General features: G+C 65.8%; 121 protein-coding genes and 1 pseudogene (2 of these 122 only partly in view). 45 read left to right on the forward strand and 77 right to left on the reverse strand.

Annotation, left to right across the window (positions count from 1 at the left end; genetic code table 11):
* The 13 genes from glgX to PW734_12195 all read right to left on the reverse strand — a co-directional run.
* On the reverse strand, window positions 1-822 hold the start of the coding sequence (gene glgX, locus PW734_12135; GenBank protein ID MDE1171933.1) for a glycogen debranching protein GlgX. 1,359 nt of this gene lie to the left of the window's left edge; the window shows 822 of its 2,181 coding nt (coding positions 1-822); its start codon is at window positions 820-822; its stop codon lies off the left edge, out of view.
* 62 nt (window positions 823-884) lie between these two features.
* Complete coding sequence (locus PW734_12140) at window positions 885-1,226, reverse strand: histidine triad nucleotide-binding protein (protein ID MDE1171934.1); 342 nt, start codon at window positions 1,224-1,226, stop codon at window positions 885-887.
* 6 nt (window positions 1,227-1,232) lie between these two features.
* Entirely contained in the window at window positions 1,233-1,784 is a 552-nt protein-coding gene (locus PW734_12145; protein ID MDE1171935.1) for a hypothetical protein, read from the reverse strand.
* A complete protein-coding gene (gene nrdR, locus PW734_12150; GenBank protein MDE1171936.1) occupies window positions 1,781-2,239 on the reverse strand; it encodes a transcriptional regulator NrdR in 459 nt (152 codons plus the stop codon). The genes PW734_12145 and nrdR overlap by 4 nt, the downstream gene beginning before the upstream one ends.
* An 82-nt stretch (window positions 2,240-2,321) precedes the next feature.
* Window positions 2,322-3,467 (reverse strand): 5-(carboxyamino)imidazole ribonucleotide synthase, encoded by a 1,146-nt coding sequence (locus PW734_12155; GenBank protein ID MDE1171937.1) that lies wholly within the window; start codon window positions 3,465-3,467, stop codon window positions 2,322-2,324.
* Window positions 3,464-3,955: a 5-(carboxyamino)imidazole ribonucleotide mutase gene (gene purE / locus PW734_12160; GenBank protein ID MDE1171938.1), complete on the reverse strand. Its 492-nt coding sequence runs from the start codon at window positions 3,953-3,955 to the stop codon at window positions 3,464-3,466. The genes PW734_12155 and purE overlap by 4 nt, the downstream gene beginning before the upstream one ends.
* 58 nt (window positions 3,956-4,013) lie before the next feature.
* The gene (locus PW734_12165) at window positions 4,014-4,604 is read right to left on the reverse strand and encodes a flavoprotein (GenBank protein MDE1171939.1); all 591 of its coding nucleotides are present in this window, start codon (window positions 4,602-4,604) and stop codon (window positions 4,014-4,016) included.
* The gene (gene gmk / locus PW734_12170; protein ID MDE1171940.1) at window positions 4,594-5,235 is read right to left on the reverse strand and encodes a guanylate kinase; all 642 of its coding nucleotides are present in this window, start codon (window positions 5,233-5,235) and stop codon (window positions 4,594-4,596) included. Before gmk ends, PW734_12165 begins: the two co-directional genes overlap by 11 nt.
* 82 nt (window positions 5,236-5,317) lie before the next feature.
* The gene (gene trpB / locus PW734_12175; GenBank protein ID MDE1171941.1) at window positions 5,318-6,526 is read right to left on the reverse strand and encodes a tryptophan synthase subunit beta; all 1,209 of its coding nucleotides are present in this window, start codon (window positions 6,524-6,526) and stop codon (window positions 5,318-5,320) included.
* A complete protein-coding gene (locus PW734_12180; GenBank protein ID MDE1171942.1) occupies window positions 6,511-7,131 on the reverse strand; it encodes a phosphoribosylanthranilate isomerase in 621 nt (206 codons plus the stop codon). The genes trpB and PW734_12180 overlap by 16 nt, the downstream gene beginning before the upstream one ends.
* Window positions 7,128-7,757, reverse strand: coding sequence for a polyphenol oxidase family protein (locus PW734_12185; protein MDE1171943.1), 630 nt, complete (start codon window positions 7,755-7,757; stop codon window positions 7,128-7,130). Before PW734_12185 ends, PW734_12180 begins: the two co-directional genes overlap by 4 nt.
* A 19-nt stretch (window positions 7,758-7,776) precedes the next feature.
* Window positions 7,777-8,274: a MarR family transcriptional regulator gene (locus PW734_12190; GenBank protein MDE1171944.1), complete on the reverse strand. Its 498-nt coding sequence runs from the start codon at window positions 8,272-8,274 to the stop codon at window positions 7,777-7,779.
* A gap of 89 nt (window positions 8,275-8,363) precedes the next feature.
* Window positions 8,364-9,146 carry a PDZ domain-containing protein gene (locus PW734_12195; protein MDE1171945.1) on the reverse strand — a complete coding sequence of 261 codons (783 nt, stop codon included), beginning with the start codon at window positions 9,144-9,146 and terminating at the stop codon, window positions 8,364-8,366.
* A 95-nt stretch (window positions 9,147-9,241) separates the two neighbouring features.
* Here PW734_12195 and PW734_12200 point away from each other — a divergent pair, with 95 nt between their 5' ends.
* Genes PW734_12200 through PW734_12215 form a run of 4 tightly spaced genes read left to right on the forward strand, consistent with a single transcriptional unit; the run spans window position 9,242 to window position 14,921 of the window.
* The gene (locus PW734_12200; protein MDE1171946.1) at window positions 9,242-10,261 is read left to right on the forward strand and encodes a DUF4931 domain-containing protein; all 1,020 of its coding nucleotides are present in this window, start codon (window positions 9,242-9,244) and stop codon (window positions 10,259-10,261) included.
* A gap of 13 nt (window positions 10,262-10,274) precedes the next feature.
* Entirely contained in the window at window positions 10,275-12,431 is a 2,157-nt protein-coding gene (locus PW734_12205; GenBank protein ID MDE1171947.1) for a glycoside hydrolase family 57 protein, read from the forward strand.
* 7 nt (window positions 12,432-12,438) lie between these two features.
* Window positions 12,439-14,481: a DUF1926 domain-containing protein gene (locus PW734_12210; protein MDE1171948.1), complete on the forward strand. Its 2,043-nt coding sequence runs from the start codon at window positions 12,439-12,441 to the stop codon at window positions 14,479-14,481.
* Between the two features lie 38 nt (window positions 14,482-14,519).
* Complete coding sequence (locus PW734_12215; protein MDE1171949.1) at window positions 14,520-14,921, forward strand: hypothetical protein; 402 nt, start codon at window positions 14,520-14,522, stop codon at window positions 14,919-14,921.
* A gap of 72 nt (window positions 14,922-14,993) precedes the next feature.
* Here the strand turns inward: PW734_12215 and PW734_12220 are convergent, their stop codons facing one another.
* Genes PW734_12220 through ispE form a run of 7 tightly spaced genes read right to left on the reverse strand, consistent with a single transcriptional unit; the run spans window position 14,994 to window position 21,730 of the window.
* Complete coding sequence (locus PW734_12220; protein ID MDE1171950.1) at window positions 14,994-15,473, reverse strand: hypothetical protein; 480 nt, start codon at window positions 15,471-15,473, stop codon at window positions 14,994-14,996.
* Window positions 15,474-15,490: 17 nt separating this feature from the next.
* Window positions 15,491-16,033: a hypothetical protein gene (locus tag PW734_12225; protein ID MDE1171951.1), complete on the reverse strand. Its 543-nt coding sequence runs from the start codon at window positions 16,031-16,033 to the stop codon at window positions 15,491-15,493.
* The gene (locus PW734_12230; protein MDE1171952.1) at window positions 15,954-16,538 is read right to left on the reverse strand and encodes a hypothetical protein; all 585 of its coding nucleotides are present in this window, start codon (window positions 16,536-16,538) and stop codon (window positions 15,954-15,956) included. The genes PW734_12225 and PW734_12230 overlap by 80 nt, the downstream gene beginning before the upstream one ends.
* Window positions 16,535-19,420 carry an aminomethyl-transferring glycine dehydrogenase gene (gcvP, locus tag PW734_12235; GenBank protein MDE1171953.1) on the reverse strand — a complete coding sequence of 962 codons (2,886 nt, stop codon included), beginning with the start codon at window positions 19,418-19,420 and terminating at the stop codon, window positions 16,535-16,537. The genes PW734_12230 and gcvP overlap by 4 nt, the downstream gene beginning before the upstream one ends.
* 8 nt (window positions 19,421-19,428) lie before the next feature.
* On the reverse strand, window positions 19,429-19,809 hold the full coding sequence (gene gcvH / locus PW734_12240) for a glycine cleavage system protein GcvH (GenBank protein MDE1171954.1): 381 nt from the start codon (window positions 19,807-19,809) through the stop codon (window positions 19,429-19,431).
* Window positions 19,803-20,891: a glycine cleavage system aminomethyltransferase GcvT gene (gcvT, locus tag PW734_12245; protein ID MDE1171955.1), complete on the reverse strand. Its 1,089-nt coding sequence runs from the start codon at window positions 20,889-20,891 to the stop codon at window positions 19,803-19,805. Before gcvT ends, gcvH begins: the two co-directional genes overlap by 7 nt.
* Before the next feature lie 2 nt (window positions 20,892-20,893).
* Window positions 20,894-21,730, reverse strand: coding sequence for a 4-(cytidine 5'-diphospho)-2-C-methyl-D-erythritol kinase (ispE, locus tag PW734_12250; GenBank protein ID MDE1171956.1), 837 nt, complete (start codon window positions 21,728-21,730; stop codon window positions 20,894-20,896).
* On the opposite strand from ispE, the gene pyrF reads away from it, so the two are divergent.
* The gene (gene pyrF / locus PW734_12255) at window positions 21,729-22,421 is read left to right on the forward strand and encodes an orotidine-5'-phosphate decarboxylase (GenBank protein MDE1171957.1); all 693 of its coding nucleotides are present in this window, start codon (window positions 21,729-21,731) and stop codon (window positions 22,419-22,421) included. The genes ispE and pyrF overlap by 2 nt on opposite strands.
* Window positions 22,418-24,253, forward strand: a complete 1,836-nt coding sequence (locus PW734_12260) for an ATP-dependent helicase (GenBank protein ID MDE1171958.1) — start codon at window positions 22,418-22,420, stop codon at window positions 24,251-24,253. Before pyrF ends, PW734_12260 begins: the two co-directional genes overlap by 4 nt.
* A gap of 4 nt (window positions 24,254-24,257) precedes the next feature.
* Here the strand turns inward: PW734_12260 and PW734_12265 are convergent, their stop codons facing one another.
* The gene (locus PW734_12265; protein ID MDE1171959.1) at window positions 24,258-24,953 is read right to left on the reverse strand and encodes a hypothetical protein; all 696 of its coding nucleotides are present in this window, start codon (window positions 24,951-24,953) and stop codon (window positions 24,258-24,260) included.
* A gap of 380 nt (window positions 24,954-25,333) precedes the next feature.
* Between PW734_12265 and PW734_12270 the strand changes: the two genes are divergently transcribed.
* The 8 genes from PW734_12270 to PW734_12305 all read left to right on the forward strand — a co-directional run bounded on the left by PW734_12270 (window position 25,334) and on the right by PW734_12305 (window position 30,027).
* Window positions 25,334-25,930: a hypothetical protein gene (locus PW734_12270; GenBank protein MDE1171960.1), complete on the forward strand. Its 597-nt coding sequence runs from the start codon at window positions 25,334-25,336 to the stop codon at window positions 25,928-25,930.
* A 34-nt stretch (window positions 25,931-25,964) separates the two neighbouring features.
* Window positions 25,965-27,290, forward strand: coding sequence for a signal recognition particle protein (ffh, locus tag PW734_12275; GenBank protein MDE1171961.1), 1,326 nt, complete (start codon window positions 25,965-25,967; stop codon window positions 27,288-27,290).
* 49 nt (window positions 27,291-27,339) lie between these two features.
* Window positions 27,340-27,579, forward strand: a complete 240-nt coding sequence (gene rpsP, locus PW734_12280) for a 30S ribosomal protein S16 (protein ID MDE1171962.1) — start codon at window positions 27,340-27,342, stop codon at window positions 27,577-27,579.
* A 47-nt stretch (window positions 27,580-27,626) separates the two neighbouring features.
* Complete coding sequence (locus PW734_12285) at window positions 27,627-27,869, forward strand: KH domain-containing protein (GenBank protein ID MDE1171963.1); 243 nt, start codon at window positions 27,627-27,629, stop codon at window positions 27,867-27,869.
* Window positions 27,870-27,908: 39 nt separating this feature from the next.
* On the forward strand, window positions 27,909-28,583 hold the full coding sequence (trmD, locus tag PW734_12290) for a tRNA (guanosine(37)-N1)-methyltransferase TrmD (protein MDE1171964.1): 675 nt from the start codon (window positions 27,909-27,911) through the stop codon (window positions 28,581-28,583).
* Between the two features lie 70 nt (window positions 28,584-28,653).
* Window positions 28,654-28,983: a 50S ribosomal protein L19 gene (gene rplS, locus PW734_12295; GenBank protein ID MDE1171965.1), complete on the forward strand. Its 330-nt coding sequence runs from the start codon at window positions 28,654-28,656 to the stop codon at window positions 28,981-28,983.
* A gap of 38 nt (window positions 28,984-29,021) precedes the next feature.
* Window positions 29,022-29,657 carry a ribonuclease HII gene (locus PW734_12300; GenBank protein ID MDE1171966.1) on the forward strand — a complete coding sequence of 212 codons (636 nt, stop codon included), beginning with the start codon at window positions 29,022-29,024 and terminating at the stop codon, window positions 29,655-29,657.
* Window positions 29,620-30,027 carry a YraN family protein gene (locus PW734_12305; GenBank protein ID MDE1171967.1) on the forward strand — a complete coding sequence of 136 codons (408 nt, stop codon included), beginning with the start codon at window positions 29,620-29,622 and terminating at the stop codon, window positions 30,025-30,027. Before PW734_12300 ends, PW734_12305 begins: the two co-directional genes overlap by 38 nt.
* Here PW734_12305 and PW734_12310 read toward each other — a convergent pair.
* On the reverse strand, window positions 30,024-30,623 hold the full coding sequence (locus PW734_12310; protein MDE1171968.1) for a helix-turn-helix domain containing protein: 600 nt from the start codon (window positions 30,621-30,623) through the stop codon (window positions 30,024-30,026). The two genes, PW734_12305 and PW734_12310, sit on opposite strands and share 4 nt — an antisense overlap.
* A 55-nt stretch (window positions 30,624-30,678) precedes the next feature.
* Between PW734_12310 and PW734_12315 the strand changes: the two genes are divergently transcribed.
* Window positions 30,679-31,254, forward strand: a complete 576-nt coding sequence (locus tag PW734_12315) for a hydrolase (GenBank protein MDE1171969.1) — start codon at window positions 30,679-30,681, stop codon at window positions 31,252-31,254.
* Complete coding sequence (locus PW734_12320; GenBank protein ID MDE1171970.1) at window positions 31,251-32,279, forward strand: AbrB family transcriptional regulator; 1,029 nt, start codon at window positions 31,251-31,253, stop codon at window positions 32,277-32,279. The genes PW734_12315 and PW734_12320 overlap by 4 nt, the downstream gene beginning before the upstream one ends.
* Here PW734_12320 and PW734_12325 read toward each other — a convergent pair.
* Window positions 32,272-32,886: a hypothetical protein gene (locus PW734_12325; GenBank protein ID MDE1171971.1), complete on the reverse strand. Its 615-nt coding sequence runs from the start codon at window positions 32,884-32,886 to the stop codon at window positions 32,272-32,274. The genes PW734_12320 and PW734_12325 overlap by 8 nt on opposite strands.
* A 43-nt stretch (window positions 32,887-32,929) precedes the next feature.
* Here PW734_12325 and PW734_12330 point away from each other — a divergent pair, with 43 nt between their 5' ends.
* The gene (locus PW734_12330) at window positions 32,930-33,658 is read left to right on the forward strand and encodes a YebC/PmpR family DNA-binding transcriptional regulator (GenBank protein MDE1171972.1); all 729 of its coding nucleotides are present in this window, start codon (window positions 32,930-32,932) and stop codon (window positions 33,656-33,658) included.
* Between the two features lie 6 nt (window positions 33,659-33,664).
* On the opposite strand, the gene PW734_12335 is transcribed toward PW734_12330, so the two are convergent.
* The gene (locus PW734_12335; GenBank protein MDE1171973.1) at window positions 33,665-34,210 is read right to left on the reverse strand and encodes a ribonuclease H-like domain-containing protein; all 546 of its coding nucleotides are present in this window, start codon (window positions 34,208-34,210) and stop codon (window positions 33,665-33,667) included.
* A 65-nt stretch (window positions 34,211-34,275) separates the two neighbouring features.
* On the opposite strand from PW734_12335, the gene PW734_12340 reads away from it, so the two are divergent.
* The 3 genes from PW734_12340 to PW734_12350 are packed head-to-tail and all read left to right on the forward strand — an operon-like array spanning window position 34,276 to window position 37,973.
* Window positions 34,276-35,070 (forward strand): DUF5069 domain-containing protein, encoded by a 795-nt coding sequence (locus PW734_12340; protein MDE1171974.1) that lies wholly within the window; start codon window positions 34,276-34,278, stop codon window positions 35,068-35,070.
* A complete protein-coding gene (locus tag PW734_12345; protein MDE1171975.1) occupies window positions 35,067-35,702 on the forward strand; it encodes a nitroreductase family protein in 636 nt (211 codons plus the stop codon). Before PW734_12340 ends, PW734_12345 begins: the two co-directional genes overlap by 4 nt.
* A 3-nt stretch (window positions 35,703-35,705) precedes the next feature.
* The gene (locus tag PW734_12350; protein MDE1171976.1) at window positions 35,706-37,973 is read left to right on the forward strand and encodes a ComEC/Rec2 family competence protein; all 2,268 of its coding nucleotides are present in this window, start codon (window positions 35,706-35,708) and stop codon (window positions 37,971-37,973) included.
* 1 nt (window position 37,974) lies between these two features.
* Here the strand turns inward: PW734_12350 and PW734_12355 are convergent, their stop codons facing one another.
* From PW734_12355 to PW734_12370, 4 genes are read right to left on the reverse strand one after another with little or no spacing between them, the layout of a single operon-like run.
* Window positions 37,975-38,835: a hypothetical protein gene (locus PW734_12355; GenBank protein MDE1171977.1), complete on the reverse strand. Its 861-nt coding sequence runs from the start codon at window positions 38,833-38,835 to the stop codon at window positions 37,975-37,977.
* On the reverse strand, window positions 38,832-39,641 hold the full coding sequence (locus tag PW734_12360; protein MDE1171978.1) for a hypothetical protein: 810 nt from the start codon (window positions 39,639-39,641) through the stop codon (window positions 38,832-38,834). Before PW734_12360 ends, PW734_12355 begins: the two co-directional genes overlap by 4 nt.
* Window positions 39,642-39,684: 43 nt before the next feature.
* Window positions 39,685-40,134, reverse strand: coding sequence for an SsrA-binding protein SmpB (smpB, locus tag PW734_12365; protein MDE1171979.1), 450 nt, complete (start codon window positions 40,132-40,134; stop codon window positions 39,685-39,687).
* A gap of 30 nt (window positions 40,135-40,164) precedes the next feature.
* Window positions 40,165-40,416, reverse strand: a complete 252-nt coding sequence (locus PW734_12370; protein ID MDE1171980.1) for a DNA-directed RNA polymerase subunit omega — start codon at window positions 40,414-40,416, stop codon at window positions 40,165-40,167.
* A gap of 91 nt (window positions 40,417-40,507) precedes the next feature.
* On the opposite strand from PW734_12370, the gene PW734_12375 reads away from it, so the two are divergent.
* Window positions 40,508-42,979: a glycogen/starch/alpha-glucan phosphorylase gene (locus tag PW734_12375; protein MDE1171981.1), complete on the forward strand. Its 2,472-nt coding sequence runs from the start codon at window positions 40,508-40,510 to the stop codon at window positions 42,977-42,979.
* Here the strand turns inward: PW734_12375 and PW734_12380 are convergent.
* From PW734_12380 to PW734_12410, 7 genes and pseudogenes are all read right to left on the reverse strand, one after another.
* Window positions 42,976-43,833 (reverse strand): hypothetical protein, encoded by an 858-nt coding sequence (locus tag PW734_12380; GenBank protein ID MDE1171982.1) that lies wholly within the window; start codon window positions 43,831-43,833, stop codon window positions 42,976-42,978. The two genes, PW734_12375 and PW734_12380, sit on opposite strands and share 4 nt — an antisense overlap.
* Window positions 43,834-43,839: 6 nt before the next feature.
* Complete coding sequence (locus PW734_12385; GenBank protein MDE1171983.1) at window positions 43,840-44,706, reverse strand: hypothetical protein; 867 nt, start codon at window positions 44,704-44,706, stop codon at window positions 43,840-43,842.
* 15 nt (window positions 44,707-44,721) lie between these two features.
* On the reverse strand, window positions 44,722-46,245 hold the full coding sequence (locus tag PW734_12390; GenBank protein ID MDE1171984.1) for a tetratricopeptide repeat protein: 1,524 nt from the start codon (window positions 46,243-46,245) through the stop codon (window positions 44,722-44,724).
* Complete coding sequence (locus PW734_12395) at window positions 46,226-46,750, reverse strand: hypothetical protein (GenBank protein ID MDE1171985.1); 525 nt, start codon at window positions 46,748-46,750, stop codon at window positions 46,226-46,228. Before PW734_12395 ends, PW734_12390 begins: the two co-directional genes overlap by 20 nt.
* The gene (gene clpS, locus PW734_12400) at window positions 46,747-47,067 is read right to left on the reverse strand and encodes an ATP-dependent Clp protease adapter ClpS (GenBank protein ID MDE1171986.1); all 321 of its coding nucleotides are present in this window, start codon (window positions 47,065-47,067) and stop codon (window positions 46,747-46,749) included. The genes PW734_12395 and clpS overlap by 4 nt, the downstream gene beginning before the upstream one ends.
* A complete protein-coding gene (locus tag PW734_12405; protein ID MDE1171987.1) occupies window positions 47,036-47,638 on the reverse strand; it encodes a rhodanese-like domain-containing protein in 603 nt (200 codons plus the stop codon). Before PW734_12405 ends, clpS begins: the two co-directional genes overlap by 32 nt.
* A gap of 139 nt (window positions 47,639-47,777) precedes the next feature.
* Window positions 47,778-48,137: pseudogene (locus PW734_12410) on the reverse strand (HesA/MoeB/ThiF family protein).
* Between the two features lie 124 nt (window positions 48,138-48,261).
* Here PW734_12410 and PW734_12415 point away from each other — a divergent pair.
* A complete protein-coding gene (locus tag PW734_12415; protein MDE1171988.1) occupies window positions 48,262-49,380 on the forward strand; it encodes an HRDC domain-containing protein in 1,119 nt (372 codons plus the stop codon).
* Here the strand turns inward: PW734_12415 and PW734_12420 are convergent.
* Window positions 49,377-49,640, reverse strand: a complete 264-nt coding sequence (locus PW734_12420) for a hypothetical protein (GenBank protein MDE1171989.1) — start codon at window positions 49,638-49,640, stop codon at window positions 49,377-49,379. The genes PW734_12415 and PW734_12420 overlap by 4 nt on opposite strands.
* Before the next feature lie 83 nt (window positions 49,641-49,723).
* Here PW734_12420 and fabD point away from each other — a divergent pair, with 83 nt between their 5' ends.
* From fabD to coaD, 10 genes are all read left to right on the forward strand, one after another.
* Entirely contained in the window at window positions 49,724-50,653 is a 930-nt protein-coding gene (fabD, locus tag PW734_12425) for an ACP S-malonyltransferase (GenBank protein ID MDE1171990.1), read from the forward strand.
* A complete protein-coding gene (gene fabG / locus PW734_12430) occupies window positions 50,637-51,377 on the forward strand; it encodes a 3-oxoacyl-[acyl-carrier-protein] reductase (GenBank protein MDE1171991.1) in 741 nt (246 codons plus the stop codon). The genes fabD and fabG overlap by 17 nt, the downstream gene beginning before the upstream one ends.
* A gap of 73 nt (window positions 51,378-51,450) precedes the next feature.
* The gene (locus PW734_12435; protein MDE1171992.1) at window positions 51,451-51,696 is read left to right on the forward strand and encodes an acyl carrier protein; all 246 of its coding nucleotides are present in this window, start codon (window positions 51,451-51,453) and stop codon (window positions 51,694-51,696) included.
* Between the two features lie 85 nt (window positions 51,697-51,781).
* Window positions 51,782-53,023 carry a beta-ketoacyl-ACP synthase II gene (gene fabF / locus PW734_12440; protein ID MDE1171993.1) on the forward strand — a complete coding sequence of 414 codons (1,242 nt, stop codon included), beginning with the start codon at window positions 51,782-51,784 and terminating at the stop codon, window positions 53,021-53,023.
* A 35-nt stretch (window positions 53,024-53,058) separates the two neighbouring features.
* Window positions 53,059-53,637 (forward strand): hypothetical protein, encoded by a 579-nt coding sequence (locus PW734_12445; protein ID MDE1171994.1) that lies wholly within the window; start codon window positions 53,059-53,061, stop codon window positions 53,635-53,637.
* 41 nt (window positions 53,638-53,678) lie between these two features.
* Window positions 53,679-53,903, forward strand: a complete 225-nt coding sequence (gene rpmE, locus PW734_12450) for a 50S ribosomal protein L31 (protein MDE1171995.1) — start codon at window positions 53,679-53,681, stop codon at window positions 53,901-53,903.
* Between the two features lie 61 nt (window positions 53,904-53,964).
* The gene (prfA, locus tag PW734_12455) at window positions 53,965-55,065 is read left to right on the forward strand and encodes a peptide chain release factor 1 (protein ID MDE1171996.1); all 1,101 of its coding nucleotides are present in this window, start codon (window positions 53,965-53,967) and stop codon (window positions 55,063-55,065) included.
* Window positions 55,062-55,892 carry a peptide chain release factor N(5)-glutamine methyltransferase gene (prmC, locus tag PW734_12460; GenBank protein MDE1171997.1) on the forward strand — a complete coding sequence of 277 codons (831 nt, stop codon included), beginning with the start codon at window positions 55,062-55,064 and terminating at the stop codon, window positions 55,890-55,892. Before prfA ends, prmC begins: the two co-directional genes overlap by 4 nt.
* Window positions 55,885-57,144: a UDP-N-acetylglucosamine 1-carboxyvinyltransferase gene (murA, locus tag PW734_12465; protein MDE1171998.1), complete on the forward strand. Its 1,260-nt coding sequence runs from the start codon at window positions 55,885-55,887 to the stop codon at window positions 57,142-57,144. The genes prmC and murA overlap by 8 nt, the downstream gene beginning before the upstream one ends.
* Window positions 57,141-57,641, forward strand: coding sequence for a pantetheine-phosphate adenylyltransferase (gene coaD / locus PW734_12470; GenBank protein ID MDE1171999.1), 501 nt, complete (start codon window positions 57,141-57,143; stop codon window positions 57,639-57,641). Before murA ends, coaD begins: the two co-directional genes overlap by 4 nt.
* Here the strand turns inward: coaD and PW734_12475 are convergent.
* The 7 genes from PW734_12475 to eno are packed head-to-tail and all read right to left on the reverse strand — an operon-like array spanning window position 57,627 to window position 63,733.
* Window positions 57,627-58,730: a tetratricopeptide repeat protein gene (locus PW734_12475; protein ID MDE1172000.1), complete on the reverse strand. Its 1,104-nt coding sequence runs from the start codon at window positions 58,728-58,730 to the stop codon at window positions 57,627-57,629. The genes coaD and PW734_12475 overlap by 15 nt on opposite strands.
* Window positions 58,727-60,052, reverse strand: coding sequence for an MFS transporter (locus tag PW734_12480; protein ID MDE1172001.1), 1,326 nt, complete (start codon window positions 60,050-60,052; stop codon window positions 58,727-58,729). Before PW734_12480 ends, PW734_12475 begins: the two co-directional genes overlap by 4 nt.
* A gap of 6 nt (window positions 60,053-60,058) precedes the next feature.
* Window positions 60,059-60,661: a hypothetical protein gene (locus tag PW734_12485; GenBank protein MDE1172002.1), complete on the reverse strand. Its 603-nt coding sequence runs from the start codon at window positions 60,659-60,661 to the stop codon at window positions 60,059-60,061.
* 40 nt (window positions 60,662-60,701) lie between these two features.
* A complete protein-coding gene (locus tag PW734_12490) occupies window positions 60,702-61,301 on the reverse strand; it encodes a hypothetical protein (protein ID MDE1172003.1) in 600 nt (199 codons plus the stop codon).
* Window positions 61,298-62,053 (reverse strand): acid shock protein, encoded by a 756-nt coding sequence (locus tag PW734_12495; GenBank protein ID MDE1172004.1) that lies wholly within the window; start codon window positions 62,051-62,053, stop codon window positions 61,298-61,300. The genes PW734_12490 and PW734_12495 overlap by 4 nt, the downstream gene beginning before the upstream one ends.
* Window positions 62,050-62,445 carry a septum formation initiator family protein gene (locus PW734_12500; protein ID MDE1172005.1) on the reverse strand — a complete coding sequence of 132 codons (396 nt, stop codon included), beginning with the start codon at window positions 62,443-62,445 and terminating at the stop codon, window positions 62,050-62,052. Before PW734_12500 ends, PW734_12495 begins: the two co-directional genes overlap by 4 nt.
* A gap of 7 nt (window positions 62,446-62,452) precedes the next feature.
* Window positions 62,453-63,733, reverse strand: coding sequence for a phosphopyruvate hydratase (gene eno, locus PW734_12505; protein MDE1172006.1), 1,281 nt, complete (start codon window positions 63,731-63,733; stop codon window positions 62,453-62,455).
* A gap of 363 nt (window positions 63,734-64,096) precedes the next feature.
* Between eno and PW734_12510 the strand changes: the two genes are divergently transcribed.
* Window positions 64,097-64,912, forward strand: a complete 816-nt coding sequence (locus PW734_12510; protein MDE1172007.1) for a flagellin — start codon at window positions 64,097-64,099, stop codon at window positions 64,910-64,912.
* 125 nt (window positions 64,913-65,037) lie between these two features.
* Here the strand turns inward: PW734_12510 and PW734_12515 are convergent, their stop codons facing one another.
* Both PW734_12515 and uvrB read right to left on the reverse strand, forming a co-directional pair.
* Complete coding sequence (locus PW734_12515; GenBank protein ID MDE1172008.1) at window positions 65,038-66,849, reverse strand: GreA/GreB family elongation factor; 1,812 nt, start codon at window positions 66,847-66,849, stop codon at window positions 65,038-65,040.
* A gap of 51 nt (window positions 66,850-66,900) precedes the next feature.
* Window positions 66,901-68,967 (reverse strand): excinuclease ABC subunit UvrB, encoded by a 2,067-nt coding sequence (gene uvrB / locus PW734_12520; GenBank protein MDE1172009.1) that lies wholly within the window; start codon window positions 68,965-68,967, stop codon window positions 66,901-66,903.
* A gap of 65 nt (window positions 68,968-69,032) precedes the next feature.
* Here uvrB and PW734_12525 point away from each other — a divergent pair, with 65 nt between their 5' ends.
* The gene (locus tag PW734_12525) at window positions 69,033-70,199 is read left to right on the forward strand and encodes a serine hydrolase (GenBank protein ID MDE1172010.1); all 1,167 of its coding nucleotides are present in this window, start codon (window positions 69,033-69,035) and stop codon (window positions 70,197-70,199) included.
* On the opposite strand, the gene PW734_12530 is transcribed toward PW734_12525, so the two are convergent.
* From PW734_12530 to proC, 11 genes are all read right to left on the reverse strand, one after another.
* Window positions 70,196-70,690, reverse strand: coding sequence for a hypothetical protein (locus tag PW734_12530; protein MDE1172011.1), 495 nt, complete (start codon window positions 70,688-70,690; stop codon window positions 70,196-70,198). The two genes, PW734_12525 and PW734_12530, sit on opposite strands and share 4 nt — an antisense overlap.
* Before the next feature lie 89 nt (window positions 70,691-70,779).
* Window positions 70,780-72,423, reverse strand: a complete 1,644-nt coding sequence (gene groL, locus PW734_12535; protein MDE1172012.1) for a chaperonin GroEL — start codon at window positions 72,421-72,423, stop codon at window positions 70,780-70,782.
* Between the two features lie 28 nt (window positions 72,424-72,451).
* Complete coding sequence (gene groES / locus PW734_12540; GenBank protein ID MDE1172013.1) at window positions 72,452-72,748, reverse strand: co-chaperone GroES; 297 nt, start codon at window positions 72,746-72,748, stop codon at window positions 72,452-72,454.
* Between the two features lie 98 nt (window positions 72,749-72,846).
* Complete coding sequence (gene dnaK / locus PW734_12545; GenBank protein MDE1172014.1) at window positions 72,847-74,778, reverse strand: molecular chaperone DnaK; 1,932 nt, start codon at window positions 74,776-74,778, stop codon at window positions 72,847-72,849.
* A gap of 137 nt (window positions 74,779-74,915) precedes the next feature.
* Window positions 74,916-75,968, reverse strand: coding sequence for a hypothetical protein (locus PW734_12550; protein ID MDE1172015.1), 1,053 nt, complete (start codon window positions 75,966-75,968; stop codon window positions 74,916-74,918).
* Window positions 75,959-77,902 carry a methyl-accepting chemotaxis protein gene (locus PW734_12555; GenBank protein ID MDE1172016.1) on the reverse strand — a complete coding sequence of 648 codons (1,944 nt, stop codon included), beginning with the start codon at window positions 77,900-77,902 and terminating at the stop codon, window positions 75,959-75,961. Before PW734_12555 ends, PW734_12550 begins: the two co-directional genes overlap by 10 nt.
* The gene (locus PW734_12560; protein MDE1172017.1) at window positions 77,899-78,528 is read right to left on the reverse strand and encodes a type 1 glutamine amidotransferase; all 630 of its coding nucleotides are present in this window, start codon (window positions 78,526-78,528) and stop codon (window positions 77,899-77,901) included. The genes PW734_12555 and PW734_12560 overlap by 4 nt, the downstream gene beginning before the upstream one ends.
* 5 nt (window positions 78,529-78,533) lie before the next feature.
* On the reverse strand, window positions 78,534-78,893 hold the full coding sequence (locus PW734_12565) for a peptide chain release factor-like protein (GenBank protein MDE1172018.1): 360 nt from the start codon (window positions 78,891-78,893) through the stop codon (window positions 78,534-78,536).
* 44 nt (window positions 78,894-78,937) lie between these two features.
* A complete protein-coding gene (locus tag PW734_12570; GenBank protein MDE1172019.1) occupies window positions 78,938-79,684 on the reverse strand; it encodes a flagellar hook basal-body protein in 747 nt (248 codons plus the stop codon).
* A gap of 13 nt (window positions 79,685-79,697) precedes the next feature.
* On the reverse strand, window positions 79,698-80,159 hold the full coding sequence (locus tag PW734_12575) for a thioredoxin family protein (protein ID MDE1172020.1): 462 nt from the start codon (window positions 80,157-80,159) through the stop codon (window positions 79,698-79,700).
* Complete coding sequence (proC, locus tag PW734_12580; protein MDE1172021.1) at window positions 80,156-81,484, reverse strand: pyrroline-5-carboxylate reductase; 1,329 nt, start codon at window positions 81,482-81,484, stop codon at window positions 80,156-80,158. The genes PW734_12575 and proC overlap by 4 nt, the downstream gene beginning before the upstream one ends.
* Window positions 81,485-81,529: 45 nt before the next feature.
* Here proC and aroC point away from each other — a divergent pair, with 45 nt between their 5' ends.
* Entirely contained in the window at window positions 81,530-82,609 is a 1,080-nt protein-coding gene (aroC, locus tag PW734_12585) for a chorismate synthase (protein MDE1172022.1), read from the forward strand.
* Here the strand turns inward: aroC and PW734_12590 are convergent.
* The 5 genes from PW734_12590 to PW734_12610 form a co-directional block, all read right to left on the reverse strand.
* Complete coding sequence (locus PW734_12590) at window positions 82,606-83,235, reverse strand: hypothetical protein (GenBank protein ID MDE1172023.1); 630 nt, start codon at window positions 83,233-83,235, stop codon at window positions 82,606-82,608. The genes aroC and PW734_12590 overlap by 4 nt on opposite strands.
* Before the next feature lie 4 nt (window positions 83,236-83,239).
* Window positions 83,240-84,310 (reverse strand): threonine synthase, encoded by a 1,071-nt coding sequence (thrC, locus tag PW734_12595; protein ID MDE1172024.1) that lies wholly within the window; start codon window positions 84,308-84,310, stop codon window positions 83,240-83,242.
* A complete protein-coding gene (locus tag PW734_12600) occupies window positions 84,307-85,593 on the reverse strand; it encodes a homoserine dehydrogenase (protein ID MDE1172025.1) in 1,287 nt (428 codons plus the stop codon). Before PW734_12600 ends, thrC begins: the two co-directional genes overlap by 4 nt.
* Before the next feature lie 86 nt (window positions 85,594-85,679).
* Window positions 85,680-86,150: a hypothetical protein gene (locus tag PW734_12605; GenBank protein MDE1172026.1), complete on the reverse strand. Its 471-nt coding sequence runs from the start codon at window positions 86,148-86,150 to the stop codon at window positions 85,680-85,682.
* Window positions 86,151-86,215: 65 nt separating this feature from the next.
* The gene (locus tag PW734_12610; GenBank protein MDE1172027.1) at window positions 86,216-86,458 is read right to left on the reverse strand and encodes a hypothetical protein; all 243 of its coding nucleotides are present in this window, start codon (window positions 86,456-86,458) and stop codon (window positions 86,216-86,218) included.
* A gap of 113 nt (window positions 86,459-86,571) precedes the next feature.
* Between PW734_12610 and PW734_12615 the strand changes: the two genes are divergently transcribed.
* Entirely contained in the window at window positions 86,572-87,405 is an 834-nt protein-coding gene (locus PW734_12615; protein ID MDE1172028.1) for an SAM-dependent chlorinase/fluorinase, read from the forward strand.
* Here PW734_12615 and PW734_12620 read toward each other — a convergent pair.
* Both PW734_12620 and PW734_12625 read right to left on the reverse strand, forming a co-directional pair.
* Window positions 87,402-88,880 (reverse strand): NAD(P)H-hydrate dehydratase, encoded by a 1,479-nt coding sequence (locus PW734_12620; GenBank protein ID MDE1172029.1) that lies wholly within the window; start codon window positions 88,878-88,880, stop codon window positions 87,402-87,404. The genes PW734_12615 and PW734_12620 overlap by 4 nt on opposite strands.
* A gap of 4 nt (window positions 88,881-88,884) precedes the next feature.
* On the reverse strand, window positions 88,885-90,663 hold the full coding sequence (locus PW734_12625) for a phosphoenolpyruvate carboxykinase (GTP) (protein MDE1172030.1): 1,779 nt from the start codon (window positions 90,661-90,663) through the stop codon (window positions 88,885-88,887).
* Between the two features lie 123 nt (window positions 90,664-90,786).
* Between PW734_12625 and PW734_12630 the strand changes: the two genes are divergently transcribed.
* The 4 genes from PW734_12630 to PW734_12645 are packed head-to-tail and all read left to right on the forward strand — an operon-like array spanning window position 90,787 to window position 94,000.
* The gene (locus PW734_12630; protein MDE1172031.1) at window positions 90,787-91,587 is read left to right on the forward strand and encodes a hypothetical protein; all 801 of its coding nucleotides are present in this window, start codon (window positions 90,787-90,789) and stop codon (window positions 91,585-91,587) included.
* A gap of 10 nt (window positions 91,588-91,597) precedes the next feature.
* A complete protein-coding gene (locus PW734_12635) occupies window positions 91,598-92,401 on the forward strand; it encodes a hypothetical protein (GenBank protein MDE1172032.1) in 804 nt (267 codons plus the stop codon).
* Window positions 92,398-93,195 carry a hypothetical protein gene (locus PW734_12640; GenBank protein MDE1172033.1) on the forward strand — a complete coding sequence of 266 codons (798 nt, stop codon included), beginning with the start codon at window positions 92,398-92,400 and terminating at the stop codon, window positions 93,193-93,195. Before PW734_12635 ends, PW734_12640 begins: the two co-directional genes overlap by 4 nt.
* A gap of 16 nt (window positions 93,196-93,211) precedes the next feature.
* Window positions 93,212-94,000, forward strand: coding sequence for a hypothetical protein (locus tag PW734_12645; protein ID MDE1172034.1), 789 nt, complete (start codon window positions 93,212-93,214; stop codon window positions 93,998-94,000).
* Here the strand turns inward: PW734_12645 and serA are convergent.
* Window positions 93,997-95,595 (reverse strand): phosphoglycerate dehydrogenase, encoded by a 1,599-nt coding sequence (gene serA / locus PW734_12650; protein MDE1172035.1) that lies wholly within the window; start codon window positions 95,593-95,595, stop codon window positions 93,997-93,999. The genes PW734_12645 and serA overlap by 4 nt on opposite strands.
* A gap of 205 nt (window positions 95,596-95,800) precedes the next feature.
* On the opposite strand from serA, the gene PW734_12655 reads away from it, so the two are divergent.
* Window positions 95,801-96,448, forward strand: coding sequence for a winged helix-turn-helix transcriptional regulator (locus PW734_12655; protein MDE1172036.1), 648 nt, complete (start codon window positions 95,801-95,803; stop codon window positions 96,446-96,448).
* 3 nt (window positions 96,449-96,451) lie between these two features.
* Complete coding sequence (locus tag PW734_12660; GenBank protein ID MDE1172037.1) at window positions 96,452-97,366, forward strand: PfkB family carbohydrate kinase; 915 nt, start codon at window positions 96,452-96,454, stop codon at window positions 97,364-97,366.
* On the opposite strand, the gene PW734_12665 is transcribed toward PW734_12660, so the two are convergent.
* The 4 genes from PW734_12665 to accB are packed head-to-tail and all read right to left on the reverse strand — an operon-like array spanning window position 97,363 to window position 100,262.
* On the reverse strand, window positions 97,363-97,734 hold the full coding sequence (locus PW734_12665; protein MDE1172038.1) for a hypothetical protein: 372 nt from the start codon (window positions 97,732-97,734) through the stop codon (window positions 97,363-97,365). The two genes, PW734_12660 and PW734_12665, sit on opposite strands and share 4 nt — an antisense overlap.
* Window positions 97,735-97,754: 20 nt before the next feature.
* Complete coding sequence (thiE, locus tag PW734_12670; protein ID MDE1172039.1) at window positions 97,755-98,426, reverse strand: thiamine phosphate synthase; 672 nt, start codon at window positions 98,424-98,426, stop codon at window positions 97,755-97,757.
* Window positions 98,416-99,777 carry an acetyl-CoA carboxylase biotin carboxylase subunit gene (gene accC, locus PW734_12675; GenBank protein ID MDE1172040.1) on the reverse strand — a complete coding sequence of 454 codons (1,362 nt, stop codon included), beginning with the start codon at window positions 99,775-99,777 and terminating at the stop codon, window positions 98,416-98,418. The genes thiE and accC overlap by 11 nt, the downstream gene beginning before the upstream one ends.
* Before the next feature lie 14 nt (window positions 99,778-99,791).
* On the reverse strand, window positions 99,792-100,262 hold the full coding sequence (gene accB / locus PW734_12680) for an acetyl-CoA carboxylase biotin carboxyl carrier protein (protein ID MDE1172041.1): 471 nt from the start codon (window positions 100,260-100,262) through the stop codon (window positions 99,792-99,794).
* Between the two features lie 41 nt (window positions 100,263-100,303).
* Between accB and PW734_12685 the strand changes: the two genes are divergently transcribed.
* Window positions 100,304-101,275: an alpha/beta fold hydrolase gene (locus PW734_12685; GenBank protein ID MDE1172042.1), complete on the forward strand. Its 972-nt coding sequence runs from the start codon at window positions 100,304-100,306 to the stop codon at window positions 101,273-101,275.
* Here PW734_12685 and PW734_12690 read toward each other — a convergent pair.
* From PW734_12690 to PW734_12700, 3 genes are read right to left on the reverse strand one after another with little or no spacing between them, the layout of a single operon-like run.
* A complete protein-coding gene (locus tag PW734_12690; protein MDE1172043.1) occupies window positions 101,247-101,738 on the reverse strand; it encodes a hypothetical protein in 492 nt (163 codons plus the stop codon). The two genes, PW734_12685 and PW734_12690, sit on opposite strands and share 29 nt — an antisense overlap.
* Complete coding sequence (locus PW734_12695; protein MDE1172044.1) at window positions 101,735-102,055, reverse strand: hypothetical protein; 321 nt, start codon at window positions 102,053-102,055, stop codon at window positions 101,735-101,737. The genes PW734_12690 and PW734_12695 overlap by 4 nt, the downstream gene beginning before the upstream one ends.
* A gap of 40 nt (window positions 102,056-102,095) precedes the next feature.
* Entirely contained in the window at window positions 102,096-102,665 is a 570-nt protein-coding gene (locus PW734_12700) for a sigma-70 family RNA polymerase sigma factor (protein MDE1172045.1), read from the reverse strand.
* 53 nt (window positions 102,666-102,718) lie between these two features.
* On the opposite strand from PW734_12700, the gene PW734_12705 reads away from it, so the two are divergent.
* Together PW734_12705 and PW734_12710 are read left to right on the forward strand one after the other, a co-directional pair.
* The gene (locus tag PW734_12705) at window positions 102,719-103,468 is read left to right on the forward strand and encodes a YebC/PmpR family DNA-binding transcriptional regulator (GenBank protein MDE1172046.1); all 750 of its coding nucleotides are present in this window, start codon (window positions 102,719-102,721) and stop codon (window positions 103,466-103,468) included.
* Window positions 103,469-103,473: 5 nt separating this feature from the next.
* Entirely contained in the window at window positions 103,474-104,631 is a 1,158-nt protein-coding gene (locus PW734_12710; protein ID MDE1172047.1) for a cysteine desulfurase family protein, read from the forward strand.
* 67 nt (window positions 104,632-104,698) lie between these two features.
* Here the strand turns inward: PW734_12710 and PW734_12715 are convergent, their stop codons facing one another.
* From PW734_12715 to obgE, 6 genes are all read right to left on the reverse strand, one after another.
* Window positions 104,699-104,980: an HU family DNA-binding protein gene (locus PW734_12715; GenBank protein MDE1172048.1), complete on the reverse strand. Its 282-nt coding sequence runs from the start codon at window positions 104,978-104,980 to the stop codon at window positions 104,699-104,701.
* A 188-nt stretch (window positions 104,981-105,168) separates the two neighbouring features.
* The gene (locus PW734_12720) at window positions 105,169-105,873 is read right to left on the reverse strand and encodes a hypothetical protein (protein MDE1172049.1); all 705 of its coding nucleotides are present in this window, start codon (window positions 105,871-105,873) and stop codon (window positions 105,169-105,171) included.
* Entirely contained in the window at window positions 105,870-106,700 is an 831-nt protein-coding gene (locus tag PW734_12725) for a Xaa-Pro peptidase family protein (GenBank protein ID MDE1172050.1), read from the reverse strand. Before PW734_12725 ends, PW734_12720 begins: the two co-directional genes overlap by 4 nt.
* A gap of 25 nt (window positions 106,701-106,725) precedes the next feature.
* Window positions 106,726-106,983 carry a hypothetical protein gene (locus tag PW734_12730; protein ID MDE1172051.1) on the reverse strand — a complete coding sequence of 86 codons (258 nt, stop codon included), beginning with the start codon at window positions 106,981-106,983 and terminating at the stop codon, window positions 106,726-106,728.
* Between the two features lie 10 nt (window positions 106,984-106,993).
* Entirely contained in the window at window positions 106,994-108,271 is a 1,278-nt protein-coding gene (locus PW734_12735; protein ID MDE1172052.1) for an NAD(P)/FAD-dependent oxidoreductase, read from the reverse strand.
* Window positions 108,272-108,314: 43 nt separating this feature from the next.
* On the reverse strand, window positions 108,315-108,377 hold the final stretch of the coding sequence (obgE, locus tag PW734_12740) for a GTPase ObgE (GenBank protein MDE1172053.1). It continues 1,014 nt past the right edge of the window; 63 of the gene's 1,077 nt are visible here — the last part of the coding sequence; its start codon lies off the right edge, out of view; it ends in the stop codon at window positions 108,315-108,317.

The raw sequence follows: 108,377 nt of genomic DNA on the forward strand, positions 1-108,377 counted from the left end.
CAGGATCACCTCGATCCCCTCCTCGTGCAGGCGCTTGACCATTGTCTTGAACTCGCGGACCGGGTCGCCGGTGGAGGAGTAGGCGGCGTGCGGCGCGAAGAAGCCGATGGAGTTGTAGCCCCAGAAATTGTTGAGCCCCTTTTCCGCCAGGTAGCGGTCGTTGACGAACTGGTGGATAGGCAGAAGCTCCACGGCGGTGACGCCCAGGCTCTTGAAATAAGAGATGGCCGCGTCCGAGCCAAGGGCCGCGTAGCTGCCGCGGTCGGCCTCCGGCACGGCGTTCCACTGTTTGGAGAAGCCTTTGACGTGCAGCTCGTAGATCACCGACTCTTCAAAGGAAAGGCCGATGGGGTCGGCCTTCGTCCCCCAGTCGAAGGCGTCGTCGACGACGACCGACTTCGGCATGAAGGGGGCGCTGTCCCGTTCGTCGAACTGGAGGTCGGCGCCGTCATCCGTGCCGACCGGATAACCGAAAAGGGCGTCATCCCATTTCAGCTCCCCGGCCAGGGCCTTCGCGTAGGGGTCGAGGAGCAGCTTGTTCGGGTTAAAGCGGAGGCCCTGGCCGGGATCGTAGGGGCCGTGGACGCGGAAGCCGTAAAACTGGCCGGGCCGCAGGTCCGGGAAGAAGCCGTGCCAAATGTTGTCCACGCACTCCGGCAGCGGGATGCAGGCGTATTCCTTTTCCGCGTCAGGCCGGTCAAAGAGGCAAAGCTCCACCTTCGTGGCTTTTTCGGAGAAAACGGCGAAGTTGACCCCCTCCCCCGTCCATTGGGCCCCAAAGGGGTAGGGCCGTCCGCACCAGATACGCCAGGAGCTGCTCACCGTTTTCATCTGTGCGCAACATACTGCACAAATGAGCGCGCGCTACTGGATCGCGGAGAAATTTAGCCCGGCGGCCATTCCAGGGCGCGTCCGCCCAGCAAGTGCATGTGGAGATGGGGAACGGTTTCCCCGCCGTCCGGACCGTGGTTGATGACCAGGCGGAAGCCGCTCTCGTCCAATCCCTTGTCCCGGGCGATCTTTCCGGCGACCAGCAGCATGTGGCCCAGGAGGGCGGCGTCCTCCTCCTTGGCCTCGCCCAGGCGGGGGATCGGCTTCCGGGGGAGGATCAGGATGTGGTGGGGCGCCTTGGGATCGATGTCGAGGATGGCGATGCAGCGGTCGTCCTCGTGAATGCGGGTGGCGGGAATCTCCCCGCTCAGGATTTTGCCGAAGATGGTGGCCATGAAAGTTTAGACGATGACCAGGTCGAGCTGCTGGCCGCGGGTGGCTTCCAGGTAGCCCCGGATGTAGTGGATGATCTGGTCGCGCAGCGCCTCGCAGGTCTGCCGCCAGCGGGAGGCCTGGTCCAGGATCTTCACGCAGCGGCGCAGGTCGCCGATGAGGATGCCCGCCGCGTCGAGGGAGAGGACGTCGTCCAGCCGGGTGCGTAGGGTGGGATAGAAAAGGAGCTCGTAGGGGGCCTGGTCCGCGATTTCCGCCAGGGAAAAGGCCAGCCGGGGCGAGGCCAGGACGACGTGCGGCGCCACGTCCTGCTGGCCGATCTGCTCCAGCACGCGGGCCATCATCTCCTCCAGCTGGGCGATGCTGATGGTGTTGCCGGTGAATTCCTCCTCCAGGAAATGCAGGATGGCGCGGGCGATGTGGGGGGCCAGGTCCCAATTGGGGATGCCCACCTTGGCTGCGGAGATGCGGAGGGATTCCGCCAGCCATCCCTCCGCCAGCGGCAGCATGCGGTCAGGCCGCCAGGCGACGTAGGGAAGGCGTTGGGGAAGGGCGATCACAGGAAATTGAGATCGAGCGATTCGACGGTGCTGACGAATTCCTTGATGTCCCGGAATTTCCGGTAAACGGAGGCAAAGCGGACGTAGGCCACCTCGTCGATCTGGCGCAGCTTCTGCATCACCTTCTCGCCGACGGCGATGGAGGGGATCTCGTCGTGATGCTTGCGGCGGAGTTCCTCGACGATCTGGTCGACGGTCCGCTCGATCACCTCGCGGCTGATCGGGCGCTTCTCGCAGGCTTTCTCGATGCCGCTCATGAGCTTGCGGCGGTCAAAGGACTCGTAGCGGCCGTCCCGCTTTACGATGCGGAGGTCCTCCCCTTCCACCTCTTCATAGGTGGTGTAACGGTGGTGGCAGGCGGAACATTCCCGGCGGCGGCGAACGGCAGCGCCTTCCTTCAGCGGCCGGGAATCGACCACTTTATCTTGGAGCCCACCACATTTAGGACACTTCATCGAAGTGAAGCGGTTTTAACACAACCGCTAGCGGGGTCAACGATTATTTACGGTTTAAAATATTATAAAAACCGAAGAACGCTTATGCCGAGGGCTTTAAAAGAGCCTGGGCTTGGGCGTCGATGGCCAGCGCTTCCTCCAGGGAGGGCGCCAAAACGCAATAGTGGCCCATTTTGCGGCCGGGCCGCGCTCCGCTTTTCCCATAGAGATGGAGCCGCAGGCCGGGCAAGGCCAGGAGGCGGTCCCAGGCGGGTTCCCCGGCGCTCCAAAGGTCGCCCAGGAGATTGCGCATGACGACGGGGGTAAGCAGGGAGGTGTCCCCCAGGGGCAGGCCGCAGACGGCGCGGAGCTGCTGCTCGAACTGGCTGGTGACGCAGGCGTCCAGGGAGTAGTGGCCGGAGTTGTGCGGGCGGGGGGCCATCTCGTTCACCAGGACGCGGCCATCCGTGGTGAGGAAGAATTCGACCGCCAGGAGGCCGACGAGGCCGAGCTGTTCCGCGACGGCCAGCGCCACGCGCCGCGCTTCCGCCACCGATTCCGGCGGCAGGTCGGCGGGGACGATGGAGAGGTCCAGGATCTGGTTGCGGTGGTCGTTGCGGGAGATGGGGAAGACGGAGGCCTGCCCGTCCCCTCCCCGGGCGACGAGGACGGAAAGCTCCGCCCGGCAGTCCAGCCACGCCTCCACGATTCCGGCGGGCTGGCCGTGCCTGGCCCACACGGCGGCGTCGTCGAAGCCGGGGGCGAGTTTCTGCTGCCCCTTCCCGTCGTAGCCGAAGTCGACGGTCTTCAAGACGCAGGGAAAGCCGAGGTCCCGCGCGGCGGCGGCCAGCTCTTCCGCGCTGTGGACGATGCGGTGCGGGGCGACGGGGAAGCCGTGCCGGGAGAGGAATTCCTTTTCCCGGCGGCGGCTCTGCGCGGTGTGGAGGATGTCCTTCCCGGGGCGGACGGAGACGCCCTCGCTCTCCAGGATTTCCAGAGTTTTCAGCGGGATGTTCTCGAACTCGTAGGTGGCCACGTCCAGCCCCCGGGCGAAGGAGCGGAGGGCTTCCTCGTCCTCGAAGGAGCCGGCCGATTCCTTGTCCGCCACCTGGCCCGCCGGGCTGCCGGTGGAGGAGTGGTAGACGTGGATGCGGTAGCCCAGGCGGTGCGCCGCCAGGGCGAACATGCGGCCCAGCTGGCCGCCGCCCAGGATGCCGATGGTGCCGCCGGGGAGGACCTGCTTCGTCATAGGCGGTCGCGGAGGACCTTGCGGGTCTGCTCCCGGCGGAAGCGGGCCCATTTCTTGGCCAGCGCGGCGTCGTTCAAGGCCAGGATGGAGACGGCCAGGAGGGCGGCGTTCTTCGCGCCCGGCTCGCCGATGGCCAGGGTGCCGACCGGCACGCCGTAGGGCATCTGCGCGATGGAAAGGAGGGAGTCGAGGCCCTGGAGCGCGCGGCTTTCCACCGGCACGCCCAGGACCGGCAGCTCCGTGAAGGCGGCGGCCATGCCGGGCAGGTGGGCGGCGCCGCCCGCTCCGGCGATGATTACTTTCAGCCCCCGCCCGGCGGCGGAGACGGCGTAGTCCCGCAGCTTGTGCGGGGTGCGGTGGGCGGAGACGACCGCCTTTTCGTGCGGCACGCCGAATTTTTCGAGGATTTCCGCGGCGGACCGCAGGGTCGCCCAGTCGGAAACGCTGCCCATGATGATGCCCACCTGGGGCTTGGCCGGTTTACCCATAAAGAGGCCCACCATCTACGGCAAGCGGGCGGGGCAAGTCGAACAGAAACCGGGAGGCTTAAACCCGCTTTGCCTTGGCGGGGGACTTCCCCTGGACGATGGCGTCCAGCAGGGCCTTGGTTTCCTCGAAAATCTTCGTCACCGGCCAGAGGCGGCCCGCCCCCTCGTAGCCGCAGGCCAGGTAGCCGCGGTCGGGCCCGATCCAGCGGACGCCGCGCGCGGTGAGAATGCGGACGTTTTCCTGCACGGCGGGATGGGCCCACATCTTCCCGTTCATGGCGGGGGCGATGACGACGGGAGCGGGCGTGGCCAGGAGGGTGGAGGAAAGGAGGTCGGGGGCCAGGCCGTGGGCGTAGTTGCCGATGATCTGGGCCGTGGCGGGGGCGATGAGGACCAGGTCGGCATCGTCCCCCAGGGCGATGTGGGTGGGCCGCCCGGAGACAGGCTCCACGCCGTCCTGCGTGTGGACGGGGCGGCGGGAAAGGGAGTGAAGGGTCAGCGGGGGGATGAAGCGCTCCCCTTCCCGCGTCAGGATGACGTCCACCTCGATGCCGTTCTGGGTCATCATGCTGACCAGGTCGGCCGCGCGGTAGGCGGCGATCGACCCTGTCACTCCCAGGACGACGCGGGGTAAACGCTCAGGTTTCATCCAGAGTCAGGCGCCGGCTCAGGTACCGCTCCGCGCGCATGATGGCGCGGAACTTGGTGAGGTCCTCTTCGGTCGAACCGCTCAAAATGGTGTATTTGAATTCCCGCCAGCGCTCCATCTCCTCCCGCCCGGTGTGGAGGCGGCGGCGGATCTCTTCTTCCGACTCGGTGCCGCGCTTGCGCAGGCGGCGCTCCAGCTCGGCGAAGGTGGGGGGCATGATGAAGACGTCGACCAGGGCGTCCCGCAGGGCGGGGTCGGCGCTGCGGCGGATGCTTTCCGCGCCGTAGGCGTCGATGTCCAGGAGCATGTCGGTCCCCTCGGAAAGGTGGTCCATGACGGTCTGGCGCAGGGTGCCGTAGAAGTTTTGGTGCACCTCCGCGTATTCCAGCATTTCCCCGGCTTCCACCTTGGCCAGGAATTCCTCCCGGCTCAGGAAGTGGTAGTCCTCACCGTCCACCTCCCCCTGGCGGGGCTTGCGGGTGGTGCAGGAGACGGAGTAGGCGAAGTCCGGGGTGTGGCGCAGGTTGTCGCACAAGGTGCTCTTCCCGGTGCCGGAGGGCGCGGAGACGACGAAGAGGATGCCGTGGCGGCGGAAGATGTGTTCCTGTTCGTCTTTGCTGGATGCAATCATGGGTGCCGCGCTCGTCGCCATTTGGATTGCGAGGGATTCTTGTGCCGCGCCCGCTTTTTTTCAAGCGCGACGCGCGAAATTTTTAATCCCCGGAAAGGCCGAGGAGTTCGGCCGCCTGCTGCACGTCCTTGTCCCCCCGTCCGGAAAGGTTGACGATCAGGACGCGGCCCTGGCCGAGCTGGGGGGCCAGCTTCCGCGCGTGGGCGATGGCGTGGCTCGATTCCAGGGCGGGGATGATCCCTTCCGTCTCCGCCAGAAAGCGGAAGGCGTCCAGGGCCTCGGCGTCTCCGGCGGAATCGTATTCCACGCGGCCCTGCTCCCGCAGCCAGGCGTGTTCCGGGCCGACGGCGGCGTAGTCCAGCCCCGCCGAAACGGAGTGGGTCAGGGCGATCTGGCCGTCCTCATCCTGGAGGACGAAGGTCCGGGTCCCCTGCAGGACGCCCAGGCGGCCTCCCTGGAAGCGCGCGGCGTGGCGGCCCAGTTCCAGGGCCTCCCCGCCGGCCTCGACGCCGATGAGGCGGACGCCCGCGTCCTGGAGGAAGGGGTAGAAGATGCCGATGGCGTTGCTCCCCCCGCCGACGCAGGCGACGACGGCGTCCGGCAGGCGGCCTTCCTTTTCCAGGATCTGCGCGCGGGCCTCGTCCCCGATGACGCGCTGGAAGTCCCGGACCAGGAGCGGGTAAGGATGGGAGCCAAGGGCCGAGCCCAGGATGTAATGGGTGGTGCGGACGTTGGTCACCCAATCCCGCATCGCCTCGTTGACGGCTTCCTTGAGGGTTTTCTGCCCGGCGGTGACGGGGACGACCTTGGCCCCCAGGCAGCGCATGCGGATGACGTTGAGGGCCTGCCGCTTCATGTCGACCTCCCCCATGTAGACGACGCATTCCAGGCCGAAGCGGGCGCAGACGGTGGCGGTGGCCACGCCGTGCTGGCCGGCGCCGGTTTCCGCGATGACGCGTTTCTTCCCCATCCGCAGGGCCAGGAGGACCTGGCCCAGGGCGTTGTTGATCTTGTGCGCGCCGGTGTGGAGGAGGTCTTCCCGTTTCAGGTAGACCTTGGCCCCGCCGAGGCGCTCGGTGAGCCGTGCGGCGTGGTAGAGGGGGGACGGGCGGCCCACGTAGTCTTTAAGGAGGCCGTCCAATTCCCGGCGGAACTCGGGGTCGCGGGAGACTTTCTCGTATTCCCGGGCCAGGTCCTGCAGGGGGCCCATGAGCGTCTCGGGCACGAACATGCCGCCGAAGGAGCCGAAGTGGCCGGTGGCGTCGGGGACGGAGGTTACGGGAGTCGGCATGCGGCGATGAAACGGGCGATTTTCTGGTGGTCCTTGACGCCGGGCGAGGCCTCGACCCCGCTGGCAACGTCGACGCCGTACGGTCTCACACGTTCGATCGCCGCGCCAACATTATCGGGCGTCAGCCCGCCGGAGAGGAAGAAGGGCAGCGCCGTTTGCGCGGCGAAGGCGGGAACCAGGCCCCAGTCGAAGGTGCGGCCCGTGCCGCCGTGTTCCGGCGCGGGGGTGTCCAGGAGGAAGGCCTCGACGCCCGCCGCCTCGTAGGCTTTCACCAGGGCAGGATCGGCGGGAAGGGTCAGGGCTTTGATGATCTTCAAGGGACGGAGCGCGGCGACGGTTTCCGGGGTTTCCTTTCCATGGAGCTGGAAGTGGGTGAAGGGGAGCCGGGCGGCCAGTCCCCTCACCTCCTCCGCGGAGGGGTCGACCAGGACGGCCACGGTGGAGACGAAGGGGGGGACGGACGCCAGGAGGGCGGCGGCCTGGTCCGGGGTGACGTGGCGCTTGCTCTTGGGATAGAGGATGAAGCCGAGGGCGTCGGCCCCGGCGTCCAGGGCGGCGCGGACGTCTTCCGGCCGGGTCAGGCCGCAGATTTTCGTCCGGGTCATGGCCTCTCCAGCATGGCGACGGCCCACATGCGGCCCGTCTGCCCCTTTTCCATCCGGTAGGAGTAGTAGCGGGGCAGGTCGGCGGCGGTGTTCAGGCCGGAGTCGATATAGGTGCCGATCCCGGCGCGCGCCGCCTGGCGGCCGATCTCGGCGGCGAAATCGGTTTCATAGTGGGGCGGGCGGATGCACGGCCCAAGGAAGGCGATCATGTCCGCCGGGCGGCTGCCGGAGAGGCGGAGGGTTTCGACCAGGGCGCCGACGATGTTCTTTTCCGTCCCCTTCCGGCCGGAGTGGGCGATGGCGACGGCCCGGGCGACGGGGTCGTAGATGTAGAGGGGGCCGCAATCTGCCACCCGGATGGCGATGGCCACGCGGGGGGAAAAGGTGGCCAGGGCGTCGACGTCGGGGATGCGGTTGCCGTCTTCCCCCTTGTCATCCGCCGCGTCGACGACGCTGACGCCGCTGCCGTGGGGCTGTTCCGCCTCCACGAGGGCCTCTTCTCCCCAGCCCAGGGAGGCCAGGCCGGGACGGAGGCGGTCTTCCTCCGGCTTGGGGGAGCGGAGGGAAAAGGCGTGGCGCAGGCCGGTACGGGCCAGGGCCGGGAAGGTTTCCCAGGTAAGGGGCATGGAGCGCCGCCCCTTTAAGCTAGGCGGCGGGCGCGGCCGGATCGCGCGGCGCGCCGGTGCGGGTATAGTGGCCGATCAGCGCCTTGGAGATGCGCAGCCAGGCCTGGAGGTCTTCCTCGCTCAGGTTGCCGGCGATTTCCAGGATGATGGAGACGATGTTCGACTTGATCTTCTCGACCAGGCCGCGGCCCTTGTCGGTGATTTTCACCAGAACCTGGCGGCGGTCGGTCGGGTTGCCGAAGCGCTCGACCAAGCCGCTGGAGACGAGGCGGTCGACCAGGCCGGTGGTGGCGGGAGAGGTGTGCTCCATCAGTTCCGCCAGGCGGGACATGGTGATGCCGGAGGCCTGGCTGAGGAAGCTTAAGAGCGTGTATTGCGGGATGGAGATGTTTCCCCGGCTCACCTGCGTCGAAAGATCGACGAGGGTGGAGCGCTGGAGTTGCGTCAGCATCTCGGCCAGCTCATGAGCCATGGCCAGACGTGCGGAAGAAACAGCATCTTTTTGATTTTCGCTCATGAATTATTAGGATCGTAGCATACTCCTCGAGCAAAATCAAAAAGAAGCTGAAATTTATTTCTTACGCTTAAGCGATAATAATCAGCTATTTACTGATCTAGAAGGCTCCCGCTCAACGAGATGGGAGGTTCCAGGGAAATATCGACGGGTGCGGTTGCCCCGGAGTGGAGGATGTGGAAGAGGTAGGGCTTTTGCTCCCGCAGGTTTCCGCTGTCTCGCACGGTGCGGTAAATGTCGAGGAACGCGGCGAGCGTCGGCGTTTCCTGGCCGTTGAGGAGGAGGATGCGGTCTCCCGCCTGGAGGCCGGCCTGGGCCGCGTCGCTCTGGTCGCGGACGGCTTGGATGACGACGTGGTCGTCCTTTTCCGAAAGAAGGAGCCCTTCCAGGAGGCCGAAGGTCTCGTCGGAGACGCTCTTGCTCCCCGGTTGCTGGTAGACGACGCGCATGTCGGCCCCCTCCATGGACTGAAGGGCGGAGCGGAAGGAGGCCAGATTCGGCCACACGGTGCTGTGGGCGGTATCGAGGGTCTTTTTGAGGGCGCGGGGGATTTTCGTCTCACTATCTCCGCCGGCGGGGGAAGGCTGGATGCCGGTGCCCATGCGGTTGACCGATTCGCTGCGGTTGTCGCCGTAGTCGAAGGCGGGACGCGCTTTTTGCCCTTCCAGCTCCACGGCGGGGCGGACGTAGAAGAGGCGGATGGTGCTCCCGGCGGGGACGATGGTGTTGGGATTGACGAGGAAAGGCGCGGCGACGCGGACGCCGTCCGGAGAATCGGTCCACGGCATGGCGGTGATGAGATCCGGCGTCAGGCGGAAGCTGGCGGCGCACGCGGCGGCGGCCGCAAGGAGAAGGAGGCAAAGGGCCCTCAGCATGGACCTTCTTAAATAGGGAAATCGCCCGGGCGGGGTCAATGCGCGCTTTCGGTGTTGCCCAATCCCCCCCGTTTCGCTTCCTTTCAAGGACGCGCATGCCCGAACTTCGCCGAGATCCCTTGAGCGGACGTTGGATCGTCTTCTCCCCCGAACGCCAGCAACGGCCCCACGATTTCGCTCCCGCCCTGGGCGAGGCGCCCCGGGTCGACGCCTTCACCTGGGGGCACGAGCACCTCACGCCGCCGGAGGTCTACGCCCTCCGCCCCGTGGGCAGCCCCAACGGGCCGGGCTGGCAGGTCCGCGTGGTGCCGAACCGCTTCCCCGCCCTGCGGATCGAGGGGGACCTCTCCCCCACCGGCGTGGGCATCTACGACCAGATGAACGGCATCGGCGCCCACGAGGTCATCATCGAGACCCCCGACGCCGACCTGCCGCTGGAAGGGCAGACCATCGAGGGGATCGCCCGCGTTCTCAAGGCCTTCCGCAGCCGCATCGTGGATCTCTCCCGGGACAGCCGCTTCCGCTACATCCTGATCTTTAAGAACGTCGGCGCGCTGGCCGGGGCATCCCTCCAGCACCCGCACTCCCAGCTCATCGCCCTGCCCGTGGTGCCGCGCAACGTGCAGGAAAAGCTCGGCGCCGCCCGCGCCCATTACCACCAGAAGGAGCGGAACCTCTTCGAAGACATCCTCCGCACGGAGCAGAAGGAAGGCCTGCGGATGGTCTATGAGAACAACAGCTTCGCCCTTTTCTGCCCCTACGCCAGCCGCTTCCCCTTTGAGATGTGCCTCCTGCCGAAGCGGCAGAACCCCCACTTCCACCAGGCCACGGACGCGGAGCTGAACCTGGCTTCCGAGGCGCTGCGCGTCGGCCTCCGCCGCCTGGCTCAGGGCCTGGGCACGCCGCCTTACAACCTGATCCTGCACACGGCCCCCCTCTCCGGCCCCAGCGGCGAGGCGGACCCCTCCCTCAACGTCGAGTTCCGCTGGCATATCGAGATCCTGCCGCGCCTGACCGGCATCGCCGGGTTCGAGTTCGGCACCGGGTTCTATATCAACAGCACCCTGCCGGAAGAGGCCGCCAAGTTCCTCCGCTCCGTCGAAATTCCCCAATAGCCCCGCCAAAGCCATGAACGTCGTCCTGCTCTGGCATATGCACCAGCCCTATTACGTCAACCCGATGACCCGGGTGGCGATGATGCCGTGGGTGCGCCTCCACGCGGTGAAGGGGTATTTGGACATGATCGACCTCCTCCAGCCGCACCCGGAGGTGAAGGTGAACTTCAACTTCGCCCCCGTGCTGGTGAAGCAGATCGAGGAATTCGTCCGCGGCGAGGTGACCGACCTGTGGGAGGAGTGGAGCCGCAAGCCCGCCGAGGCCCTGGAAGACGAGGAAAAGCGCCGCATCCTGGAAAACTTCTTCAAGATCAATTGGGAGAACCTGATCCATCCCTACCCGCGCTACGCGGAGCTGCTGCAAAAGCGCGGGACCAACTGGAACGACCAGACCCTGGGCTCCGCGCTCCAAGTCTACACGGCGCAGGACTACCGCGACCTCCAGACCTGGTACAACCTTTCCTGGTGCGGCTTCTCCGCCGAGCGCCGCTTCCCCCTCCTCAAGGAGCTGAAGAAGCAGGGCGGCAACTTCACCGAGGAGCAGAAGAACGCAGTCCTGGACATCCACCGGGAAATCCTGGCCCTCATCCTCCCCCTTTACCGCCAGGCGGCGGAGGAAGGGCGGATCGAGATCACCACCACCCCGTTCTTTCACCCGATCCTGCCGCTGGTCTACGACACGAATCTGGCCCGCCGCTGCATGCCTCACGTCACGCTGCCGCCCGCCTTTTCCGCGCCGGAGGACGCCGCCGCGCAGCTCCGCCTGGCGCAGGAGCAGCACGCCCGCGTCTTCGGCAAGCCCGCGCGCGGCCTCTGGCCCTCGGAAGGGTCGATCGCGCCGGAGATCGTCCCCCTGCTCCAGCAAAACGGCATCGAGTATTTCTGCACGGACGAGGGGAACCTCTTCCGCAGCCTGGACCAGGATCCGGCGTGGCGCGGCAAGCGCGTCGACCACCTGGAGCTGTTCCAGGGCTGGCGCATCCTCCATGACGGCGCGCAGGTCAGCGCCCTTTTCCGCGAGCGGCCCCTCTCCGACTTCATCGGCTTCAACGCGGCCAAGAGCGGCGCGGTCCCCGCCGCCGACTACCTGATCCACAACCTGGAGCACCTGGCCTCCATCCGCACCGCGCCGCACCACGTGGCGCTCCTGGCCCTGGACGGGGAAAACGCCTGGGAAGCCTTTCCTGACGGCGGCGAGGAATTCCTCACCCGCTTCTACCGGGGCCTGCACGACAGCGGCTCGCTGAAGACCCTGCGCCTGGGCGACTACTTCGACGCCCATCCGCCGCAGGTGGAGATCACCCGCCTCCACACCGGCTCCTGGATCAACAGCGACTTCGACATCTGGATCGGCGATCCGGAGGAGAACAAGGGGTGGGACTGGCTGGGCCGCACCCGCGCCTTCCTGGTCCACGCGCTCTCGCAAAAGCATTTCCCGATCGAGAAGGTCGAGGCCGCGTGGTGGGAAATCTACGCCGCCGAGGGGAGCGACTGGTTCTGGTGGTACGGGCCGGACTTCACCACGGATTGCGACTTCCTCTTCGACGACCTCTTCCGCACCCACCTGCAGAACGTCTACCGCATCCTGGGCGCGGAGCCGCCGGCTTACCTAAGCGTGCCCATCTGCCTGCCCAGCGGCCCCATTCCCTACAGCCAGCCGCGCCTGCCCATCCACCCTTCCCTCTCCGGCGGGCTGGGCGGGTTTTACGACTGGGTCGGCGCGGGCGTCCTGGACCTGGAGCGCCAGCAGACCGCCATGTTCCAGTCCGACCGCATCGGGCAGAAGCTTTACTACGGCTTCGACGAGGAGTTCTTCTACCTGCGCCTGGACCTGCGGGCCAAGCCGGACCGCGTCGTCCTCCACTTCGTCAATCCCACGGAGGTCCGCATCACCGCCGAGGCCGGGCGCGAGGGCGGCCGCGCCGAGATCCCGCAGGGGGACGGCACCTTTGCCGACCTGGTGCTGCCGGAGAAGATCGAGGCCCGCTGGCGGGACTTCCTGGTCATCGCCGTGCCGCGCGCCATCCTTAATTTCTCCCCCGCCGCCGACATCGGCTTCCACGTCGACATCATGGAGGGGGAAATCGTCCGGGAACGGTACCCGGAGCGGGGCCTCATCGAGTTCCCCGCGCCCACATTGGAATTCGCGGCGGCCCAGTGGTTTATCTAGGAGCCTTATGAAGAAGAAGGTCACCCTCCTCTGGGCGGTTCATTTCCACCAGCCGCTCGGTAATTTCGGGGAGATCTTCGACAAATACGCCGCGGAGGCGTGCGCCCCGTTTCTGGCCGCGCTGGAAGAGCAGCCCTCCGTGAAGGTCTCCCTCCATTTTTCCGGCGTCCTTCTTTCATACCTCAAGGAGAAGCAGGGGGCCGTCTTCGAACGGCTGGGCCGCCTGGTCTCCCGCGGGCAGGTGGAATTGCTGGGCGGCGGCTTCTACGAGCCGATCTTCAGCCTCATTCCCCGGGAAGACGCCGAGGCGCAGCTCGGCAAGATGAGCGACTGGATCGAGGCCGAGTTCGGCGCCGCCCCGCATGGCGCGTGGCTGCCGGAGTCGGTCTGGGAACCCCACTTCGTCGAGCCTCTTTTCCGTTCCGGCTACCGCTACACGCTTTTGGAGGACTCTCTCTTCGAGGCGGCGGGTTGGAAGCGGGCGCAGCTCTTCCGCGCCTTCCGCACCAGCCACCTGAACCGGCAGATCCTCGTCTTCCCCTACAACCGCCTGTGGTCCCGCCAGATCCCCCTGGAAGGGATGCGGGAAATCAAGGCGGCCTTCACCCAGCTGGCCAACCGGCCGGAGCGGCAGATCGTCACCCTGGCCCAGAACGGCGACCGCTACGGCTTCCTCCCCTCCCTGCGGCAGGCCGTCTACGAGGGCGGCGCGCTCAGGGAGTGGCTGCGCTACCTGGCGGAGGATTCCGGCATCGAGACGGCGCGGCTGGGGGACGTCGCCCCCGTGGGGCCCTCCTGGCCGCTGGCCCTGCTGCCCGGCGGCGCGGCGGAGGACCTGGAGCCCTGCTCCATGCCCGCGCCCGTGCAGAAGGATTACGAGGCGGCCCGCAGCGAGCTATCCCGCCGGTATGACAATGACCGCTTCGTCGGCTTCTTCCGGGGCGGCGCGTGGCTTTCCTTCCTGGCAAAGTATCCGGAGGCCCGCCGCATGCACGCCAAGCTCCTGTGGCTGCGGGACCGGGTGGAGGAGCTGCCCCACGGCCACGCGCGCGACGCCGCGCGGGAGGCGCTGCTGGCGGCGCAGGACCACTCCGTCTACTGGCACGCCCGGCAGGGCGGCGTCCATGCCAACTACCTGCGTGACGCCGTCTACCAGCGGCTGATCGAGGCCGAAATCCAGCTCCACTCCCGCGACGCGAGCCACGCGCCGCGCCTTCTCCAGACCGATTACGACGGGGACGAGCAGGACGAGGTCTTCCTGCACGCCGATCTGGCGGGCCTCCTCGTCGCCCCCCATTACGGGGGCAGCGTGGGAGAGTTTTCCTTCTGGCCCACCCGCTTCAACGTGGGCAACACCTTCTCCCGCCGCGCGGAAGCCTATCATAACGGCAACCCCGCGCCGGTGCAGGATTGGTATGAGCGGAGGATCTTCCAGGACCACTTCGTCGCGCCCTACACCCAGCGGGAAAACTTTGCCCGGAACGATTTCATCGAATACGGCGACTTTGCCGACCAGCCTTACGAGATCGTCAAGACCGCCACGGAGAAGCAGGCCTGCTCCGTGACGCTGGAGCGGCAGGGCGCCCTCTACGTCCACGGGGACCGCCGCCCCCTCACCTGCCGCAAGACCCTGTGGCTGGAGAATCCCGGGCGGCTGACCGTGGACTACGTCCTGCTGAACACCGGCACGCTGCCGACCGATGTCCTCTTCGTCCCGGAGGTCAACTACACCTGCCTCTCCGGCGACGGGCCGGAGCGATTCTTCCAGCTGGAAGGCGGCGAGGAGGAGCCATGCAGCCGGGAGCTGGGAATGGACAAGGTGTCCGGCTGGCGGATCGTCGACCGCACCCGCCGCCTGGAATGGCGGTGGAAGATCTCCCCGGAAGCCCGGCTCTGGCACCATCCGGTCTATACCCTCACCCCGGCTGCGCCTGAAATGGAGCCGCACTACCAAGGCTCCGCCATCCAGATCGTCTGGCCGCTGCAGCTCGCCGCGGGCGGCGAGGCGCGCTTCCGCATCGTTTGCGAAATGGCCGAATTACAGGGTTGATGCGACTAGGAATTGTTGTATAGATGTCTCCACTTTATATGAAAAAAGCCCTCGCCCCCCTCCTTCCGGTTGTCCTGGCCGTGACGTTGGCCGCTTGCTCCTCCACCGATAAGTCCAACGTCAAGTATGAGGACATGGGGGCGACGCCGACGAATTCCCAGCCCCAGCCCGCCAACGACCAGGCTGCCTCCGCCACCAACGTGCCGACGCCTCCTCCGGCGCCGACCAACGCCCCGGCCTGGACCCCGAACGCGCCGAACAATTCCGCCACCGCGACCGCTCCCGCGACCAACTACCCGCTGGGCATCGTTGTCCCCGGCAAGAAGGGCTTCGTCCGCAGCCCCTACGCCGAGCACGCCGGCCTCGTCGACGTGCAGGGCTTCCCCTCCGGCACGCAGGTCAAGTGCCCCTACACGGGCAAGATCTTCATCGTTCCCTAGTCCTACGGGGGTACGCAAAAAGCGCCGAGGGGTTTTTCCCCCTCGGCGCTTTTTTTTGTGCCGATTGCGCGGTTACCCGCGGTAATGGCGGAAGTTCTCGGCGGAGCCGTCGGTCTTGTCCAGCGCGGCCCGGCTGGCGCGGGTCTCGATCTCCCGCAGGGCGGCCAGGAATTCCTTGCGGGTGGGCTTCTCCCCGGCGTGGGCGGCGGCGATGTCCGCCTTTTCGATCCGTTTGGCCAGCGAGTAATCAAGCTGATTGACCAGGGCGACGGCGGGAGAGTGGCGGGCCTTGCGGAAAAGGGTTTCCCGCTCCTCGGCGGTCAGGGTTTTGGCCAGCTTCTCCGCGTAGTGCTGGATCGAGCCGGCGGCGATTTGGCCGTAAAGCTCCTGCATGGAGGAGATTTCCTCCGCCGAGTAGCCCTGCGTCTTCCAAGTGGGATCAGGCTTTTGTTGCCACGCGTATTCGAAGGCGACGCCGCCCAGAGCCAGCTTACCCTTAAAGCTGTCCGGTTTCGCGGCCGTGTGTTCCATCTGCTCGGAAATGATGCCCATATACCCCTATAATTCGGCTATTCGAGCAGGTCCTGCATCGAATCGTCGAAGACCATGTTGTGCAGCACCCAGGTCTTCTCCGCCTTGTAGAAGATGAAGCGCCAGCGCAGGGGCGCCACGGCTTGATAGGAGAGGTAGGTGGCCACCAGGAGGCGGGAGCCGATTTCCCGCGTGTCGTAGAGCTCGTAGTCGGTCATCTTTCCGTAGACGGAAAAGGCCTGCTGGGTCTTTTGGACGAAGGTGTCCAGGTCGTCCTCATGGTTCACCAGGTGGGAGCCGGTGAGGAAGGCGCTGTAGGCCTTGCGCACTTCGCTCTGCTCCAGGCCTTTGAAGAAGGCGTCGACCGGCCCGGCGATTTCCGCCGGGGGCGCGACGGCGTGGGGCTCGCGCGGAATCGGCTTGGGAGCGTTGTCGTGGGGCCGGGGCGTCGGGGCGGTCTGGGCCAGGGCGGAGCCGCCCAGGAAGAGGGCCAGGAGCAGGCTAAAGTAGGGCGCGCAGGCGCTCTTTGGCGCGGGTGCGTAGCGGGGTACCGTGGGCGAAGGTGACGAGGGTGAATTCATGATGGTCGAGGAGGTTCTTGAGCGAAGCGCGGGCCTCGGCTTCGTTCCAGCAGTATTTTTTGGGCAGCAGCTCGGGGCCGTCACTGCCCACGTTGATGACGGCGTCTCCCATTAGGAGCCAGCCCTGGGGGGTGAGGAAGGCGGTCTCACCCCGGGTGGCTCCCGGAATGGAAATGGGAAGGATGCCGTGGACCGGCTCCCCGGCGAAGGCGTGGTCCGGGACGACTTCCAGGTCCTCCGCCTCGGCGGGAGCCCAGATGGGAACGCTGAGTTTCTTCCGCCAGGCGTCGGCGTGGCGGGCGTGGTTCCCGTTGGTCAGGAAGATCGCGGCGGCTTTTTCCCCGGCGAAGGCCTCCTCCGCCAGCGGGATGGGATCGATCAGGACCCAGCCGTCCGGCGTCAGGCAGGCGGCGCAGCAGAGGTCGGTCTTCACCTTGGGCTCATAGGCGGCCCAATGGCGCAGGCCGGGAACGACCTCCTGGAAGGAATCAGCGGCGGCGCTCATGCCACGGCCAGCTCCTCGACGGAGGGGCAGGTGCAGACCAGGTTGCGGTCGCCGTAGACGTTGTCGACCCGGCCGACGGGCGGCCAGACCTTGTGCTCGCGGACGGCGGCGCTGGGGAAGGCGGCTTCCTCCCGGCTGTAGGGCCGGTCCCATGCCTCCGCCGTGACGACGTGGGCGGTGTGCGGGGCGTGCTTGAGGGGATTGCTCTCGAGGTTGCCGGAGGCCTCCGCCGCTTCCATCTCCGCGTGGATGGAGATCATGGCGTCGCAGAAGCGGTCCAGCTCGGCCTTCGACTCGCTCTCCGTCGGCTCGATCATGAGGGTGCCCGGGACGGGCCACGACATGGTGGGCGCGTGGAAGCCGTAATCGATCAGCCGCTTGGCCACGTCCTCCACCTCGAACCCGGCGCGCTTCTTCCACGGGCGGAGGTCGACGATGCACTCGTGGGCCACCAGGCCGCCCTTCCCCTTGTAGAGGACGGGGAAGTAGGGATCGAGGCGGCGGGCGACGTAGTTGGCGTTAAGGAGGGCCAGCTCCGTGGACTGGCGGAGGCCTTCGGCCCCCAGCATGGCGATGTAGGCCCAGGAGATGACCAGGATGGAGGCGCTGCCCCACGGCGCGGCGGAGACGGCGCCCGCGCCGGAGAGCCCGGCGACCTTGTGCCCCGGCAGGAAGGGAGCCAGGTGCTTGGCCACGCCGATGGGGCCGACGCCCGGGCCGCCGCCGCCGTGCGGGATGCAGAAGGTCTTGTGGAGGTTCAGGTGGCAGACGTCCGCGCCGATGTCGCCCGGGCGGCAGAGGCCGACCTGGGCGTTCATGTTCGCCCCGTCCATGTAGACCTGGCCGCCCGCCTCGTGGACCAGGCGGCAGATCTCGTCGATGCCGTCCTCGAAGACGCCGTGGGTGGAGGGATAGGTGACCATGAGGACGCCGAGGGAATCGCGGTGGGCGGCGATCTTCGCCTTCAGGTCGGCCACGTCGATGTCCCCGCCCGGCTCGCACTGGACGGCGACGACGCGGAAGCCCGCCATGGCCGCGCTGGCCGGGTTGGTGCCGTGGGCGGAAACGGGAATCAGGCAGACGTCCCGCCCCTTTTCGCCCCGGCTGGCGTAGTAGTCCCGCACGGCGATGAGCCCGGCGTATTCCCCCTGGGAGCCTGCGTTCGGCTGAAGGGAAACGGCGGGGAAGCCGGTGATCTCGCCCAGCCACTTTTCCAGCTGGGAGAAGAGTTCGGCGTACCCGGCGGCCTGCGCGCGCGGGGCGAAGGGATGGAGCCTGCCGAACTCGGGCCACGTCACGGGGATCATCTCCGTGGTGGCGTTGAGCTTCATCGTGCAGGAGCCCAGCGGGATCATGGAGGTGGCCAGGGAAAAGTCCTTCATCTCCAGCCGCCGCAGGTAGCGGAGCATCTCCGTCTCCGTGTGGTATTTCCTAAAGACGGGATGCGTCAGGATTTCCCCTTCGCGGGCCAAACCTTCCGGCAGGGACGGATCGACTTCCGCCTTCAATTCGGAGGTCTTGGGCGCCTTGAGGCCCGCAGGCGTCAGGATTTCGAGCAATTCATCGACATCGGCCTCGGTCGTCGTCTCGTCCAGGGCGATACGGACGGTCGAACCGCTTTTGTGCAGGTTGATCTGGCGCTCCAAAGCCCGGGCGTAGACAGCCTGGGGCGTTTCCCCGTTGAGGATGATTTGGACGGTATCGAAGAACTTCCAATTCATTTCCTCAGGGTCGCCCTTTAAGCCGATGGAGTGGCCCAGCCGCCGTGCTCCCTCCGCCAACATTTTGGCAAAATGATGAATGCGGGTGGCGATGCGGCGCAGCCCCGCCGGGCCGTGATAGACGGCGTAGCTGGAAGCCATGTTCGCCAGAAGGGCTTGGGCGGTGCAGATGTTGCTCGTCGCCTTGTCGCGGCGGATGTGCTGCTCGCGCGTTTGTAGGGCCAGACGGAGGGCGGGATTACCCTGCGCGTCCTTGGAAACGCCGATGAGGCGGCCCGGCATCGACCGCTTGTAAGCCTCCCGCGTGGCAAAGAAGGCGGCGTGCGGCCCGCCGTAGCCCATCGGGACGCCGAAGCGCTGGGCGCTGCCCACCACGACGTCCGCCCCGAACTGGCCTGGGGGCATCAATACCGTCAGCGCCAGGAGATCGGCCGCGACGATGGAAACAATCCCCTTTTCCTTCGCCTTGGAGAACAAGCTGGAATAGTTCCAAATCCTCCCCTCGGTGCGCGGATACTGAACGATCAGGCCGAAGAACGTTTCATCAAATTGCTTATGCAGGGCACCGTCGATGCCCACGACGATTTCGATGCCCAGAGGCTCGGCGCGGGTGCGGAGGACTTCGATGGTCTGGGGAAAACATCCGCCCGCCACGAGGAACTTTACCGCACCAGTGTTGGGGCTGACGGCGTGGGCCAGCGCCATCGCCTCGGCGGCGGCGGTCGCCTCGTCCAGGAGGGAGGCGTTGGCGATTTCCATGCCGGTCAGGTCGGTGACCATGGTCTGGAAGTTGAGGAGCGCCTCCAGGCGGCCCTGGGAGATCTCCGCCTGGTAGGGGGTGTAGGAGGTGTACCAGGCCGGATTCTCCAGGATGTTGCGGAGGATGACGGGCGGGGTGACGCAGTCGTAGTAGCCGGTGCCCAGGTAGGAGCGGAAGACGCGGTTCTTTCCCGCGATGGCGCGGAGCTTTTCCAGGGCCTCCCCTTCCCCGACCGGCGCGGGCAGGTCGAGGGGGCGGCGCAGGCGGATGGCGGCGGGCACCGCCGCGTCGGCCAGGGCGTCTAGCGAAGGCTGGCCGACGGCCGCCAGCATGGCGGCGACTTCCTCCTGCCCGGAGCCGAGGTGGCGCGGGAGGAGCGGATCGGGGAGCGCGTTGCTCATCGTGTGGCCTAGGACTGGGCGGCCAGGGCGTCGTAGGCGGCCGCGTCGTGGAGGGCGGCGGCCTGGGCGGGATCGGCCACGCGGACCTTGAAGAGCCAGCCCTTGCCGTAGGGGTCGGTGTTGACCAGGGCGGGCTCGGCGGCCAGGGCCTCGTTGACTTCGACGATCTCCCCGTCGACCGGGCTGTAGATGTCGGAGGCGGCCTTGACCGACTCGACGACGGCGACGGCTTCCTTCGCCTTCACCTGGCGGCCGATTTTCGGCGCCTCGTAGAAGACGACGTCGGAGAGGGCGTTCTGGGCGTGGTCGGTGATGCCGACGCGGCCCGTTTCAGGGTCGAGCCATTCATGGGAGGCGGCGTAGCGGAGATTGGCGGGAGTGCTCATGATTGTTTTTTGTAGAAGGGTTTGGGGACGACTTCGACGGGCAGGCGGCGGCCCCGGACCTCGACGTCGAGACGGGTGCCCGCGGCGGCGGAGCCCGCCTCCACGTAGCCCAGGGCGATGCCGTGGCCGAGCGTGGGGGAAAGGGTGCCGCTGGTTACCTCGCCGACCGGGCGGTCGCCGTCGAGGATCGGGTAGTGGGAGCGGGGCGGGGCGCCTTTTTCCAGGGGCTTGAGGGCGACGAGGCGGCGCTGGACGCCGCTGGCCTTTTGCTCCTTGAGGACGGCCTTGCCGGGGAACTCGGCCTCTTTCCCGAGGGCGACGAAGAAGCCGAGCCCCGCTTCCAGCGGGGTGTGGTCCGGGGAAAGGTCCTGGCCGTTGAGCGGATAGCAGGCCTCCAGGCGGAGCGTGTCCCGGCTGCCCAGGCCGCATGGTTGCAGGCCGTGGGTCGTGCCGACTTCGAACAAGGCTTCCCACAACGCCTCGGCGGAAGCGGCGGGAACGAAAAGCTCAAAGCCGTCCTCCCCGGTGTAGCCGGTGCGGGCGATTTCAAGGGGGACGCCGTTCCAAATCGTCGAAACGATCCGGTTCCGCGCGGGCAGGGCCAGGCCGGGCAGGAGCGCCCCGGCGATTTCCGCCGCCTTCGGTCCCTGCAGGGCGACGGCGCCCACGGCGTCGCTCTCATCCTGGAAGGAAACGCCCTGCGGCAGGTGGGAGGCGATCCAGGTGCGGTCTTCCTCGATCTTCGCCGCGTTGACGACCAGAAGGTAGCCTTCCTCCCCGGTGCGGTAGACAAGGAGATCGTCGATGACGCCGCCGCGCTCGTTCGGCAGGAGGGTGTATTGCCCCTCGCCGACGGCCAGCTTAGCCACGTCGTTCGTCAGGAGCTGGTCCAGCGCCGCGCCCGCGCCGGGGCCCGCGACGCGGAATTCCCCCATGTGGGCGATGTCGAAGAGGCCCGCCTTCGTGCGGACGGCCTGGTGTTCGTCCAGGATGCTGGAATAGAAGACCGGCATTTCCCAGCCGCCGAACTCGACCATCCGCGCCCCGCGGCGCAGGTGGGCCTGGTGGAGAGGAGTGTGGCGCATCGCTAGACGACCTTGAAGGGGGAGACGAAGAGGGTGTCGCCGAATTCCGCCTTGAACCGCTCCGCCAGGGCGGCCGCGTCGGCCCCGGGCTTGAGGAGGGCGAAGACCGAGCTGCCGCTGCCGCTCATGAGGGCGGCGCGGGATTCCGGCTGGCTGGCGAGCCAGGCCTTGGCCGTGGGGAGCCAGAGGTGCTTGCCGAAGACGGGCGGCTCCAAGTCGTTCCGCAGGGGGCCGAACTCGAAGGCCGGGCCCTCCTCCCCTTTCTTCGGGGCGGCCGCGTAGGCCTGGTAGGCCCAGGGCGTCGAGACGCCGAAGCCGGGGTGGACCAGGAGGCCTTCGTAGGAATCCTTCAGGACGCAGGGCTCGATGATCTCTCCCCGGCCTTTGCAGACGGCGGGTTTCTTATAGATGAAGAAGGGGACGTCGCTCCCCAGGGTGGCGGCCAGGGCGGCCAGGTCCTCGTCGGACGCGGCGGCGCCGGTCAGCTGCCGCAGGGCCAGGAGGGTGTGGGCGGCGTCGCTGCTGCCGCCGCCGAGGCCCGCGCCGATGGGGGTCTTCTTTTCCAGGTGGATGCGGACGCCTTCCTTCACTCCGTATTTTTCGAGGAAGAGGGCGGCGGCCCGGTAAACCAGGTTGGACTTGTCGGCGGCCAGGTCGGCCCGGTCGCAGGTCAGCTCGATGCCGGGCCGCTCCGTCAGGGCGACGTGGAGGACGTCCCCCACGGAAATGGGGACCATGAGGGTCTCCAATTCGTGGAAGCCATCGGGCCGTTTTCCGACAATGTGCAAATAGAGGTTGATCTTCGCGGGTGCGAAGACTTCAATTTTTCGTTCGTTCATGACCACCGATTCCATCATCGTAGCGCTCGATTTTGACGAGGCCGATCAGGCTCTCCTCCTGGTGCGACAAATCAAGGATTATCTCTCCTGCTTCAAAGTCGGCAGCCAGCTTTTCACCCGGGAAGGCCCCGCCTTCATCGAGAAGCTGCGGGCTCTGGGGGTGGACGTCTTCCTGGATCTGAAGTTCCACGACATCCCGGAAACGGTGCGAAAGGCCGTGCGGGCCGCCGCCGCCCTCGACCTCAAGTTTTTGACCATCCACGCCTCCGGCGGCCGGGCCATGATGGAATCCGCCCTGGAAGGGGCCCGGGGCACCCGGACGACCGTCCTGGGCGTCACCGTCCTGACCAGCCTGGAAGACGCCGCCCTGGCGGAGATCGGATACCGGCAGACCGCCCGGGAGCAGGTCGTCCACCTGGCGAAGCTGGCCCGCGCCTCCGGCCTGGGCGGGCTGGTCTGTTCCCCCCTGGAAATCGAGCCCCTGCGCGAGGCGCTGGGTTCTGAAATGAAGCTCGTCACCCCCGGCATCCGGGGCGCCGCCGACGCGGCGGGCGACCAGCGGCGGACGCTCTCCGCCGCGGAAGCCCTCCGGCGCGGGGCGGACCACCTCGTCGTCGGCCGGCCGATCACCGCCGCGCCCGATCCGGTGGCCGCCGCCCTGGGCATTCTGAAAGAGATCGGCCGCTTGTGAGGCTCAATCCTTCGCAGGTATCCGTCGTCGCGGCGCGGGAGCCGCGCATCCTGGTCCTGGCGGGCGCGGGCACGGGAAAGACCGCGACCAGCGTCCACTGGGTCGCCGACCTGATCCGGGGCGGCGCCAAGCGGAGCGAGATCCTGATGATCACCTTCACCCGCAAGGCCGCGCAGGAGATGGCCCAGCGGATCGAGGGGCTCATCTCCGGGATTCCGCGCAAATCGGCCAAGGACCGCCTGACCGTGGGCACCTATCACGCCGTGGCCAGCCTGCTGCTGCGGCAGGAGGGAAAGAAATTCGGCATGGTGAACAACGAGTTCACCACCCTGGACGAGTCGGAGTGCCAGTCGATTTGGAAGTCGGCCCTCAAGCAGTGCGGCCTCACCAGCAAGTCGGCCCTCTTTGTGCCAAACCGGCTCCAGCAGATGCTCTCCCTCTGCCGGAACACGGGGGAGTCAATGGACGCCGCGCTGGAGGCGGCCTTCGCCAAGCATGCCAAGACCCTCCGCCGCGTCGTGGCCACCTACGAGGAGCTGAAAAAGGCGGCCAACGTGGTCGACTACGATGATCTCCTGGTCCTTTGGCTCGACCGGATGCGGCGGGACCCGGAATACGCCGCCAAGCTGCGCAAGCAGTGGCCCTACGTCCTGGTCGACGAGATGCAGGACAACAACCGGCTGAACCAGGCCCTCCTCGACGCCCTCGACCCGCAGACGCTCCTTGTCGTCGGCGACGCCAACCAGTCGATCTACGGCTTCCGCGGCTCCGATTCCCGCCTGATCGGTGAGTTTTCCTCCAAGCGGACGGGGACCGCCATCTACAAGCTGGAGAGCAATTACCGGAGCGGCCAGGGCATCCTGGACCTGGCCAACGCCGTCGTCGCCGGAACGCCCTCCGCCCTCACCCTGCAGAGCGCCCGGGACATCGAGGCGGAGATCTCCTACCACTGTTACGGCGGTCCCGCGCAGGAGGCGGCGGGCGTCATCGGCTGGCTCCAGCTGCGCCACGCCGGGGGGCGCAAGCCGTGCGAGAGCGCCGTGCTGGCCCGCTCCTCCAAGGCCCTGACGGAATTGGAGGTCTCCCTCAACGCCCACCGGATCCGTTACAAGAAATACGGCGGCCAGACCATTGCCGACGCGGCGGAGGTGAAGGACTTCATCAGCTTCCTGCGCCTCTCCCATAACGGGCACGACAAGATCGCCCTTCTGCGCGCGCTCATGCAGTTCCCCGGCATCGGGGAAGGGACGGCGGCCCAGGTCATCGCCAACCATCAGGACCGGGACAGCCTCTTCGCCGACGACTTCTGGCCGAAGCCCGCGCAGGAGTTGCCGCAGTGGATCGAGCACCTGCGGGCCGCCCCCACCCTGCACGAGAAGGGCGTCTACCTGGAGGAGAAGATCAAGCCCCTCATCCAGGCCAATTACCCGAAGGACGCGGAGGAGCGCCTGGGCACGCTGCGCGCGCTGGTCACCTCCCTGGAAGCGCTCCAGACGCCGCTGGCCGACTTCCTGGACGGCTTTGCCCTGAGCCGCCAGACGAACGATTTCCACCCGGACGACGCGATCATCCTCTCCACCATCCATTCCTCCAAGGGATTGGAATGGGACGGCGTCTGCCTGATCGGCGCGGGAAGCTGCCAGATCCCGCATCCCCGTTCCCTGGATTCGGGGGATATCGAGGAGGAGCGGCGGCTCTTCTACGTTGCCGTCACGCGGGCGCGGCGGGAACTCCTGCTCACCTTCCCTGCCGCCACGGATCGCGGCCAGACCCAGCGCCCCTGCCCCTTCATCCCGGACGGGACGAAGTGGAAATTCTTCACGGGGGTTTGACCCGCTATTGGACGTGCTGGCGGAGGAGCCCCTCCGGCCGCCAGAGGGGGAGATCCAGCCGGGCCATGCCGGAACCGTCGATGCGGCGCTCCCCGGCGGAGAAGGCGTGGCGCTGGTCGTTTACCTCCTGGGCCACGATGCGGCCGGGGCGCTCCAGGACGGCGCCGTTCCCGGCGAAGACATCCAGCAGCTCCACGCCCGCCCCGCGGGCCTGGGCGCCTTCCTTCAGGCCGGACTTGAAAACCTTCGCCCCATCCAGCACGGCGGCGCCTCCGTCCACCACGGAGGCGTTCACCTCGGAACCCCGGCCCGCCACGCGGGAATCGGTGACCTTGGAGTAAACGATGGACGCACCGTCCTCGATCGTGGAGGAGATGGCGTCGGAGGCGTGAATGCGGGCGTGGCGCACCGTGGAGTCGGCCAGGTGGGAGGTCCGCCGCAAGCCGCCAAAGACGGTCGATTCCTCGATCTCCACGCGGCCCGCCGTCTCCACCTTTCCGCCCACGGTGGAAAGGCCGGTCACGCGCGTCCCGGCGCCCAGGCGCACGCCCGGCCCGTAGACGACGGCTTCCGACCCCAGGAACGCGTCCGGGTGGACGGCGGCGTCATCCCGGACCAGGCCGCCGAGGGAGCCATCCCGGTTCGCGTGGCGGCGCCAGCGCTGGGGGGATCCGGCGGGTTCCCCGGAGAGGGATGCCACGCGTTCTTCGACTTCGGAGAAATGCATCGGGCTCTTAGGGATAGGGCATCCGGGATGCGGCGGCTTTCTTCCCCTTGTTCTCACTTGGTCCGGGGTTGCGCTCTATTTTTCCGGTCGATTATTTCGGAAAATAGCCGAATTTATTGGTATGGGCATGATGCCGCAAACCATCGAGGACCTCTCGAAATGGAACCGGGCCAGCCGCTTGGCGGAGGACCTTGTTTCCGCGCGCGCCAAGCTTCCTTCCAACGTCTTCAAATGGACGCCTCCCCTCCCGCAGGCAAAAAAGAAGGACTCCTCCCCACCTAAGTAGAAACCCCCGATTTCCCTCCCCTGGCATTACGGGGTATGCCTTCTGCTTAAATGAGCTTTGAAGGCATTTGCGGCGTCTTCTCACGCGGCAGGTGCTGGAGCGAAGAGAGGAGGTTTCCATGTCGATCGACAAGGAGTTGAAAGGGTCCATCCACGAAACGCGACCCCATAGACTCAAAGGCGCCGCCCATCATCTTTGTGAACAAGCCTGGGGGGCCGTCAACGAAAGCCGCAAGGTCATCTATCACACGCTGAAGCTGCCGGAGCCAAAGTCCCTGCCCTTCCCCGCCAGCGGGCCGGAGCAGGGCATTCTCCTCCAGCTCCTCTACGAAAAATATGTCGGGGACGAGATCACCTCTTGGTCTTGTGAAATCTGGAAGGCGGCGACTCTCCAGGCGCATCCCAAATATCTGGAGCACCTCCTGCTGGCCGCCACGTCCTATGAGTGCGCCAATCCCCGGGCGGCTTCCGTGCTGCTGGACACCTACCGGGATACGGAGGAGTTCAAGGAGCGCTTCCTCTTTCACGTCGATCACTTCATCAGCGCCATCGCCCTTTCTCCGGCTGGGCGCGTGATGTATGACGGGTTCACCCACCTGGATCTGGAGAAAAAGCCGCAGGCCGAGCGCGCCGGACGGCGCAAAAAGGCGGAAAAGGCTGATTGAACCGCCGGGCCGGGTATCTCATAGTACCCGGCCCATGCTCGAACTTCTTCAGGAAAAGCTCGCCGGCGTCTTCAAGAGCCTGCGCGGTTACGGAAAGCTTTCCGAAAGCAACGTCTCCGACGCCGTGCGGGAGATCCGCATGGCCCTGCTGGCCGCCGACGTCCACTTCCAGGTGGCCAAGGACCTGTGCGAGGAGGTCAAGCGCCGCGCCATGGGGGAGGAAGTCCTCCGCAGCATCCAGCCGGGCCAGCAGTTCGTTAAGATTTTCCATGACGCCCTGGTCGACCTTTTTGCCGAAGGCGCGGGGGAAATGGCCTCCGAGCGGCCTCTCCGGCTCCTCCTCTGCGGCCTGAACGGCTCCGGCAAGACGACCACCGCGGCCAAGCTCGGCCTGTGGTTCAAGCGTCAGCGCCAGTCCGTCGCCCTCGTCGCCGGAGACATGACCCGGCCCGCCGCCGTCCAGCAGCTTCAGATCCTGGGCCGCTCCCTGGACATTCCCGTCTACGCCTGGACGGAGGAGAAAGACCCCGTCCGCATCGTCTCCCTGGCCCGCGCCCAGGCGGAAAAGGACGGCGTCCAGGTCCTCCTGTTCGACGCCGCCGGCCGCCTCGACCTGGACGAGGGGTTGCTCCAGGAACTCCAAGCCGTCGCCGCCGCCCTGGAACCGCAGGAAACCCTCCTGGTCGCCGACGCCGCCACCGGCCAGAGCGCGGTAAAGGTGGCCCAGGCCTTCAAGGAGCGGGTCCCCCTCACCGGCATCGTCCTGAGCAAGTTCGACGGCGACGCCCGGGGCGGCGCCGCCCTGTCCATGCAGCGGACCACCGGCTGCCCGGTCAAATTTCTGGGTACGGGGGAAAAGCCGGACGGATTGGAGGTTTTCGACCCCAGCCGCCTGGTCAGCCGCCTTTTGGGGATGGGGGACGTTGTCGGCCTGGTGGAGAAGGCCCAGGAGGCCTTCGACGCCGAGTCGGCCGCCAAGATGGAGGAGAAAATCCGGAAGAACACCCTGGACCTCCAGGACTTCGTCGACCAGATGAAGATGCTCCGGAAACTGGGGCCCCTGGAGAATTTGCTTGGCATGATCCCCGGCTTTCCTAAGATGTCGGGTTCCGGTCTGGACGAGAAGCGTCTGGGGCGTGTGGAGGCGATGATCCTCTCCATGACGCCGCAGGAACGACGCAAGCCGGATATCCTCAACGCGAGGCGCCGACAGCGCATCGCCCAGGGCAGCGGGACCTCCGTGACGGAGCTAAACGACCTGCTGCGCCGGTTCGAGGAGATGAAGAAAATGATGAGCCGCCTGGCCCAGGGCGGCGGGCCGGCTCAGTTGCTGGCCAAGATGAAGGGCATGCGCGGTTAAAGAAGGATCATCAAAAAACAGAGACAATTATATGGCAGTGGCAATTCGTATGCGGCGTGAAGGGACCTCCAACCGTCCTTATTACCGGATCGTGGTCGCCGATCAGCGCAGCCCGCGCGACGGCAAGTTCATCGAGCAGGTCGGCACCTACGACCCTAAGAAGAAAGAAGACACCAGCACGCTGAAGCTGGAGCGCATCGAGCATTGGATCAAGAACGGCGCCCGCCCCAGCGAGACCGTCGCCAGCTTCATCAAGAAGGCTCGCAAGGCGGCTCCTGCCGCGGCCTAAGCGGCTTTCCACGGGATTCGGACGGGGCGTTGGGCTGATAACAGGTCATGCGCTACTTCCTTGAGCTGGTCCTCCAGCGCCTCGTCGACCATCCCGAAGAGATCGACGTGCGGCAGGTCGACGGCGACCGGCACGTCGCCTTCCACGTCTCCGTCCATCCTGACGACGTGGGCAAGGTGATCGGCAAAAGCGGCCGCACCATCAACGCCATTCGCGGCGTTCTCAACGCCGTCGCCGCCCGCCAGGACCAGCGGGTCTCCGTCGAGCTTTTCGACAACGCGGCCGCCTGACCGGCGCCGCCATTTTTCCTTCCTCTCCGCGGCAGCGCCATGCGGATCGACGTCATCACCCTTTTCCCCGCCATGATCGAGGCGGTCGCCCGGGAAACCATCCTGGGCCGCGCCCAAAAGGGCGGACGGACGGAAATCGTCGCCCATCAATTACGGGACTACGCCACGGACAAGCACCGCACCGTGGACGACCGCCCCTACGGCGGCGGTCCCGGCATGGTCCTGCGGTGCGACGTGATGGCCTCCGCCCTCCAGGACGTCCAGGGCAAGGCTCCCGCCCCCGGCCGCGTCATTCTCCTTTCCCCCGGTGGCCGCACCCTGACCCAGGAAGTGGCCCGGGAACTTTCCGCCCATCCCCGGCTGGTTTTCCTCTCCGGCCACTATGAGGGGGTGGACCAGCGCGTCGCCGATCACCTGGTGGACGAGGAACTGAGCATCGGCGATTACGTCCTGACCAACGGCACCCTGGCCGCCCTGGTGGTCATCGACGCCGTCGTCCGCCTTTTGCCGGGCGTCCTGGGCAATGAGGCCTCCGCCGGGAGCGATTCCTTTTCCGAAGGGCTCCTGGAAGGCCCCCAGTATACCCGCCCGCCGGAGTTCAACGGCTGGAAGGTGCCGGAGATCCTCCTTTCCGGCCACCACGGCCAGATCGAAGCCTGGCGGAAAGGCCTGGCGGAGGAAAAAACGGCCCTTCGCCGGAAAAAGAGCGAATAAGAGTGGCAAAAGCCCGCGAAAGGTGTAGAAAACCCCTTCCAAATTTTAAGGAAAGTCCCCGGAGAACGTCATGAAATTAATCGAAAAGATCGAGAGCGAACAGTTCAAGCAGCTCGCCAGCTTCAAAATCGGCGACACCGTGAAGGTGCACACCCGCGTCCGTGAGAACGAGAAGGAGCGCACCCAGATTTTCGCCGGCGTCGTCATCGCCCGCAAGGGACGCGGCCTGAACGCGAACTTCACCGTCCGCCGCATCAGCTACGGCGAGGGCGTCGAGCGCGTTTTCCCCGTCCACTCTCCCCGCATCGAGAAGATCGAAGTGCAGAAGTCCGGCACGGTCCGCCGCGCCAAGCTCTTCTACCTCCGCGGTCTCAAGGGTAAGAACGCTCTCGCCGTTTAATCCCCATGGCAGGCTTCGAGCCTGATCTGTTTCCGAAAGTGGCGCGTGCCGGAAGGCCGCGCCGTTTTCATTTTGAGCTGACCCTTCGCGACGCGGGCTACCGGTGCGTCGCCGGAGTTGACGAGGCGGGGCGGGGCCCGCTGGCCGGGCCCGTGGTGGCCGCCGCCGTCGTCCTTCCCATCAATTTCCGCCATCCCTGGCTGGCCGATTCCAAGACCTTGGACGCCGCCAAGCGGGCCGCCGTGGCGGAAAAGCTGATGTCCCATCCGGACGTCCTCTACGCCGTGGCGGAGGCCAGCGTGGAGGAGATCGACACGCTCAACATCCTGCGCGCCTCCCTCCTGGCCATGAGCCGCGCCGTGGGCGCGCTCAAGCAGCAGCCGGACTACGTCCTGGTGGACGGGCGGGACTATCCGCCGGTAAAGCTCCCGGCAAAGGCCGTCATCGACGGCGACCGGAAGGTGCCCTCCATCTCCGCCGCCTCGATCCTTGCCAAGGAAAACCGGGATGCGACGATGGCCGCGTGGGCCAAGGTCCACCCCGAATATGGATTCGACGTGCACAAAGGATACGCCACCGCCCAGCACCGGAAGGCGCTGGCCGTTCACGGCCCTTGCCCGATCCATCGCCGCTCGTTTGCTCCCCTGCGACCGCCGGAGAGCGCCCTCCTTTGAGACGTCCCGCCAGGCGGGACGCTATGGGGAGCGCGTCGCCGCGCGGTTCCTGAAGCGGCAGGGCTACAAGCTGCTGCTGGAAAACGTCGCCATTGGCCGGGGGGAGATCGACCTGGTCTGCCGGGAGGGGGACGTCCTGGCCTTCGTCGAGGTAAAGACCCGGGCCGATTCCCGCTACGGCGAGCCGAGCCAGGCCGTCGACGCCCAAAAGCGGGCCAAGCTGGTCCGCGCCGCGCAGTTCTATCTCCAGGAACTGCGGAACCCGGAGATCCTCTACCGCTTCGACATCGCGGAGGTCTTCCTCTCCGCGGGGCAGGTCCCGTCCTGCCGCCTGATCCGGGACGCCTTCGGCGTCCAACCTCGATCCTAGCCCCAGCGGGCGGACAGGTAGGCGGTCAGCGCCGCCTTGAATTCCGCCACACCCTCTTTCCGCCTCGCGGCGGGCATCTCCCGGCAGAAACGGCCCAGGGCCTTAAGCATGTAGAGCACCGTGGCGGCCACGGCGGCGGCCTCCGCCTTGGACGCTTTCCGGCGCCGCAGGAGGATCGTCTCCAGCCGTTTCAAGAGGAGGGAGCGGATCTCCGGCACCGGCGGGAGCTTGGCGTCCTCCATCATGGCCAGGAAGGCGGGATTGTTGAGGGATTGCATGCGCCGTTCCACGACCTCGTCCACCAGCCTGTCCAGCGGGCCGCTGACGACGTCCGCCTCGATCGCCGCCCAGGCCGCCTCAAAGGCGCGGGCGTAGCGCCAGACCAGCCCCAGGGCGATGGCTTCCTTGTTCGGAAAGAACTGGTAGAGGGAGCCGATGGAGGCGCCGGCCTCCCGGGCGATGTCGCTGGCCGTGGCCTTTTGGTAGCCGTCCCGGGCGATGACCCGGACCGCCGCGTCCAATAGGGCCGCGACGCGCTGCTCCCCGCGCTTTTGCTTCGGCAGGCGCCGAGCCGAAAAAGATGAGGACTCACTCATATTTTATTTGAACTAACATGAGGATATCCTCATGTTATGATTTCACCATCTTTTTATGAGCGAACTCATCCTTGACCCCCAGACCACGGCCCTTGTTCTCATCGACCTTCAGAAAGGCATTGTCCCGCTGGCGGCGGGGCCGCATTCCGGGGCCGATGTGGTCACCCGCTCCGTCCGCCTGATCGAGGCCTTCCGCCGCAAGAAGGCCCCGGTCGTTCTGGTCCACGTCGGCTTTCTGGATGGAAAGGACGCGCTGGCGCCTCAGGCGGATGCGGTGAGCCACTCCGCCTCTTCCTTCCCCGCGGGGTGGGACGAATTCGTGCCGGAAATCGTTCCCCAGCCCGGCGACATCCTCATCAAGAAGCGCCAGTGGAGCGCCTTCACCGGGACGGAGTTGGATCTCCAACTGCGCCGCCGGGGGATCAAGACCATCGTCCTGGCCGGCATCGCCACGCATATCGGGGTCGAGTCGACGGCCCGCATCGCCTATGAGCTGGGCTACGAGCAGGTCTTCGTGGAGGATGCCACCAGCAGCCTGAGCGCGGAGGCCCACGCGGCCTCGATGAAATTCATCTTTCCCCGCATGGGGCGCATCCGCACCACGTCGGAGGTCGAGCAGGCCTTTTCTTGAAACCCTGGTTCCTTCTCCTGGCCGTCGGGGCGGGGTTTTTGTGCCAGGCGCTCCGCCTTCCGGCAGCCTGGCTTTTTGGCCCGCTGGCGGTGACTGCGTTCTTTGCCGTGCGCGGGCGGGAGATTCCCGTGCCGCCCCGCTTCAGCTATGTGCTGGCCCAGGCCTGTATCGGCACCACCCTGGGCGCGGGGCTTTCCCTCTCCACGCTTCATCTCATGGCGGGGCACGCATGGGTGCTCGTCGTCGCCATCGTTTCCATTCTGGGGGCCAGTGTGCTGAACGGCTGGCTGCTCTGCCGCTGGACCCATATCGACGCGCCGACGGCTTTCCTGGGCACGATGCCGGGCGGCGCGGGGCAGATGGTGGCGATGAGCGACAGTCTAAATGCGGACACCCGGCTGGTGGTCATCATGCAGTACGCCCGTCTCCTCCTCATCCTGGGCACCTTGCTCCTGGTGGGGACGTTCCTCTTTCATAGCCACGCCGGGCTGGGCGGCCACCGGCCCGCCTTTCCCCTCCCCATGGGGCGGCAATGGCTGCTGCTGGCCGCCATCACGGCGGCGGGTTGGGCCGCTTCACGGTTGGAGTGGATTCCCGCCGGGACGTTCCTGGTTCCGGCGATCGCCTACATGGCGTTGGCTCTGTGCGGCTATCCTCCCGGGCGCTGGCCTGCCGGGCTTTTGGACGCGGCCTATCTTTTGATGGGGATGCGGATCGGTGCCCGCTTCGATCCGGACACGCTTACGGAAATCCGGAAGATTTTCCTCCCCCTGCTGCTGACGACGCTCCTGCTCCTCCTATTCTGCCTGGGGCTGGCCTGCTGGCTGGTGTGGGCGCTGAAGATGCAGCCGTCCGGGGCCTACCTGGCGGCGACGCCCGGCGGGCTCGACTCCGTGGCGGCCGTGGCGGCCGATCTTCATGCCGATACGGGGATTATCCTAACGGTGCAGATGGCGCGGCTCCTGGCCGTGCTGGTGGCGGGACCGTGGGTGGTCCGCTTCTTCGTCCGCCGGATGGCTACTTGATCCGGGGCTTTTCGAAGCCCGGCGGCGGCAGGGGAATCTCCATCGCGCGGCGCGCGCCGGGAAGGAAAAGCTTTGGCGCGGGAGCGTCCGAATACCATTCCAGCAGGGCCCGCGTGTCGGGCGCGGCGTCCAGTTCCGCCTGCTCGTTGGCGATGACGGTGGCCCGGGCCAAATCGGCGGTTTCCAGGCTTGTTTTGGAAAGGTCCCACAGGTTCAGCTCCGCGGTGGACTGGCCTCTGAGGACTAGGGTGGGCTGGGCCTGGTCGCAGGCGAGGAAATCGACTTGGGACTGGCCCGAAGCTTGGACGAGGGGCTGGGAGGACCCTTCCGCCGTGATGAGGGGCTGGGCGTTGCCGGAAATATGAATGTGGGGGTGGGAGATGTCCTCGGCCTCGATAAGGGGCTGGCCGGCGGAGGCGGTGATGGAGGGGTGGGCGTCTCCCTTCAGGATCAGGGTCCCCGCCTTGGCCAGGAAGCGGACCTGCGGGGAGGAATCGGAAAGGGTCATTTGAAGCCCCTCCCCCTTGATTTCCAGGAGGGTGGCGCCGTCCAGTTCCCGGGGCAGGAGGTCCCAGTCCTTCTGGGTCAGGATGGCGCGGCGGTTCATATCTTGTAATTCGGCTATTTTCGCCGGTAGAGTATCCGCTCTTATGGGTCGCCAATGGCTCCTAGCTAAACGGGAAGTCGCCTCGCTCAAGCGCTCGCAGGCGGCTGGAAAATTCCTGCGCGAAATCTCCGTGGCCGCAAAGCAGGGCGGGGCCGATCCGGCCCACAACGCCCGCCTGGCCACCGCCATCGAAAAGGCGAAGAAGGAGAGCATCCCCCGCGACAACATCGAGCGCGCCATCAAGAAGGGCGCGGGCACGGGCGACGAAAAGCTCAGCCTGGAGCACGTCACCTACGAGGGCTACGCCCCGCATAAGGTGGCCGTCATCGTCGAGGCCCTCACGGACAACGTGAACCGCACCGCCCCCGAGATCCGCGTCCTGTTCCGGGACGGCCAGCTGGGCGCCTCCGGCAGCAACAAGTTCCTCTTCGACCACGTGGGCCTGGTGGAGGCCCACCACGCCGATCCGGGCGTCGACGTGGAGGCGGCCGCCATTGAGGCGGGCGCGAACGACTTTTCCCCCCTCACCCACGAGCAGAACGACGACATTCCGGAAGGGGCCGCCGGGGCCCGCTTCATCACGGACCGCACCGCCATCCACTCCGTCGCCGTCTGGCTGGGGAGCAACGGCTGGAAAGTCGTGACGAGCGAAATGGGCCACCTGGCCAAGAGCCACCCCACCCTCAGCGAAACCGAGCGGGCCGAGGTGGGTGAATTCCTCCAGGCGCTGGAGGACCACGACGACGTCCACCGCGTTTGGGCGGCGCTCTAGGCTAGCCTAGCGCCCCCAGGAAACGGGGATCGTCTCCCGGCGCTGGGTCCGGTCGTTCACGTAGTGGACGCGGCCCTGGGCCACGCCGTATTCGTGGAGGAGCTTGGTCGCCTTCACGTCGTAGCAGCAGTATTCGGCGATTTCCTTCACCTTGCCCTCTTTCCACCATTTGAGGGCTTCCATGCCGTGCCCGGTCTTTCCCACGCCCAGGGTTTCCGTGGTCAGGGCGTCCAGGCCCAGGCGGCGGCCCAGGCCTTTTTCGATATCGGTCATCAGATCCAGGGCGACGACGCCGCCCAGGTCGAAGACGGAATAGGCCTCCAGCACGGGAAAATCGAAGCCGATGATGTTGAAGCCGATCACGCAATCGGCCTTCCGCAGCTCGTCGATGAGGAGCGTGGCCTCGTCCTCCGCGTAGATGCGGTAGGCCTCGTTGGCCGTGCTATAGGTGACGCCGATCGACATCCGCATGTCCCGCTTGTTCTGCCAGCCGCCCACTTCGCTGGCGCTTTTCTGGGTTTCGAGGTCGAAGTAGACGAGGTTCTTCTTCATGGTGTCGCGGGACGACTTTTTTAGGTGCTTTGCCGGGGCGGCGCAAGTAGGCTTCTCGATCCCCCATGGAACACAGCCCCCGCTTTCTGAAGTTGGTTGAATCGGTCATGTCCCGCGTCGCGGAAGTCGGCGTGGAGGAGGCCGCCCGCGCGGCCAAGAACGGCGCCGGCGTCCTCATCGACGTGCGGGAGGAGAGCGAGTGGCTGGCCTCCCACGCCCGCGGCGCCATCCACCTGGGCAAGGGCGTCATCGAGCGCGACATCGAGAAGCGCGTCCCCGACATCGCCACCCCCATCTACTGCTACTGCGGCGGCGGTTACCGCTCCGCCCTGGCCGTGGCCAGCCTGCAGGACATGGGCTACACCAACGTCCGCTCCGTCAAGGGCGGCTGGCGCGCCTGGCTGGCGGCCAAGCTCCCCACCACCCGCCAGCCGGAGGCCCTGCCCCGCAGCCCATATGAAAAGCTCGGCGGCGTCGTCCACCTGCCCCGCCTGATCGACAAGGCCCGCCTCTGCCCGGACGGGAAGCTCCCCGGCTACAATTACCTGACCTCCGGCACGGACAAGTTCCTCATCGACTTCCTCTGCCTGGAAGGAAAGGCCTTCGAGGAGGCCGCCCGCGACACGACGAAGGACGAGGAAGTCCTCCGCTGGATCAAGCGGACCGTCGGCCCCTCCTGGCCGGGAGACCACGCCATTGCCCAGTTCAACGAGCGGATGATCCGCCGCCGTCCGGACACCCCGGAGAAGCAGCTCCGCTTCGACGAGGAGCGGGCCAACCTGCCCGCCACCCGCCGGAAGGTGGAGACCTACTTCGACCTCATCGACCTGGAAGAAGGCCGCTTCAAGGAAACCCTATGACCGCCCCCCTCACCGTTCCCGACGCCATCCGCCATCGCCGCTCCGTCAAGCAGTTCAAGCCGGACGCCATTCCCGCCGATGTCCTGGACCAGATCGTCGAGCTGACGCTCCTGGCCCCCAGCAGCTTCAACCTGCAGCCTTGGCGCGTCGTCGCCCTGACCGATCCGGCGCAAAAGCAGGCCCTCTCCGCCGCCGCCTGGAACCAGAAGCAGATCGTACAGGCCCCGGTGGTCTTCGTCTTCGCCGTCGACCTGCGCGGCTGGGAAAAGACGATGGAGGGGGTCATCCTCAACGCCAGCCAGCTCGGCGCGTGGCCGGAGAAAGTCGCCGCTTATTTCAAGGAAGCCATTCCCGTTTTCCAAAACGGCCTGGGTGCCCAAGCCCGTGAATACGCCGTGAAAGACGCCCTCATCGCCGCCACGCACACCGCCCTGGCGGCGGAGAGCTTCGGCCTGGGCAGCTGCTACATGAACGGATGGGTGGAGGCGGAGGTAAAGAAGATCATCGGCGCCGGGGACAACCCGGACATCGCCATCGCCCTGGTCCTGCCCGTCGGCTACCCGGCGGAGACGCCGAAGTTCAGCGGGCGGCTCGACCGTTCCGTCACCTACTTCGAAAACCGTTTGAAGTAAGCCATGGAAAAGCGGGTCGAGCCGGCGCGCGCTCCGCTTTTCCTGCCCGCCCTGTCCCTGGGCCTCGGCTGCTGGGCAGGCGGCTTCTTTTCCCTGCCGCTTGTTCCCTTGGGCGGCGCGGCGGTAGCGGGGCTCCTGCTTTGGGCCTGCCTCCGGCGGGCCTGCGCCCTCCTGGCCCTCTGCCTTTTTTGCGCGGCGGCGGGCGGCCTCTTCCTGCGCCTGCCCCAGCTCCATCCCGATCCGCGGGACCTGGCCGCCCTCCCCCAGGCCAAGTTCGATAATCCGACCTGGGAAGGCCGGATCGTCTCCGTGCCTGAGTTTTATCCCGGCCGGGGCCGCAACGCGGGCGGCGGGCAGGCCCGCTTCATCGTGGCGGCGGAACGGTGGCGGACGGCGGGGGAATGGTCCTCCTGCCAGGGCCGCTTCCAGGCGGAGATAAAGGGGACCGATTCCGATTGGCGCGCGGGCCAGCACGTCCGCCTGGCGGGCCCCCTGGCCCTGCCTCCCCTCCCCGACGCCCCGGGACGCTTCAACGCGCGGGAATTCCTGGCCCATCGGGGCGTCGGCTACCGGGTCGTCGTCGCCGGGCGGGACGCGGAGCGGCTCGACGCGGGCGGCGGCATGCTTGCCGCCTTTGGCCGGGGCGCGGCGGCCCTCCGGGCGTGGGGCGTGGAAAAGCTCTCCAAGGGCCTGGAAGGCGATCCCTTGGCCGCGCAGGTGTTGGCGGGCATCGTCCTGGGGCAGCGCCACCTTGTCCCGGCGGAGACGCTTTTCTCCTTCCGCGACACCGGGGCCTATCACCTCTTCTCGGCCAACGGCGGGGACGTCGCCCTGCTCATGGCGGCTGCCTTGGCGGCGCTGCGGCTCTGCGGGCTGATCCGCTGGCGCTGGGGCTGGCTGGCCGCGCCGGTCCTGCTCTTCTACGCGCTGGTGGCGGGGAGCCAGCCCAGCGTGATGCGCGGCCTGACCGCCGCCACGGTGGTGCTGGCGGCGTGGCTGGTGGGCAGGCCGATTCCCGCCCTGCACCTTTGGTCTCTGACGCTCCTGGCCGTGCTGGCCCTGGCGCCCCAGGCGGCCCTCGACCTCGGCTTCCAGTTCTCCTTCCTCGTCGTGCTTTCCATGATCCTCCTCACGCCCCGGCTGGCGCGGGCCTTTTCCCGGCCGGGCGCGCTGGATCCCTTCATCCCGCTCCGGCTGGCCACCCCGGCGCAGAAGGCCCGGCACCAGGCCAACCGCTTTGCCAGCCGCCTCCTGGCCGCCTGCACGGCGGCGTGGATCGGGGCTTTCGGCCTGGAGCTGGCCTACTTTCATCAGATCTGCCTGACCACCGTGCCCGCCAACTTCGTCGGCGTGCCGCTGACCGGCCTCATCTTTACGGTGGGCTTGCTCACCCTGGCCGGAGCCGTGTGGACGCCCTGGGCGGTCCTCCTCAATAACGCCAATTGGCTCTTCGTGAAGCTGCTTATGGGCGTCGTGCTCCTGCTTTCCCATATCCCGCATTCCTCTGTCTACGTCGCGCCGGGCTATTACGCGGCCGGACCGGACCCGGAGATCACCCTGGCCACGGCGGGACGGGGCACCATGATCCTGCTGCGGCATGGGGGCAAGGCGTGGCTGGTGAATCCGGGCAACGCCTACGCGTTTTTTCATGAGGTCGATCCGGTCCGGAAATATTTGGGCGTGAACCGGCTGGCAGGATTCGGCGCGACGGAGTGGAGCGCGGCGGAAGCCGGGGCCGCGCCGCTTCTTCCCGGCCTCCTGCCCTGCGGCCCGGCCTTCGCTCCGCCGCCGGGCAGGCTTTCCCATGCGGGACCGTGGGCGGCGGCGTGGATGGATTCCCAAGCGGCTCCGCAGGCATGGCGGGCGGGCGACCGCATCGACCTGGGCGGAGGATTGGCGGTGGAAGTCCTCTCCCCCGATGCCGAGGCGACCGCAGCGCGGCTGGCCGCCGACCGGGCGCTGGTCCTCCGCTTCGACTATCGCGGCGCGCGCTTTCTCTACGCGGGCCACGTCGGCTTCGGCATCGAGGAGCGGGTGGCCCGGGCGACGCCGGACTTAGGTTCCGCCGTCCTGGCGCAGGGGAAGCATCCCTCCGAGGCGAACCTGACGCCGGAATGGCTGGAGCGGATCGCGCCGGTAAACGTGGTGCTGCTGGGCGCGGCGCGGACGCCGGAAGACCTGAGGTCCGCGGTATGGAATTTGGAGGAGAGCGGCGCGCTGCGGATCACACTGCGCGCCGACGGCCGGGTGGACGTTGTCCCCTGGCGCTGACCTACATTTTGTAGGGGCCTTTTTCCTTCTCTTTTTCTTTGGCGCCTTTGCCGCGTTTGCGGCTGGAGGTGAAGTCGGCTTCCTCGAAACGGGGCGGCTCCTCCTCTTCTTCTTCCAGGTCGTAGAATTCGTCCAGGTGGAGCTGGGAGAGGGTTTCCTTAGCCGTGATATGGGGGTTGGAGGCGGCCAAGTCTGTCCGGTCCCGCAGAAAGACGGGCAGGTCGATGATGACGCCGGGGCCCACCGCGCAACGGATGAGCTGGGCGCCGTTGAGAATCTGCGTCAGCTCCGGCTCGTTCCTTTCCTCCTCCCCGCCGGGCGGCAAGTCGGGATCCTCGGGCCGGGGCTCTTCCGGCATCTGGCCGATGGAGGTGCGGATGACGGCGGTGGCGGGATCGGAAATCAGGGCGTTGCCCGTGCGGCTTTGGTAGACCCACGCGCCGTCGCGAACGGTGGTTTCGGCCAGCTCCGATTGGGCGACCCAGGTGCCGGGGCCGAGGATCTGGCATCCGTCCCGCAGGAAGGTGGGGTAAAGGAGGTCGGGCTTTTCCTGGCTGGCCCCGGTGACGTGGGCGCCGTCCGCGATCAGGACGCTGCCGGAGGTGTCGACCATGGGGCCGATGATGGAATCACCTCCCACCACGGTGCTGGTGCGCAGGACGGTGGCTTCCCCGTAGACGGCGGCGTCCTCCCCGATCTCCACGCCGGGCTCGACCCGGGCGTCGCGGTGGACCCAGCCGCCGGGGCGGCCTTCGGCGTTCCCGTCGTAGCGGGACCATTCGGCCTCGTTCAGGGCCAAGTCGTCCCGGCCGGTGACTTCGCGGAGGTGGGTGCGGAGTTCGGCGAAGGTGCGCATCGTCACATCACGCGGGTTTGCTTCTTTTCCCGGGGACGGGAAATCGTGCCGGAAGAAGGACGGCCGAACGCGACTTCCCGCATCCATTCCTTGGAGGGTGCGGCGGCGTCGAGCGTTTCGGGCCGGGTTAGCGACTCGTCGGAAGAAAGGAGTTCCTGGCCGCTGCGGGAGACGGCCCGGTCCACGGCGACGCCCGGTCCCACCCGGCAATCGGCCAGCTGCGCGCCGTTGCGGACGATGGTTTCTTCCGTGTCCCGGGGGGCATCGATCTTCACCGTGACGGAGCTGCCGTAAGCGGCGGTGACATTCCAGGGCGCGCCGATGTCCGTCTGGTGGACGAAGGTGGCGGGATCGGAAACGGTGGCTTGGTTGAGATGGGACTGGAGGCTCCAGGCCCCGTCCTGGACGGAGGATTGGTTCAAGTCGCTCTGGCAGACCCAGGTCCCGGCTCCATCGACACGGCTTTCGTGCAGGACGTAGGCGTCTTTCTTATCCCGCGATTTATCGCCGGGGATTTCCCCGGTCACATGGGCGCCGCCGGAGACGACGGTGCCGCCGGAAAGGATCACATGGGGGCCGACGACCGAGTCGCCCTCGACCCGCGCGCCCTTTAAGAGGGCGGTCATGGCGCCGTAGACGGCGGCGTGTTCCCCGATATGGACGCCGGGCTCGATGCGCAGGCCTTTCCAGACCCAGCCTCCGGGGGTGCCGTCCTCGTTCTTATCGTAGCGGGTCCAGGCCCCTTCCAGAAGGGCGGCGTCCTGGCCGGTCACGGCGCGCAGGTGGTCTTGCAGCTCGGCGAACGTTCGCATCCCCCATTAATTCGGCTATTTGTGGCCGAAATGTCCCCGAAAATCAGGATCGGCGACGCAGGGTGCGGTCGAGGTCCCGCTTGGCTTCCGCCTGCTTGATGTCCTCGCGCTTGTCCCGGGCGTTTTTGCCCACGCCGATGCCCAGGAGGACCTTCAGCTTGCGGTTTTTCCAGTAAATCTTGAGGGGGACCAGCGTCCGCCCCTGGACGGAGATCTGGTCGAAGAGCTTGCGGATCTCCGCCTTGTGGAGGAGGAGACGGCGGACGGCCTTGGCCTCGTGGTTGTCGTGGACCGTCTTGTCGTAGGGCTGGATGTCGCACTGGTGGAGCCAGATCTCCCCCTTGTCGATCTTGGCGTAGGCGCCGTCCAGGTTGCCCCGGCCCAGGCGCAGGGACTTTACCTCCGTGCCGCGCAAGGCCATGCCGGCCTCGTACGTGTCGAGGATCTGGTAGCTGTGGCGAGCCTTGCGGTTCGTGATGACGTCGTCGCCCATGACGTGCCGCCCGCAGAGGGGCGGAAAGGCTTACTTGGAGCGCCGCTTAGGCGACTTCTTCAGCTTGGCGGGGGAATCCTTCGGCTCAACGAGCTCGAAGGTGAGCTTTTTATCGGCGATCTCGCGAAGCGCGATCTCCATCAGAGTCCAGCGGGGATGGACCTCGACCAGCGGGCGGGCGCCCTGACCCAGCAGGCGGACACGGCGGGAGACGACGTTGATCAAAACTTCCGGGGTGCCAACGATGCTGAGGGCTTCCTGAACGAAGGTCGAGTTGCTCATAGGGGAACGGTGAGAATGCCGGTCTTCTCCTTGGCAATCAAGTGTTTTTTCCTTGTTCATTTCTCTGAACAATCGGCTATGAGTGGGGATAATGACCCAGCCTCCCGCTCCCTTTAAGTCCGCCCTGGAAAAGTCGGCCTCCGCCCTGAAGAAGGAAATCGAGCATCACCTGAAGTTCACCCTGGCGCGGGATCCGGAGACGGCGACGATCGGCCACTGGTGGCTGGCCACCTCCCGGGCGGTCCAGGACCGGCTGATCGAGCGGATGATCGCCACGATGGCCGTCCATCACCGGCAGAACGTCCGCCGGGTCTATTACCTTTCCCTGGAGTTCCTCATGGGCCACCTCCTGAGCAACAACCTCTACAACGCGGGCATCCATGACGAGGTATTTCAGGCCCTCAAGGAGCTGGGCCTCAACCCGGACGACATCCGCAACGAGGAATACGACATGGCCCTGGGCAACGGCGGCCTGGGCCGCCTGGCCGCCTGCTTCATGGATTCCCTGGCCACGCTCGACCTTCCCGCCGTCGGCTACGGCATCCACTACGAGTTCGGCCTCTTCCGCCAGAAGTTCCAGAACGGCTACCAGACCGAATATCCGGACAGCTGGATCAAATTCGGCAGCCCGTGGGAGGTCATGCGGCCGGAGTACAAGCAGAAGATCGACATCTACGGCCAGGTGGAACACGTCTTCGACGACCAGGGCAACTACCGCTCCCACTGGGTGAACACCCGCCACATCCTGGGCATCCCGTACGACATCCCCGTCGCGGGCTTCGGCACGAACACGGTCAATGTCCTGCGCCTTTGGGAATCGAAGTCGACCGAGGAATTCGACCTCAACGCCTTCAGCGACGGCGCCTACCAGGAAGCCGTCCGCGACAAGAACCTGGGCGAGACTGTCTCCAAGGTCCTTTACCCGAACGACAAGACGGAGAACGGCAAGGAGCTGCGCCTGGTGCAGCAATACTTTTTCGTCGCCTGCTCCCTGCGGGACATCATCCGCCGGTTCAAAGCCCGGGGCAACTTCTGGCCCCAGTTCCCGGAAAAGGTCGCCGTTCAGCTCAATGACACCCACCCCGCCGTGGCCATCCCGGAGCTCATGCGCATCCTCCACGACGAGGAGGAGCTGCCCTGGAACCAGGCCTGGGACATCGTTACCAAGACCTTCGGCTACACGAACCACACCCTGCTGCCGGAGGCGCTGGAGAAGTGGAGCCTCTCCCTCTTCTCCAAGGTCCTGCCGCGCCACACGGAGATCGTCTTCGAGATCAACAAGCGCCACCTGGAAGAGGTGGAGAAGCGCTGGCCCGGCGACGTCGCGCGGAAGCGGGCCCTCTCCCTCATCGACGAAGGCCCGCCCAAGTCGATCCGCATGGCCCATCTGGCCGTCGTCGGCAGCCATTCCGTCAACGGCGTGGCCGCGCTCCACACTGCCCTGCTGAAGAAGGACCTCTTCCCGGACTTCGACGCCTTTTTCCCCGGCCGCATCAACAATAAGACCAACGGCATCACCCCCCGCCGCTGGCTCCTGGCGGCCAATCCCCGCCTCTCCGGCCTCATCACGGAAAAGATCGGCGACGGCTGGGTGCGCGACCTGGACCAGCTCCGCGGCCTGGAAAAATACGCGGACGATCCCGAGTTCCAGTCCCGCTTCATGGAGATCAAGCTGGAGAACAAGCGCGACCTGGCGAAGATCATCCACGAGGAGTGCGGCGTGGAGGTCGATCCCGCCGCCCTCTTCGACGTCCAGATCAAGCGCCTGCACGAATACAAGCGCCAGCACCTGAATCTGCTGCACATCCTGACGCTCTACCGGCGCCTGCTGAAGGACCCGAATTACCCGATGCACCCGCGCGTCTTCATCTTCGGCGCGAAGGCCGCTCCCGGCTACGACCTGGCCAAGACCATCATCAAGGCGATCAACGCCGTGGGGGCCAAGATCAACTCCGACCCGCGCATCGGCGGCAAGCTGAAGGTCGTCTTCCTGCCGAATTACCGCGTCTCCCTGGCGCAGCGGATCATCCCGGGCGCCGACTTGTCCGAGCAGATCTCCACCGCCGGAAAGGAAGCCTCCGGCACCGGCAATATGAAGCTGGCCCTCAACGGCGCGCTGACCATCGGCACGCTGGACGGCGCCAACGTGGAGATCATGGAGGAGGTCGGCCGGGAGAACATCTTCATCTTCGGCCTCACCGTGGATCAGGTGGAGGCTCTCTGGAAGCGCGGCTACAACCCGCACGATTACTACAACGCCAACGAGGAGCTGCGCACCGTCGTCGACTGGGTCGGCTCCAACCACTTCACCCCGGACGAGCCGCCCGGCGTCCTGGCCTCCCTGCGCCACAGCCTGCTGGACGGCGGCGATCCCTACCTCTGCCTGGCCGATTACGCCGACTATGTGAAGTGCCAGGAAAAGGTCGACGCCGCCTACAAGGACCCGAAGCGCTGGGCCAAAATGGCCATCCTGAATACCGCCCGCGTCGGCAAGTTCTCCAGCGACCGGACGATCCTGGAATACGCCAAGGACATCTGGAAGCTGCCGCAGGTGCCGGTCTAGCCGATCTCCTGCTCGGTCTGCGGCTGCTTCTTCCGGGGAACCAGGTGAAGCCGCCGCAGGCCGGCGATGAGTCGCGGGAACCGTTCCGGCGCGGGCGGTTGCCCCTCCAGACTTTTTCTGGATGTTGACGACTCGACCTTCAGCAGCATCAGGTCGATCGGGAAGATGTTCCCATTCTTCAGCCGCCGGAAGTTGTCCTCGTGCGCGTCGTCCACCAGGATGCCGTCCTCCGGGCGGTACCATTCCCGCTCGCTGGGACGGGCGCAGAAGCCCTCCCCGGTCATCAGCTCGGCGACTTCGATTTCCTGGATGGGGCGGTCCTCCTCTTCCGAGTCGAAGTAACGCTGGGAAGTGACGATACGCGGGGCGCCGTCCTCGTCGATCGCGACCCCCTCGAAACGGTTGTCGGCCCCGAAGATACGGTTGGCCAGGGCGAGGCGCGCCAAATATTCCGCGGGCGTGGCCTCGATGTTCTCAATGTAGTTGAACCGGGAGTTGTAAAAAAGCGTGTAGCCGAAGAAGTTGATCCCCTGGGTGACCTTGTGCACGCGGTCTTCCTGCATGAGGAAGACGTTTGTTTCGGCGGTATCGTCCGGGGAGGAGATCAGCTGGACGTGCTTGAACATGTCGGCGGGCAGGACGGCGTGGCGCTCCGCCGCCAGGGCGACGAGCTTTTCCGCCTGCTTCGCGAAGAAGGAGGAAGAACGGGCCAGTTTGGCCTGTTTTAGGGTGGCGTGGCTTTCCACGGAAGGCGCGCCCTTCCCCAAAGCCTGGGCCAGCGCCTCCAGCTCCGCCGTGGCGGCCTCGTTTTCCGGGCTGAGAATCTCCTGTCTAAGGGGTAATGGCGCGCTCATGCCCTTTTATCGTTCGTGGCCGGCTTTTTCGGGGAAAGCCATTTTGTGGGTGGGCAGCGTGATTCCGGCAAACATGTCGGCAAGGCGGGGCGGCTCCGGGGCTTTCTTTTCCCAGCCCCAATCCTTGAACTTCTGGGGGTCGACCCGGCTCAGGATCAAATCGATCGGAAAGGGCTGCCCGTTTTCCCGGCGCATGAAATTGGCCGCCTTGAAGTCGACGGCCACGATTCCTTCCTGGGGAAGATACTGATGCCATCCCCAGCTGCCGGGAGGATGAAGAAAGCCGCGCTCTTCCATGAACCGGTCGGCCTCTTCCCGGCTCAAAGTCCAGCTGTCCTTCGAGTTGAAGTAATGCTGGGACGTGGCGATGTGGGGATGGCCGTGCCGGTCGACGAGAACGCCTTCAAAGCGGTTGTCGTCGCCGAAGACCCGGTTGGACAGGGCCAGGCGGGCCAGATATTGGCCGGGAGAGGCGTGCACCACGGTGGCAAAAGGATGGACGGTATCGGCGTGATCGCAGAAAGCGGCCAAGCCGAAATAGTCGATCTGTTGCTGGGTGCCTTTATCGTATTTGTATTTCGTGACCTTGGCGACGCGGTCGCCGTCCGGATAGACAAGGACTTCCCCAGTGTCGAAGGAGATGCGGTCCCGGTCCTGAAACGCATCGCCAGGCAGGAGGCGATGGTGCTGCGTGGAGGCGGCGATGAGTTTCTCCGCCTGCCGGTGAAAGAAATCGTCCCCCCTTCCCCGGAGGAGCGCCCCTTCGGTCGGATAGGATTCCAGGGGCGCCAGACCCTCGTTCAGCTCCTGGGCCAGCGCCTCCAGCTCCGCCGTGGCGGCTTCATTTTCCGGGTTGAGGAGGGGGAACTCCATTACGGAGTAATTCGGCTATTGCCCCAAGAGACGCGCCAGATTATTCCGCGCCTTCACGTAATCGGGCTTCAGGCGCAGGGCCTCCCGGAATTGGGCGATGGCCTCCTCCATCCGGCCCATGCCGGCCAGGAGCATGCCGTAGTTATTGTGGACGACCGGGGAATCGGGCGTCAGCCGCAGGAGGATCTGGAACTGCGCGGCCGATTCCTCCAGATGGCCCGTGGCGGCCAGGGAGAGGGCCAGGTTGTTACGGGCTTCCGGCTGGTCGGGCTTAAGGGCCAGGGAGCCCCGGAAACCCTCCACGGCCTCTTCCATGCGGCCTTGCTTGGCGCGGACCAGGGCCATGTTGTATTGGGCCAGCCAGGACTGGGCGTTCCGGGCCATGACGGCGGACCAGAAGGCCTCTTGATCGTGAAAGACCACGGCGTCCTCCCGTCCCGCGAGGGAAAGGAGTAGCACAGCCAGAACCAGGAGGCCTGTGACCGTCCGGCGCCGCCCGTCCCGCAGCCGCCGCCGGGTTTTTTCCGCCCCCGCCGCCGCCAGGCCGACGATGCCGATCAGGGAGAGGTAGGCGAAGTGGTCGGCCACGGGAGAGAACTGAAGGTAAGACATCGGGATAAGGCCCAGCACCGGCACCAGGTTGAGGACGAAGAAGCCGACGCCGAAGACGAATCCCCTGCCCCAGGTCTTCCATCCCAGCCAGAGGGCCAGCGCCAGGACCGGCAGGAAGGCGAGCCAGAGGAGGGAGGGGGCAAAGGGCGGGTAGATGGGCAAAAGCCCGAAGGGCCAGACCGCTTTCCAGAAATAGAAAAGGAGCGCGTGGAGCGGCGATCCGCTAGCCACGGCTCCGGCGGTCCGGTGGGCCTGGAACCAGGCCGTGACGAGGCCCAGCACCAGCGCGACGGCTAGGAACGGAATGATGGAGAAGAAGTCACGCGCCTCCAAGTCCCCCCGCCGCCACCAGACGTAGAGCAGGAGGATGAAGGGGAGCATGACGACGGAGGTCTTGCAGAGCATCGCCGCGGCGAACCAGGCCACGGCGATCCAAAGGTCCCACCGCCGCCCGTGGGCGTGGAAGGCGACGTAGGCGCTCATGGCCAGGAGAAGCGGCGGCAGGGCGGTGGTGTTCTTTTCCTCCGCGATCCAGGCGACCGACTCGACGACGACCGGGTGAATGGCGAAGAGGAGCCCCGCCAGCCATGCGCCGGGGACAGAGAGCTTCGCCAAAAGCCGCCACAGGAGGAAGGCGGCCAAAAGGTGCATGCCCAGCGTGGCCAGGTGATAGCCTAGGGCGTGCCCGCCCCAGAGCTGCCATTGGATCCATTGCAGGGTCGACTTAAGCGGGAAGTAGTCCGGCTCCGTGGGGGCGAACCAGATTTTGAGCAGGCCGCCCGGTTCCTGGATCGGCCGGTTGGCGGTGATCTGGAAGTCGTCGTCCCAGAGCCATTCGCCGGAAAGGGCGGGGGCAAAGACCCAAAACCCGGCCAGGAGAATGGCCGCAGCCTGGAGCCAGAAAAGCCTACGACTCGCTTCCGCCATCGCTCAAAGCCGCCAGGCAGTTTTCCATCACGTAGGCCAGGAAGTGAATCTCCCAGACGGCCCGCTGCATCTCCCGGGTGGGCAGGGCCGCCGGATTGACGTCCATCTGAGTCTCGCCGATGCCGTTGAGGGCCGCCAGGAGGAGCCGCCGCTCGTTGAGGATGGCCAGGAAGGCCTCGATCTCGTCGTCGTCCAGGGTGAAGAGGTCGTCCCCCTCCCCGGTCAGGTTCCCTTCCGCGCCGAGCCACTGCTCCAGGAGCTTGGCCCGGTCGGAGCGCCAGGCCAGGCGGGTGTCCCGCAGGTCGGAGGCGGCCTCTTCCAGGTCGGCGTCCTGGGCCTGCCGGGTGGAGAGGAGGCCGGTCCAGTAACGTTGGAGCCGCTCCGGCAACTGCGCGGGGTCGATCTCGTACATGTTGAAGGTCTCGACCAGGGAGAGGATGAGAAGCTCCTTCTCCGAGTTCTCGAACTCCAGGGCCAGCATCCCCTCTGCGAAATGGGCCTTCATGCCTTCTCCAAGGTGGCTTGCAGGCCGAAGGACTGGAGCTGGTGGACGATCAGCTCCGCGTGCTCCCGCGTCTCCGTGGCCACCAGGCTCTTCCCCTTCGTGTGGACTTCCATCATGTGCTTCTCCGCGTCCAGGCGCGGCATCTTCAGCACCTTTTGGAAGACGAAGGTGACGTAGGACATGGTGTTGATGGGGTCGTTCCAGACGATGACGCCCCACCCTTTTTCGAAGGCCTCGTGGACGTGGGTGGCCACGTCCTCCTGCTCCTTCGTGGCGGCGACGGGGCTAATAGGTCGGCACGGAAGGGTCGATCTCATGGCTCCAGGCGTCGATGCCGCCGACGACGTTCTTGATCTTGCGGAAGCCGGAATCGTGGAGGAACTTCGCCGCCTTGGCGCTGCGGCCGCCGACCTTGCAGAGGACGGCGATTTCCCGGCTGCTGTCCAGCTCGTGAATGCGGTGGGGCAGCTCTCCCAGGGGGATGAGGCGCGCGCCGGGAATGCGGGCGATCTCGTATTCCTGCGGCTCGCGCACGTCGATGAGGTCGAAGTCCTTGCCGGCGTCCAGGTCCCGCTTGAGATCGGCCACGGTCGTCTCTCCCACGCCCTGGGCTTGGGTTTCCGCGGTGGGGACGGCCTGCATGCCGCAGAAGGCCTCGTAGTCGATCAGCTCGCGGATGGTGGCGTTTGGCCCGCAGATGGGGCACTTCGGGTCCTTGCGCAGCTTCAGCTCGCGGAACTTCATCTTCAGCGCGTCGAAGAGGAGGAGGCGGCCGATGAGGGGCTCTCCCACGCCGACGACCAGCTTCACCGTCTCGATGGCCTGGATGACGCCGATGACGCCGGGCAGGACGCCCAGGACGCCGCCTTCGGCGCAACTGGGGACCATGCCGGGCTCCGGCGGCTCCGGGTAGAGGCAGCGGTAGCAGGGGCCCTTTTCCCCCCAGAAGACGGAGGCCTGCCCGTCGAAAGCGGAAGATGCTGCCGTAGACGTTCGGCTTGCCGGTGAGGACGCAGGCGTCGTTCACCAGGTAGCGGGTGGGGAAATTATCCGTGCCGTCGACGACGATGTCGTAGTCCTTGATGATCTCCAGGGCGTTGTCGGAGCGGAAGGAGGTCTCGTAGGCCTCCACCTGCACGTAGGGATTGATCTCTTTCATCGTCTCGATGGCGGAGGCGATCTTCGGTTTCCCCACGTTGCGGGTCTTGTGGATGATCTGGCGGTGGAGGTTGGAGTAGTCGACGGTGTCGAAGTCGACCAAGCCGATCTTTCCGATGCCGGCGGCGGCCAAATAGGCCAGCAGGGGGGAGCCCAGGCCCCCGGTGCCGATGGTCAGGACCCGGGCGGCCTTGAGCTTCTGCTGCCCGGCCAGGGTGAACTCCGGCATGATGAGATGGCGGCCATACCGCTTGATTTCGTCGTTGGAAAAGGAGATTCTGGAAAAACGGTCGGCAACGGCCGAGAGAAGACTCATAGACCCCTAAAGCTAACGCTCCCCTTAGATTTTGTCCATGTCCGCCGCCGTCTGGATCGATACCCCCGCCGCCTTGGAAAAGGCGGTCTCCGCCCTGCAGCCAACCGGTTGGCTGGCCCTCGACACTGAGGCGGACAGCATGCACCACTACAAGGAGAGCGTCTGCCTGGCCTCCGTCCGCCTGGGGAAGACAACCCTCCTGATCGACCCCATTGCGATCCCCTGGGAAACGCTGGCCCCCTTCTGGAAAGTCACCACCGCCGTGCCCTGGATCATCCAGGGGGCGGACTTCGACCTGCGGCTCATGCGCCGGATCGGCGCGCCGGAGCCGCCGGAGGTCTTTGACACCATGATCGGCGCGCAGCTCTGCGGCCTGAAGGCGATCGGCTACGCCGGGCTGGTCCACTATTTCTTCAACATCACCCTGAGCAAGGCCAGCCAGAAGGCAGACTGGTCCGCCCGCCCCCTCACCCCGGCGATGCTCGACTACGCCGCGCAGGACGTCTTCTACCTGGACGGCATCCGGGAGCACCTCACCGCCCGGCTGAAGGAACTGGGCCGCCTGGAGTGGCACAAGGAATCGTGCGCCAAGGTTGTCCGCACCAGCCGGATCACGAAGGAGTTCGACCCCGAGGAAGTCTGGCGGATCAACGGCTCCAGCAAGCTGGAGGAAAGCGCCCTGCCGATCCTGCGCGCCCTATGGCATTGGCGGGAGGCGGAGGCGAAGGAGCGGGACGTCCCCACCTTCAAGATCGTCAACGGTGACCGCCTGGTGGAAATCGCCGCCTGGTCCGACGCTCACCGGAAGAATGACCATTTGCCCGGTTCCCTCTATCCCGGCGGCTGCCGCGGCGCCCGCGGGCTCCGCTTCCAGGAAGCCCTCCGCGTGGGCAAGGCCGCGCCGCCCATCCCCCACCTCCCCTCGGAACCCCGGGCGCGCCGGGACACCGCCGTCGACCGCCGGGTCGAAAAATTGAAAAAGGGCCGGGACGAGATTGCCCACAAGCTCCAGCTGGATCCTTCCTTGCTCGCTCCCAAGGCGACGCTCTTTACCTTGGCCCAAGAGGGGAAGGCGGGGGCCGAACGCCTGATCGGCGAAAGCCGGTGGTGCTCCTGGCAGGCGGAGCTATTGGGCCCGGTCCTAAACGCGGCTTAGTCGACGAGGCCGCCGCGGCCGCAATCGGCCTTCTTCTTCCGCATCTCCACGGCCAGGCCAATGCCGACGAAGAGGGCCACGCCCCCGGCAATGCCGCCCGCCAGCTCCGCGCTGCGCTTGGCTCCCTCCAACGCCAGGCGCTGAAATTTGTCGTTGTCCACGAGCGCCTGCACGTTCACCGGCTGGGCGTGGGCCGTTCCGGCGAGGAAGGCTGCTTCAAGGACGGCCAGCTTGGCGCTATTTTTTACGAAAGAGGACATGAGTAGAATTCGGCTATTAAATTAAGTAGTCGCATAAAAGCCTTGCCTTTCCTTTTTGCAAGGGTGATTTAAATCGGCTCCACATGAAACGCGCCCTTCTCTTCAGCGGTCAGGGTGCCCAGCACGTCGGCATGGGCCGCGACCTCTGGGAAATCCCTGAAATCGCCGCCCTATACGAACGCGCCGACGAGATCCTCGGCTTCCCCTTCAGCAAAATCTGCTTTGAGGGGCCGGAGGAGCGCCTGACCGATACCGACGTCTGCCAGCCCGCCCTCTACGTCCACGGCTACGCCCTCCTGACCCTGGCCCGGAAGGAGATCCCGGACTTCGACTTCGCCGCCACGGCCGGTCTTTCCCTGGGCGAATACACCGCCCACGCCGCCGCGGGCACCTTCGATTTTGAGACCGGCCTCCGCTTGGTCCATAAGCGCGGGGCGCTCATGCAGGAGGCCTGCCGCGCCACCCAGGGCGGCATGCTCACCCTCCTGGGCGCGGACAACGCCACCGCCCAGGCCGTCGCCGAGGCGGCGGGCCTCGACGTGGCCAACTACAACTGTCCCGGCCAGATCGTCCTCTCCGGGCCTAAGGACGCCGTGCCGAAGGCCCTGGAAGTCGCCAAGGAAAAGGGCATCCGCCGCGCCCTGCCCCTGAACGTCGCCGGGGCCTACCATTCCCGCCTGATGGCCTCCGCCGAAAAGGCGATGGAGCCGGAGCTGGCCCAGGCCTCCCTGCAGCCCCCCCGCGTGCCGGTGGCCGCCAACTTCAGCGGCGCCCTGGTCACCGATCCGGCGGAAATCCGCCCCCTCCTGGCCCGCCAGATCACCGGCAGCGTCCGGTGGGAGGAATGCATCCGCGCATTGATCGCCGCGGGAGTCACCCAATTTGTCGAGTTTGGCCCCGGCGCCGTCCTGGCCGGGCTGCTCAAACGGACCGACGCGGAGGCGGCCGCCGCCTGCGTCTCCATCTCCACCCTCCAGGACTGGAAAGAAAAGCATCATGCCTTTGCAAAATAAGAACGCCATCGTCACCGGAGCCAGCCGCGGCATCGGCCGCGCCATCGCCCTGCGCCTGGCCCAGATGGGCGCCAACGTCGCCTGCGTCAGCCGCTCCCTGGAGTCGGTGAAGGAAACCGTGGAAGCCGTGCGGGCCCTGGGCCGCCAGGCCCACGCCTACGCGGTCGACGTCTCCGACTTCAACGCGGTGGAAAGCGCCGTGAAGGAAATCAGCGAGAAGTTCGAAACCTTCGACGTCCTGGTGAACAACGCCGGGCTGACGCGGGACACCCTCCTCATGCGCATGACGGCGGAGGACTGGGACGTGGTCCTCAACACCAACCTGAAGGGCGCCTTCAACTGGACCAAGGCCGTCAGCCGCCAGATGGTCCGGCAGCGCTCCGGCCGCATCGTCAACATCGCCTCCGTCATCGGCCTCGTCGGCAACGCCGGCCAGGCCAACTACGCCGCCTCCAAGGCCGGCCTCATCGGCTTCACCAAGTCGGTGGCGCGGGAGCTGGCCTCCCGGGGCGTCACTTGCAACGCCGTCTGCCCGGGCTTTATTGAGACCGACATGACCAGCGGCCTGCCCCAGGAAGTGAAGGACAAGGTGCTCCAGCAGGTGCCCCTGGCCCGCTTCGGCAAGGCGGAGGACGTGGCGGCCCTGGTGGGCTTCCTGGCAGGCCCGGAAGCGGCCTATATCACCGGCCAGCCCATCGTGGTCGACGGCGGCATGGTGATGTAAAAACTTTTTTGTTGCCAAAAAACACCCGCCTTTCTAACTACCCTGCAACCTTTAAGAAAGTAACCGAAAATTTATGGCTGAAAAATCGATCGAAGAGCGCGTCAAAGAGATCATCGTTGAGCAGTTGGGCGTGAACCCCGAGCAGGTCACCCCCGCCGCCAAGTTCATCGAGGACCTGGGCGCCGACTCCCTCGACACCGTCGAGCTGGTGATGGCGTTCGAGGAAGAGTTCAACGTCGAAGTTCCCGACGAGGAAGCCGAAAAGCTCCAGACCGTCGGCGACGTCGTCCGCTACATCGAAGACAAGGTCGAGGAATAACCCTCCGCCCGTCTTACCGGAAAAGAAAGGGCGCCCCTTGCCGGGCGCCCTTTTTCTTCGTATAGAACATTTCTCCTTCACTTTTATGAGCCAACGCCGCGTCGTCATCACCGGGATGGGAGCCCTCGCCCCCAACGGGAGCAACGTTCAATCCTTTTGGGATAGCCTGGCCGCCGGCCGCAGCGGCATCGGTCCCGTCACCCTCTTCGACGTGACCGGCTATGACTGCCGCATCGCGGGCGAAGTGAAGGGCTTCGAGCCCGCCGCCCATTTCAAGAACCCGAAGGACGCCCGCCGCGCCGACCGCTACTCCCAGCTGGCCATGGCGGCCGCCAAGGAAGCCGTCGCCCAGGCCAAGCTGGAAGGCGACGCCTCCATCGACCTGGACCGCGTGGCCACCATCATCGGCTCCGGCATCGGCGGCCTCAAGACGCTGGAAGAGCAGCACACCAATCTGATGCAGAAGGGGCCGGGCCGCGTCTCCCCCTTCATGATCCCGATGATGATCAGCAACATGGCCTCCGGCATGATCGCCATCGAGTTCGGCTTCCGCGGGCCCAACTTCGCCGTCGTCACCGCGTGCGCCACTTCCGCCCAATCCGTGGGCGAGGCCTGGCGCCTCATCCGTGACGGCGACGTCGACGTGGCCGTCGCCGGCGGCAGCGAGGCCGCCGTCGTCCCCCTGGGCCTCTCCGGCTTCGCCTCCATGAAAGCCATGAGCACGCGCAACGACGACCCCACCCGCGCCTCCCGTCCCTGGGACAAGGAGCGGGACGGCTTCGTCCTGGGCGAGGGCGCCGGCGTCGTCGTCATCGAGGAACTGGAGCACGCCAAGCGCCGCGGCGTCCCCATCCTGGGCGAGATCGTCGGCTACGCCACCACCTGCGACGCCTACCACATGACCTCCCCCGACTGGCAGGGCGCCAAGAAGGCGATGGAAGGGGCCCTCAAGAAGGCCAACCTCAAGCCGGAGCAGATCGGCTACATCAACGCCCACGGCACCTCCACCGGCCTGGGCGACGTCTCCGAGGTGAAAGCCATCAAGGCCGTCTTCGGCGAACAGACCAAGATCCCCGTCAGCTCCACCAAGTCGATGACCGGCCACACCCTCGGCGCGGCCGGGTCCGTCGAGCTGATCGCCTGCGTGAAGGCGCTGGAAAACCAGCTCCTGCCCCCCACCATCAATCTGGACAACCCCGATGAGGGGTGCGATCTGGACTTCGTCCCCCACAAGGCGCGGCCCCATCAGTTCGACTACGCCTTGAGCAACTCCTTCGGCTTCGGCGGACATAACGCCTGCCTCATCGCCGCGAAGTTCAAGGAATAGGAGCCGGAGCCTTCGGCAATAGCCGAATTAAAGGAATGATCCTGGCCATCCATACCCCTGAGGAACGCCTGGCGACCCGTTATATCCGGGAGAACCTGCTGGACGCCGCCGTAGCCCGCACCCTGGCCGCCCAAAAAGGGGCCGTCCCCCTTCACGAGCCGCTGCCGAACCTCGTGCTCACCTTTTCCCGGCTGGAAGAAGCCGGACGGCTGGACCGTCCCCTGGCGGACAAAGTCGTGGCCTTGGCCCTGGCCGCCGGCCCTCAGGCGGGACAGGCCCTGGGCAGTTTGCGGAATTCCTTTTCCCGATACGAATACTGCGGCGCGACCGAGCCGAAGATGCTGAACCACCTCCTGGACGCCGCCATTGCCTCCAAAACCGCCGCGCCGAAGGTTTTCCGGGCCTTTGCCGAGGCCCTGCCCGATCTCCTGGCTCCAGACGGCAAAGCCGATCCCAAAGCCGCCCACGCCTTCCTAAACCGCCAGACACCCCTCCCGGACACCCCCTTTACCCAATGGTGCTACCGCAAGGGGCTGGAACTGGGCGCCGCCGTCCGGTCCGCCCGGGCTTCCGTGGAAGTCAGCCGGGGCTCCGGGATCGACCACATTTCGTGATTGCAAAAAGGCTCCCCTTCCCGATACATTAACCCTTCGCCATGAAAACTGACATCCATCCCGAGTACACGGCTACGACCATCGTGTGCGCCTGCGGGGCCACCTATAACACCCGTTCCACCCGCGACAACCTGCGCATCGGCATCTGCGCCTCCTGCCACCCCTTCTACACCGGCCAGCAGAAGTTCGTCGACACCGCCGGCCGCGTCGAGAAGTTCACGCGCCGCTTCGGCAAGACGATGCTGACCAGCACGAAGCGCAGCTAGCGTTCCGAGTTTCGATATAGTATATGGGCGGAGGGCCGAAAGGCCCTCCGCCCTTTGCTTTATGGATTTCCGCCCCCACATCGCCTCCCTCCGCCGCCGCTTCGAGGAACTGGAAAGCGCCCTTTCCAGCCCGGACCTCTACGCCGATCCGGCCAAGGCGCGCCAGATTACCCGCGAACATTCCCGATTGAAGGAGACGCTGGCCACCTGCGACCGCTGGGAAAAGTGCGGCAAGGAACGGGAGGAAGCGGAAACCATGCTCCAGGACGCGGGCGGCGACGCCGAGATGCGCCAGATGGCCCAGGAAGAGCTGGACCGCCTCAACGCGGAGGCTCCCGGCCTGGACGAGGCGGTGCAGATCGCCCTCCTGCCCCCGGACGAGAACGAGGACCGCAACACCATCATCGAAATCCGTGCCGGCACCGGCGGGGACGAGGCGGCCCTCTTCGCCGCCGATCTCTACCGCATGTACACCCGCTACGCGGAGACGCGCGGCTGGAAGCAGGAGCTGCACGAAATCAGCCAGGGAGAGTTGGGCGGCCTCAAGGAAGTCATCTTCCAGCTCTCCGGCCCCGGCGCGTATAAGGAAATGCAGTTTGAGAGCGGCGTCCACCGCGTCCAGCGCGTCCCGGCCACCGAAGCCCAGGGGCGTATCCACACCTCCACCGCCACCGTCGCCGTCCTGCCGGAGGCGGAGGAGGTCGACGTCGAGATCAAGCCGGACGACCTCCGCATCGAGGTCTGCCGCTCCGGCGGCCCCGGCGGCCAGGGCGTGAATACGACCGACTCCGCCGTGCAGGTCCTTCACATCCCCACCGGCATGATCGTCCGCTGCCAGGACGGCCGCTCCCAGCTGAAGAACCGGGAAAAGGCCCTCTCCGTCCTTCGCTCCCGCCTTCTCCAGCAAAAGCAGGAGGCGGAGGCCGCCAAGTATTCCCAGAACCGGAAAAGCCAGATCGGCGGCGGCGACCGCACGGAGAAGATCCGTACCTACAATTTCCCCCAAAACCGGATCACCGACCACCGGATCAACTTCAGCACCTTCGACCTGCCCAACTTCCTGGACGGCCAGATCGAAGTCCTCCTCCAGGAGCTGATGTCCGCCGACCTCAAGGCGAAGCTGGAAAACCTAAACGCCGGAACCGCCGCCGCGGCGGCATGACGACGCTCGAGTTCATCGAGAAGACGGGGGAATACTTCGCCCGCAACGGCGTCGATTCCCCCCGCCTTACCGCCGAGCTGATGCTCGCCGAAGGGCTCCAAAAAAAGCGGCTCCAGCTCTACATGGAGTTCGACAAGGAGGTGCCCGCTTCCGTCCTGGACGTCCTCCGCCCCTTGGTGAAGCGCCGCGCCCAAGGGGAGCCGCTCCAATACGTCCAGGGCTTCGCGGAATTCGCCGGGGAACGCTTCGCCGTCACGCCGGACGTCCTCATTCCCCGACCGGAAACGGAGCTGCTCCTGGAGGCCATGGTCGCCCGCCTCGACCCCGCCGGAGGGCCCGTGGCCGACATCGGCGTCGGCAGCGGCACCTTGGCCGTCAGCCTGGCGCGGAAGCTTCCCTCCCTTTCCGTCCACGCCGTGGACATCAGCCCCGCCGCCCTGGCCGTGGCGAAGAAAAATGGCGAGGGGCTGGCCAACCTTTCCTTCCATGAAGGGGATCTCCTGGCACCTCTTTCCGGCGATTTTCAGGCCGTCGTCGCCAATCTCCCCTATATTCCCACCGCCTGGCTGGAAGACGGCACCGTGGGCCGGGAAGTCCTGCAAGAACCCCGCATGGCCCTGGACGGCGGCCCGGACGGCCTCGACGTCATCCGCCGCCTGATCGCCCAGGCTTCCGGCCGCGCTCCCTGGATTGCCCTGGAAATTGCCGAAGGCCAGGCCCCCGCCGTGGAGGAAGCCCTCCGCGCGGCGGGCTGGGGGGCGGTGGAAGCCATAAAAGACTTGCGCGGGGTTGCCCGCATCCTCATAGGTAGAAATTCACATGGATAAGTTGATCGTCAAGGGCGGCAAGCCCCTCCGCGGCAAGATTGCCATCAGCGGCTCTAAAAACTCGGCCCTTCCCATTTTGGCGGCCACCCTCCTCACCCCGGAGCCGTGCGTCCTCCACCGCGTCCCCGATTTGAGCGACGTGCGCTACATGCTGGAAATCCTGGAGCACCTTGGTGCGGAGGTTTCCTTCAAGGACGGCACCGTCCGCGTCTGCGCGGCGAAGATCCATTCCGAGGCTCCCTACGAGCTGGTCCGCAAGATGCGCGCCTCCATCTGCGTCCTGGGCCCCCTCCTGGCCCGCTGCGGCCGCGCGACGGTTTCCCTCCCCGGCGGCTGCGTCATCGGCGATCGCCCGATCGACATTCACCTGCGCGGCCTGGAAGCCCTCGGCGCGCATGTGGAGAGCGAGGACGGAAACATCGTCGTCACCTCCGGCGCGGGACTCAAGGGCGCCGAGATTCCCCTGGGCGGCAAGTTCGGCTCCACCGTGCTGGGCACGGACAACGTCATGATGGCCGCCACCGCGGCTTCCGGCACGACGCGGATCGAGAACGCGGCCGCCGAGCCCGAGGTGCAGGACCTGGCCAATTTCCTGGCCAAGATGGGCGCGAAGATCCGCGGCCAAGGCACCAAGCACATCGAGATCGACGGCGGCACGCCCCTCCACGGCGCGGAGCACACGGTCATTCCCGACCGGATCGAGGCGGGCACCTTCGTCATCGCGGGCCTTATCACCAACGGCGACCTGACCCTGGAAGGCGTCGACTGCTCCCACATGGAGAACATCCTGGAGCCGCTGCGGAAGAGCGGCGCGCTGCTGGAGCCCGCCGGTGACTCCCTGCGCGTGCGCGTGGGCACGCCGCTCAAGCCCCTCGACCTCGTCACGGAGGTCTATCCCGGCTTCCCCACCGACATGCAGGCCCAGTTCTGCGCCCTGCTGGCCATGACCCCCGGCATCAGCGCCGTCACGGAAAAGATCTTCCCGAACCGCTATATGCACCTGAGCGAGCTCAAGCGCATGGGAGCCAACATCGACCTGGAGGGCAGCACCGCCATCCTGCGCGGTGTCGCCGAGCTGGACGGGGCCCCCGTCATGGCCTCCGACCTGCGCGCCTCCGCCGCCCTCGTCCTGGCCGGCCTGGCCGCCCAGGGCACGACGGAAGTCAACCGCGTCTACCACATCGACCGCGGCTACGAGCGGATCGACGAGAAGCTGCGCCAGGTGGGCGCCGACATCGAGCGCCAGGCATGAGCACGCCGCGCAAGGTGATCTACCCGGGCAGCTTCGACCCGATCACCAACGGCCACCTGGACGTCCTGGCCCGCGCGCAAAACCTGTTCGACGAGGTCATCCTAGCGGTTTCCACGAACGCTTCCAAAAATCCCCTCTTCACCATCGAGGAGCGGTGCCAAATGGCTCAAGAGGTGGCCAAGGATTTTCCGAAGCCATTTCGGGTCGCCACATTTGACGGGCTGTTGGTCGATTTCGTGAAAAAGGAAGGCGCGTGCGCCATCCTGCGCGGCCTTCGGGCCATCTCCGATTTCGAGTTCGAATTCCAGTTGGCCCTCATGAACCGGAATCTGGCCCCTCAGATCGAGACCGTTTTTCTCATGCCGCGGGAGTCTTATACCTACCTGAGTTCCTCGATGATCCGGCAGGTTTGTTCCCTCAATGGGCCGATCGGCGCCTTTGTCCCGGCCCATGTGGAGCGGGCCTTGGTCGCCAAGCTGGCGTCACGCAGCGCCTAGCCGCCGCCGCACGGCGGCGATCTGCGCCGTCCAGTCCCCTTCCCGTTCCTGGGGGAAAAGCTCCAGCGTCGGATACCAAATGGAGCGGCCGTTTTTCCCGGCCCAGCGCCAGTCGGCCCATTGCGGCAGGAGAACCCATCCTGGCCGTCCCAGCGCTCCCGCCAAATGGGCGGAGGAAGTGTCGACCGTCACAACGAGGTCGAGCGCCTGCATGATCTCCGCCGTTTCCCGGAAATCCCGCAAGCCGGAGCCCCGCTCCTCCGCGCCCAGGACTTCCTGAAGGAAGGCCGCCTCCTCCCGCGTGACGTCCTTTTGCAGGAGCACCCAGTCAACCGGCAATCCGGCCAGGGAGCGTAGGGATTCCAGAGGGATCGTCCGGTTGCGGCCGCCGGGCGGCTTGGCCCTCCAAACAAGGCCTACCCGGGGACGCGGACTGGGGGGCAGCGGGGCGGCGGGAACGGACAGATAGGGGATCGGCGTCGGGATCGTCTCCGGCGTCACCTCCAGAATGCGGCCCAGGGAGAGGAGCGGAAGCTGGCGGGCGAAGGGCGGGATCTCATGGTCCTGGGTGAAGACCGGCACGCCGGGCATATCGGCCAGGAGCCGGTAAAGCTCCCGGTGGCAGGCCAGGTAGAGCGTTTGCGCGCGTTCCCGCACCCGGGGCAGGAAGCGGATGAATTGGATCGAGTCGCCGAAGCCCTGCTCGCAGTGGATGAGCAGCGGCGTTTCGGGGCCCAACGGCTTGCCGTCCCAGAACGGAGCGCGGCGGGTGTAGACAGTGGCTACGGCTTGGCCGAATTCCATCCGTGCCTCGTAATCCTCGAAACCCCGCTTGAAATCCCCCTGGGAAAGGCGGTGCAGGGCCAGGCTGAAGCGGATCTCCGGATCGTCCGGACGGAGGGAAACGGCCTCCTGGAAAGCCGTCTCGGCGGCTTCGGGACGGTCCAGGCGCAGGTTTAAGAGCCCCAGGGCGCGCCAGACGCGGTGGTCGCGCGGGGCGGGCAGGGATTCCAAAATGGCGTGGGCTTCGGCGTAGGCCCCTTGCTCGAAAAGGGTCTGCGCCTGGGAGAGCGCCGTGTCCCGGTTCACGCGGCTTCTTGGAGGGGGTGCCAGAGCGCCTGGAGATTGCGCCGGTTCAGCCAGGCGGCGCCCAGGCCGAAGGCAGCCATCCCCCCGCCCAGGCAGGTGATGAGAAGCGAGGGGCCTAGGATCCTGAGCAGTTCCCCGTTGAGATGGAGCGCCAGCGCGACGAGGAAGGCCACCGAGGTGCAGAAATTCCGCAGAGCAAAGAGGCGGCCACGGCACGCGTTGGGCACCTCCGCCTGGAGGCGCGCCTCAATGGGAATGACGAAGAGGGCGCTGCTCCAGCCCAGGATAACGCAGACCAGAAGGGCCTTCATGTATCCGTGCAGGTGCCCGAAGCCCGCCAAAAGAAGGCCGAGGCCGACGAAGCTTACGAAGGGCAGAGCCGCGCTGCGGGTCCATCTGCGGGAGGAGCCGCAGGTCAGGCTGCCGAGGCCCAGGCCCGCGCCCATCGCACCCAGCATGAGGCCGATGGCGATGAGCGGCATGTTGATGACGGGCGGCCTGGGCGCGACGCGGGAAAGAAAGCGCCCGAAGGCTGCGACGCCATGGTGCAGGACGGAGAGATCGAGGTGGCCGACGGCGAATTCCAGCACGGAAATCATGAAGAACCCGGTGACGAAGGCGAAGAGGGTGTTCAGCACGATGATCCACTGGGTCGGCGGATTCTCCCGCACGTATTGCCAGCCGGCGGCGATCTGCTTCCACGTTCCGTGCTTCTCCGTACGGGGCGCGGGTTTTAGGTCGGCGGCGATCCGCAGGATGAAGTAGGCCGAAGCGGCAAAGCCGAAGGCGGTGATGAAGAAGCTGGCCCGCGCCCCGAAGATGGAGGCCACCAAGCCGCCGCAGAAGGTGCCAACGAGGCTGGCGATGACGCCCACCATGGCGATGAGAGCGTTGGCCGGGATGAGGTCGGCGGGGGGCACCAGCTGCGGCAGGGCGGCCTGACGCGCGGGAATGAAGAGGGAGTTCATCCCCCCGATGAAGAAGACGATGACGTAAACCCAGCCTAGGTTATGCAGGAGGAACCAGATGGCGATGAGGACGGAGACCAGGAGGACGCGGGAGAGATCGGCAAAGATCAGGACCCGCCGCCGGTTGCAATGGTCGATGACCCAGCCGATGAGGGGGGCGAAGAGAAGCCCCGGCAGCATGCCGACGAAGATGACCCGCGCGCTTTCCTTGCCGATCTGGGTGCCTTGGTTCAGCCCCAGTACGACCGTGAGCAGGGCGCATTGGTAGAACCGGTCCCCGATGGAGCTGATGATCTGCCCGAACCATAGCCGGAAGAAATCCGGCTGCCGGAGAACCTGCCAGAAGCGACCCACGGAGAACTAGCGCTTGCCGATGGGAAGCAGCGCGCCGAGCAGAAGGAAGAAGGCGACCAGAAGCAGGCAGTAAAGGGTGATCCAGAGGCCGAGGCCCGGAACGACTCCCCTTACCGTGCGGTCCAGGAAGGAAGCGTCCAGGCTGTAGCGGGCCAGGAAGTAGACGCCGGCGGAGATCAGGCCCGTCAAAAGGAGGATGGTGCGGGAGCCGAAGGCGATGGTGTAGAGCACCATGCCCAGCACGGTCAGCGCGGGCAGCAGGTAGATGATGAGGACGGTGTTCCCGGAGGAGCCGACGTTGAACGACTCCGAAATCTGCTGGATCATCTGCTGGTCCAGGGGCTGGGCGCTATGGGACATGGAGATCAGGTTCATGGCGCTCTCCCCATTGAGGGGCTTGTCGAAGGCGACGCGGGAATCCTCGTCACGCAGGGAGAAGTAGGTGGCGCCCCAGGAGGCGGAGGCGGCCCCGTTAAGCTGGTTGACCAGCTGCTCGCGCTCGGCGACGCGGTTGAAGGGGGCGACCTGGAGTTTGACCCAGGGAATGAAGAAGGCGGCGACGGCCAGAAGGACGGCCAGCCAGCCGAGACGGAGGAACAGGGTGCGCATGGGGGTTGATGCTAGTGTTTTGGCCAGGCTTGGCAATGGCTCAGACGCTGTGTTCGTGCTGGGGGGCTGGAACCAATTGGTGGCGGCGGGTCTTCGGGCCGGGACGCAGGCCCAGGGGCTTGGCGGGGCCGAGGACCTGCTCGATCTTTTCCAGGACGAAGACGTCGAGCATCTCGTCCGTGTGGGGATCGTAGACCTGGTAGGGGGCGATGTAGCCGCGCAGGCGGTATTCGTAGTTTTGGTCGTCGCCTTTGTCCCCGCCTTTATAGCGCCAGGGGGCCACGGCGACGCCCGGCGTTTCCCGCAGGGCGACCCAACGACCGCGGCTCCAGCCTTCGTTGGGCAGGCGGACCCAACCCCAGCCGCCGCTGTCGATTTTCGACTCGAAGAAGCGGTGGGCAATGAATTCCTGGCTGACCACGCCCGCGGGCGCGGCCGGAAGCGGCATGCGGGGAATGGGCATGGCGCGCTCCACCGGCTCTTCCGTCTCCGGCGCAGTGGCCGGAGGGGCCGGAGGGGCCACGGCGGAAGGCGTGGGAGGGGCCGCGGGGGCCGGGGCGTTCGTGGAGGCGGTCTCCTGGGCAAACGCGCCAAGGGCCAGGAGAAGGAGCGCCGTCAGGAGGGAGAAAAGAGATTTCATTGGTTCCATTTGCCGCCGCGGGAGACGACGGGGATCGAGCCGTTGGCGTAGTCGGTCTTGCCGATGGCGCCGGTCATGAGGAAGCCGAGGTGCCGTTTCCAGACGTCGCTAAAATACTCGCCGGTGTGGCAGCCCCAGCTCTTGGCCGTGGCTCCTTGGGCAAAGGCGCCGGGCTCCAGGTAGCGGATGGCGCGGGCGTGAAAGAAGTTCATCGCCATCGCGTCGAAATCGTTGCTGTAGTCGAAGAGGAAGCAGTTCCGGTTGGAGTGGCCGAAGAACTCGAAGTCGATGATGGGCTCTACGGCGCGGTTTTTGCCCTGGTTGACGTAATTGATCAGCTCCGGCGTGGTGTCGAACCAGAAGAGGGAGACGCCGTCCTCGTTGGCTTCCTTGATGATCTGCGGCAGCAGTTTTTCCCCCATCTCCTCCCCGCGCCGCAGGTAGGCCGGGCGGAAGACGATCCAGGTCACCTCGTCCTGCGGGGCCTTTTCCGCCATGATTTGCTTGATGCGGAGATGGGCACCCCGGATGAAGTTGCCCCAATAGATGTCATGGGAGCTTTTCTTCCCCCGCTCAAAGAAGCGCAGGGCGGGGCCGCCGCTCACGATGAGGTATTCCCGGGCCTGGGGCGCGGGAGCTAGGGAGGCCGTGGAAGGCGCCGCCGTGGAAGCGGGCGCCGTTTCCTGGGCGGGGAGAGAAGAGGCCAGGCCCATGACGGCAGCCAGGCAAAGGAAGAGCCGGCGGAGTTTCAACGGGTGGAGGGCGCGGGGGCCGGAGTGGAGGAGTTCGCCTTCCCCTTGGCGGAGTAGGGGTCGAAGCGGAAGATCACCTCGCCGGGCTTGCCCAGGTTGAGGCGGTCGCGGGCGATCCGCTCGATGTATTCCTGATTGGATTTCAGCAGCTCGAACTGGCGGTTCCCCTGGCGGTTGGAGGATTGCTCCAGGGCGATCAGCTGCGCCAGGCGCTCCTTCTCGGCCTGCAGGCGCTGCACCTGCCGGATCACCGGCAGGAAGCAGGCCAGGACGACGGCCACCACACCCAGCGCCAAAAGGAGCTGGGTGATCCGGGCCAATTTGGCCCAGATATTGCCGGTGGCCCGCCGCCGGAGCGAAACGCTGCCCAGGTCGAGGAGCTTGGAGCTCATCCTTTCTTTAGAGCGTGCCTCCGAAGACGGCGTTCGCGCCGAGTTCTTCTTCGATGCGGAGGAGCTGGTTGTATTTCGCCAACCGGTCGGAGCGGGAGAAGGAGCCAGTCTTGATCTGGCCCACATTCAGCGCCACGGCGATGTCGGCGATGGTGGTGTCTTCGCTCTCGCCGGAGCGATGGCTGAGGATGGAGGTGTAACCGGCGCGCTTGGCCATCTCGACGGCGTCGAAGGTCTCCGTCAGGGTGCCGATTTGGTTGACCTTCACCAGGATTGAGTTGGCCACGCCCAGGTCGATGCCCTTCTTGAGGAATTCGACGTTGGTGACGAAAAGGTCGTCGCCGACCAGCTGCGTGCCGGAGCCCATGGCGTCGGTCAGCTTCTTCCAGCCGTCCCAATCGCTCTCCGCCAGGCCGTCCTCGATCGAGATGATCGGGTACTTCTTGGCCAGCTCCTGGTAGTATTTCACCAGCTGCTCGGAGGAGAGCTTCCGGCCGTCGGACTTCTTGAAGACGTATTTCTTGGAGGCGCGGTCGTAGAACTCGCTGCTGGCGGTGTCGAGCGCCAGGAAGATGTCCTTGCCCAGCTTGTAGCCGGCCTTCTTCACGGCGGCGGCGATGACTTCCAGGGCGTCTTCCGTCGACTTCAGCGCGGGGGCGAAGCCGCCCTCGTCGCCGACGGCGGTGCTCAGGTGGCGGTCATGGAGGACTTCCTTCAGGGTGTGGAACACTTCCGTGCCGTAACGGATCGCCTCGGAGAACGTGGGCGCGCCCTTCGGCACGATCATGAATTCCTGGAAGTCGATCGGCGCGTCGGAGTGGGCGCCGCCGTTCATGATGTTGGCCAGGGGGACGGGGAGCGTGCGGGCGTTGGTGCCGCCCAGGTAACGGTAAAGAGGCAGCCCCAGCGCCGCGGCGGCGGCGTGGGCGGTGGCCAGGGAGACGCCCAGGAGGGCGTTGGCGCCCAGCTTGGCCTTGTTCTTGGTGCCGTCCAGCTGGATGAGGTGGCGGTCCAGGTCGGCCTGATTCACGGCGTCATGGCCCACCAGGGTCGGGGCGATGACGGAGCGGACGTTTTTGACGGCCTTCGTGACGGCCTTGCCCTTGAACTTGGCCTTGTCGCCGTCGCGCAGTTCGATGGCCTCGAATTCGCCGGTGCTCGCGCCGGAAGGGACGATCGCACGGCCACGGGCCCCTCCTTCCAAAATAACCTCTGCTTCCAGAGTGGGATTTCCGCGGGAATCAATAACCTGCCGAGCCGTAACCGATCGAATCTTCGTCAATGCCATAAGTTGTCCTGCTTTTTTGCCTGAAAAGAGAGAGCGCATCAACCCCCATTCCTGAAGGCTTTCTCTTCTCTCAAAGGCGTTTCCGACTATCGCGAAGCTCTGTTCTTTTCCCCCGCCGGGAAAAGAATGGAACACCCCTCGATTGGGAAAATTATTCCCTTTTTAGTCATGACAAAAATACCATCGGTAGGATTTTTCCTGCGTCCCCATCAAAAATAACAAATATAAATCGCTTGTTATTAAGTATTTAAGGATTTTTAAAAAACCGTTGGCACGACCGGTGCTCAAAGGAAGCATCCGCAAACCATGGCGGACATAAAGCAAAACTACGAAAGTTTTTAACTAGCGAATCAAGGAGGAATTATGACTGTCATCGGTACGAACTACGCTGCGAGCATGTCCGGGTATTATTTAAATCGAAATACCACGGCTCTCAACCAAAGCCTGGAGCAGCTCTCCTCAGGCTCCCGCCTCACCAGCAATCCGAACGACGCGGCCGGTCTGGCCGTGGCCGGACAGCTGACGGCGCAAAACAGCCGCTTGGGCTCGGCCATCAACAGCGCCAATGACGTCATCTCCTTTGCCCAGACGGCGGACGGCTTCCTTTCCACCATTCAGTCCATGCTGACCCGCATGAGCGAGCTGGCCCAGGAAGCGACCAACGGCGCCTTTGGTTCCTCCGACCTGGCCAACTACCAGACGGAATACTCCAACCTGCTGAGCACGCTGGATCTCATCGCCAGCAACGCGTCTTTCAACAACTCGTCGATCTTCTCCAATACGACGCTGACGGTCTGCATCAACGGCTTCGGCGCGGTCGACAGCCTGGTGTTGAACACCATCGGCTACTCCACCAGCTTGGGGATCAATCTGACGAGTTTGACGACGACGGCTTCGGCGCTGACTTCCCTCTCCGCGCTCAATTCCGCGATCTCCTGCATCACCAATCGCCGTGCGATGGTCAATGCGGACATTTCCAAGTTCAACTTCCACATCTCCAACATGCAGACGGAGCAGGTCAACATCGAGGCGGCCACCAGCGCCATCGCCGACCTGGACATGGCGGCGGGCAGCACGGCCCTTTCCAAGAACCAGATCCTGGTTCAGGCCGCCACCTCCATGCTGGCCCAGGCCAACGCCTCCCAGCAGACGGTGCTTACCCTGCTGCGCAGCCAGTAATTCCAAGGGCGGCGCGGAGCCAGGCTCACCCGGCTCCGCGCCTTCCGCGCAAAAAATTTACGCCGCTTCCGGAAACGGAAGCGGCGTTTTAGGTTTTGGGAGAGGGACTCTCTTCCCGCGCGAAACTAAGCCTTATAAGGAGCGATCGACTCGATCCGGACTTCCTTCTCTCCGCCGTCCTCGGTCGCAATCTTCAGGGTGGCTCCAACCGGGTGTTTGAGAAGCGCCTGGGCCAACGGGGTAAGGTAGGAGATGATGCCCTGGGCGGGCTCGCTGTCCCAAGCGCCCAGCAACGTGTAGCGGGAGCGCCGGCCGTCGGCCGTGTCCGTAAGTTCCACGGTGGTGCCGATGTTGACGGCGCTGCAATCCGGGTTGGCGAAATCGGTGCCCTGGGCGCGGACGAGGAGCGATTCCAGCTCCGCCTTGCGGCGCATGAGCACGGTCTGCATTTCCTTGGCGGCCTTGAACTCGTGGTTCTCCCGCAGGTCTCCGTAGGAGCGGGCGATGCCAATTTCCTTGCTGTTCTCGGGGATCTTCTTGGTGACGATCTCTTCCAGTTCCAGCTTGCGGCGGTTCAGGCTGTCCCAGCTGACGATGAGGGTGGCGTCTTCCGCGTGGGTGCGGTCGCCGACGACCAGCTCCTGCATCTCGGGGTAAAGCTTGATGAGGATCGCCAGCAGGGAACGCTTGTCCAGCTCCTTGAAGACGGGGGTCAGGAGGATGGAGCGGGTGACGTCGCGGACGTCATCCAGGCTGGCTTCCCGCAGGAGGGTGGCCATCACTTCCTTGTCCGTGTGGATCAGGTCGTAAAGCTTGGTGCCGCGCTTGAGGTCGCCCATTTGATCCTTTTCCAGCACGGAGAGGATGGCCATGACCAGCTGCGGGCCGAAGAGAGGGGCGAAAAGCTCGTCCCGGTTCTTGACCAGCCAGTAGAGAAGGTCGGTGGAAACGGTGCGCTCCCGGATGAGGCGCTGAAGGGCGTCGACGACCTCCTGGTGCCGGTTGGCCGCGGCAAAGACGGTGGTCACGGAGTCGCCCATGCGGCCGGTGGCGTTAGGCAGTGCGCTTAGGAAAAGGGCGGGCCATTCTTCCGGGCGGGCGGCGGCGACGACGGTCAGGAGCTTGGTCTGGCGGGGGCCGCTGATCTTTTCCAGCAGTTCGCCGAAGGCTTTCGCGGTGGTCGGCACCAGGGAGGGGACGGACTGAGCGCCTTCCACGGCGGGCTGACCGGCGTGGGCCAGGAATTCGTCGCGCAGGAGGGCCAGCTCGACGCCTTTGGCCAGCTGGGACTTGGGCAATTTGGAAAGGGTGCTTTCGACGGCCTGGGCCACCTCGTCGGCGATGGCCGGGTCCTTGATCTCGCCCCAGTGCTTGGAGAGGGCGGCCACGGTGTTGATCTGGGCCTCGACGCCGCCGTTGACGGAGGCGCGGAACTGCTCGACGGCCTGGACGCCTTCCTGCAGGGGGGCTTCCAGGATGCGGAAGGCTTCGTTCTTCCGGGTCGGGATATGGTAGGTGCCGGTCTTCTTTAGGGCGCGCTTGGCCCCTTCCCACCACTTTTTCCAATCGGCGGCGGAGATGACTTCCGGAGAGAGGGCGGCCTGGATGTTCTCCGCGCTGGCCTGGGAGCCGAGGCTCTCGATGCAGTTGTGGACGACGGCGGCGGGATCGCTTTGGGCCTGCCCTTTGAGGCCGGCCATGTCGTCGGTCTTGCGGGCGTAGATGTGGGTGGGAGGCAGGAGAGTCAGGGACTCCAGCGCGTAGGAGTAAGACATGGAATGCCCGGCCTTGCTCTTGAAGTCGATGATGACCTGGCCCAGGAGGGTGTTGTGTTCCCGAATCTTTCCGTATCCCCAGCTGCGGTGGTGGCAGAATGTGCCCGGCGCGATGGCCGCAAGTTGTTCAGGGGAAAGGGCGTCGGTTTCAGGGGAAGACATGGGGCAAAGATCATGACGGACCTCCCCGGCCCTGGTAAAGCCTTTTCCCGGCTAAGCGGGTTTCGGACCCTTCTTTTTAGGCGCGGCCAGTTTTTTGGCACCGCCGTAGGTGACGGCGGCGGGCTTGGCCTCCCGGGGCTCGATCTTGTCGATCCCCAGCTGCTTTTTAAGCTCCTGCACCTGGTCCCGGAGAAGGGCGGCTTTTTCATATTCCAGGTTGTTGGAGGCCTCGATCATCTCTGATTGGAGTTCTTTCATGAGGTCGACGACGTCGAACTGCCCGGCCCCTTCCTTAAGGACCATCTTTGTCGCCTCGCTCCCTTTGATGACGGTGCGGAGGCTTTCCTGGACGGCGCGCTTGACGCTCTTCGGAACGATGCCGTGGGCCTCATTGTAGGCGATCTGGCGCTTCCGGCGGTGTTCGGTGATGTCCAGGAGGGCCTTGATGGATCCGGTGATGTGGTCGGCGTAGAGGATGACGGTGCCCGCGACGTGCCGCGCGGCGCGCCCGGCGATCTGGATGAGCGACTTTTCCGAGCGGAGGTAGCCCTCCTTGTCCGCGTCCAGGATGCCGACGAGGGAAACTTCCGGCAGGTCGAGGCCTTCCCGGAGCAGGTTGATGCCGACGAGGACGTCGAACTCCCCTGCCCGCAGGCCGCGCAGGATCTCGACCCGCTCGATGGCGTCGACGTCCGCGTGGAGGTAACGGACGCGGATCTCCAAGTCGCGCAGGTAGTCGGTCAGGTCCTCCGCGGTCCGCTTGGTAAGCGTCAGGACCAGGACGCGTTCCTGCTTCGCCACCCGCTCGCGGATCTGGGCGATGATGTCGTCGATCTGTCCGGCCAGCGGCTTGATGACGATGGTGGGGTCCAGGAGGCCGGTGGGGCGGATGATCTGCTCCGCCACGATGCCTCCGGTCAGCTTCATCTCATAATCGCCCGGCGTGGCGGAGACGAAGAGGCGCTGGCCGGTCAGGGCCTCGAATTCCGGGAAGTTCAGAGGCCGGTTGTCCAAGGCGGAAGGCAGGCGGAAACCGTGGTCGACCAGGACCATCTTGCGGGAGCGGTCGCCGGCATACATCGCGCCGATCTGGGGCACGGTGGCGTGGGACTCGTCGATGACGGTGAGAAAATCCTTCGGGAAGAAGTCGATGAGCGTGTAGGGCCGGGAGCCCGGGGCGCGCCCGGCCAGGTGGCGGGAGTAGTTCTCGATCCCGTTGCAGAAGCCCATTTCCTCCATCATCTCCAGGTCGTAGGTGGTCCGCATCTTGAGACGCTGGGATTCCAGGAGCTTCCCCTGCTTTTCCAGCTCGGCGAGGCGCTCATCCATCTCCGCGCGGATCGCGGTCATGGCCCGCTTCATCTTCTCGAAGGGGGTGACGAAATGCTTTGCCGGGAAAAGGATCGTCCGGTCCAGCCGCTCCAAGGTCTCCCCGGTCAGGGAATCGATGCGGGTGAGCCGCTCCACCTCGTCCCCGAAGAACTCGACCCGCAGCGTCGTCTCCTCCGTGGCGGGGCCGACTTCCACGACGTCGCCCCGGGCCCGGAACTTGCCGCGGCCCAGGTCGAAGTCGTTCCGCTCGTAATGGATCTCCACCAGCTTCGTGAAGAGCTGTTCCCGGGTCATCTTCTGCCCCAGCTGGAGCGGGCAGATCATGAAGGCGTAATCCTCCGGCGAGCCGAGGCCGTAGATGCAGGAAACGGAGGCGACGACGATGACGTCCCGCCGCGTGAGGAGGGAGCTGGTCGCCGAAAGGCGCATCCGCTCGATCTCCTCGTTGATGGAAGAGTCCTTCTCGATATAGGTGTCGCTGGAGGGGATGTAGGCCTCCGGCTGGTAGTAATCGAAATAGGAGACGAAGTATTCGACGGCGTTGTTCGGGAAGAACTGCTTGAACTCGCTGTAGAGCTGCGCGGCCAGCGTCTTGTTGTGGGAAATGATGAGGGTGGGCCGATCCAGACGGGCGATGACGCTGGCCGTGGTGTAGGTCTTGCCGGAGCCGGTCACCCCCAGCAGCACGCTGTCCTGTTCCCCGGCGGAGATCCGCTTCACCAGCTTTTCAATCGCTTGCGGCTGGTCCCCGCACGCGGGATAGGGGGACTGAAGGTCAAAAGACATCCCCCCTAATTTGGCGCGAAATTAAGGAATGTAAATTTCGGCGCGTTCAATAATAATCGCAGCCCATGCGCATTCCTTTGGCTCTCCTCATCTTTTTGACCTGCACGGGCCTCCACGCCGGTCCCCTCGCCCAAGCCCTGCAACCCGCCATCGACCAGCACGCCATTGCGGGAGCGGCCGTCGTGGTGGCGGACGGCAGCCGTATCCTGGACTCGGAAGCCGTGGGCATGGCCGACGTGGCCGCCGGGCGGCCGATGAAGCCGGACGACCTATTCTGGATCGCCTCCATGAGCAAGGCGATGACGGCCGCCTCCCTCATGATGCTGGTGGACGAGGGGAAAGTCGACCTGGACGCCCCGGTCGAGGCCTACCTACCGGAGTTCAAAGGCCAGAAAGTGCGCCTGCCGGACGGCACCTTGAAGGAGCCCAGCCACCCTCCCCGCGTCCGGGAGATCCTCTGCCATACGGCGGGCTTCGACTTCGGCTCCCCGGCGGAGAAACCGACGCGCGATCTGTTGCCGTTGGCCGTGGCGGTGAAGAGCTATGCCGCCGAGCCCCTCATCTATGATCCGGGCACCCAATACAAATACTCCAACGAGGGCCTCAACACGGCGGGCCGGATCGTCGAGGTCGTCAGCGGCATGCCTTACGAGAAGTTCATGCAGGCGCGGCTCTTCACGCCGCTGGGCATGACGGACACCACCTTCTTCCCCACCGCCGCGCAGGTGGCCCGGCTGGCCAAAGCCTACGTGCCTGATGAGCAGGGCGGCCTGAAAGAAATCCAAATCAATCAGTTAAAATATCCGCTGGATGGCCCAGGCCGCTACCCGATGCCCGCGGGCGGCCTCTTTTCCGACGCGGCCGACGTGGTCAAATTCTGCCAGATGCTCCTGAACGACGGCGTGGCCGACGGCCGACGCTACCTTTCCCATGACGCCCTGGCGGAGATGACCACCTCCCAGACCCGCCTGCCGGACCACTTCTACGGCTTTGGCCTGGACGTAAGGAATGGCGTATGGAGCCACGGAGGCGCCTACAAAACCCACATGCGGATCGACGTGCCGCACCACCTCATCCGGGTCTTCATGGTGCAATACGGCGGGAAAGATTGGCCCAAGGTGGAAGGCAAAAATCCCGTGGCCCTGGTCGATGCCGCCGTGGCGAAAACCTTCCACGAAGGCCGCCCGGCCGACGCGGCGGGTACGGAAGGGTCCAACAACCCGAGTCCCTAGGACCGATCGACCTGGAAGGTCTGGAGCACTTTGTCGAAGAGCGCCAAGGAGGCGTCGTCATCGACCAGGGCGGTGCAGGTCACCACGATCATTCGCCCCTGCTTGCCCGAGAAGAAATAGAAAATCTGGCGCAGCTTCCGGTTTTCCTGCGTGTCCCGCACGGCGGCCTTGACCCCCTTTAGGCCGGAGTCGTTGCTGAAGGAGGATTCCTTCCAGCCGGAGGCGTCGGGAAAGGTCTGCTTGAAGGCCTGCTTGTTCTTGGCCACGTATTCTTCCAGGGAGCCGGCGAAGGCCTCGTCGACCACATTGATGTTGGGGCTGAACTTGTCCGCCACCGGGCCAAGGGCCACGGGATTGGAGATGCCGGGCAGCTGGCGGATGCTCCATCCCGGAGGCGCCGTGTAGGCGAAGCCGACGTTGGGATTGGCCACCACCTGGGCCTGCGCGGAGGCGGCCAGAAGCAGCGTGAAGAGGAAAAGGAGCCGGATCATGGAACCTGGATTAAAGCAGGGACAAAAAAAGGGGCCAGGCCTTTCGGCCTGGCCCCTTCCGGGGAGCTTTTGGCTTTAAGCGTCAGGACTTAGTAGTCCATCCCGCCCATGCCGCCCATCCCGCCGTGGCCGTGGCCGGCGGCGGCGGGCTTATCCTTCTCCGGCAGCTCGGTGATCACGGCTTCCGTGGTCAGGAGCAGGCTGGCGATGGAGGCCGAGTTCTGCAGGGCGGAGCGGGTCACCTTGGTCGGGTCGACGACGCCGGCCTTCAGCAGGTCGATGTACTCGCCCGTGGCCACGTTGTAGCCTTCGTTGCCCTTGCGGTTCTTCACCTCGTTGACGACGACGCTGCCTTCGCCGCCCGCGTTGGAAACGAGGGTGCGGAGGGGCTCTTCGATCGCGCGGCGGATGATCTGCGCGCCGACGGCCTCGTCACCGGTGAGGGTGAGCTTCTCGATGGCCTTCTGGGCGCGGATGAGGGCCACGCCGCCTCCGGGGACGATGCCCTCTTCGACGGCGGCACGGGTGGCGTGCAGCGCGTCTTCGACGCGGGCCTTCTTCTCCTTCAGCTCGGTCTCGGTGGCCGCGCCGACGTTGATGACGGCGACACCGCCGGCCAGCTTGGCCAGGCGCTCCTGGAGCTTCTCCTTATCGTAGTCGCTGGTGGTCTCCTCGATCTGGCGGCGGATCTGGGTCACGCGGCCGCTGATGTCGGAAGCCTTGCCGGAGCCTTCGATGATGGTGGTGTTCTCCTTGTCGATGACGATCCGCTTGGCGCGGCCGAGGTCGTCCAGGGAGACATTCTCCAGCTTCAGGCCGAGGTCTTCGGTCAGGAGCTTGCCGCCGGTCAGGATGGCGATGTCTTCCAGGATGGCCTTGCGGCGGTCACCGAAGCCGGGGGCCTTGACGGCCGCGACCTGCAGGGTCCCGCGCAGCTTGTTGACGACCAGGGTCGCCAGGGCCTCGCCCTCGACTTCCTCGGCGATGACGAGGAGCGGCTTGCCGCTCTTGGCCACCTTCTCGAGGAGGGGGAGCATGTCCTTCAGGCTGGAAATCTTCTTCTCATGAAGAAGGATGTAGGCGTTCTCCAGGACGGCCTCGAGGTCTTCGGGGTTCGTCACGAAGTAGGGGGAGAGGTAGCCCTTGTCGAACTGCATGCCCTCGACGACTTCCAGGGTGGTTTCGATGGTCTTGGCTTCCTCGACGGTCACGGTGCCGTCCTTGCCGACCTTGTCCAGCGCGTCGGCGATGATCTCGCCGATGGTGCTGTCCCAGTTGGCGGAGACGGTGGCGACCTGCTTGATCTCCTCCTTGTCCTTCACCTTCTTGGAGATCTTTTGGAGCTCCTCGGTGACGGCGGCGACGGCCTTGTCGATGCCGCGCTTGAGGCTGGTGGGGTTGGCGCCCGCGGTGACGTTCTTCAGGCCTTCGCGGTAGATCGCTTCGGCCAGGACGGTGGCGGTGGTGGTGCCGTCGCCGGCGATGTCGCTGGTCTTGGAAGCGACTTCGCGGACGAGCTGCGCGCCGATGTTTTCATAAGGATCTTCCAGCTCGATCTCCTTGGCGACGGTGACGCCGTCCTTGGTGATCGTGGGGGAGCCGAATTTCTTGTCCAGGACGACGTTGCGTCCCGCCGGCCCGAGGGTGGCCTTGACCGCGCGGCTCAGTTTCTCGACGCCGCGGAGGATCGCGTGCCGGGCGCTCTCATCAAACAGCAATTGTTTGGCTGCCATAATTGTGTGCTCTTTTTTTCTTTGGGGGTTAGTTCAAAACCGCCAGGACGTCGTCCTCGCGGAGAATCTGGTAGGTTTCACCGTCGACCTTGATCTCGGTGCCGCCGTACTTGCTGATCAGGACTTTGTCGCCCTTCTTCAGCTCGATGGGGACGCGCTTGCCGCTGTCGTCCAGGCGGCCGGAGCCGACGGCCACGACCTTGGCCTCCTGGGGTTTTTCCTTGGCGCTGTCCGGGATGATGATGCCGCCCTTACGGACTTCCTGCTCCTCGATCGATTTGACGAGGACGCGGTCGCCGAGGGGGCGAATGTTTGCTTCTGCCATATGCTTGTCTTTTAGCTAGGTAGGTTTGTTTTTGTTGGGTTGCTGACGGGGCCTTTCCTTTCGGTCCGGCCCTGTCTTCGGAAACTTTCGGCTCGGGGTTACTTCTTCCCCTTGCCCTTGTCGACCATCTCAAAGTCGGCGTCGATGACGTCGTCGCCCGCGGGCTTGGCCTGGGGCTCCGCGCCCTCGGCACCGCCGGCGGAGGCTTCCGCCTTAGCGGAGGCCTGCTTGTACATCTCGATGGAGATGGCCTGGATCTTCTCGTTGAGGTCGTCGGCCGCGGCCTTCAGGGCGTCGTTGTCCTGGCCCTTGAGGGCCTCGCGGACCTTCGCCACGGCGGCCTCGACTTCCGCTTTCTTGGCGGCGTCGACCTTGTCGCCCTGCTCCTTGAGGAGCTTCTCCGCCTGGTAGGCGGAGTTGTCGGCGTTGTTGTGCAGCTCGACGGCCTCGCGGGCCTTCTTGTCCGCGTCGGCGAACTGCTCGGCCTCCTTGGTCATCTTCTCCACCTCGTCCTTGGAAAGGCCGCTGGAGCCGGTGATGGAGATTTTCTGTTCCTTGCCGGTACCCAGGTCCTTGGCGGAGACGTGGAGGATGCCGTTGGCGTCGATGTCGAAGGTGACCTCCACTTGCGGCACGCCGCGCGGGGCCGGCGGGATGCCGTCCAGGTGGAAGACGCCCAGCTGTTTGTTGTCCTTGGAGAGCTGGCGCTCACCCTGGAGGACCTTGATCTCGACGCCCGGCTGGTTGTCGGAGAAGGTGCTGAAGATCTGCGACTTGCGGGTCGGGATCGTGGTGTTGCGCGGGATCATCGGGGTGGCGATGCCGCCCGCGGTCTCGATGGCCAGGGTCAGGGGGGTGACGTCCAGCAGGAGGACGTCCTTCACGTCGCCCTTGAGCACGCCGCCCTGGATGGCCGCGCCGATGGCGACGACTTCGTCCGGGTTCACGCCCTTGTGGGGTTCCTTCTTGATGAGCTTGCGGGCGATCTCGACGATCTTCGGCATGCGGGTCATGCCGCCGACGAGCACCAGCTCGTCGATCTGGTCGGCGGAGAGCTTGGAATCGCTCAAGCAGGCCAGGACGGGCTTGGTGGTGCGCTCGGCCAGGCTGTCGGTGAGCTGCTCCAGCTTGGCGCGGGAGAGCTTTTTCTGGATGTGCTTCGGGCCGGTCTGGTCGGCGGTGATGAAGGGCAGGTTGATCTCGTATTCCTGGGAGGAGGAGAGGGCGATCTTGGCCTTTTCCGCCTCTTCCTTCAGGCGCTGGACCGCGTCGGCCTGGCCCTTGAGGTCGATGCCGCTCTCGGTCTTGAACTCTTCCAGGAGCCAGTCCATGACGGTGTTGTCCCAGTCGTCGCCGCCCAGGTGGGTGTCGCCGTTGGTGGCCTTCACTTCAAAAACGCCGTCGCCGATCTCCAGGACGGAGATGTCGAAGGTGCCGCCGCCGAGGTCGTACACAGCGATCTTCTCGTCCTTCTTTTTGTCCAGGCCGTAGGCCAGGGAGGCCGCGGTGGGCTCGTTGATGATGCGCTGGACTTCCAGGCCTGCGATGCGGCCGGCGTCCTTGGTCGCCTGGCGCTGGCTGTCGTTGAAATAGGCGGGGACGGTGATGACGGCCTGGGTGATCTTCTCACCCAGCTTCGCCTCGGCGTCGGCCTTCAGCTTCATGAGGATGAAGGCGGAGACTTCCTGGGGGGAGTAGGTCTTTTTCTCGCCGTTGACCTCGACTTCGATGGCGCAGTCGCCGTTCTTGGCTTCGACGACCTTGTAGGGGACGCGATTGAGCTCGCCCTTCACCTCGGCGAATTTGCGGCCCATGAACCGCTTCACGGAGAAGACGGTGTTCTTCGCGTTGGTGACGGCCTGCCGCTTGGCAGCCTGGCCGACGAGACGCTCGCCCGTCTTCGTAAACGCCACGATGGACGGGGTCGTGCGGGCGCCCTCGGAATTTTCCAAAACCACCGGCTGTCCACCCTCCATGATCGACATGCAGGAGTTGGTGGTACCGAGGTCAATACCTAGAATATGTGCCATGCCTCTCCCCTGCACACCGCGTTCCATGAAGGGAATTATTTACTAATCCCTTTGAGCCAGTGACTTAAGATTCCCCTTACAAAAAGTGAAAAGCGATTTTAGAGACAAAATGGCGCAAGCCAGCGCCAAAATGCCCGCTATTCGAGGAATTCGACCTTATCCGCGACCAGGTAATACCGGGTGCCCGAATCGGAGTAAGCCCGTACGGTGCCGGTGACCCGCAGGGCGACTTCCGTGAAGGGCGTCAAGGAATGGAGCCGGTTCTGGACGGAGACGGGCAGCTTGTCGCCAATGACCTCGATGGTGTCGGGGCCTACCCGTATCTGGAAGGCGTGCGGAGCCGTTGCCGGGCACTCGTAGGAGCCGCGCATGAGGACCTTCTTGCCCGCGTAGGCGGCGGGCTTGGCCAGAAGGTCCGCGTACGTGGCGGAGGGAGGCTGGCCGGGCTTCGTTTCGGCGGGAGCGGCGTCGGCGGGGGGGGCGGTGAACTCGACGGAGCTGGCCTCGATCCGGTATTGCCCCTGCCGCAATGGGGACGGGCGGACGACGCCCTTCACCGTCACGACGCGGTTGGAAAAATTCGGCTCCTGGAGGAGCGTGGTCTGAACGTCGTTGGGAAGGCGGCCGAAGTCGACCTCCATGGAGTCGGTGCCGCGCCAAATGGTGAAGACGTTTTCCGAAGGGGAGCGGAAGTCGAAGCGGCCCTGCACCGTGGCGGGGGAGTTCAGGTAACGCTGGGAAAAGCGGGTGATCTCCGGGCAAGTCACGATGCCGTTCTTAGGATCGTAGGAGTAGTGGGCGGAGGAGCCCTCCACGTCGATCTTGGAGGCCATGATGAAGATGTCGTTGCCGTGTTCCGGGCCGTAGCGCGGCACGCCGGTGACGACGAGGGGCGTGTCGGAAAAAGGGCGCAGCCCGCGGACGACCTGCTGGGATTCCGGCGGCAGCTGGCTGATGAAGACGCTGACGGGATGGTCCCCCATCAGCATCTCGAAGACGGGCGCGGTATTTTGGAGGTAATGGAATTTGCCGTGAGCCCGGATGGTTTTCCCGTCGTAGCGGGGAAGATGGAGGCTCAAATCGGCGTAGCTGACTTCCGGCGGCCCGTCGGCGGCTTCCGTCTGGGCGGAGGCGGTCCCGGTTGCGGCGGCCAGGAAAAGCCAGAGGAGGAGCCGGCGCGTCATTGCCATGACCCCGGCTGGGGCTGGGAGCCGGAGACGCGCTGGAAGAGCGCCGCGCCGGCGTCCGGGGACGGCGGGGGCAGAGGGATGATCTCCTCCGGCGTGCCGCCGAAAGGCGGGCGCGGGCCGGAGGCGTGCGCTCCGTCCGTTCCCTGGATGAAGCCGATCAGCTCCTCGCTGACCCGGCGCAATTCCCGCGCCTGGGCGCTGAGGGCCTCCGCGGCGATGGCTGTCTGCTCCGCGTGGGCGGCGTTGGCCTGGGTGACCTGGTCGATGCTGCTGACGGCTTGGTTGAGCTGGCCGATGCCCAGGCTCTGCTCCGAGGAAGCCTGGGCCGTTTCCGCGCCGAAGGTGTCGACCTCCCGGATGCGGGCCAGGATTTCCTGCAGATGGCTCTGCATCGTCTGGGCGCTGGACCCCAGGCTTTGCAGGGAGCTGACCACCCGGCTGTTGATCTCGACGCCCCGCTCGCTCTTGTTGATGGAGTCCTCGATCATCTCGCTGGTTTCCTTGGCCGCTTCCGCGCTGCGGCGGGCCAGGTTCCGCACTTCCTCCGCCACGACGCCGAAGCCCATGCCCGCCTCCCCCGCCCGCGCAGCCTCGACGGCGGCGTTGAGGGCCAGCAGGTTGGTCTGAAAGGCGATCTCGTCGATGGTCTTGATGATCTTGGCGATGCCGTCGCTGGCCTGCTTGATGGCGGCGATTGAGTCCGACATCTCCGCCCCGGCGCGCCTCATCTCCTCCATGACGGAAGCCATCTGTTCCATGTCCCGCACGCCGTTTTGCGCGGTTTGCAGGGCGCTGTGGGCCCGCTGCTGGGCCAGTTTGGCGCTCTCGCTGTTATGGCGGCTGAGGCTGGACATCTGCTCCAGGGAGGCGCTGGTCTGCTGGAGGGCGGCCGCCTGCTGGCTGGCGCCCTGCGCCAGGGCGCTGCTGGTGGTGGAGACTTTTTCCGCGGCGGCGTTGGTTTCCTCCACGTTATGGGAGAGGCGCTCGATGATGTGGAGGCTGGGCCGGATGAGGGAGCGGGCCAAAAGGAGCGCCAGGGCGACGCCGGAGATGATCGCGCAGATGAGGCCGACGTAGAGGGTGATGGAGGCGTAGTTCAAATCCCCCGCGCTCCGCTGCGCGGCCTGGGAGGCCTGGGCCAGGCTCTTCGTCAGCAGGTCGGTGGAGACCCGGGTCAAATCCTCCTGGGCGGAGGCGACGATGCCGCGCTGCTGGCCGAAGGCGGCGCGGGTCTGGAAGGAGTCCTGCAGGGCCTGCTGAAAGGCGGGCATGCTCTCCCGGACTTTGCCCGCGGCGTCGGTGACGACGGAGGCGCGGGCCATGGAGGCCAGGTCGTCCAGCTGCCCATGGATCTTGTCGAAATTCTCGCCGGAGAACCATCCCCGCAGCTGGGAGTCGCGGATCTGGGCGTATTCCGTCTGCATCTGGCGGATCAGATCGGCTTCCTTGGCCACGCGGGCGGCGGCGGCCTTCGTCGCGGCGGGTTCGGCCTGCTGGATCTGGGTTAGGGCGTCGAGGTCGGTCTTGGACGTGTTGGCGGTGGTTTGCAGTTCCTTGAGCTGCTTTTCCAGAAGCACGGAGGTGTCGTTGAGGGTGGAGAACTGGCGGCGCAGGCGTTCGGTCGCGGCATGGAGATCCGGCAGGAGGCGGTGGAGAGGCTCCGCCTGGGGGTACCGGCGGCCCAGGGAGTCGGCCTCGTCCATTTTTCGGCCGATGGTGTTGAGGGAGTCGGGAGAGGCGACGCGGGCCAAATTCTGCAGGTCGGTGGCCAGCCGGGCCTGGGAAAGGTAGAGATTGGAAAGGTCTTCCGTGTGGCGGCGGACGGCCACGATCTGCCAGCCGGAGACCAGCTCCAAAGCGCCCGGGAGCAGCAGCAGGATGCAGCAGCCGATAAGGATCTTGGAGGTGAGGGAAAGGGATTGGAACGATTTCATGCCTGGTTTTTCACTGCCTCCGCGAACGCGGCGAAAAGGGGCCCGTATTGCGGATGGCGCTCCGGATGATACTGAACGCCCGCGACGAAGGAAGCCTTCCTGTGCCGCACTTGTTCGATGACGCCGTCGGCGGAGCGGGCCTCCACGGCGAGCCCCTCCCCCAGGCGGTCGATGGCCTGATGATGGGAGCTGTTCACTTTTTCAAAACGGCAGAAGGGGCGCTCCGCCTCGTAACGGAGGTCCTGGATGTTTCCGTCCCGCTGCTCCGGCAGGCCGTGGCCCGGGATGTCCAAAAGGAGGGTCCCGCCCAGGCCGACGTTGAGCACCTGGTGCCCGCGGCAGATGCCCAGGACGGGGATGCCCCGCTCCAGCGCGCGGCGCAGGGCGGGGAACTCCCAGGCGTCCCGGTCCGGCTCCGGCTCCTGGATGTGGGCGGGATCGGGCACGTCCTGGCGCAGGAAGGGTTGGGAAATGTCGCACCCGCCGGTAAGGAGGAGGCCGTCGGCCTCGTCCAGGGAGAGAGGGTGGCGCTGGTCGCGCAGGACGATTTCCGGGAAGGGGGCGAAGGAGCGGGCGAAGAGGTCTTCGTCCTTCGGGCGCATCCAGGTGGCGACGTGGAAAGGCATCGAGGCTAATCGGTAGCGCGCCCGCGCAGTTTTTTCAAATCCCCTCGCCGCTTCTTGTGGCGGAGGATCTTTTCCTTAAGCCCCCGGGGCCGGGGCGAGCGGCGGCGGCGCTGCTTCTCCCGCTCGGCGCGGCGGGCGGCGGTCTTTTCCCGCTCCCGCTCCGCCAGGCGCTCGGCCAGGAGGCGGCGGGCCTCCGTCCGGTTCTGCTCCCGGTGGCGGGAGCTTTCCGCGCGGACGGCCAAGCCGGTGGGGATGTGGCGGAGGTGGACGGCGGTGTTGACCTTGTTGACGTTCTGGCCGCCGGGGCCGGAAGAGCGGCAGAAGGTTTCGGCCAAATCGGCTTCGGGAATGGGGCGGGCCGCCATCGGCCCCTACTTTAGCGGGCGGGCCCCCTTTAAGTCACGGGCATTCAGGCGTCGCCGTGATGCTTCTTCGTGTCGACCATTTCGTAGGCCTTCCGGAGCATTTCGTCGCTGACCTGGATGGTCTTCACGTTGGCCTCGAAACCCCGCTGGCCGACGATCATGCTCACCATTTCCGTGGCGGGATCGACGTTGGAGATTTCCAGCGCGCCTGAGACAACGGTCCCCATCCCGCCCGTGCCGGGAGAGCCGGTGGAGGCCTGGCCGGAAGCGGCACTGGGGGAATAAAGGCCGCCGCCGGTGGGAGTCAGGCCCTGGCTGTTGCTGAAGTTGGCCAGCTGCAGGGTGCCCAGGTTTTGCGTACTCCCGTCGGAAAGGGTGGCGGTGATCGCCCCGCCGCTGCCTACGGAAAGGGAGGAGCCCGCGGGGGCCTGGACGCGGCTGCCGCCGCTCACCAGGTAGCCGCCGTCCGGCGTGCGCAGGTAACCCTGGGCATCCTGGACGAAATCCCCGCTGCGGGTATAGGAGGTATCCCCGCCGGAAGTTTCCACCTGGAAATAACCCTGCCCGCTGATGGCCAGGCTGGAGGCCTGCCCGGTCTGGAGAAGCGGGCCGCCGGAAAAATCGTAACGGACGCCGGAAGCGGCCACGCCCCCGCCCGCCTGGGCCGAGGCCTGGAGGGAGCGGGATTGGTAACCGGAGGTCACCGCATTGGCCAGGTTGTTGGCGGCGGTGTCGACGACCTGGGAATTGTAATTCAGGCCGCTGGCGGCGCTGTAGATGGCTCCAGTCACCCTTCCCTGCAAGCTAGTCCCGTTCCACCGGGACCAGGGCTTCGATAAAGGGGTCCGGGCCGCCCGGGGCGTAGCCGACGATGCTCTTGGAAAGGCGTTCCTTGGAATCCAGGACGATGCAGGTGGGCATCTCGTTGACGTTGTATTTCTCCCGCAGCCGCTCGTTCTGCTCCAGGAGGGCGGGGTCCTGGCCCGCCTGGTTTTCGCGGAAATCGATCCGGACCAGGACGAAATGCTTCGCCGCGTAGCGGCAGAACTTGGAGGTGTTGAAGACCTCATCCTCCATCCGCATGCTGGGCGCGGAGTGGTCCGAGCTGAGGAAGACCAAGAGAAGCGGATGCTCGATCCGCTTGGAGAGGGCGCGGGCGTCCTCATAATTGGTCATCCAGGCAGGCGTGGCCGCCCGGGCGGAGAGGCTGAGAAGGATCGCACAACCCAGCGCGATCAGGAGCGATGGCAGCGTGTGTTTCGTCATAATTCCTTGCTAAGGGCTTCCGAGCGCGCGCGCGCGGCCGCGACGGCTTCCCGCAAAATTTTCTCCCAGTTCCCCTCCTCCAGCACGCGGCATCCGGCCAGCGTCGTGCCGTTGGGGCTCTTTACCTGGGCGGCCAGGGCCAAGGGGGATTCCGAGGAAGCGGCGACCATCCCGGCGGCGCCCCGCACGGTTTGGACGGCCAGTTCCCGCGCCGCTTCCGGTGAGAGGCCCTGCTCGATCCCTCCCTCAATGAGGGCGTTGAGGAAGTGGTAGACGTAGGCCGGGCCGCTGCCGCTGACGGCGGTGACGGCATCCAGTTCCTTCTCCTCCACCCGGCGGGCCAGGCCGCAGCTTTCCAGGAGGGTTTGGACAAGGGCCAGGTCTCCTTCCGTCACGCCCGGCCCGGCGGCGTAGGCGGTGACCCCCTCCCCGATCAGGGTCGGCGTATTCGGCATCGACCGGACGACGCGGGCCTGAGGCCCCAGCAATTCCTGAAGACGGGAAAGCTTCAGCCCCGCCAGGAGGGAGACGAAGAGCTTGCCCGCCGCCGCTTCCCGCAGGGGCGGCAGGACCTCGGCGGCCTGGGCGGGCTTGATGCCCAAGAGAACGACGTCGGCGCGCTCGACCAAGGCCCGGTTGTCTTCCAGCGCCTCCGACCGGCCCGGCAGGGAGGCGGTGAAGGCTGCGCGGGAATCGGCGCTCCGCGCGGTGCCCAGGAAGGGAAAGGCGACGCTTCCCGCCGCCTTGGCCGCCAGGCCGCTGGCCAGCGCGCGGGCCATTTTCCCCGTGCCCAGGAAGCCGAGGACGGGGCGCTTCCCCTCCCGGCGGTAGAGGCTCAGGATTTCCGCCGCCACCTCTTCCGTGGACCGGCGGGCGATCGAAACGACGTGGTGGGCCTGCCGGTAGTCGGCATCCCGTTTCTTCAGCAGCTCCTCCAGCGTCTCGGCGGCGGGCTTGTCCTTGAGCAGGGGGCGGTGCGCGGTGTGGCGGATGCGGTCGGCCAGCTCCTTCGCGGAAGCTTCCAGGTAGAAAACGACCCCTTTTTCCAGGAGGACCCGGCGGCTCTCCGCGTCGGCGAAAAGGCCTCCGCCCGTGGCGATGACGCCGGGCGTCCGCCCGGCCACTTCACTGGCGATAAGGCGTTCCTGCTCGCGGAAATAAGATTCGCCGCGCTCGCGGAAAATTTCCGGGATGGTCTTCTTTTCCCGCTGCTCAATCAGGTGGTCGGTGTCGTAAAAGGGCATGCCGCCCTGCCGGTGCAACCAGTTTGCGACGGTGGTTTTCCCGCTTCCCATCATGCCGACCAGAACCAAATGCTTGTTCATTGCAATGCGGAAAAACTATTGTTAGCGTATCGCAACCAATACGATATGCCAAACACATTCGGCCACCTCTTCCGTATCACCACCTGGGGTGAATCCCACGGCGGCGCGGTCGGCGTGGTCGTTGATGGGTGCCCTCCCCGGCTTCCCCTCACCGAGGCGATGATCCAGGTGGACCTGGACCGGCGCCGCCCCGGACAGAGCAAGATCGTCACTCCCCGGAAGGAATCGGACACCTGCCGGATCCTCTCCGGCGTCTCCGAGGGGCTTACCCTGGGCACCCCCATCGCCATCTCCGTCACCAACGAGGATTTCCGTCCCGAGGCGTACAAGGAGATGGAGACTCTCTACCGCCCCTCCCACGCGGACTACACCTACCAGGCCAAGTACGGCATCCGCGCCGTGGCGGGCGGGGGCCGGGCCTCCGCGCGGGAAACCATCGGCCGCGTCGCGGGCGGGGCCGTCGCCTGGCAGCTCTTGCAAAAGGCCCTGCCGGGGCTGGAGATCGTCGCCTACGTCTCCCAGGTCCATGACGTCGAGGCCGGGGCCGATCCCGCCGCCGTCCGTCGGGAGGAGGTGGAAGGAAACATCGTCCGCTGGCCGGATGCGCGGGGCGCGGAAAAGATCGTCGAGAAGATCGAGGAAGCCCGCTCCCAGGGCGACTCCCTGGGCGGCGTCGTCAGCTGCGTGGTGCGCGGCATGCCCGTGGGCCTGGGCGAGCCGGTCTTCGACAAGCTGGAGGCCGACCTGGCCAAGGCCGTCATGAGCCTCCCCGCCTCAAAGGGCTTCGAGGTCGGCTCCGGCTTCTCCGGCGCGCGCCTGCGCGGCTCCGAGCACAACGACGCGTTCTATAACGAGAGCGGCCGCATCCGCACCCGGACCAACCGCAGCGGCGGCATCCAGGGCGGCATCAGCAACGGGGAAGACCTTTTCCTGCGCGTCGCCTTCAAGCCGGTGGCGACGATCGCCCAGGCGCAGCAAACGGTTTCTACCAGCGGTGAGGAGGCGGAATTGAAAGCCCGCGGCCGTCACGACCCCTGCGTCCTGCCCCGGGCGGTGCCCATGGTGGAGGCGATGGTCCGCCTGGTCCTGGCCGACCATTGGCTGCGCCAGCAGGCGCAGGGCTAACGCGCGGCGTCGCGGTCCTGGCCGGGCGTGTCCGTGGACGGCTGCCCCTTGCTCCCCTTCATCTCTCCGGCGACGGAGGCGAGGCTCGCGTTCCGCTCCGCCCGCTTTTCGAGCATGGCGATCCAGGGCTCGAAATCGATGAAACTGTGGGGAAGCTCCAGGCCGTGCTCCACGGCCAATTCCTTGGCGGGAGGATAGACGGCCAGAAATTGGCCGAAGGAGAAGGCCATCGACTCCTCGATCCGGTGGAGCGGGCCGTCCGGGGTCTGACGGCCCAGGTAGTTGTTTTGGATGAGGACGTCCTGGGGCGACTTGTAGCTCTGGTCCTCGTCGGAAAACTCCCGGTAGAACACCTTCACGCGGGAGGAGACGATCTGCGCCTCGTATCCCTCCACGGGGGAGAGAGCCTGTTGCCCCGCCTTGAGAGGCGCGTCGAAATGGAGGTTCTTCGGAAACACCCGTGAAAGGTGGAAGCCCGCCTCCGGCTTCCGGCCCGGATCGGCCGCCAGGACCGGGGCGATGCGGGGCTGCCCGGGCGGAAGCTGGGCGATCTCCACCTCATGCCTGTCGATAAGCCGCGCGGCGTGCCGCGCCCGTTCCACGTCGAACGTCCAATCGGTTGCCATAAATTTAAATGCCCAGCGCCTTGAGCACCGCCTCGGCGGTCGGGGCGGTGACCTTCGGTTCCTGGGCCGCGGCGGCCTTTGCCGCGTCCTGGTCCTTCAGCCCGTGCCCGGTCACCGTGACGGTGACGCGGCTGCCCGCGGGCACCAGGCCGGCTTGGTGCGCCTTGATGAGCCCGGCGACGGGCGTCGCGGAGGCGGGCTCCACGAAAATGCCTTCCAGGGAGGCCAGCATCTTGTAGGCGGCGGCGATTTCCTCGTCCGTCACCTTGTCGATCCGCCCGTGGGACTCGGCGGCGGCGGCGGTGGCGCCCTTCCAGCTGGCCGGGTTGCCGATGCGGATGGCGCTGGCGAAGGTCTGGGGATCGGGGATCACCCGGTTCTCCACGATCGGGGCGGCCCCGGCGGCCTGGTAGCCGAAGATCTTCGGCGTCCGCGTGGAGAGGCCGTCCTGCGCGTATTCGCGAAAGCCCTTCCAGTAGGCGGTGATGTTCCCGGCGTTGCCCACGGGGAGGAAATGGAAGTCGGGCGCGTCGCCCAGGACGTCGCAGATCTCGAAGGCGGCGGTCTTCTGCCCCTCCAGGCGGACCGGGTTGATCGAGTTGACGACGGCGAATTCCGGCCGCTGCCCCAGGTCGCGGACGACGTTGAGCGCGTCGTCGAAATTCCCCTCGATCATGACCAGTTCCGCGCCGTACATGAGGGCCTGGGAAAGCTTCCCCAGGGAAATCTTCCCGTGCGGCAGGATGACGATGCAGCGCAGTTCCGCCCGCGCGGCGTAGGCGGCGGCGGAGGCGGAGGTGTTCCCGGTGCTGGCGCAGACGACGGCCTGGGCCCCTTTGTGGACGGCCTCGCTCATCGCCATCGTCATGCCCCGGTCCTTGAAGGAGGCCGTCGGGTTGGCCGCCTCGAACTTCACGTGCAGGTCGATGTCGGCCCCGATGGCCTTCGGCAGGCGCGGCGCCGGAATGAGCGGGGTGTTCCCCTCCAAAAGGGTGATGACGCGGCGGTAATCCTGAATGGGCAGGCGGCTGCGGTAGGCCTCCATCACGCCGGGCCAGCGCGGCGCGCGGCTCATGACGTGAAGTCCTCGACCCGCAGGCTGACGGCGGGCCCCTTCACGATGGGGAGCTGCTCCAGCTCGACGCGGGCTTCCTGGAAATCGTGCGTGTTCGCGTCATGGATCATGAGGATGAGGGGCACCGGCCCGCCGGAGCCCTCCGGCTGGATGACGGAGGAGATGCCGATCTTCCGCCGCCCCAGGACGGCGGCCACCTGGGCCAGGACGCCCGGCTGGTCTTCCACCATCAGACGCAGGTAGTAGCGGGCGACGACGTCGTCCGGCGTCGCCAGGCGGACGTTGCCTGCCTGGCTCCAGAGGAGCCCGCCCTGCTCCGCGCCCTGGGCCAGGGAGGCCAGGTCGCTTAAGACGGCGCTGGCGGTGGGATCGGCCCCGGCGCCGCGGCCGTAGAATAGTGTTTCGCCGACGACGTCGCCCCGGACGAGGACCGCGTTGAAGACTCCCTTGATGGAAGCCAGCACGTGATTGAGCGGGACGAGGGTGGGCTGCACCTGCACCTCCACGCGCTTGGAGCGGCCTGCCTTGAGGATGGCCAGGAGCTTCACCTCGTAGCCGAGGCTGTGGGCGAACTGGATGTCTTTCCGTTCCAGGTTGCTGATGCCCTTCGTCGGGATTTCCTTGAGGGAGGGCCAGAAGCCGTAGGCCAGGGCGGCCAGGACGGCGGCCTTGTGGGCGGTGTCGTAGCCGTCGACGTCGAGGCTCTCGTCAGCCTCCGCGTAGCCCAGTTTCTTGGCCTCGGCCAGGACGGAGGCGTAGTCCAGCCCCTCCGCGCTCATGCGGGAAAGGATGTAATTGCAGGTCCCGTTGATGATGCCGTAGATGGCGGTGATCCGGTTGGCGATCAGGCCTTCCCGCAGGGATTGGAGGAGCGGGATGCCGCCGGCGACGCTCGCCTCGTAGAGGAGCTGGCGCTTCTTCTCGGCGGCCAGCTGGAACAGTTCCGCGCCGCGCTCCGCCAGCAGGGCCTTGTTGGCGGTGACGACGTGCTTGCCCGCTTCCAGGGCCCCGCGGATCAGCTCAAAGGCGTCGCCCGTGCCGCCGATCAGCTCGACGATGACGTCCAGGTCCGGGTTCTTCACCAGGTCCCGCCAATCCCGGGTGACGATCTCCGGGGGTAGATTGAGGGCGGCGACCTTTTCCGGGTTGCGGACGGCCACCTGGCGGATTTCCAGCGGGCGGCCGCAGCGTTGCAGCAGGATGTCCGCTTGTCCCCGCAGATGGGTCCAGACCCCCTGCCCCACCGTTCCCATTCCGGCCAAACCGATTTTAAGAGGCGTCATGCGTGATGGGGCTACTCAAAACAAAAACCCCCGCAGATTCAAAAAGAATCTGCGGGGGCGAAAAGTGTGGCCCGGCTAAAAGCGGCTTACCGCTCCTGTCCCTGCTGCTTCGTGGGAGCCTGACTATCCTGGCTGTGCTGGCCGGAGCGCGGCACGTTGGTCAAGCCCTGCCAGGCCTGGGCGGCCAGGTTCACCGGCCGGACTTCCGGCTGGTAGGCGGATTTGTTGGCCACGGGCTGGCCGGCGTGCAGCAGGTTGCCCAGGTCTTCCTTCGAATAAAGCACCTGCACGTCGGTGCGCTCCTGCGTTTGGCCCAGATTGACCTTGGTGGGTGCGGAAGGGGTCAACTGGCCCGTGGCTTGGGAGATCGAAATCTCCTTCGGGCCTGCCTGCGGCGTGGGAGCGGGGGCCGCCTGGGAAAGTTCTTTCCGGATCCGCTGCTCGCTTTCCACCGCCTGCTGATGGCGGGCGGCGGTCTGCTGCGCTATTTGGTCGGCAGTGGGAGCCGAAGCAAACTGGATGTGGACCGGCGTCGCGTGCGTTTGATCTTGGGCCATATAATAGTAATTCGGCTATTTCCCCCCGGAAATAGCCGAAAAACTATTTATTAAATGAACCTTCTTTACTTGGTCGGCTGACGCTGCGCGTCGATCTTGATGGTCAGTGGGCGGCCTTCCGGATCGACCTGCCAGCGGCGGGTGGCGGCCAGAGGACTTAAATCTTTGGAGGTGTTTGCCTTAGGGCTAACGGCCAGGCTAACCGGCTTCACGGCGGGCTTCGGCTCGGCGGGCGCCTTCTTCTCCTGCTGGGCGGCGGCGCTCAGGGTGGCGAATGCGAGGACGGCGGCGGGCAAAGTCTTGTTCATGACCTTGTAATTAGGCTATCGGACGCCGGAGGTTTCCCGGGAATGCGAATATAAGTATTTATACCCACTCCGCTGTTGATTGCCAAAAGAGAGGCGGACGCTAAGTAAACGGAATGAACTGGCGGCGGATGGCGGTGCTGGGAACGGCGGGACTTCTGCTCTTGGCGGGGTGCGGGAAGAAGACCGACCAGCCGGTCATCGCCCTTTTGACCGACGACGAAAGCGGCCAGGCTTCCGCCCAAATCCAAGGAGCCATTTACGGCGCCGACGCCCAGGCCCGCGTCACCCACCTTCTGCGCCTGCCCACGGGAGACATGAAGCAGGCGGCTTATCTCCTGGACCAGGCGGTGACCCGTTTCCCAGCGGGGACGATCTTCGTCGTCGCCACGGGAGACCTGGCCAAGCATCCCCTCCTCCTGGTCCGCACGGCGGCGAAGAAATACTACCTGGCGCCGGACGACGGCGTCCTTAGCTTCGTGACGGCGCGGGAGGGGCTGGGCAAGGCCTGGCAGCTGGATCGCGGCCTTTCAGGCAAGGCGGGCCTCGATTACCTGGGCGCGATGGCCGGGCTGCTTGCCGAATCCGGCAAGCCGGAGAACCTCAACGGCGCGGAAGTCCGCACGCTGGAAACGCTGCCGGTCAATCTGGCCCACCTTTCAGGCCGGACGATCGCCGGGGAAATCGCCCACATCGACGAGGAGGGCACGCTGCTCACCAACATTCCCGAAAAGCTGGCGTCCTGGATGAAGGAAGGGAACCTCCTGCGTTTCACCGTGGGACGGGAGAACTTCTCCGCGCCGCTCGTCGCCAACGCGGCGGAGGTGGGGCCGGGCCGTTTCGTCGCCCTCTTCACGCAGGAAGGCCGCCTGAAGATCGTCCGCAATAAGGGATCGGCGGCGAAGCAGCTCGGCGCGGCCGTGGGCGACGCCGTCTTGATCCGGCCTTAAACCGTCTCCCGCAGGTCGGCGATCGCGTCGGCCAGGCGGCCGGCCACTTCTTCCCCGCCCATCCCCTCTTCCGCGCCCCGGGCGCGCAGCGCCAGGTCGGCAGCCCGTCCGTGGAGCCAGGCGCCCAGGCGCGCGGCGTCCCCCAGGGAAAGCTTTTGTCCCAGCAGGCCCGCGATAATACCGGTCAAAAGGTCTCCCGATCCGCCGGTGGCCAGGCCGGGGTTGCCCGTCGTGTTGTAGGCAAGCGGGCGGCCCGGCTCCGCGATCACGGTACGGCAGCCCTTGAGAAGGAGGACGACGCCGTGCTCTTCCGCGAAGGCGGCGGCCTTTGCCGGGCGTTCCGCCAGGGAGAACTTGCCGCCCAGGAGCCGCTCCATCTCCCCCGGGTGCGGGGTCAGCACGGCCCGGCCCCGGCAGAGGGAGAGAAGCGCGGGGTCCCGAGCCAAAAGGGTCAGCCCATCGGCGTCGATGACCAGCGGGGCTTTGGTTTCCTCCAGCAAGCGGCGTAGCAGGGCCGCCGCGGCGGAGCCGGTGCCCAGCCCCGGCCCGGCGGCCAAGGCGTGGACCTTTTCCAGGATTTGCCGGGTGAAGGCGTCGTCCGCCGTGGAGACGACCATCGCCTGCAACGGAGCGCGCGCGGCGACGAGCTTCCACACCTCCGGCGGGACCAGGATGTTGAGGAGCCCCGTGCCGACGCGCAGCGCGCCCAGGGAGGAAAGGATCGGCGCGCCGATCAGGCCGGGAGAGCCTCCGGCGATGGCGATCCGGCCGAACTGGCTCTTGTGGGAGGCCGGGGCCCGGCGCGGCAAAAGCGGGCGCAGCAGCTCCCGGTCGAGGGCCTCCCGGCGGGCGGCGTATTCCGGCATCGCGTCGAAGATGGGGACCGGCTCGATCCGGCCCACCCAATCGGCCTTTTCTTCCAGGAAAAGGCGCTCCTTGCCGAAGCCGATGGAAAGGGTCAGGTCGGCGCGGACGGCTTCCCCCTCCGCATGGAGGCCGGTGGGGCCGTCGACGGCGGCGACGCGGAAGAAGCGTTCCGCCCGGGCCCGGTTGACCGCGGCGACGGTCTCCGCCAGCTCCGGCCGCAGCGGCCCTTTGGCGCCGATGCCCAGCAGCGCGTCGATGACGACGCCGTCCGCCCCGGGCCACGGAATCGGATCGCGCGGGGAAAGAGGCTTCAAATCGCCCGGCAACCGCTCCCATTGGCGGCGGCACAGGCCGCCCAGGTCCGCCTGGGCCAGGAGAAGGCGGACGGTCCACCCGGCGGCGAGCAGATGACGGGCGACGACCAGGCCGTCCCCGCCGTTGTTCCCCTTCCCGACCAGGAAAAGGCTCTCCCGGGGGCCGGGAAACTCCCGCCGCAGGATGGCGGCCATGCGGGCCCCGGCCCGCTCCATCAACTCCTCCGCGCCGGTCCCGGCGGCGATGACCCAGTCCTCGGCGGCGCGGACCTCCTCGGGCGGTAGGATTTTCACGGGGTTAAAGGCGGCAGACCAGCAGCTCCCGCTCCAGCGGGATTTCCTTGGGCAGATGATCGTCCAGCTTCAGGAAAAATTGCTCATGATCGAGCGTTTGCAAGCGCCACTTCTCCCGGTCGATGGCCATCGCCTGGGCGAATTTCTCCGGAGGATAGTCGAGGCCCCGGAAATCGATGTCCACGTGGCGCGGCACCCAGCCCAGGGGGGATTCCGCCGCCCCGGCCCGGCCCCGCGCGCGGTCGACGATCCACTTGAGCACGCGCATGTTTTCCCCGAAGCCGGGCCAGAGGAAAGTCCCCTCCCCGTCCTTGCGGAACCAGTTCACATGGAAAACGGGCGGCGGCGCGGCGACCTGCTTCCCCATCTTCAGCCAGTGGCGGATATAGTCGCCCATGTTGTAACCGCAGAAGGGAAGCATCGCCATCGGATCGTGGCGGACCTGGCCGATCGCGCCGGTGGCGGCGGCCGTCGTCTCCGAGCCCATGGTGGCGCCCAGGTAAACGCCGTGGGTCCAGTTGAAGGCCTGGAAGACCAGCGGCATGTCGTGGCTGCGGCGGCCGCCGAAGATGATGGCGCTCAAGGGGACGCCTTCCGGGTCCTCCCAGCGCGGGTCGATGCTGGGACACTGCGCGGCGGGCGCGGTGAAGCGGGAATTCGGATGGGCCGCCTTCGTCCCGGAGGCGGGTGTCCAGGGGTTTCCCTGCCAGTCGGTCAGGTTCGGCGGCGGGTCGGAGAGGCCTTCCCACCAGACGTCGCCGTCCGGGGTCAGGGCCACGTTGGTGAAGAGGGTGTTCTTCGCCATGGTGGCCATGGCGTTGGGATTGGATTTCACGGATGTCCCCGGCGCGACGCCGAAGAAGCCCGCCTCCGGATTGACCGCGCGCAGGGTGCCGTCCGGCCCGGGGCGGATCCAGGCGATGTCGTCCCCCACCGTCGTCACCTTCCAGCCGTTGAAGCTGGCGGGCGGGATGAGCATGGCGAAGTTCGTCTTCCCGCAGGCGCTGGGGAAGGCCGCGGCGACGTAGGCCTTTTCCCCCTCCGGCGACTCGACGCCCAGGATGAGCATGTGCTCCGCCATCCAGTCTTCCTCCCGGGCGATGACGGAGGCGATGCGCAGGGCGAAGCATTTCTTTCCCAAAAGGGCGTTGCCGCCGTAGCCGCTGCCGAAGGACCAGATTTCCCGGTCTTCCGGGAAGTGGACGATGTATTTCTCCTTATTGCAGGGCCAGGGCGTATCGTCCTGGCCGGGGGCCAAAGGAGCGCCGACGGAGTGGACACAGGGGACGAAGGCGCCGTCCTCCCCCAGGGCTTCCAGGGCGGCGGCGCCCATCCGGGTCATGATCCGCATGCTGGCGGCGACGTAGGGGGAATCGGTCAGCTCCACGCCCAGCTGGGCCAGGGGGGAGCCGATCGGCCCCATGGAAAAGGGGACGACGTAGAGCGTCCGCCCCTTCATGGCCCCGTGGAAAAGGCCTTTCAGGGTTTTGCGCATCTCCTTGGGGGAGACCCAGTTGTTCGTGGGCCCGGCCTCGGACTTCGTGCGGCTGCAAATAAAGGTGCGGTCCTCGACGCGGGCCACGTCGTCCGGGTGGGAGCAGGCCAGGTAGCTGCCGGGACGTTTTTCGGGATTCAGAGGGCGGAGGGTCCCCTTTTCCACCATTTCGGCGCAGAGGCGGTCGTATTCCTCCTGGGAGCCGTCACACCAGTGGACGCGGTCCGGCTGGGTCAGGGCGGCGATCTGCTCAACCCACGCCAAAAGGCGTTTGTGGCGGGTCGGCAAAGGGGGGACCGATGTCATTTATCGAAAGTAGGTGGGGGGGGCCAAAGGGCCAGTGCAAATTCCTCGACAAAAAAGGTTATTTCTTCAGGTTTTCGGCCTCCCCAATAGCCGAATTACTGAGCAATGACTCCGCTGCGCCCGCTGGACATTCTGGTCGACAAAGACGATGTGGTGCTGGACAGCACCGTGGCCCTCCTTAACAAGGCTAACGACGCCACCGTCAACCCCTGCCCGCGCAAACTCGTCGACGCCGATTGGGACCATTGGACCGCCGGCTACCTGCAGTGCATCGCGGGAAAGCAGCTCAAGCCCGGCGTCCCCATCCTGGGCAAGGACGGCGAAATTTATCTGAGCAAGGGGACCGAGCACTTCATGGCCAGCCCGGAAGACACCCAGGGCGTCAACATCCTGAACCTCAAGACCCCGGAGCTGCTGAACAACATCGACTTCATTCCCGGGGCCAAGGAAGCCGTGGCCGCCATGATCCAGGCGCCGAGCATGAACCCCTTCTTCGTCACCGCCGTCTATCCGCCGGAAAGCGCGGAGACGGAAAAGAGCTGGAAGCGGGGCCTGGTGCAGGCGCACTTCCCCGAGCTTTCCGAGAAACTCCACTTCGACCTCGATAAAAGCCGCTACCAGGCCGACGTCATGGTCGACGACGGCGTCCACAACCACCGCCCCTTCCGCCGCGTGGCCGCCGAAGAGGGGCGCCCGGTCCTCTCCCTCATCGTGAACCGGGAAATGAGCAAGGACGAGGTGGTCCACGGCGCCGTCCGCGTCGACAACCTGGCCGAAGCGGCCTTCATCGCCGCCCAGGTGGCCGAGCAGCGCCGCCGCGATTTCGAAGGGGTCAAGCGCCTCCCCGGCGGCAACCCCGATCTGGCCCTCAAGGTGCCGCAGCAGGAAACCGTCCACGGGAAATAAAGGGAAGCATATGGGCAAAAAAATCCGCATCGGCATCGACTTCGACGACACGATCGAAGGCCTCCAGAACGCCTGGCTGGGGAAGATGGGCCTGGCCTGCGATCCGCCCATTCATCTGACGAGCAAGGATTGGACGAAGTGGACCGAGGGCGACCTGGAACCCCTCCACGGCCGCAAGCTGAAGGCCGGCGTCCCCCTTAAGGGCGGACGCGTCACCGACGGGACGGAACACTTCATGACCGGCCCGGACGACAAGACCCCCGGCGCCGTCGGCATCCTGGAATTCCTGACCCCCGATCTTTACAAGATGGTCCGCCCCCTCCCCGGCGCGCCGGAAGCCGTCGCCCAGCTGGCCAAGATCCCCAACGTCGAGATCCTCTGCGTCACCGCCCACCCCGGCGGCACCTCCCCCGATCCCCTGGAGCCGGTCCGCGCCGCCTTTGAGGCGAACAAGAACGAGATCATCGCCCAGCGCTATCCCGATCTGGTCGGGAAAACCTATTTCGCCAGCGACAAGACCCAGTTCGACCTCGACGGCCTGATCGACGACGGCCCGCACAACATCAAGAACCTCCTGGCCCACGCCCAGAAGGAAGGCCGCCCCTTCCTGGCCCTTTACGTCAATACTTCCCTGAACCAGGCCAAGGACATCCCCCAGGCCGTCCGCATCGACTCCATCGCGGAGGCGCCGGAGCACGTTGCCCGCTTCGCCAAGGCGGTCGAGCGCGAGGGCCTCTTCCAGGGCCTGGAGCGCGTCCCCGTGCGCAATCTGGACCTTTCCCCCAAGACCCCCACCAAGGAGAACATCAAATGAGCGACGGCAAGATCAAGATCGGTTACGACTTCGACGACACGCTGGGGGCCTTGCTGGGACCTTGGCTCGCCAAGATGGGGGAGGCCTGCGATCCGCCCGTGAAACTGGGCGAAAAAGATTGGGACAACTTCTTCAACCTGACCCCGCTCAACGGCAAGAAAATGCAGGCGGGCCTGACGCTGCCCAACGGCCGCGTCACGAAAGGCGGCGAGAGCTTCGGCATGAAGGCGGAAGACTCCAACGAAAAGACCGTCTCCGTCTACGAGTTCATGTCCCCCGCGATCTACGACACCTTCCGTTCCTATAAGGAGTCGAAGCACGCCATCCGCATCCTCTCCACCATCCCGGACCTGGAGCCGCTGGTCGTCACCGCGCACGCCCGCTCCGTCTCCCAGGATCCGGCCGACCCCACCCGCCTGGCCTACGAGGAGAAGAAGAAGGACATCCTCAAGCGGGACTATCCGATGCTGAAGAACGTCGTCTTCACCAGCGACAAGACGAAGCTGGGCCTCGACATCCTCGTCGACGACGGCCCGCACAACATCGCCAACTTCCTCAAGGCCAAGGCCGCCGCCAACGAAAAGGGCCTGGGCATCCTCATCACCCGCGCCTGGAACGTGAACGAGAACATCGAAGGCGCCGTCCGCGTGAAGGACATGACCGAAGCCATCGTCCCCATCGCCAACTTCATCTCCGACCGTCGCCTGGCTTTCCAGGACGCCCGCCGTTCCGTGCCGGTCGAAAAGCTCGACCTGCCCCTGCCGGACAAGGCGAAGACGCCCGAAAAGGTCTAGCCAGGCTCTCGCCCCCATGGCGCTCCCTCCCCTGAAGGTCGGCATCGACGCGGACGACACGCTCTGGCCGCACTTCGGGGAGGTCATCGCCCGCATCGGGACGCTCTGCGATCCCCCCGCCGTCCTGGGGGAGAAGGACTGCACCGGCTTTTACGACTGGCCGGCCCTCCGCGGCCTGAAACTCCAGGCGGGCCTCCGCATGCGGGATGGGCGCACCACCCAGGGAGGGGAAAGCATCACCCGCAACTTCAAGGAGAAGGGGCCGGGCATGCTGACCGTCTACGACTTCCTGGAGCCGGACCTCTACGCGGACCGGAAGCCCTACCCGGAAGCGCCCGCCGCCGTGGCCGCCATCGCCGCCATGCCGGGCGTGGAAGCCTACTGCGTCACCGCCCACCCCATGTCCGTGCTCAAAACGCCGGACGATCCCGACCGGCTCCGGCTGGAAACGCACAAGCTGCGGCTGAACAAGGAATTTTTCCCCGGCCTGAAAGGCACCGTCTTTACCCGGGACAAGGCCCGCCAGGGCCTAGACGTCCTGATCGACGACGGCGGGGACCACAACCTGCGCCCCTTCCTGGAAGCGGCCGCGCGGGAGGGCCGCCCGGCCCTGGCCCTTCACATGAACCGTCCCTGGAACGTGGGGGAGGAAATCCCCGGCGCGAGGCGGATCTACGACATGGCGGAGGCGGTTCCCCTCATCGCCCGTTTCCGGGAAGAGCATTTCGCCGCCGCGCGGCGGAGCGTCCCCGTGCCGGAGATCGATATCCCGGCCAAGCCGAAGACGCCCGAGCGGATCGGCTAGCCGACGTCGACCAGGCGGACGTTGGTAATATCCTTGTCCGCCTCGATCTCCTTCATCGCCTCGGCGGGCGGGAAACTGTCCAGGGACAGGACGCAAAGCGCCCCCTCCCCCATCTTCCCTCGGGAGAGGGACATGTTGCCGATGTTCACCTTGTGCTTGCCGAAGATGGTGCCGATCCAGCCCACGATGCCCGGGCGGTCCTTGTTCTCCATGAGAAAGAGGAGCCCTTCCGGGATGAACTCGATCGAGAATCCGCGCAGGCCGACGATGCGGGGCTTATTCCCGTAGAAGGTCGCGGCGATCTCCACCGTCCCCTCCGCGGAGACGGCCTCCAGCGTGATGAGGTCGGCAAAATCGCTCTGCTGGGAAAGCTTCGTCTCCACGATCTCCAGGCCCAGGTTCTTCGCGCGGAGCGGGGCGTTGACCTCGTTCACGCCCGTGCCGGCGGCCTGCACCAGGACCCCCTTCAGGATGGCGCGGGTGATCGGGGCGGTGTCCAGCTCCCGGACGCGGCCGCTGTAATTGATCTTCAGGCAGTCCAGGCGCTTCGGCGCCAGCTGGCTGACCAGCTTCCCCAGGCGGGCGGCCAGGTCCAGGTAGGGGGCCAGGGCGGCCGCCGTGCGGGCGTCCAGGTTGGGCATGTTCACCGCGTTGCGGATCGCGCCCTGGGTCAGGGCGTCGCGCACCGCCTCGGCGATCTCGATGCCGACGCTCTCCTGCGCCTCCGCCGTGGAAGCGGCCAGGTGCGGGGTCAGGACGACGTTGGAAAGGGCGCGCAAGGGGAAGTCGGCCGGGGGCGGCTCCTGCTCGTAAACGTCCAGCGCCGCGCCGCCGACGTGGCCGGACTGGAGCGCCTCCGCCAGGGCTGCCTCATCGATCAGGCCGCCGCGGGCGCAGTTGATGATGCGGACGCCCTTCTTGCACTGGGCCAGACGCTTGGCATTGATGAGGCCTTGGGTTTCCGGCGTCAGCGGAGTGTGAATGGTGATGAAATCGGCCTGTTCCAGCAGCGGATCGAGCTGCTCCACCAGCTCCACCTGAAGGCTCTTCGCCCGGGCCGCGGAGAGGTAGGGATCGAAGCAGATCACCCGCATGCCGAAGGCGATGGCGCGCCGGGCGAATTCCCCGCCGATGCGCCCCATGCCGATGATGCCCAAGACCTTGTTGCAAATCTCGGTCCCCTCGAATGCCTTCCGGTTCCATTCTCCGGCCTTCATGGAAGCGTGGGCCTGCGGAATCTTCCGCGCCAGGGAGAGCATGAGGGAAAACGCGTGCTCCGCGGTGGAAATGGTGTTCCCGCCCGGCGTGTTCATGACCAGGATGCCGCGCTCCGTGGCCGCTTCCACATCCACGTTGTCCACGCCCACACCCGCGCGGCCGATCATCTTCAGGCTCGCCGCCTTCTCGATGAGGGCGCGTGTGACCTGGGTCTGGCTGCGGATGAGAAGGGCGTGGTAGTTCCCAATGATCGGCTCCAGGGCGTCCTGCTTCAGGCCGACTTTCACGTCCACCTGGAAGCGGGGATCTTCCTGAAGAAGCGCGATGCCGCGCTGGGAAAGGGAATCGGCAACCAAAACACGGAACTTGTCACTCATGGGGCCTGCTAGCGAAGGGGCATTCCTTCCGTCCGTCAAGCGTCGGAAGTTCTAGTGGCAAGCACTTAGTGCCCGGACTGTAAAAATTTCGGCCACTTTTTACGTTGCAATTTGAGGTGGCCGACCTAAAGAGTAAAAAGTCGTTCGCGACATTCTTCTTTTTACACGCAACCAACCAATCTAGGGCATTGATATCTAACGGGTTATGAACAACGATCTCTTGCAGAAAATCGTCAAAAGCCAGAAGTACCAGATCCTGGCCGAAATCAAGCGCAGCCAGGGGCTTTCCGTGGCCGATCTCTGCAAGCGGGTGAACCTCTCCTACATGGGCGTGAAGCAGCACTGCATCGCCCTGGAGAAGGACGGCTACCTTGACACGTGGCGCCGCCCGAAGGGCATGGGCCGTCCCGAGAAGGCCTACCGCCTGACTCCCCGCGCCCACGATTTCTTCCCCAACGAATACACCAACCTGACCTGCCAGATCCTGGACAGCGTCTCCGCCGTCTACGGCCCGGCCGCTCCGGAGAAGATCCTCTTCCAGATCTACCAGGACCAGTGGACCGCCCTGCAGACCCGCCTCAACGGCGCTTCCAGCCTGGAAGAGCGCGCCCGCGTGCTGGCCGGCTTCCGCGATCGTGACGGCTATATGTCCGAGTATTACTTCGATCCGGACGCCCGCGAGCACCAGATCATCGAGTACCACTCCCCCGTCATCGCCATCCTGGACCGCTACGCCATCGTCAAGGAACTGGAAGAAAAGCTTTTCGAGAACGTGTTGAAGGCCCGCGTCACCCGCAATGAGGAACGCGTCTCCGGCCTCTACAAGTGCATCTTCGTCCTCTCCTCCCTCTAAATCATGGCGGGTAAGGAGCAGGTCCTGGTCGCCGGGGGCATGACCCTCGACACGATCAAGACCTCCACGCGGGAACTCGTCAAAGTCCTGGGCGGATCCGGCAGCTATGCCGGATATGCGGCCAGCTTCTTCGCCCCCACCAAGATGCTGGGCATCGTGGGGGAAGACTTTCCGGAGGCCTACCGCCAGCCTTTCCTCTCCCGCGGCATCGATCTGGCGGGCATGCAGGTCGCTCCCGGAAAGACCTTTCATTGGACGGCCCAATACGGGGACGACATGAACCACCGCCGCACCCTCTCCATCGAGCGGGGGGTGACGGAGGCCTACGCCCCTGCCCTGCCCGATTCCTACCGGGACATCGGCTACGTCCTCATCGCCAACGATCCGCCGGAAATCCAGCTACGGATCCTCGACCAATTGCGTAAGCCGAAGTTCGTCATCGCCGACACGATCGACTTCTGGATCGAGAACGAGCGGGAGGCCGTCGGCGAACTGCTCCGCCGGATCGACCTGATCGTGGTGAACGACAGCGAGGCCCGCGCCCTGACGGGGGAATCGAACACGATCCAGGCCGCCAAGCACCTCCTGGATCTGGGCCCGAAGCGGGCCGTGGTGAAGAAGGGGGAGCACGGCTCCATCCTCGTCGGCCCGGACGGCCTGCACGTCCTGCCCGCCTACCCGGTGGAAAAGATGATCGACCCGACCGGCGCGGGGGATTCCTTCATCGGCGCCTTCCTGGGCTACTGCGCCCAGCAGGGAGACACCTCCACGGAAACCCTGCGGGAAGGCCTCATCCAGGGTACGCTGGTCGCTTCCTTCAACCTGGAAGCCTTTACCCTGGAGCGGCTGGAGTCCCTCACCCATGAGGAGCTCGCCGCCCGGTCGCTCGAATTCCGCCGGATCGCCGGCTGGAATTAGTTTTTCCCGTTCTGCTGCGGGATAGTGGCCTGCGGGATATTTTGCGGCAGCGTCCGCGCGCCGGTGTCCGCGCCGTTTAGCTCCCACATGTTTTTGAGCGCGTCGGGGCTGCCCCACTGCACCAGCTTGTCGTCCTTGAAATAAATGGAGAAGAGCTGGCCGCTGTCCGGATTGCGGAATTGCCAGAATTCGGAGGGGCGGCCGTCTTGGCCATAACGGGAGGCCAGGACGGTGTAGTTGCCGCCCAGGATGTCTTTCACCTGCGCCGTCGACATGCCCAGGCTGAGCTTTTGCGTCTGCTGAGTGAAGGAGGCGCAGGCGGTAAGGACCAGGACGACGGCGAGGGCGAGCAGGCGGTGGCGGGTCATGCGAGTAATCTAACCCGGTTCTATTTTTTCGCCAGCAAATGCCGCGCGGCCAGCATCGCCTTCAATTCCAGGCAATAGGCCTTCACGTCCTCCGCCTGGAGGATGCCGGAGACGACGACGGCGCGGTCCGCCCCGGCGGCAATGACCTGGCGCAGGTTCTCCCGCTTGATGCCGCCGATGCAGAACTGCGGAATGTCGACCCGGGCGCGGACCTGGGCGATGAGCGGCAGGCCGACGGGGAGGTAGTCCGGCTTGGTCGGCGTGGCGTAGAGCGGGCCGACGCCGATGTAGTCCGCCCCCTCCCCCTGCGCGGCCACGGCCTGCTCGACGGAGTGGGTCGATTTCCCGACGAGCTGGTCCGGCAGGATGCGGGCCCGGGCTTCCGCCACGGTGCCGTCTTCCTGGCCGATGTGGAGGCCGTCTGACCCGACTTCCCGGGCCACGTCGGCGTGGTCGTTGACGATGAAGAGGGCCTCCTGCCTGGAAAAAAGGGGCTTGAGGAGGCGGGCCAGTTCCAGCACCTCGGCGGGAGTTTTCCCTTTGGCGCGGAGCTGGATGACGTCGACGCCGCCGTCGATCATGGCCCGGCCGGTTTCCAGGAGCCGTTCCGGGGAAACGTAGCCGAGGTCGAGGATGCCGTAGAGCCGCGCCTGCAGGAGGTGCAGGCGGCGGGCCAACAGATTATCCCCCATGGGGATTCTTCGGCCCGAAGAAGGTCGGGATGAAGTGGGTGGAGTAGCGCCCGCGCTGGAAGTCGGGATTTTGAAGGATCTTGCCGGCCAGGGGGATGGTCGTCTTGATTCCCCGGATGGTGAATTCCTCCAGCGCGCGGGACATGCGGCGGATGGCTGCCGCCCGGTTCGGGCCGGTGGCGATCAGCTTGCCGATCATCGAGTCGTAGTTGGGCGGGATGGTGTAGCCGGTGTAGGCGTGGGAGTCCAGGCGGATGCCGTGGCCGCCGGGAGTGAACATGAAGTCGATCTTGCCCGGGCTGGGGCGGAAGTCGTTGTCCGGGTCCTCCGCGTTGATGCGGACTTCAATGGAGTGTTTCTGCGGCTGGAGGTTGTCGAACTCCTTGCCCAGGGGCAGGCCCGCGGCGATTTCGATCTGCTTGCGGACCAGGTCGACGCCGTAGACCTCCTCCGTCACGGGATGCTCCACCTGGATGCGGGTGTTCATCTCCATGAAGTAGAAATTGCCCTTGCTGTCGACGAGGTACTCGATGGTGCCGGCATTCTCGTAGTCGACGGCCTCGGCCAGCTTGATGCTGGCCTTGCCCATGCGCTTGCGCAGGTCGGCGCTGACGATGGGAGAGGGCGATTCCTCGATCAGCTTTTGGTTGCGGCGCTGGATGGAGCAGTCCCGCTCGCCCAGGTGGACGATCTTGCCATGGCGGTCGGCCAGGATCTGGAACTCGATGTGGTGGGGCTGCTCGATGAGTTTCTCGATGTAGAGGGAGCCGTTGCCGAAGGCCTTTTCGGCCTCCATGCGGGCGGCGTGGAAGCCCTGGACCAGGCTGACGTCATTGTGCGCGGTGCGCATGCCGCGCCCGCCGCCGCCGGCGACGGCCTTGATCATGACCGGATAGCCGATCTTTTTGCAGACCTTGAGGGCCTGCTGCTCGCTCTCCACGATGCCGTCGCTGCCGGGGGAGACGGGCACCCCTGCCTTGCGGGCGGTCTCGCGGGCGATGGCCTTGTCTCCCATGGCGCGGATGGCTGCGGGCTTGGGGCCGATGAACTTGATGTTGCAGCTCTCGCAAACCTCGGCGAAATGGGCGTTTTCGGCCAGAAAGCCGTAGCCGGGGTGGATGGCGTCGACATCCCCGATCTCGGCGGCGCTGATGATCCGGTCGATCTTCAGGTAGCTCTCGGAGCTGGCGGCCTTACCGATGCAGATGGCCTCGTCCGCCAGGCGGACGTGGGGGGAGTTGATGTCGGCCTCCGAATAGACGGCTAGGGTCTTGATATCCAGTTCCTTGCAGGCCCGGATAATACGGAGGGCGATCTCGCCACGGTTGGCGATCAGGATCTTGTCGAACATGGGGGGAGTCCCTCTTAGGAGACTTTGACGTTAAAGAGGGGCTTGTTGAAGTCGACCGGCTTGCCGTTTTCGGCGATAATCTCGGTAACCACGCCCTTCACCTCGGCCTTGATTTCGTTCATGACCTTCATTGCCTCGATGATGCAGACGACGGTGTCCTCGTTGACCTCTTGGCCCACTTTGACATAGGGGGCGGAATCGGGGGACGGGGCGGAGTAGAAGGTGCCGACCATCGGGGAGACGATGGGTTTCACGTTTTCGGCCGGGGCCGCGGGCACGGGCGCGGCGGCAGGGGCGGGAGCCGGGGCGGAGGCCGGATGAGGCGCATGCGCAAAAACCGGCGCGGAATGGGGAGAAACGGCCGAAATTTCGGGGTTTTGACCCTTTTTCAGCCGGATTTTGAAGTCATTTTGCTCCAGCTCGAATTCGGAAATGCCGTTCTTGGTCATCAGGTCGATGACGCCTTTAATTTCCTTCAAGTCCATGAAGCTTCCTTTGGGAGTCCGTTCAGACATTGGGCGACTCTATGGAAACGGGCCCCAAGGTCAATGTTTACTTCATAGGCAAAAATCCCCTAAATGAGGCTATGAACCCCCGTTTTCGTCGATTTTTCGGCATTTTTTTGGTGTTTTCGGCCTTAATCGCTGGGGTGCTTTATTTGGTGAGCGGGATGCTGGCTCACTTCGCCATGACAGTTCCGGCGGCCACGAAGCCCAACTTCACCCCGTCCATGCTCAACTTGCCTTATGAAACCCGGCACGTGGAAACGGCGGACCACACCCATCTAGCGGCCTGGTGGATTCCCTCCTCCGGCAAGGGCCAGCCAGTGGTGGTCATTCACGGTCTGGGGGCCAGTAAGGAGTTCATGACCGGTTTTATCGTGGTGGCTCATGAGACGGGGCACCCGGTCTTGGCCATCGACTTGCGAGGGCATGGGGAAAGCGATCCGGGTCCCACGACTCTGGGCTCCAAGGAACCCCTGGATGTGGCCGCCTGGGTGGGCCAGCTCCGGGCGGAAGGATATCCTCACCCTATTCTATGGGGCATCTCCCTGGGGGCTGTGACCGCCCTGCGCTCCGCCGCGGCCGATCCGGAAATAGGGGGGGTCATCGCCGACGCGCCGTTCGATACCTTGGCCCATACGCTGGCCGTTCACGCGAAGCTCTATTTCAATCTGCCCCCCTTCCCTCTCCTTTATCTGACGGAATGGCGGATGGAACGGCAGCTCCACCTGGCGATCGCGGAGGTGGACAGCTTCCGGGCGGCTCGAGCGGTGCGCTGCCCTCTCCTTATCATTGCGGCGGGGAGCGATAAGCGGATGTCCCTTTCTTCGGTGAAGGCCGTCTACGAGGCGGCTCATGAGCCGAAGCGGTTCTATCTCAGCCCCGGGGAGGACCATGAGACCCGGCGTTTTGGGCCGGAATTTCGGGCGGCGACGGGGGATTTTCTCCGGTTTTGCGACGAACGGATCAGTTCTTCTTCCCGAATTGCTCGGTAAGGTGGCGGTTGGCCTCCGTCTCTAGGCGCTGGCGGATGGTCTTTGTTTCGGCGGAGAACTTCTTTTCCAACGCGCTGCGCTCCGCCAAGTAGGCGCGGACGAAGGCGTCTTCCTGCTCCGGGGAGAGGGGCAGGTTCAGCTCGGCGGCTTTTTTGAGGGCTTGGGCGCGGCTCCGCTGCCGGAGTTCCGAGAGGCGGTTCAGGAAGCCGGCCTGCTGCTGGAGGTTCATCTGCTGGAAGGCGGGCCAGTTGTGCAGCTCTTCCCAGAGTTTGTCCTTGGGCAGGCCCAGGAGTTCCAGGAGCCGGGAGCGGACTTCCGGAGGAAGGTGCCGGGCGTCTCCCCGGAGGAGGAAGGCGGCGCTGTTCGGGTCCGGCGCGGGGGCGACGGGGGCGTTCGTATCGGCGGCCAGGGCGGCCCAGGCGATTCCAAAAGCGAGGCTAAAGGTTAGGAATCCCTTTTTCAAAACAGGACCTCTTCCTCTTCGCCCAGGCTGGGCTCGACTCCCTGGGCGACGGCTTCCAGGGCGGCAAACGTCAGTTGCTGCCGGTCGTGATGGGTTTTCAATTCCCAACCCGCCAAGGAAAAGCCGACTGCGGCCAGGAGCAGCGCGGCCCGGGCAAAGGAGAGGCCAAAGCCCATCCTGAACCAGGACCGGCTCCGCTCATGCCTCAAGCGGGCAACGGTCCGCGCGGCGAACCAGGGAGACGGCTCCGCCAAGCCTCCCGCGCGGAGGAGCGTGTCGAGGCGGGCGTCATCGGAGCTGGAAGACGGAGGGGCCATTCTTATTTCTTATAACAGATAAACCGGGAAAAAGTTGCTCTTAAAGTTCCTTTTGCAGGGATTTCCTCAAGGTTTCCCGGGCGCGAAAGAGGATCGACTTTGTGGCGCTGACGGAAGTCTTGAGGATGGAGGCGATTTCTTCATAGGAGAGGTCCTGGTGGGTCTGAAGGAGGACGGCCAGGCGTTGGTTCTCCGGCAAATCGCGGACGGCGGCGTCGACCCGCTCCTGGCGTTCCCGATCGGCCAGGGCGGCGGCGGGGTCTTGCTGGCGGGTATCGGGGCTGTCCCAGATTTCCCCCTCCTCCCCGGCCAGCTGGGTCTGGCTCAGGAAACGGTGCCGGCTGCGGTTACGGCGTTCCGATTCATTGAAAACCAGCCGCCGCAGGATGGTGTAGAGCCAGGTGGAGAACTGGGCGTCCGGCCGGTAACGCGGGGCGGCCTGGTAGACGCGCAGGAAGACGCGCTGGGCCAGGTCCTCCGCCTCATGGGGGTCTCCCAGCATCTTTAAGATGGTGCCGTAGACGGGGCGTTGGTGCCGTTCCACCAATTCCCGGAAGGCGGCCTCGTCCCCCTGGGCGACGGCTTCCATCAGCTGATGATCGGACCTCATGGGAGGGGGAAAAAAGTTGAAGCGGCGCAGGGTCCGGGCGAACGTTACGTTCTATGGCAGGACATAGTCACTGGGCCAACATCAAGCGAACCAAGGGCGTGGCCGACGCCCGCCGCGGACAGCTTTTCAGCAAGCTGGCGCGGGAGGTCAGCATGGCGGCCAAATTAGGCGGCGGCGACCCCAATTTCAATCCCCGCCTACGCCGCGCCGTCTCCGCCGCCCGGGCGGAGAGCATGCCCGCCGACAACATCGAGCGGGCCATCAAGAAAGGCACCGGCGAGCTGGAGGGCGCCGCCGCGCTGGAGGAAATCGTCTATGAGGGATACGGCCCCGGCGGCGTCGCCATGGTCGTGGAGGCCACCACGGACAATAAGAACCGCTCCGCGGCCGAGATCCGCAGCATCTTCGCCAAGAACGGGGGCAACCTGGCGGGCGCGGGCAGCGTGGCCTGGATGTTCCAGCGGCGCGGCCTGGTCGTGGTGGGCGTCGCGGATGAGGACGCCGTCCTGGAAGCGACCTTGGAGGCGGGCGCGGAGGACGTCCGCGCCGCCGAGGGGCAGGTGGAAGTCATCGCCCCCGGCGACAAGCTCGACCTGGTGGTGAAGGCCGTGGAAGCGGCCAAACTTCCCGTTTCCGCCGCCCGCTTCACCTACCTGCCGCAGAACACCACGCCGGTGACCGACGAGGAAACCGCCGCGAAGGTCCTCCACCTCTACGAGGCGCTGGACGACCATGACGACGTGCTGAACGTCTACGCCAACTTTGAAATGGCGCCCGATCTCCTCGCAAAAGTAACGGCCTAATTCCCATGCCTGCCATCAACCTGGACCATCAGGGAGGCGGCCCGCTTTCCCCGGCCGTGCGGGCGGCGATGGCTCCATTCCTGGAAGAGGCGTTTCCATCCACCGCCCTGCACCGGGGCGGCCTGGCGGCGCGGGACGGATTGGACAAGGCGCGCGCGCAGGTCGCCTCATTGATCGGCGCGGCGCCGGAGGAGATCGTCTTCACCTCCGGCGGCACGGAGAGCGCCAACCTGGCCGTCCTGGGCTATGCCCGGGCGAACCGCTCCAAAGGCACGCACCTGATCCTGGCGGCAACGGAGCATGCCGCCGTCCTCCGCTGCGCGGAGGCCCTGGAAGCGGAGGGCTTCACCCATTCCTTTCTCCCTGTCGATAGCGAAGGCCGCGTGATTGTGGCCGCGCTGAAGGAGGCCTTGCGGCCCGGCACGATCCTAGTCGCCGTCCATTGGGCCAATCATGAAGTGGGAACCCTGCAACCGGTCGCCGCGCTGGCGGCCCTGTGCCGGGAGCGCGGCATCGCCTTTTTCAGCGACGCGGGCGCGGCGGCCGGATGGACGCCCGTCGACATACGGACGGCGCCCGTTTCCCTCCTTTCCCTGAGCCCCTACCGCTTCGGCGGGCCGAAGGGCACCGGCGCGCTCTACGTGGCGCGCGGCACGGCGCTCTCTCCCCTGCTCCTGGGCGGCAGCCAGGAGAACGGCCTGCGCGCCGGGACGGAGAATCTCCCCGCGATTGCCGGGGCGGGCGCCGCGGCGGAAGAGGCGCGCGGAGATCTCTCCCAACGGATCTGGCGAACCGGCCAGCTCCAACGCCGACTGTGGGATGCGCTTTCCGCCCAAGTCCCCGGCCTGGAGCTCAACGGCCCCCTCCCCGGGCCGGACCGATCCGTGCAAAATCTCAACTGGAGCGCGCGCGGCGTGGAGGGGGAAGCCCAGGTCCTCCTTTGCGACATGCGCGGGCTCCTCCTTTCCAGCGGCGCGGCCTGCGTCAGCCGGGACCTGCGCGTCTCCCACGTCCTTGCCGCCATGGGGCTGCCCTCCCGGCGCGGCCTGGAGAACGTGATGGCCACCCTGGGCCCGGAGACGACGGAGGCGGAGGCGGACAAGGCCGCCGCGATCTACGAGGCAGCCCTGGCCAAGCTGCGCGCCTCCCTTCCCCCGGTGTAATAAAAAAGCCCGGCCCGCCTTGCGGCGGACCGGGCTTGGAAGACCCTAGGTAGGGATCAGAAAGAGCTTAGAGGCTCTTCTTGAACTCGCTGCCGGGGGAGAACTTGACGCTCTTGGAGGCCTTGATCTTGATCTTCTCGCCGGTCTTCGGGTTGATGCCGGTGCGGGCCTTGCGGCTCACGACCTTGAAGGTGCCGAAGCCGATCAGCTGGACGCCGCCGGACTTCTTGATGCCGGACTTGAGGCTGTCGACGACGGCCTCGACCGCGCGCTCGGCCGCGGCCTTGGTGGTTTCTTTGCCGAGGGCCTTCTGAACGAGAAGCACCAACGCTGCACGATTCAAACTCATCTTAGTTTTTTCTCCTGTGGTTTTTTGGTTCGCCCGCCGTCCCTGATATTCAGGGCTTCGGACGACCTTATGTGAGGTTCTTTACATCGCGACGCCGCAGCGTCAAAACAAAACGGCAAAAAAAGAAACCGTGCCGCGAAAGTTTCCGATAGCCGCGGAAGCCCGGATTTGCTTGGAAGCGCGGGCGCTTAGTTCTTTTCGTGCTCGCGAATGGGACCGGACTGCCGCATGGGGGACGTGCCGGGGCGCGTCATGGAGGGACCCATTTCCGTTATGGCCTGGCGCTCCGCCGGCAGCGTGGAGCAGCCGAGCTGGATCTGCGGGCCGCCGTATTCCCGCTGCAGGGAGGCCAGGCATTCCGAGCGGCTAAGAAGGCCGCGCACTTCCTCCCGCGGGAGGTCGCGCAGGCTCCAGCGGCCCGTTCCGTCCCGCTCCGCCTGGGCAAAGGAATGGCCCAGGAAGAGGCCGGAGAGAGCCTCGAAGCAGGAGCCCTGCGACTCGTGCCAATGCCGAAATTCCGGCTTTTCCGCCGTGGAACGGACGGTGTGGGCCGGCGGCAGGAAGACGATCTTGGTCACCCCCGCTTCCAGCAGGGCGTGGATGTCCGCGCGGAGATAGGCCTGGGCGGAGGGCAGCGGCTCGATCCCCTTTTCCCGGGCCGCCGCGGTTTCCTCCGCGGAGGGGAAGGAGACTTTGAGCCTGGTGGGGTTGAGCACGTCCCGGCTTTCCGCCAGGAGGGCCCGCTCCAGGCCGTCGAAGGATCCTTGGTTCAAGTCGGAGGCTTCCAGGGACAGATCGCTCTTGCAGTGGGTCATCGGTCCGCTGAGGAAGAGCACCTCCTTAGCCGGAAGGACGTCGACGCGGTGGCGGTTGAGAGCCTCGTAATCGATCATTGAAGGCGCAGCTTTTGGGGAGCCCGGGTAAGGTTCCGCACGCCGCGCGCGCCGATGACGACGAGGTCTTCCAGGCGGACGCCGCCGACGCCGGGGTAGTAAAGGCCGGGCTCCACGGTCATGACGTGGCCGGAACGGAATTTCCCGGCGCCGAAGCGGGGTGGCTCATGGATTTCCAAGCCCAGGCTATGCCCGGTGCCATGGAAGAAGCCGACCCAGCGGCCGTTGCGCTTCTCGGTCGGATAGCCTTCCCGCGTGAAGAAGTCGGTGACTTCCTGGTGGAGTTTCCCGCCGTCAACGCCCGCCTTCATTTTCTTAAGGGCGTAGGCCTTTCCCTGGGCCACGGTGTCATAGAGCTTTTCCAGGGCGGCGGTGGGGCGGCCTTTCACGACGGTGCGGGTGAGGTCGCCGAAGTAGCCGCTCTCTCCACGCGGGAAGATGTCCATGATGACGGACTGGTGGGCGCGCAGGGGGCCGTGGCCGCGCTCGTGCGGGTCGCAGCCCTGGTCGCCCCCGGCCACGATGGTGTGGGCGGGCAACGCCCCGGCGCGGATGACGGCGGCGTCGATCTCTCCGCGCAGCCGCTCGGAGGTGAGGACGGCCTTGCCCCAGGTAAGGATGCTGCCTTTGCCGATGCGGCTTTGGCGCAGGACCTCGCAGCCGCGTTCCAGGCCCGCTTCGGCGGCGCGTTGTGCCTTGGTGATGGCGGCGATTTCCGCCGGGGTCTTGATTTCGCGCCCGGGGAAGAGGAAGCCCTCGACGGGCGTGACTTTGATCCGGCGCTTGCGCAGGGCGTCGGCCAGGGAGACGGGAAAGGTGCCGGGCACCTCGACGGCGGCGAAGCGGTAGCGTTTAGGCCAAGGCGGCGATGAGGGCGGCGGGGCCCCGATCCTTCGGCTTGGCCTTGGGGTCTAAGAAGTCGCCCAGGGCCAGGACTTCCTCGACCGCGGCGGAACGCCGCGCGCGGTCGATCTCCAGGGGGCTCATGACGGCGCGGCTCTTCCCGCCGACCTCGAACCAGACGAACGGGTCGCCGACGAGGAAGCGGGTGGCGTAGAGGAGGTCGGCGTCGCTCTCGCTGGAGGCGTAGATGAGCCGTGCCGTCTTCATGAATCCCAGGCTAGCGCCCCTGCGTCTCGGCCGAGTAGCGGTCGTAGATGATGCGGGAGCCGCGCTTGAAGTTCACGTAGCTGTAGATCCACTGCAGCACCACGGCGATGCGGTTGCGCAGGCCGATGAGGAACATGAGGTGGACGAGGAGCCAGGCGACCCAGGCGATGAAGCCGCTGAACTTTATCGGGCCGATGGCGGCGACGGCGTGGGAGCGGCCGATGGTGGCCATGGTGCCCTTGTCCAGATACTTGAACGCGGGACGCTCGCTCTTTCCGTGGGCGGCGGCGTTGAGGATCTTGGCCGTGTGCTTGCCCATCTGCAGGGCGGCCGGGGAGACGCCGGGGACGGGCTTACCGTTGGCGCCCTTCAGGAAGGCGACGTCGCCGATGGCGAAGACTTCCGGGTGGCCGGGGATGCTCAGGTCGCCCTCGATCTCGACGCGGCCGGCGCGGTCGATCTTCACGCCCTGTTCCGCCAATTTCTTGGTGATGGGGCTGGCGCCGACGCCGGCGCTCCAGAAGATGGTGCGGGCCTTGATGAGGCCTTTTTCCAGCTCCACTTCGCCGTCGCGGATGGCCAGGACCTTTTCGCCGCAGCGGACGGTGACGCCCAGCTCTTCCAGCTGGCGCTGGCCGCTGGCGGAGAGGTCTTCCGTGAGGTGGCCCAGGATGCGGGGCATGGCCTCGATGAGGATGATCTTGCTCTGGCGGGAGTCGATGTGGTCAAAGTCGCGCGGCAGGACCTGGCGGGCCAGCTCGGCGAAGGCGCCGGCCATTTCAACGCCGGTGGGGCCGCCGCCGATGACGACGATGGTCATGAGGGCGTCGCGCTTGGCCAGGTCGGTGGTGTTTTCCGCTTCCTCAAAGGCCATGAGGACGCGCTGGCGGATGCTGACGGCGTCGTCCAGGGTCTTGAGGCCGGGGGCGAACTGCTCCCAGGCGTCGTTGCCGAAGTAGGTGGTGCGCCCGCCCATGGCGATGACCAGATAGTCGTAGGCGAATTCCCGCTGGCGGCAGTAGACCTTCTTCTCGGAAAGGCGGATGTCGGTCACCTCGTCGAGGTAGACGGTGAGGTTCGGAACCTTGTGGAGGATGGAGCGGATCGGCTGGGCGATCTCGGGGCCGGAGAGCCCGGCGGTGGCCACCTGGTAAAGAAGGGGCTGGAAGAGGTGGTGATTGCGGCGGTCGATGACGACGATCTCGTATTCGGACGCGTCGATGCGCTTGCAGAATTCAAGACCGCCGAAACCGGCTCCCAGGACTACGATGCGTTTGCGATTGGACATGGAGCCTTCTTGTTTGCCGGGGGGGCGGCAAAAGTTCAATCCCCTAATCCAACGCGGCTTCGCGGATGGCTTTCTTCAGCTCTTCGATGCCCTCCCGCTCCTGGGC

This window comes from Verrucomicrobium sp. (assembly GCA_028283855.1).
Classification (GTDB): Bacteria; Verrucomicrobiota; Verrucomicrobiia; order Methylacidiphilales; family GAS474; genus GAS474.

Bases quoted from the DNA above. Each gene is read 5' to 3' on its own strand.
- PW734_12140 (MDE1171934.1), bottom strand. From the start codon at position 1,226: ATGGCCACCATCTTCGGCAAAATCCTGAGCGGGGAGATTCCCGCCACC.
- nrdR (MDE1171936.1), bottom strand. From the start codon at position 2,239: ATGAAGTGTCCTAAATGTGGTGGGCTCCAAGATAAAGTGGTCGATTCC.
- PW734_12155 (MDE1171937.1), bottom strand. From the start codon at position 3,467: ATGACGAAGCAGGTCCTCCCCGGCGGCACCATCGGCATCCTGGGCGGC.
- purE (MDE1171938.1), bottom strand. From the start codon at position 3,955: ATGGGTAAACCGGCCAAGCCCCAGGTGGGCATCATCATGGGCAGCGTT.
- PW734_12165 (MDE1171939.1), bottom strand. From the start codon at position 4,604: ATGAAACCTGAGCGTTTACCCCGCGTCGTCCTGGGAGTGACAGGGTCG.
- gmk (MDE1171940.1), bottom strand. From the start codon at position 5,235: ATGATTGCATCCAGCAAAGACGAACAGGAACACATCTTCCGCCGCCAC.
- trpB (MDE1171941.1), bottom strand. From the start codon at position 6,526: ATGCCGACTCCCGTAACCTCCGTCCCCGACGCCACCGGCCACTTCGGC.
- PW734_12180 (MDE1171942.1), bottom strand. From the start codon at position 7,131: ATGACCCGGACGAAAATCTGCGGCCTGACCCGGCCGGAAGACGTCCGC.
- PW734_12185 (MDE1171943.1), bottom strand. From the start codon at position 7,757: ATGCCCCTTACCTGGGAAACCTTCCCGGCCCTGGCCCGTACCGGCCTG.
- PW734_12190 (MDE1171944.1), bottom strand. From the start codon at position 8,274: ATGAGCGAAAATCAAAAAGATGCTGTTTCTTCCGCACGTCTGGCCATG.
- PW734_12195 (MDE1171945.1), bottom strand. From the start codon at position 9,146: ATGCTGAGGGCCCTTTGCCTCCTTCTCCTTGCGGCCGCCGCCGCGTGC.
- PW734_12200 (MDE1171946.1), top strand. From the start codon at position 9,242: ATGCCCGAACTTCGCCGAGATCCCTTGAGCGGACGTTGGATCGTCTTC.
- PW734_12205 (MDE1171947.1), top strand. From the start codon at position 10,275: ATGAACGTCGTCCTGCTCTGGCATATGCACCAGCCCTATTACGTCAAC.
- PW734_12210 (MDE1171948.1), top strand. From the start codon at position 12,439: ATGAAGAAGAAGGTCACCCTCCTCTGGGCGGTTCATTTCCACCAGCCG.
- PW734_12215 (MDE1171949.1), top strand. From the start codon at position 14,520: ATGAAAAAAGCCCTCGCCCCCCTCCTTCCGGTTGTCCTGGCCGTGACG.
- PW734_12220 (MDE1171950.1), bottom strand. From the start codon at position 15,473: ATGGGCATCATTTCCGAGCAGATGGAACACACGGCCGCGAAACCGGAC.
- PW734_12225 (MDE1171951.1), bottom strand. From the start codon at position 16,033: ATGAATTCACCCTCGTCACCTTCGCCCACGGTACCCCGCTACGCACCC.
- PW734_12230 (MDE1171952.1), bottom strand. From the start codon at position 16,538: ATGAGCGCCGCCGCTGATTCCTTCCAGGAGGTCGTTCCCGGCCTGCGC.
- gcvP (MDE1171953.1), bottom strand. From the start codon at position 19,420: ATGAGCAACGCGCTCCCCGATCCGCTCCTCCCGCGCCACCTCGGCTCC.
- gcvT (MDE1171955.1), bottom strand. From the start codon at position 20,891: ATGCGCCACACTCCTCTCCACCAGGCCCACCTGCGCCGCGGGGCGCGG.
- pyrF (MDE1171957.1), top strand. From the start codon at position 21,729: ATGACCACCGATTCCATCATCGTAGCGCTCGATTTTGACGAGGCCGAT.
- ispE (MDE1171956.1), bottom strand. From the start codon at position 21,730: ATGAACGAACGAAAAATTGAAGTCTTCGCACCCGCGAAGATCAACCTC.
- ffh (MDE1171961.1), top strand. From the start codon at position 25,965: ATGCTCGAACTTCTTCAGGAAAAGCTCGCCGGCGTCTTCAAGAGCCTG.
- rpsP (MDE1171962.1), top strand. From the start codon at position 27,340: ATGCGGCGTGAAGGGACCTCCAACCGTCCTTATTACCGGATCGTGGTC.
- PW734_12285 (MDE1171963.1), top strand. From the start codon at position 27,627: ATGCGCTACTTCCTTGAGCTGGTCCTCCAGCGCCTCGTCGACCATCCC.
- trmD (MDE1171964.1), top strand. From the start codon at position 27,909: ATGCGGATCGACGTCATCACCCTTTTCCCCGCCATGATCGAGGCGGTC.
- rplS (MDE1171965.1), top strand. From the start codon at position 28,654: ATGAAATTAATCGAAAAGATCGAGAGCGAACAGTTCAAGCAGCTCGCC.
- PW734_12310 (MDE1171968.1), bottom strand. From the start codon at position 30,623: ATGAGTGAGTCCTCATCTTTTTCGGCTCGGCGCCTGCCGAAGCAAAAG.
- PW734_12315 (MDE1171969.1), top strand. From the start codon at position 30,679: ATGAGCGAACTCATCCTTGACCCCCAGACCACGGCCCTTGTTCTCATC.
- PW734_12325 (MDE1171971.1), bottom strand. From the start codon at position 32,886: ATGAACCGCCGCGCCATCCTGACCCAGAAGGACTGGGACCTCCTGCCC.
- PW734_12330 (MDE1171972.1), top strand. From the start codon at position 32,930: ATGGGTCGCCAATGGCTCCTAGCTAAACGGGAAGTCGCCTCGCTCAAG.
- PW734_12335 (MDE1171973.1), bottom strand. From the start codon at position 34,210: ATGAAGAAGAACCTCGTCTACTTCGACCTCGAAACCCAGAAAAGCGCC.
- PW734_12340 (MDE1171974.1), top strand. From the start codon at position 34,276: ATGGAACACAGCCCCCGCTTTCTGAAGTTGGTTGAATCGGTCATGTCC.
- PW734_12345 (MDE1171975.1), top strand. From the start codon at position 35,067: ATGACCGCCCCCCTCACCGTTCCCGACGCCATCCGCCATCGCCGCTCC.
- PW734_12350 (MDE1171976.1), top strand. From the start codon at position 35,706: ATGGAAAAGCGGGTCGAGCCGGCGCGCGCTCCGCTTTTCCTGCCCGCC.
- PW734_12360 (MDE1171978.1), bottom strand. From the start codon at position 39,641: ATGCGAACGTTCGCCGAGCTGCAAGACCACCTGCGCGCCGTGACCGGC.
- smpB (MDE1171979.1), bottom strand. From the start codon at position 40,134: ATGGGCGACGACGTCATCACGAACCGCAAGGCTCGCCACAGCTACCAG.
- PW734_12370 (MDE1171980.1), bottom strand. From the start codon at position 40,416: ATGAGCAACTCGACCTTCGTTCAGGAAGCCCTCAGCATCGTTGGCACC.
- PW734_12375 (MDE1171981.1), top strand. From the start codon at position 40,508: ATGACCCAGCCTCCCGCTCCCTTTAAGTCCGCCCTGGAAAAGTCGGCC.
- PW734_12380 (MDE1171982.1), bottom strand. From the start codon at position 43,833: ATGAGCGCGCCATTACCCCTTAGACAGGAGATTCTCAGCCCGGAAAAC.
- PW734_12385 (MDE1171983.1), bottom strand. From the start codon at position 44,706: ATGGAGTTCCCCCTCCTCAACCCGGAAAATGAAGCCGCCACGGCGGAG.
- PW734_12390 (MDE1171984.1), bottom strand. From the start codon at position 46,245: ATGGCGGAAGCGAGTCGTAGGCTTTTCTGGCTCCAGGCTGCGGCCATT.
- PW734_12395 (MDE1171985.1), bottom strand. From the start codon at position 46,750: ATGAAGGCCCATTTCGCAGAGGGGATGCTGGCCCTGGAGTTCGAGAAC.
- clpS (MDE1171986.1), bottom strand. From the start codon at position 47,067: ATGAGATCGACCCTTCCGTGCCGACCTATTAGCCCCGTCGCCGCCACG.
- PW734_12405 (MDE1171987.1), bottom strand. From the start codon at position 47,638: ATGGTCCCCAGTTGCGCCGAAGGCGGCGTCCTGGGCGTCCTGCCCGGC.
- PW734_12415 (MDE1171988.1), top strand. From the start codon at position 48,262: ATGTCCGCCGCCGTCTGGATCGATACCCCCGCCGCCTTGGAAAAGGCG.
- PW734_12420 (MDE1171989.1), bottom strand. From the start codon at position 49,640: ATGTCCTCTTTCGTAAAAAATAGCGCCAAGCTGGCCGTCCTTGAAGCA.
- fabD (MDE1171990.1), top strand. From the start codon at position 49,724: ATGAAACGCGCCCTTCTCTTCAGCGGTCAGGGTGCCCAGCACGTCGGC.
- fabG (MDE1171991.1), top strand. From the start codon at position 50,637: ATGCCTTTGCAAAATAAGAACGCCATCGTCACCGGAGCCAGCCGCGGC.
- PW734_12435 (MDE1171992.1), top strand. From the start codon at position 51,451: ATGGCTGAAAAATCGATCGAAGAGCGCGTCAAAGAGATCATCGTTGAG.
- fabF (MDE1171993.1), top strand. From the start codon at position 51,782: ATGAGCCAACGCCGCGTCGTCATCACCGGGATGGGAGCCCTCGCCCCC.
- PW734_12445 (MDE1171994.1), top strand. From the start codon at position 53,059: ATGATCCTGGCCATCCATACCCCTGAGGAACGCCTGGCGACCCGTTAT.
- rpmE (MDE1171995.1), top strand. From the start codon at position 53,679: ATGAAAACTGACATCCATCCCGAGTACACGGCTACGACCATCGTGTGC.
- prfA (MDE1171996.1), top strand. From the start codon at position 53,965: ATGGATTTCCGCCCCCACATCGCCTCCCTCCGCCGCCGCTTCGAGGAA.
- prmC (MDE1171997.1), top strand. From the start codon at position 55,062: ATGACGACGCTCGAGTTCATCGAGAAGACGGGGGAATACTTCGCCCGC.
- murA (MDE1171998.1), top strand. From the start codon at position 55,885: ATGGATAAGTTGATCGTCAAGGGCGGCAAGCCCCTCCGCGGCAAGATT.
- coaD (MDE1171999.1), top strand. From the start codon at position 57,141: ATGAGCACGCCGCGCAAGGTGATCTACCCGGGCAGCTTCGACCCGATC.
- PW734_12485 (MDE1172002.1), bottom strand. From the start codon at position 60,661: ATGCGCACCCTGTTCCTCCGTCTCGGCTGGCTGGCCGTCCTTCTGGCC.
- PW734_12490 (MDE1172003.1), bottom strand. From the start codon at position 61,301: ATGAAATCTCTTTTCTCCCTCCTGACGGCGCTCCTTCTCCTGGCCCTT.
- PW734_12500 (MDE1172005.1), bottom strand. From the start codon at position 62,445: ATGAGCTCCAAGCTCCTCGACCTGGGCAGCGTTTCGCTCCGGCGGCGG.
- eno (MDE1172006.1), bottom strand. From the start codon at position 63,733: ATGGCATTGACGAAGATTCGATCGGTTACGGCTCGGCAGGTTATTGAT.
- PW734_12510 (MDE1172007.1), top strand. From the start codon at position 64,097: ATGACTGTCATCGGTACGAACTACGCTGCGAGCATGTCCGGGTATTAT.
- PW734_12515 (MDE1172008.1), bottom strand. From the start codon at position 66,849: ATGTCTTCCCCTGAAACCGACGCCCTTTCCCCTGAACAACTTGCGGCC.
- uvrB (MDE1172009.1), bottom strand. From the start codon at position 68,967: ATGTCTTTTGACCTTCAGTCCCCCTATCCCGCGTGCGGGGACCAGCCG.
- PW734_12525 (MDE1172010.1), top strand. From the start codon at position 69,033: ATGCGCATTCCTTTGGCTCTCCTCATCTTTTTGACCTGCACGGGCCTC.
- PW734_12530 (MDE1172011.1), bottom strand. From the start codon at position 70,690: ATGATCCGGCTCCTTTTCCTCTTCACGCTGCTTCTGGCCGCCTCCGCG.
- groL (MDE1172012.1), bottom strand. From the start codon at position 72,423: ATGGCAGCCAAACAATTGCTGTTTGATGAGAGCGCCCGGCACGCGATC.
- groES (MDE1172013.1), bottom strand. From the start codon at position 72,748: ATGGCAGAAGCAAACATTCGCCCCCTCGGCGACCGCGTCCTCGTCAAA.
- dnaK (MDE1172014.1), bottom strand. From the start codon at position 74,778: ATGGCACATATTCTAGGTATTGACCTCGGTACCACCAACTCCTGCATG.
- PW734_12550 (MDE1172015.1), bottom strand. From the start codon at position 75,968: ATGGCAATGACGCGCCGGCTCCTCCTCTGGCTTTTCCTGGCCGCCGCA.
- PW734_12555 (MDE1172016.1), bottom strand. From the start codon at position 77,902: ATGAAATCGTTCCAATCCCTTTCCCTCACCTCCAAGATCCTTATCGGC.
- PW734_12560 (MDE1172017.1), bottom strand. From the start codon at position 78,528: ATGCCTTTCCACGTCGCCACCTGGATGCGCCCGAAGGACGAAGACCTC.
- PW734_12565 (MDE1172018.1), bottom strand. From the start codon at position 78,893: ATGGCGGCCCGCCCCATTCCCGAAGCCGATTTGGCCGAAACCTTCTGC.
- PW734_12575 (MDE1172020.1), bottom strand. From the start codon at position 80,159: ATGACGAAACACACGCTGCCATCGCTCCTGATCGCGCTGGGTTGTGCG.
- proC (MDE1172021.1), bottom strand. From the start codon at position 81,484: ATGAACAAGCATTTGGTTCTGGTCGGCATGATGGGAAGCGGGAAAACC.
- aroC (MDE1172022.1), top strand. From the start codon at position 81,530: ATGCCAAACACATTCGGCCACCTCTTCCGTATCACCACCTGGGGTGAA.
- PW734_12590 (MDE1172023.1), bottom strand. From the start codon at position 83,235: ATGGCAACCGATTGGACGTTCGACGTGGAACGGGCGCGGCACGCCGCG.
- thrC (MDE1172024.1), bottom strand. From the start codon at position 84,310: ATGAGCCGCGCGCCGCGCTGGCCCGGCGTGATGGAGGCCTACCGCAGC.
- PW734_12600 (MDE1172025.1), bottom strand. From the start codon at position 85,593: ATGACGCCTCTTAAAATCGGTTTGGCCGGAATGGGAACGGTGGGGCAG.
- PW734_12605 (MDE1172026.1), bottom strand. From the start codon at position 86,150: ATGGCCCAAGATCAAACGCACGCGACGCCGGTCCACATCCAGTTTGCT.
- PW734_12610 (MDE1172027.1), bottom strand. From the start codon at position 86,458: ATGAACAAGACTTTGCCCGCCGCCGTCCTCGCATTCGCCACCCTGAGC.
- PW734_12615 (MDE1172028.1), top strand. From the start codon at position 86,572: ATGAACTGGCGGCGGATGGCGGTGCTGGGAACGGCGGGACTTCTGCTC.
- PW734_12630 (MDE1172031.1), top strand. From the start codon at position 90,787: ATGACTCCGCTGCGCCCGCTGGACATTCTGGTCGACAAAGACGATGTG.
- PW734_12635 (MDE1172032.1), top strand. From the start codon at position 91,598: ATGGGCAAAAAAATCCGCATCGGCATCGACTTCGACGACACGATCGAA.
- PW734_12640 (MDE1172033.1), top strand. From the start codon at position 92,398: ATGAGCGACGGCAAGATCAAGATCGGTTACGACTTCGACGACACGCTG.
- PW734_12645 (MDE1172034.1), top strand. From the start codon at position 93,212: ATGGCGCTCCCTCCCCTGAAGGTCGGCATCGACGCGGACGACACGCTC.
- serA (MDE1172035.1), bottom strand. From the start codon at position 95,595: ATGAGTGACAAGTTCCGTGTTTTGGTTGCCGATTCCCTTTCCCAGCGC.
- PW734_12655 (MDE1172036.1), top strand. From the start codon at position 95,801: ATGAACAACGATCTCTTGCAGAAAATCGTCAAAAGCCAGAAGTACCAG.
- PW734_12660 (MDE1172037.1), top strand. From the start codon at position 96,452: ATGGCGGGTAAGGAGCAGGTCCTGGTCGCCGGGGGCATGACCCTCGAC.
- PW734_12665 (MDE1172038.1), bottom strand. From the start codon at position 97,734: ATGACCCGCCACCGCCTGCTCGCCCTCGCCGTCGTCCTGGTCCTTACC.
- thiE (MDE1172039.1), bottom strand. From the start codon at position 98,426: ATGGGGGATAATCTGTTGGCCCGCCGCCTGCACCTCCTGCAGGCGCGG.
- accC (MDE1172040.1), bottom strand. From the start codon at position 99,777: ATGTTCGACAAGATCCTGATCGCCAACCGTGGCGAGATCGCCCTCCGT.
- accB (MDE1172041.1), bottom strand. From the start codon at position 100,262: ATGGACTTGAAGGAAATTAAAGGCGTCATCGACCTGATGACCAAGAAC.
- PW734_12685 (MDE1172042.1), top strand. From the start codon at position 100,304: ATGGAAACGGGCCCCAAGGTCAATGTTTACTTCATAGGCAAAAATCCC.
- PW734_12695 (MDE1172044.1), bottom strand. From the start codon at position 102,055: ATGGCCCCTCCGTCTTCCAGCTCCGATGACGCCCGCCTCGACACGCTC.
- PW734_12700 (MDE1172045.1), bottom strand. From the start codon at position 102,665: ATGAGGTCCGATCATCAGCTGATGGAAGCCGTCGCCCAGGGGGACGAG.
- PW734_12705 (MDE1172046.1), top strand. From the start codon at position 102,719: ATGGCAGGACATAGTCACTGGGCCAACATCAAGCGAACCAAGGGCGTG.
- PW734_12710 (MDE1172047.1), top strand. From the start codon at position 103,474: ATGCCTGCCATCAACCTGGACCATCAGGGAGGCGGCCCGCTTTCCCCG.
- PW734_12715 (MDE1172048.1), bottom strand. From the start codon at position 104,980: ATGAGTTTGAATCGTGCAGCGTTGGTGCTTCTCGTTCAGAAGGCCCTC.
- PW734_12720 (MDE1172049.1), bottom strand. From the start codon at position 105,873: ATGATCGATTACGAGGCTCTCAACCGCCACCGCGTCGACGTCCTTCCG.
- PW734_12730 (MDE1172051.1), bottom strand. From the start codon at position 106,983: ATGAAGACGGCACGGCTCATCTACGCCTCCAGCGAGAGCGACGCCGAC.
- PW734_12735 (MDE1172052.1), bottom strand. From the start codon at position 108,271: ATGTCCAATCGCAAACGCATCGTAGTCCTGGGAGCCGGTTTCGGCGGT.